Consider the following 81,589-nt stretch of genomic DNA (forward strand, 5'->3'; position numbering starts at 1 on the left):
GTCAAGCGGTTCAGGCGTTGTGCATACAGTGTCTAGCGGTATGTCTAGCACTATGTCTACATTCACTGTGTCAAGCGGTTCAGGCGTTGTGCATACAGTGTCTAGCGGTATGTCTAGCACTATGTCTACATTCACTGTGTCAAGCGATTCGCCGTCAACCAGGTACAGTTCTAGCAGCGATTCCCACGTAGCAGTTTTGCTAAGCTTCCCGAACTGCTTGGCGTCTTCATTGGTGAATCCACGGTCATAGGCGATCGCCTTTAATTGGTCAATGCGACGGTAGCTGACAGTAGGTTTAGTCATGGCTGACAAGCCTCAATCCGCTAGCCATAGTCGGCTCGCCATCGTAGCAGGGGTACAAGTAATCAAGCCCGCTAGTGGTATGCGTCCAACGTACAAAGTAGACCCAAGTGTTTGCAGCCAAACCGGATTCAGATTCTGGCAGCCACCGCATACCAAGAATTTCACTAAAATCAGTAGCAGAGTCGGGAGCATCCTCGTCATCGTCATCAACCCAGTCGCTAGCTATCAAGTCGCCAATATTGAACGCTGGGGAGGGATAACTTTTAGATAAGGTGACAGGCTGAATACGCGGCACAAAAAACAGCAAAGCGGCCGATGCGATTTTCTGCAATAACTCGCGACGGGGAAACATTAAGAGTTGCGATCGTCCGTTAGGACAATCGGCTGAAAGTGGCATAATTTATAGGCTCCAAACGTAATAACTCTACGGTTTGGGGAAGTCGTGGTTTGGCTAGCATTGCAAGTGCTCGTCAACCGCGCAACAATCTTCCTTAGTTACTCACGATTGCAGACTTACACTTCCTTGTCAACACAGGAACTGTAAAGTTTTATGTCCCAAAAGTTGCCCCTAGAATCAACATCCTAACAGCATCAAAGCGGGCGTAAATGCTCCAAAATCTTGTTATCTAAATAATGGGAATTAATAATACTTTCCGACGTATCACACCAGCGAGCAATTACCGCAGATGGGATACCTTGCGCCAATTGTTCGCTAATAAAAGTATCCCGACAAGAATATGGAGTAGTAGGTTTGTAACCAGGTTCCCGCGTCTTGTCAGTGATAGGTACAACTATCTTGTGCCAAGCTCTTTGAGAAAAATTACTGTAGTTAATTGCCTCCCCAGTTGGAGAAGAAAAAACCAATTCTTTAGAGTCAAACTGTTGCGGTCTAATTGACACTAAAAACCCTTTCAACTCATTATTGCAAGGGAATTTTCGGTGTTTGTTATTTTTACTGCCCTTGCTCTCAACAGCTTTCCCTTCAATGAACTGAATACTGCCGTTGAACAAAACGTAAGAACAGTCTGGCGAGACATTCCCCCAAGTCAAACCAATAGCTTCGCTAGGACGGCAACCCGTTAAAAACCAAAATTTTACGAGTGGGTAGTATGTGTTGTAACAGTGTCCGGGCTTATTTGTGTGAGACTCAAAAGCTTGTAACACCAACAACTTTTCTTCAGTGATAAAAGCATTAGGAGTGGGGTCATTCTGCCAGTTGTACTTAGGTAAATCATTAGCCATATCTTTGTAGGGGCTAACAGGCAAAGTAATTAACCTGTGCTTGATACCCCAACTAACAGCAGCATTTAAGTGGGTGAGAATACGCTTGGTCATGTCCCCCGTTGTTGTCTCTAAAAGGACTTCGCGAACTTCTAGCGCTTGCAGAATATCCGAAGGACACTTGGCTATGTGTCGCCCCAACGTAGTCTGCAAGTAGTGCAAAGACTTTGGCTTGAGCGCACCCTGCTTGTAGTTTAAATATTTGTCCCACAACTCTTGTAGCGTCAGACTTGTTGCCCCAAATTTAGCCTGTACCAGGTTACTGCTGTGTTTGTGGGGTTGGACAGGCTTGTATTTGCTTAAATCATTTGGGTCAAACATTCCTGTAAGGATGTCAAGCTCAATCTGCTTAGCCTTGCATTCTGCGATCGCCCGGTTTTCCAAAGTATCCGGCAAACCCATGCACACAAACTTATTTTTACCCCCGTAAAGCTCGCGAGGTAAATGAAGGCGTAGCAGACCTCGGCTTACCATCACCCCTACAGTCCCTTTTTTCCGACGCTGAGATTTGTTTGCTTGCATGGTTAGGTCATTAACTCTGCACACCTACAGTACCAAATTGTTTCGCATTTGTTTCGCATTTGTTTCGCATTTGTTTCGCATTTTGCATGACAAAAAACTAAGAAGCTTACGCACAGGGTGATACAATAATTTGACGCTACTGCCTTCTAAGCAGCGAGTCGCAGGTTCAAGTCCTGCCGTACCCGTTAACAAAACCTAATAACATCAATGCTTTGAGCCGTTCTTTACCGAAAAGGAGAGAGCTGCTGAGATCTTATTTGCTTAGCATTTGTTTTGGATGCCCGAATCCGAAACAAATCCTTAAAAAAGCCCCGCCTGCCAAACCCGGGCCAATCTTCCCGCTTCTGGCCGATCGACACTGATACCCTTCTGAGTATAGGTTTGCCACAGCCGATGTGGTATCATAAAAAATCTATTGTGTCAATAGCCTAGCTCCTGTGATGTTCAAACAGCACCAACAGCAGGTTGTGGGCCGAGTAGCCCTCAGAGGTTATCCTTAGTAATCAGGCTAGTTTCCGACAGGTTTGGATATGTTCCCAACAACTCTATTTAATGTTCCCCAAAATTTAATGCTATTACTCGACCGCAGCGCGATCGACCGATTAAAGCCCCTATTGGCGCAAACAACCGGAATGCCTATAGTTGCATCGGAAAATACGGCAACAATTGCGCTCGTATTGGTTGCTCTGGGAATTCTGGGTTGGGGATTTTATCGCGCCAGACCTTTTGGCAAACTGGGAATTTTGGCTTGGTTGCAGTCTGTTGCGCTGATGAGTCCCTGGCTGCTGTTCTTTGGTTTGTTCGCCGCCGGAATTTACCTCAATCTAGTGGCCGTATTGTTGCTGCTAGTGGCATCGACGGGATTGTACATTTATCTGGGCCGGCAATTGCGTAAGGCTGCATCCGATGCAGTGCTGCCGCGGCCGGATGCTGCTGAGGTAAAGTCCCAAAGCGATGCTTTCTCTGCCCCTGAGTCGCAGCGAACACCAGGGCCAGAAACCATTAAAATCGTCACCTCGTCGCCTGCGAATAATGAATCAGAAATAATTCCCGTTCCAGTGGAAGACCTCAAGGCAATTAAAGGCATCTTTGGAATTGATACTTTCTTTGCCACAGAAACGATTCCCTATCAAGATGGGGTAATTCTCAAAGGCAATCTCCGGGGAGACCCAGAACAAGTACACTCACGTTTGACGGCAAGTTTGGCAGAAAGATTAAACGATCGCTACCGCCTATTTTTAGTAGAAAATCAGGACGACAAGCCCGTAGTTATTATCTTGCCCAGCACCAACGACCCGCAGCCAACAACCGTGTCTCAAAAAATCCTAGCAGTCGTGCTGCTGCTGGCAACAATTGCTACTAGCTTAGAGACAGGCGGTTTGCTGCTAGGTTTCGATTTCTTTAACTCGCCGGCTAGATATCTAGAAGTTCTGCCAATTGCAGCCGGAATTTGGGCGGTTTTAGGCTCTGGGGAAATTGCTCGCCGAGTGCTGGCAAATCGGTACAAGGTTGGCTTGAGTTGGCCATTTTTTATACCAACTTTGCAGATAGGTTGTTTTGGAGCGATCGACCGTTTTGAGTCGCTGCTGCCCAACCGTAAAGTTTTGTTTGACATCGCTTTTGCCGGGTCAGCGGCTGGGGGAATAGTTTCTGTGCTAATGCTGGTAACGGGTTTGCTGCTGTCTCACCCGGGCAGTTTGTTTCAAATTCCCGCAGAATTTTTCAAGGGCTCGGTTTTGGTGGGAACTTTGGCAAAAGTGGTTTTGGGTTCGGCGTTGCAGCAGCAGATTGTTGACGTTCACCCGCTGGTAGTTATCGGTTGGTTGGGCTTGGTAATAACGGCGATTAATTTGATGCCGGCGGGACAGTTGGACGGGGGTAGAATCGTGCAAGCCATCTACGGTCGGAAAATAGCCAGTCGCACTACTTTGGCGACTTTTGTGGTGCTGGCCATCGTTTCTTTAGGTAATCCTTTAGCTCTGTATTGGGCGATCGTGATTCTGATTTTACAGCGGAATTTGGAGCGGCCGAGCCTCAACGAGCTGACTGAGCCTGACGACGCTCGCGCGGCTTTGGGTTTGCTAGCTTTGTTCTTGATGATTGCTGCGCTGTTGCCGTTGACTCCGGCTTTGGCTGGCCGTCTGGGAATCGGGAACTAGCGTAGCCGGGCATCTTTGGTAATAGGCTCTTTGGTTGCGGTAAATTAGTGGAATATAGGAATTGAGCGATCAAACTGGGAACTGAAGGGCGATCGGGTTCCTAACTACTAATTTCCAATTAAGAGCCCCGCCCTGGGCAATTTATCTATTACCAAAAGTTGATTTTTTTATAACCCAAAATTTGTTTAAACTTGATCAATTAAGTTTAAATAACTTATCTGAGCCTATAGGATAAAGTCATGGCTAATCAACTTCCTCCTGTATTGGTAACTTTTGATGCAGATGTTTTAATGACTGGCAGAACCCAAGTGTGGCAAGAATATTCCAAGGTGGGAACTTGCTATATCCCGGAAGTAGTGTACGACGAAATAGATCGTCTGACAGGGCAAGCGGTGGAAAAAGCTCAAGAGCAAGTAGCTAGAGAGTTTATGCGATTTTTTGCCGACAGTGGCTGGATTGCAACTGACGCTCAGGAAACACACCGAGCTCTCGAACCTTCGATCAAAAATCAAAGCAAGCCAGCAATGCTGGTAGTGGCGACGGCTCAGTGCGTTTACGGTTTGGCGACCGAACACCCGGACGCATTGGTTATTTTTGTGTCAAACAGCCAGCCTCTGCTGAAGCGGCTGGCTTCTGTAGGCGCTACGAATCTCTGCGGGATTACCGGGGCGATGCTGTTAAATTGGGCGAGGAAAGGGGAACGCCCGCCGGCGGCGACTCAGCAATTGCAAAGTTTGATGCGTACCCTCGCCGAACGCAAATCGGCTCAGCGCCCTAACAGCAGAATTCAGGATGCTGCTGTGGGCCAAACGGGGGCTTCTGCTAGCAAGTTAACGGGAATCCGCGGCGCTTCTGAGCTAAAATCGCCCAGCAGTTTTACTAAAACTAATAAAACGGGTGTGACTCAGAAGCGCAGTGCGAGTTCGCGTCCCAAAACGCCAGGGCGCAATCGCGAGGAGTCGATAGATTACGAGCCGGCTGTATATCGCATGAAACATATTACACCTCCGAAAAAAAGGAACAGCGGTTTTCTGTCTACTGTGTTCAATTTTTTGGGAGCGTTATTTTTCTTGACGGTAGCGGTAGGTATTTTGTGGCGAGTGTTCGATGTTAGGGGTTTTAGAAAGACTTTTGTGCCGGCTCTACCACAGCCTGTGCAACAATTTGTTAAGTCGATCGACCCTAAAAAATAATCTGGTTTTCTGAAAATTTCACCTTCAGATACGGCTGACTTGTGCCTTCGGTCATCGTTAATCTTGCACCTTGGGAAACTGGGATAGCACGCTTGGTTCACAAATTAGTTCCCTCCCGTAAATATAGCGGTAAGGTTCTTGTGGCGCACCCTACGGTTAGAATTTCTGGCCTTAGTCCGCTGGGAATTTTCAACGGCTACTATCACAACAGAAGATGAACGCTTCACCTTAGTACTCTAAAAATCCATCGCCATGTTGAACGGGAACGAAATAATTAGTGGATTAGCACTGGCTTTTGCGGGTTTTGCTTATGCTTTAGTATTTTTTGTTCTTCTTCCCTTCAGACAGTACGATTATGGAGCACCGCTTGGGGCAATAGCAATGGCGATCGCCCTTACTGTAGCAATGAATTGGCTACTATGTGCATCGTTGCTAAGTGGGTGGAGTTGGGTGGCTGCATTATTTGGTTTTCAGGTAGCCCTGATGTTTTTTGGTAGCGTGTTTCTGGAAGATGGGCTGTACCTGCCAAATTTGTTGTTTTTTGGAACTATGATCGTAGGATATGTGAGCGTTTATACCAGTTTTTCACAACAAAAAACACTGGTAATTGTGGGTTTATGTACAGTATTTTTCCTAGCTTCAATGTACTTCTCTTTGATTGGCGGCTATGTGCTCAAGGGCAAAAACCCGTTTCAGGGTTCTTCTACCCAGATGCTGCCGCTGTTGAATCAAAGGGTAGAAATTATCACCGACAATCCCAAACAATTGTATTTGAATGGCAAAACTGGCGAACTCACGCATATTGACCGTTATGAGGTGACAGTGAAACTCGATTCTGGAGGAGATGAGACATTGATGTGGCCCTATGTCAATGTTTGGTGGCAGGATATTAAGGCTGCTAGCGAACAGAAATCGCAGTAATTTACATGATAAATTCCATAGTTAAACAGGCGGATGTAAATAACCTCAGACCCATAAACATAAATAAATTTCTCTCTTTCTCTTATATTTTCGCTGTATCTTCTCTGTGCATCAAGAGCGCCAAGAGCGGTTCATTCACTCTTTAAAGCTGGTGCTGTCCCTTCCACAGGTCGAATAATGACCTGTTTATTAGTAGATCGTTGCTGAAAAAGTGCCTTGAGTGCCAAGTCAAGATTTTCTGCCATGACGATGCGGTTTTCGTAGGCAGCAATAACTCTGATTAAAGTCGGTAAACTATTGCGTTCGGCTTCTAAGTAAAGAGGTTCCACATACAGTAAAGATTGTTCAATGGGAATTACTAATAAGTTTCCTTGAATGGCTTTTGAACCCTGGCGATTCCAGAGAGATATTTGTTCGGAAATAACCGGATCTTGGTTAATTAAAGCTTCTATTTGTTCCGGGCCGTAAACTAATCGCTGTTTGGGGAATAAATACAGCAGCAATTTTCCGTACTCGCTACCATCCGATCGCCCTGCAATCCAAGCAATTAAATTGTTACGACTTACTGGTGTAAATGGAAGCAGCAAAATAAATTCTTCGGCTTTTTCAGTTGGCAGCTTCGTAATCAAATAATACGGTGCTACGGGCTGCTGTTCGCTGCCATAAATTTCATTGGGAACTCGCCACAAATCCTCCCGATTGTAAAATACTTGGGGGTCTTCCATATGATAAGTTAGCAAGCGTTCTGATTGAATGCTCAACAAATCTACTGGATATCTGATATGTTTGCGGAGAGCCGGAGGCATTTTGTCAAGGGGTTTGAAGAGTCCGGGAAAGATAGCAATCCAACTGTTAATAATCGGATCGGAGGGATAGGCCACGTAGAAGTCAACAGACCCGTTGTAGGCATCAATGACTACTTTGACGGAGTTGCGGATGTAGTTAAACTCATGATTTCCAGGGTCAGAATACGGATAGCGATCGCTCGCTGTATAGGCATCGATAATCCAGTAAAGATAGTTGGGAGATTTATCAGTGGCAGAGGGTGAAGGTTTAATCTCGTTGCCCTTTTCATCTTTTTCTTTTTCTATATCATCATTGCTAAGATTGGCGTTTGCTACTACTAAATACGGATCGGAATCGTAGCGCAAAAAAGGAGCGATCGCCCGGACTCTTTTATTAATATTGCGACGGTACAGCAATTTAGTTTCTGGCGTAAAATTGCGCGTCAGTGCCATTTGCCAATTTTTAAGATAATTAGCAAACAGCCAGCGCCGCCACATAGAACCGAGATCAATTCCGCCTCTACCGCTGTAAGTATTGTAAACATTGTCTTCGCCGCTGGGGTAGTCGAATTCTTTAACTTTTGTGGGCGCCATCGCTTCTGTATCGGTGATTTCGCCGTAGTAAATTCGTGGGTAGCCGATCGGAATACTGGCCCGAATTTGATCGCTAGTTACTTCCAAAGCCGTCTCTCCTTCCTGGGCTGCCACTCCAATATCTTTGACAAAATAATCAGGTAAACCGCCGACACCGACTGTATTTACCGGAGAAAGAGTAAAGCCGTAACCGTGAGTGTAAACTAGGTGTTCGTTCACCCAAGTTTGAGCATCGGGGGCAACTGCTGTGTAATCTAATTCCCGCGCTGCCAGAAACACTTGTTGGCTTTCTGAATCTCCCTTTTGTGCTTTTTCATTTTTGATTGTGTAGCGATCGATATCGGCATCAGGAAATGTATAATATGGTCTAATTTGCTGTAACTGTCGGGTGGTTTGCAGCAGCGGTCGCTTGTCCCACAGGCGGATGTTGCTAATAGTAAGTTGATTTTTTTCTAAGTCGGCATAAGTAAGTTTTCCGGCGGGATCGAATGTTTTTATTTCGATTGTGTTGAGGTCAAAGGCTTCTTTAGTAAAGGCAATACTGCGCTGAATGTACGGTTGTTCTCGTGCTAGTTCGTTGGGTTGAACTATGAGTTGCTGCACAATTTGTGGCAGCAGCAAACCTCCCACAAAAGTTAAAGTTACCCATGCTAAAATAATTTTTTTTATAATTTTATTTTTAATTTTGAATTGGTAAACCTGGCACAGCATCAAAAGTGCGATCGCCCCCGCCAAAATACTCAAAAATCCATAGGAGGGAAGCCGCACCGTCACGTCAGCATAATTTGCCCCGTAAGTAACGTCTCCCCGCGAATACAGCAATGAGTAGCGCCCCAGCCAATAGCGGAATCCAACGGCTAGCATGGAAGCTGCACCCAACCCGTACAAGTGCCGCTGTTGCGATCGAGAAAACCCCAAAAATATCCCTTGACTCAGGCTATTTCCCGATAGCAAATATGTTAAAGCACAAGATACTAAACTGTACAAAAATACAACTGTCAGCCAGAATCCTAGCAAATCTAAGATTGGCAAAATAAATACATAAAAGCTAATATTTTGATGAAAAAGAGGGTCGGTTGTGTTAAAATTAGTAGGGTGAAAATATTGCAAAACATTTGTCCAGCGACTGGCGACAATAAGCCCGATCGCCAAACTGAGAAAAAGGGCGATCGCCCGCAGCCAAAAATCAGGCTTAATTACCACAGCTAACATTGTCCCCAGCAGCAAGCCTAACTGCCACCACTGAGAAAATAGCTGCCGCGCTATTTGCTGGATTGACTCAATTCCCAACTGCACGGGCGCTGGAGGTAAATTGTCAGCTATACCGAAAGAGGTGAGGCTGTTTGCAGCTAACAGCCCGCAGTGAATTATTATAAAAGTTGCGATCAAAGTCAATCCGAATACTGCCAACAGCAGCCAGGAAAAGGTAATTGGAGATTTAGCAACAGGTATTTCGTAATTCTTCCCGGTATTCTTCCCCGTGTTGTTCGCCCTCAGTGAAGAGAATAGCGCCCCCACAACCGGCGATTTCATTTCTTCTGGGGGATGTTGCAGGCGGCGGGCTAAAGCCAAATTTCCGAGCAAAAAGACAGAAGAAACAGCAATTGCGATCGTCCCCAGCAACCCTTGAGTTTTCAGCTTTAATAGAAAAACCTGAAGATATCCAACTTCCTGAAACCAGAGAATTTCTGCCGCCATGCGCGAGGCAAATTCAAAAACCAGCCACAGCCCCGCAATCAGTAGGATTATTTGATAAATTCGCCTATTAGTCATTAGTTATTAGTCATTAGTTATTGGTTGAATGATAACTGATATCATGTTCGAGCAAATTACCCTCCCGAATGATGCTTTTGCCGCAAGGGTTGGAGGCATTTTTATTGATAGTAATTGACCGGACATAATATGACTCCTGCTTTCCAGTCAACGACTAACTGCTTTCCGGTCAACTGACTAATGACTAATGACTAATGACTAATGACCAATGACTAAGGACAAACTAGCTGTACTGCTGATTGACATCCACATCCAAATTAAACAGTGTTTGCAAAGTTTGCATCGCTTGCCGCCGCGCCTCAATATCCTGCTGAGCGCGTAACTGTACCATCGGATCGTGCAAAATCTTATTCACAATCCCCCTTGTTAAAGATTCAATCACATCTTGATGTTTCTCCGAAAATTCCGAACCCAGACGCGATAAAGCTTTTTCTAACTCTTGTTCCCGAATCAATTCTATCTTATCCCGCAAACAGCTAATAGTAGGAACCGTTTCCAGACTGCGCCACCAGAGATCAAAAGCCTCTACTTCCTGTTCCAGCAAGCCCTGAGCTTCCATTGCCATTTTGCGGCGACTTTCGTGATTTTGAGCTACCACTGCTTTCAAGTCGTCCACATTAAACGATCGCACATTAGCGAGTTCATTCGCATCCGAGTCAATGTTGCGTGGCACAGAAATATCCACCAACATCAAAGGGCGATTCGGGTCTAAAACAGCTTCCAATTTAGCTTTATTTAACAGTGGCTCGGTAGCTGCGGTACTGGTAAAAACCAAGTCAGAACTGGCAATTATCTGCATCATTTCGGATAGCTGATACAGGTGCAATTCAGCATCTTTAAACTGACCGGCCAACTCTAGGGCGCCTCGCACAGAGCGGTTGACGATCGAAATATGGCTAGCTCCTTTTGAGAGCAAATGCTGTACCAAAAGCCGCGACATTTTGCCAGCACCAATAATTGCAATTTTGCTGCTTGCTAAATGCTGACCCTTCATTTGAGCCAATTCTGCCGCCGCCGAACTAATCGAAACTGCACCGGTACCGATGCTAGTTTCCGTGCGAACTCGCTTCCCTGCTGTGAGAGCTTGTTTGAACAAGCGCTCTAAAATTCTGCCTACACCTTTGTACTGCTGGGCGAGTTTGTGAGTTTGTTTTACCTGAGCCAAGATTTGTCCTTCTCCGAGAACCAAACTGTCAAGGCCAGAAGCCACTCGCATCAAGTGCATCACCGCATCTTCGTGCAGCAAAATAAACAGGTGAGGGCGCAAAGACTGCAAAGGAACTTTACTGCATTCGGAAAGGAACTGAATAACCTCTCGCACACCAGGTTCCGACTCGCTGGTAACAATATAAATCTCTAAGCGGTTGCAAGTGCTGAGGATGGCAACCTCTTGAATGTGCGGGTAGCCGCGCAATTGGGCGATCGCCGCTTCAACTTTCTGTTCTGGAATGCTCAGTTTTTCGCGAACTTCTACCGGCGCTGTTTTGTGGCTGAGACCTACGACTGCAATATTCATATCTGTGATTTGTCACTATTTCTTTCTTAGTTGTTAACAGTCACCTGTTATTAGTTCTTAGTTTATCGCTAATTGCTAATCACTGGTGACTGTTCACCGTTAACTGTTAATTGTTAACATTTAACTGTTAACCACTAACTAATCACTAATTCAATTGCAGAGATTTCGGCTGGTCAAACATATGGATTGTATCCACAAACCGAGCAGTTTTCGACTGAGAAGAAATTACCAAACTTTCAGTGCGAGCGCCGCCGCCAAAGAAGCGAACTCCATTCATCAGCGTTCCGGGAGTAATCCCGCAAGCTGCAAACAGAACTGTTTCTCCAGATGCCAACTCTTCAGCATTGTAAATCTTGTCAGGGTCTGTGATGCCCATCTCTTTAAGTCGAGCGATATTGCTCTCTTTGCTTTCACCGATCAAACCAGTTTTTACAACAGCCGGATCGTAAATTAACTGCCCTTGGAAGTGACCGCCCAAGCAGCGCATTGCTGCTGCAGAAATCACACCTTCTGGTGCAGCGCCAATACCCATAAGTGCGTGGATGTTGGAACCAGAAAACGCGCAAGAAATTGCTGCCGAAACGTCGCCGTCGCTGATCAGCCGAACTCTTGCACCCGCTTGCCGAATTTCATTAATTAAATCTTTGTGTCGGGGGCGATCCATGACCACCACCACCAAATCTTCAATACTGCGGCCGAGACAATCAGAGATAATTTTGAGGTTTTGAGTGGGCGTTTTGCGAATATCTACATGATTCTTAGCAGCCGCAGGAGCAGCCAATTTGTTCATGTAGAAATCCGGTGCCGCAAACAAACCACCTTTTTCAGAGATTGCCAAAACTGCCATCGAACCGTTTTGACCGTAAGCCACCAGGTTAGTACCTTCGCAGGGGTCAACAGCGATGTCAATTTCGATCAATTCATCTATGTTGCAGACCTCTTTGGCATCTTCGCGGGTACAAATACCTACTTGTTCACCGATGTAAAGCATTGGTGCGTCATCGCGCTCGCCTTCGCCGATCACGATGCGGCCGCGCATATGAATTTTGTTCATGCGCTCCCGCATGGCTTCTACAGCCACTCTGTCGGCTTCATCTTTCTCGCCTTTGCCCATCAAGCGAGCGGAGGCGATGGCTGCCTGCTCAACTACTTCGATAATCTCTAAACCGATTACATTGTCCACGAACTAGATCCTCCCAACTGCTGATGCGTGCCTTGTGCTCTTTTGCACTCCCAGCCATCAAGTTTATCAGAGGCGGGGATCTCTGCGAGCGCAAGCAGTTGCTTAGTTTGTGTTAACTTTTGCTTCTTTGAGACTGGGGCTGGAAAATCTGAGTCACACAAGCTCAAAGATCGATCATCACCCCAATTACTTCACTCTTGCTTGGAGGATCGCACGCTAGCCCCGTCTGAGGGATAAATCGCTGACTCCAGAGGCTCCGGGGCAGCGAGCGGCTGTTTCCGGCAACTTGTCATCCCGAATGCCGTTAAAGGTTTTATGATTAGTTTGCGATCGCACGATTTCTCAGAAACCGGGTTGCTAAACCGGATTTATCGTTACTAAACCCAACATCTTGGTAGAAAGCGGGTTTCTGAGGGTAAGTCCTAATGATAATCACAAATCAAATGGACAGCCCCAAATCGGGACGCAGTAGACTTTATGAGCCGTAAGCAATAAACAATGATGATGAAAGCCCAAGATATTATGACAACAGAAGTTGTTACCATTCGCGGTTCAGCAACGGTAGCTGAAGCGGTGGCGATGATGAACGATTTGTGTTTGCGCGCGTTGATTGTCGAACGTCGCCACGAACAAGATGCCTATGGCATTGTGACAGAAACGGATATTGTCTATAAAGTAGCAGCCTACGGAGTAGACCCGAAAAAAGTCCGCGTCTTCGAGATTATGACCAAACCTTGCATTACGGTCAATCCTGACTTGGGCGTGGAATATGTGGCTAGGTTGTTCGCCAATACCCGCATCCGCCGGGCGCCGGTGATTAAGGACGAGCTAGTGGGCATTATTTCGGTCACGGATATCTTGACAAAAGGCGATTTTCTTGAGAAGCCGAAGAGTATTTTATTTGACGAAGAAATCGAACAGGCGATCGCGGATGCCAGAACTATCTGTGCCGAAAAAGGCGCTACTTCTAGAGAGTGCGCGGTAGCGTGGGATATTGTAGAGGAAATGCAGGCTGAGGCTTCTCACCAGCGATCGATGAAACTTGAAAAAACGGCTTTTGACGAGTATTGCGAGGAAAATCCCGAGGCGGCTGAAGCGAGGATGTACGACAGTTAATTTAGTTATTAGTCATTAACCATTAGCTATTAGTTATCAACTCTTATTTAGGGATTGATAACTAATAGCTAACGCTCGGAAATAGCTTTTTTTCGGCTCGCCTCACGAAAAATAAAAATCTTAAGTGTTTGGCCCAGTCATACAAAACACGTTGAGCTTATTCCCATCAATATCCCGAAAATATCCCGCATAAAACCCCGGCAACGCGCCTCTTGGTCCTGCTGGCCCTTCATCCTTAGCCCCAAGTTCGATCGCTTTGTTATAAACTAAGTTGACTTTTTCTGGACTGTCAACTTGAAGAGCTATCATTACTCCATTGCCAACAGTTGCTGTGTTACCATCAAATGGTTTTGTAATAGCAAGTGCTGGTCCATCGGGAGAAACGCTCCATGCGATAAAGCCGTCGAATTCCATGAATCGTCGAGCGCCAATTTCAGCAAGCAAAGCATCATAAAACTTGGCGGCACTTTCAATATCGTTGGTACCCAGTGTAGCGTATCCGATCATATTTTTTGTCTTCTAACTGATGTTAAGATTTAAAAAATGTTTGAGCAAATAACAACTGAGTTAAACTGCAACTTAGAAAACCCAAGCTACAGCTCAAACATCATTTTACATCATAACTCAAACTATCTCGGTTTTGTCGGCTGCAATGATTTATTGCCGATCGCTAATACATTCGGGACTGTCTCTACTTGGACTGTTGACGATCGCACTTACGGCCTTTGCTTTCATGGCTTCCGAAGCATAGGGCTTTAACAGCGGCAAAACTTCCTGAGCATTTTTTACCGCAGGATCTAGCCACTGTTCCCAATCGCTGTCTGGGAGAATCACTGGCATTCGATCGTGCAGCGGCTGCACTGTTTCGTTAGCAGCGGTAGTAATTATAGTGCAAGATACAATGTTTTCTTTTTCTGGGGATTCCCAATTTTCCCACAAACCGGCAAAAGCAAAAGGTTCGCCGTCTGCCTTTTGAAAATAGTAAGGCTGTTTGTTCTTTCCCTGCTGTTGCCATTCGTAGAAACCGTCAGCGACTATCAAACATCGCCTGTGCTTGATGGCGCTGCGAAAAGCTGGTTTTTCGGCTACAGTTTCCGATCGCGCGTTGATCATGCGGCTGCCTATTTTCATGTCTTTTGCCCAACTGGGAATTAAACCCCAGCGCATAAATTGAAACTGTCGCTGCATTTTTTCTAGTTCAACTGTTACTGTGGCAACTGATTGAGTTGGGGCGATATTGTATCGCGGTTTGATGTCGGGAATTCCCGATAGTTTGAAGAATTCGGCGATGATTTCACCTGAAGTAGTTAAAGTGTATCGTCCACACATAATTTTATAGTTGGTATTAACGCGGTTTTCTCGCCAGTCCGGCAGTCCGGCAGGGGTTTAAACCCCTGCCTCATAGCTAAAGTCGGTTAAAACCGACTGGAAATACGAGCTCAATATCTATCTATTTTAGTCCTCTTTTAGAGGACTTTAGCTATGAGACCGGGGTTAAAAAACTCTGTCGGATTGTCGGACTAAAGCGGGCGGGACACCCACAAGAAAATTCATTCTTTGTGGAACAGGCATCTTGCCTGTTCTTGCGATTTACCGTTAAAAACCCTCTCGGACTGTCACAATAAACCGGGCGGGCGAGACGCCCACCCCACAAGAAAATTCATTCTTTGTGGAACAGGCATCTTGCCTGTTCTTGCGATTTGCCCTTGGGTGATGGCTGGTTTTCGAGAGGATTGGTTTTAGGCAATTATTGTAGGTAAAACCCCACCCTACGAGACATTGCTAAATTGTGGAACCTTCGACGACAACCATTCGGCGCGCAATTTTTCAATAGCTAATTCTTTAAATTTAGCTTCTACTTCAATCCAAGGAGCCTGATAATAGCAGTTAGGCATTTCTGTAATTAAATCGCTGTGGCGCGGATCGGCAAAAAATTCTCGGCCATTGGATATATGCACTAATTGCCATTCAGGAACAGACCAAGTTGTGCGGGCTGCTGCGAGCATTTCGGCAACGCTGGGATCGTCGTAAGTTTCTAAATGTTCGTGAATGACGTGGTGGTGGGCGTCAAAAACCATTGGTACGCCGGTATCGAGACAAACTTCTAAAATTTCCGAGGAACTGTAAGCGTATTCGTCATTTTCAAAGGTTAAGCGCGATCGAATTGATTCGGGTAAATCGCGGATGACAGACTTGAGCTGCGAAATGCGATCGCTCTTGCCGCCGTGAATGTTCATCAGTGCCTGGGGCGATCGGGGCTGTCCCAACATATCTAAAATTAAAGCATGAGTCGCGAGAATTTTAATGCTATTTTCAACCACAGAAAGCTTGTCGGAACTGAGGACAACAAATTGATCGGGGTGGAGTACCAAACGGATGCCCAAAGACAAAGCGCGATCGCCGGTCTTCCGCAATTCCTCAGTCATGGAGTGTAGCACTCCTTCCCCCAAATCTGTATCTGCAAAAGGGAACAGTGCTGAAGTCATGCGGTAGAGCTTAATCTGATTAACGGAACAGAAGTCGATCGCTTTGTCAAACCGCTTTAAGTTGTCTGTATAAAGCTCGCGCAATACTGTTTCTTGTTCAGTTTCCGAAAGCTGTAAAAGTCGCTTCCGCGTGACAGTGCGAAAGCGAACTGCATCGGATGTTGTAATGCAGACTAATCCTAATTCTGGCAATTTGTCCTTTTCCAATACTTGGTTAATATTGCTCATTCAAAATAACACCTAGCTCTATTTCGATCGCAAAATAGGTTTGTAATAAGGACTGAAGTCCTTAGTTATCAAGTTTTGAGAGACTTTACTCCCTCAAAACTTGATCTAACTATAATTTCTAGCTTAGACTTAGCTGCTGCGGGCGATCGCCTATCTTAAGTCAGAGATGTTGCTTAATAGTTGAGGATGCTATAGCACTCCTGGCATAAATTGTGAAATCTTTATCTTCTCTTCTCAACATCCGCGTCAAGAGAGTCTTCGCGGTTCCTTCACAAAAAAGCCCGTTGCGCGTTTCCCGAAAGGATTGCTATATCTCCTGATTTTTTCCATTTCCCCTTTTCAATCAACTCCGCAAACGCCCTGACCTGAGAATGCTAATAATTAACCAAAAACCCAAAAAACTCGCCGCTCCAAACAAACCAGTGCTCAGAAAAGATAGCTGAGAAGTTTGCGCGTTAGAAGAAATAATTGCCGCCCCCACAATCAGCGAACCCACCACAATACTAAAAGAAAGTCGGTTCGCCGAATCCCCCAGAGTGCGACGTAGCGGATCGAGTTCTTTTAGTGTCAAGTTCCACTTCAAAGTTTCCGAAGTAACCCGGTCTAAAAGCACTTCCACCTGTCGCGGAGATTGCAAAGATAAGCTTTTCAGATCGAGGGCTGTTCTCAACAAAGCTTGTATCGGGTCATCTCCTAATAACTGACGCCGAAACATATCGGTCATCAGCGGTTTGACCTGCTCTACAATATTAAATCGGGGATTAAAAGAGCGCGCCAGTCCTTCCAAATTCGCTAGAGTTTTTGCATACAAACCGAGATTGCTGGGCAGCCTAATTTTATTTTTTCGGGTGATTTCTAGTACCTCATAAAAAATTTCTGACAAGTTCATTTGCGACAAGCTCACATTGTAATACTTGCGTAGCATTCGAGCCAAATCGTTCTCTAGATTAACTAAACTTGTCGGCTGAGCAAATTCTGCCATTTCCAAAGTTAATTGAGCGCATCGCTGAGCATCTAAATCGACAATTGACAGCAACATTTCTGTCAAATTTTGCTGAGTTCGCGGGTCTAATCTGCCGACCATGCCGCAGTCTAGCAAAGCTATGCGGCCGTCTTTGAGATAAAATAAATTGCCGGGATGCGGGTCTGCGTGAAAGAATCCGTCGATGTACAACTGTTGGAAGAAAACGCGGCAAAGTAGCGTTGTAATTTCTTCGCGTTCGGCATTTACATCTCCTTTGTGGCGAATTCCTTGCAAATCGCCTAACAAAATCGGGACTCCGTTCAGCCACTCCATGACTAAGAGTTTTTTTGTAGTTAACTCCCAGTTAATTTCTGGTAGGACAACTTGTGTAGGGTCAAACCATTTACTTTTAGATAAATTGCGGCGCAGTTCGTCTGTGTAGCTGGCTTCTTGAATGAAGTCGAGTTCTGCACGCAGGGCGATCGCAAATTCTTCTGCTAAGGCGACAATATCGTATTGTTGACCGAAGTCGGTGAGCATGACAAGTTCTGCCAAACCTCTGAGCACGGCGATGTCTTGTTCGATGACAATATCAATACCGGGGCGCTGAACTTTGAGGGCGACTTCGCGGCCGTCTTTTAAAGTAGCTTTGTGGGTTTGGGCGATCGAACCTGCGGCGATGGCTTCAGTGTTAAATTTGGCGAAGGTATTTTCGAGAGATTGTGTGAGTTCCTGGCGGACGATTGCTTCTACTTGCGACCACGGTACGGGCGGCACTTCCGCTTGTAGGGTGGAGAGAGTTTCGATGTAGCTGGCCGGTAAAAGGTCGGGACGGGTGCTCAGCAATTGACCCAATTTGACAAATACTGGGCCTAATTCGACGAGGATATTGCGGAGAACTGCTGGAGTTGGGAGACTGGGTGCGTCGGTTTTGCGGCCGGTTAGGAGGCTTTTCATGTAGTCCCAACCGTTGCGGAAGACGACCTCTAGAATTTCTCCTTTGCGAGAAGTGTTTTGAACTAGGCTAAACAAGGGGCCTCCGGGTCGATCGGGTTTAAGGGCTATATAACTACTAGGATAGCGCTGTTGACCGGGCTGACCAGTGTCTTGGGGAATAACTTGGGGGAAAGGGTGGGAATGCGCGTGACAGCTTTGGGGTGTGGGAGGTAGCAGTTAAGTTTGGCGGTTAAAGTAGCTTTGAATTATTTCCCTTAACAAAGCTTCTGAGCTAATTCCTTGTTTAATAGCAAGTGCCTTAATTTTTTGGATGTCAGAAGCCGAGATTTTAATTGGGGCAAAAGTTTCAGGAAATGCCCAGGCGCACTGTGTACACTCAAGTTGGCATCCTCGACAAGCCGTGCTTTTAAAGTTATTACATTCTGCACACAGCGGTTGCCAATTATCCTCTTCATTTCCTCCTCCTCGCAAGCGCGGAATTTTATGATCTCGATCTAATCTGACAAGAGGCGGTTGTCTGCCACACACTGCACAGCGATCTTGATATTTAATCAAAATTTTCTGCCAAAAAGCCTCACTGAGTTTGATTCTCTGTTCACGTTTTGGACTAATTTCTATGCTGAGTAGCTGATATCTTGTTTTGCTGCCACTACCAAATCTAACTATTCCCAAAAATCCTTCTTCCCCTTGCAGCTCTCGTATGCGTCTAGGAGTATCTGCGTAATTTTCTCCTCTAAAATTGTTAATAACTTGACGTAAATGCAATAGGGAAACTACTGGCCCTGGAATGCTGTGACCGGGAGGCCAAAGCGTCTCTAAAATTAATCTGTAATAATTTATATTGGCTGGCTTGGTGCTTGCAAAGCCAGCGCAAGCCTCTCTGAGCCACTGTTCACGGTTCGCCCCCATCTCACTCATGGGAGTTTGCCTCATCTCCGCGCAAAAGCCACTCTGGAGATACTTGCAGCAGACGCGCGATCGCATCTAGCTCAAAATCTTTAACACCACGCTTCTGACGCTCTATCTCTGAAATGTCAGATTGATCCAGCTTAATGTGAAAGTCTACATCAATTGCTGCGGCTAGATCGCTCTGCCCCCATCCGAGTTTTTCACGAGCCTGCTTGATTCGCGAGCCGCTAATATTAGCTTCGCCCATCTGATAAAGATGTTTTAAACTACGATTGAGGATGATATCTTGTGGTGTAGCAGTTTTGTAGACGAAAATCGTCTATAAAGCTGATTAAGTCTACAATCTGTGTAAATAAAGAAGTATCATTAAAATGCGAGTTGCGTCATTTTTTTCCGGTATTGGCGGTTTCGATCTAGGCTTTGAAAAAGCGGGAATGAATGTCGTATTTCAATGCGAAATAGATAAATATTGCCAACAAATATTAAAACGCCACTGGCCTCAAGTACCCATTTATGAAGACATCAGAACCCTCACACATTCAACTATCCCTGCCGCTGATTTATGGTGTGCAGGATGGCCCTGCCAAGACCTTAGCAATGCCAACACAGAAAGAAAAGGACTTGCAGGAGCAAGAAGCGGACTTTTCTACAAATTTATGGAACTTGTTGCAGAAATTCAGCCAGCGTGGTTGGTCTTGGAAAATGTGCCGGGGCTACTCTCGGCAGAGCAAGGAACCGCTCTTGAGGTCGTTATCGACACGCTGGAAGCGCACGGGTATTTGGGGGGATGGCTATCGTGTAACGCTCGACATACGGGCTTACCTCACGACCGAGACAGAGTGTTCTTTATTGCCAGTTTTAGATCGAAACGTGCCTGTAGAATCTTTACTGACAGCGGCGAATTGTCTGGGGATTCTGCGGCGCGAAAATCGAGGAGGAAGGAAACTCGATCGAGTGTTTGTGAAGGCATTATCGGAGACACTCCGCTTGTGGTACAACGTCGCGGCGGCTTCGGGTATACCTTGGCAAAAAGCGTCTGCCCCACGTTACGCGCCCAAACTGGAGGACATCAAGGAGGCCATTCAGACAGACCAATACTCTGTGGCGAGAAACTTGACTTGGACAGAATGGGAAAAGCTGATGGGATTTCCTCCAGGATGGACGGTCGCCGAGGGAGACTCCTTGGTAATGCCGTTGTGCCAGGAATTGCCGAATGGATTGGAAGAAAAATCTTAGAGATTGATTCGTAATTATCACAAACGGCTTTCATCGCCGAGAACGTGGAGGGAGAAAATACATAGAATAAAAAAGTTTGTAGTAAAAGCTTTAGTCTTTGCTTGATATTTGGTTAAGAAACGAATAAAGTCCTTACTACAAACTAATTTTCCTGGACTTTCCTTACACGTATTTTGTCGTATTTTTTCTTACAATAAATCTTTCAATTTCTCATCTTCTCCCAACACCTTAATTACCTGTTTAATCTCCTGCGTCCTGTCCTTTTTCACAATCAAAGTCACATTGCCATCTCGCACAACTACCACATCTTCTAAACCAATGGTGACAATCACCTCATTCTCATCGGCTGCATAAAAGATGCCGCCTTTCGTATCAATTCCGACGTGTTTTGCTAACTCCACATTCGGTTTGTCTCCTTGCAGCAAACGACCGATCGCATTCCAATCTCCCAAATCGTCCCAGCTAAAGCCTACGGGCAGAACACAAGCCTTTTGCGTCTTCTCCATCAGCGCGTAATCGATGCTAATTTTGGGTAATTCCGAGTACGCCTGCGCGCCTTTCGCCTCCAAAGCTGCCATCATTTCCGGTACATGATTTCGCAATTCTGTCAAGACTGTTCCGACTCGAAATACAAAAATTCCACCGTTCCAACTAAACTTGCCACTGGCTACAAATTCTTCCGCAGTTGTGCGATCGGGCTTTTCCGTAAACCTCGCCACCCGATAAGCCGGAAAACCCCCAAAACTGCCAATTTCCTCGCCTTGTTCGATGTAGCCGTAACCAGTCGAAGCATAACTCGGCTTGACTCCCAAAGTGGCGATCGCATCCTGATTTTTCGCCAACTCAGCCGCCGCCTCCAAAGTCTTGATAAACTCCTGTGGTTCCCCAATCCAGTGATCCGCCGGGAAAAAACCAACAACCGCATCCTCACCGTAACGCTTCGCAGTTTCTATCGCAGTCCAGGCCACCGCCGGCGCAGTATCCCGGCCCTCCGGTTCCGCCAGCAAATTCTCCGGCGGTAACAGCGGCAACTGTTCGCGAACCCCCGCAGCCAACATTTCCGACGTTACCACCCACAAATCGTCCCAACCGTTACCTAATTCCAAAAGTCTTTCCGCAGTCCCTTGCAGCAAACTCTTGCCGCTACCGTCGAGACTCAAAAACTGCTTGGGCCGCTGCTTGCGACTTAGTGGCCAGAAACGTTCACCTTTACCGCCGGCCAGAATCACAGGAATTAAGGTTCTACTCATTGTTTAAAGTTTAAATAGTTCACGTCCATTTTGCCCTGAGACCCGATATGGTGTTTGTAAAGAATTACTGAGGGAGAATGATGGTTGACTTTTGACTGTTGACTGTCTCACCCGAAATGTAGGGTGCGCCTAGCGCACCTTACCCAATATAAAACAAAAAAACTCTCGTTAAGGAATCTTGAAAATTGCTATAGCGACTACTAGCAATTAGCCATTACCTATTACTTCGACAATTCGACGTTAAGTTCGTTCACGACACGGCGTTTGAGCGGGATTGATTTTTCTCTGGGCAGCAAGTCAAATACTTTCCGAAAAGCATCATCTACCTGTTCAAATGGTATTTGTCCTTTCTCATTAAAAACTACTTTTCCCGATTGGTCTAAGATGACAGTTTGAGGTACAAAACCTTCGTAATAATGGCTTGGTTCGGTGATTTCTGGTGACGGTTGCGGAGGCAAGGAGTCAACTGTTATGGGCATAAAATCGGCTTCGCGCCCGTAAAATTCCTGGAGTTGAGAGACAACGATAGCGTACTGCTTGGAGTCGCTGCTGTCATCAGTGTAAAAAACTAACAGTACGGGTTTATGACGTTTGAAAGAATCTGCAATCTTGACTTTAGGAGGAACTAGGGAACCGTTGCCGGCGTAGAGGGCAAATATTGTACCGTCAAAGCGATCGTCGGTGAGAGTTGCCAAGGCTGGCGCAGTGCCGCTTAGCAGTATGAAGCTAAGTGCGATCGCTACTGTTAAAAGACTGGCTGACAAAATTCGCCTCAGCCAGCGGATGCCAGAAGCAGCAGTAACAAGTGAATTTTTGTTCTCAGGAAATATCATAGGTTGTTGGCAGTTGCTGTAAGGAAAGCGAAATCAGATGCAAAAACTTTCCTAAGTTTATCAGCAAAATGTAGGCAAATGTTCTTGAGTAGGTTAAAGTAGTTTCGGCTCGATGATCATAAATTGCTGATAGTGGCGATCGACAAGGCGATTCTACAGGTCGAAGATCACTATTTGCGATCGGCTTTTCAGGGGCGGACTAGAACTGTCCGCGCCACAATAAAATTTATTTGTGGTGGGGTGGGCTTCTAGCTTCCCAGAAGGGTGCAAGATATTAAATTCAACTGATTACTAGAAACTGACAACTAGGAATTTACAACTAATGATAGCTTTGCTTGACGCACTCCTCGCCCAAACGCCCGCTGCTGATGTTTCCGGGTCTGCTCAAATCAATCTGGTGCAGGCCCTTGTTTTAGGAATTGTACAAGGATTAACAGAGTTTTTGCCCATCAGCAGCAGCGCTCATTTAAAGGTAGTGCCGATCGCTCTGGGATGGGGCGACCCCGGGGTTGCTTATACTGCTGTTATTCAGTTGGGCAGCATTATTGCAGTGCTTTGGTATTTCTGGAAAGACTTGACAAATATAACTGTTGGTGCAGTAGAAGCCGTGGTGCAGCGCAACTACAAATCGCATGAGTTTCAAATGGCAGTGGCGCTCGTTTTGGGAACAATACCTATAGTCTTTTTTGGGCTGCTAATCAAGGCATTGATTCCAGATTTTGATAAGTCGCCACTCAGGAGTTTGGCCAGCATCGCCATTGCTTCGATAGTCATGTCGCTACTTTTAGCAACAGCAGAAAAAATTGGCAAGCGCAATCGCACTTATGAAAAGTTAACTGTCTTAGACGGTATTTTGATGGGATTAGCTCAAGCAATTGCATTGATTCCGGGGTGTTCGCGATCGGGTTCAACTCTAACAGCAGGATTGTTCATGGGATTGGAAAGACCTGCTGCCGCGCGGTTTTCTTTTTTATTAGGAATTCCGGCAATTACTCTGGCTGGATTAGTGGAATTAAAGGGTGATTTGGCACAAGGAATCGGCGATGCAGGAGTTGCAGCTTTGATAGTGGGAACGATTTCATCGTTTGTGTTTTCTTATTTGTCGATCGCGTGGCTAATGAAGTTCCTGCAAACTCAAAAGACGTGGATATTTGTGTTGTATCGGCTAGCTTTTGGCGTAGCCATTTTAACGGCGCTCGCAGGGGGGGCAGTGCGAAATATATAAAATAGAAAAAATAGAAATGCGATAGCAGTAGGAGCGACTTATGTCGCTCTGAACTCGGTCTAATTAATAACTGGAACGCCAAATTATACTCTATTTTTTTATAAAAATATAAATCCAAAAAATTAACTAATTTTTGGATATTTAAAAATCAATTTATAGAGGAAAAATGAGATAAAATCTGCGTACTTTTAATGAGGAAGCCGAAGGATTATTTTCCGTTTTTTATTTGATTTTATCTCAGGAATCTTCTTTGATTTACATAAGTCATTTACCCGCCCTAGAGTAAGTAATCCAAATCCGAAAAACAATTAATTTATCTGAGCACGATCAACTTGAATTATAACTCATACTTCTTAAAAAAGAGGTTTGGGTTGTAATTCTTCTATTTTTTAGCGCTTAGTAGTGCGCTCAACCTTTCGGGATTTTTGACAGTTTATTGAAGTTTTCTCAAATTGTTAATGGCTTTTTGATAGTTATCTCGATCACCTTGCTGCTGAAATAAGTCTGCTGCTTTCTGAAAGTCTTGCATCGCCCCGGGCTTGTCTCCCCCTTCAGCGCGGGCAAGTCCCCGGCTCAAGTAGGCGCCGGCTAAGTTAGGATCGATTCGCAAAGCTGCGTTGTAATCGGCTACAGCACTTTGCGTGTCTCCTAAACGAAAGCGTGTAACGCCCCGGTTTAAGTAGGCATTGGCAAAGTTAGGATTAATTTGCAAAGCTCGATCGTAATCGGCAAGTGCACCCTGACTATCTCCTAAATCATCGCGAGCATTCCCCCGGTTCGTGTATGCTTCAGCAGAGTTAGGATTGATTCGCACAGCTTCGTTAAAATCGGCTACAGCACCCTGATTGTCTCCTGAAACATAACGGATAATCCCCCGGTGGTAGTAAGCAAGAGCATCGTTAGGATTAATTCGTAAAACTTCGTTGAAATCGAGGATCGCACCTTGCTTGTCTCCTAACTCAGAGCGGGCAAGTCCCCGGTTGCCGTAGGCTTGGAATAAGTTAGGATTAATTCGTAAAGCTTCGTTAAAATCGGCTACAGCACCCTCGTTGTCTCCTAATTCAGAGCGCACCATTCCCCGGTTGTTGTAGGCAGAGGCATAGTTAGGATTAATTCGCAAAGCTTCGGTGTAATCGGCTACAGCACCCTTGTTGTCTCCCAAACGATAGCGGGTAACTCCCCGGTTGTAGTAGGCTGAGGTATCGTTGGGATTAATTCGTAAAGCTGCGTTGTAATCGGCTACAGCACCCTGACTGTCTCCTGAGTCATCGCGGGCATTCCCCCGGCTGGTGTAGGCTTCTACATAGTTAGGATTAATTCGCAAAGCTTCGTTAAAATCGGCTACAGCACCCTTATTGTCTCCTAAACTATAGCGGGCATTTCCCCGGCCGTTATAGGCTTCTGCATAATTAGGATTAAGCGCAATTGCTTGAGTGTAAGCTGCTATAGCGCCTTGATAATCTCCTTTTTCATATTTTTCCTCACCCTGAATAAATAAATCCTCAGCTTTGGACGCAGCCGCCACAGACGCACTCGGAACCTCAGCAGAGATAGCCAAAACAGGGGTTGGTTGTACGATGATCGCACTTATTGTAACTGCACCAATCAACGCGATCGTCCGTTTGTTAAAAATTTTCATTGATTTTACCTGCGAATAAAATATCTTTGAAATTAAACATACTCGCCTTTCTACACTAATTGCAAGCGATCGACTGGGAGGAACTTCAAAGCTATGTTCCTCGTACAAACTTCGCTCAGATGGAAGAACAGAGGATTTGTCAGGTATTAATTAGGCTATAGCGATTAGTAAGGCGGCAAATTATTGCAGTTTCCTCAGAAGGTTAATAACTCTTTCATAGCTATCTTTATCTCCTTGCTGCTGAAATAAATCTGCTGCTTTCTGAAAGTCTTGAATCGCCCCAGGCTTGTCTCCTGAATCGCGGCGGGCCACTCCCCGGTTGTGGTAGACTAGAGCATCATTAGGATTAATTCGCAAAGCTGCGGTGTAATCGCCGATCGCACTCTGAAATTCTCCTAACCTAACCCGCGCTACGCCCCGATTGTGGTAGGCTAAACCATCGCTAGGATTAATTCGTAAAGCTTCGCTGTAATCGGTTATAGCACGCTGGTAATCTCCCAAATCATAGTAGGCAACTCCCCGGTTGACGTAGGCTGCGCCATAGTTAGGATTAATTCGCAAAGCTTCGGTGAAATCGGCGAGTGCACCCTGTTTGTCTCCCAATTCAGAGCGGAGATTTCCCCGGCTTTTGTAGGCGTCGCCATAGTTAGGATTAATTCGCAAAGTTTCGTTGAAATCGGCGAGTGCACCCTGTTTGTCTCCTAAACTGCGGCGGGTAAGTCCCCGGTTGTAGTAGGCTTGGAACAAGTTAGGATTAATTCGCAAAGCTTCGTTTAAATCGGCGAGCGCATCCTGGTTGCTTCCTAAACTGCGGCGGGTAAGTCCCCGATTGTTGTAGGCTTGGGCATTGTTAGGATTAATTCGCAAAGCTTGGTTGTAATCAGCTACAGCACCCTGCTTGTCTCCTAAATCATTGCGGACAATTCCCCGGTTGTAGTAGGCTTGGTCATGGTTAGGATTAATTCGCAAAGCTTCGGTGAAATCAGCGAGTGCACCCTGATTGTCTCCTAAATCATTACGGGTATTTCCCCGATTATAGTAGGTAGACGCATCGTTAGGATCGATTCGCAAAGCTTCGCTGAAATCGGCGATCGCACCCTTTTTGTCTCCTAATTCAGAGCGGATATTTCCACGACGAACGTAGGCAAAGATCAAGTTAGGATTAATTCGCAAAGCTTCATTAAAATCTGTTACAGCACCCTGCTTGTCTCCTAAATTAAAGCGGACATTTCCACGGTTGTAGTAGGCAAAGGCATCGTTGGGATTAATTCGCAAAGCTTCGGTGTAATCGACTATAGCACCTTGGTTGTCTCCTAAGTTTTTGCGGGCAACTCCTCGGTTGTTGTAGGCATTGGCATAATTAGGATTAATTCGTAAAGCTGTGTTGTAATCGGCGATCGCACCCTGGCTGTCTCCGAAGTCATTGCGATAAATTCCCCGGTTGTTGTAGGCAAAGGCTAAGTTAGGATTAATTCGTAAAGCTTCGGTGTAATCTGCGATCGCACCCTGATTGTCTCCTAAATAATAGCGAGAAAGACCCCGACTGTTGTAGGCTTCGGCATAATTAGGATTGAGGGCAAGTGCTTGAGTATAAGCGGCTACAGCACCTTGATAATCTCCTTTTTTATACTTTTCCTCACCCTGAATAAAGAAATCCTCAGCTTTCGTCTGTGTCAGCACAAACGAACTCTGAACATGAGCCGATATACCCAAAACTGGGGTTGGTTGTGCGATCGCACTTATTGCAACTGCACCAATCAACGCAATCGAAATTTTGTTAGATAATTTCATGGATTTGACCTGTCAATAAAAAAGGAGATTTGTTGCAGTTTATTGAAGTTTTTTCAGATGGTCAATGGATTTTTGATAGCTATCTTTATCTCCTTGCTTCTGATATAAGTCTGCTGCTTTCTGAAAGTCTTGAATTGCACCCTGCTTGTCTCCTAAGCCACGGCGGGCAAGTCCCCGATTGTAGTAGGCATTAACATGGTTAGGATCAATTCGTAAAGCTTGGTTGTAATCGGCTACAGCACCCTGCTTGTCTCCTAACTTAAAGCGGGCAAGTCCCCGGTTGTTGTATGCCAAGACATAGTTAGGATTAATTCGTAAAGCTTGGTTATAATCGGCTACAGCACCCTGATTGTCTCCTAATTCAGAGCGGGAAATTCCTCGGTTGTAGTACGCTTTGGCATAGTTAGGATTAATTCGTAAAGCTTGGTTGTAATCGGCTACAGCACCCTTGTTGTCTCCTAATTTAGAGCGGGAATTTCCTCGGTTGTGGTAGGCTTGGGCATAGTTAGAATTAAGCCCAATTGCTTGAGTGTAAGCGGCTATAGCACCCTGATAATCTCCTTTTTGATACTTATCCTCACCCCGAATAAAGAAATCCTCAGCTTTCGTCGCTGCCGCCAAATCTGACTTGGCAATCTTAGCAACGCTGTACTTTTGACTGTTGGTAAACTCTACAACTGTTAACTCAACTTTTGGCAGTTTTTTCAAGGTAGCGTCAGCATCACTCCCCTGCTTTAGAGTGAATGGCAAAGTCCTATTCGTACAAGTATCATCTTGATTAACAGCAGCGCACACCACGGGTTCTGCATTCATAATCCCAGTGCTAATATATTTGAGAGTACCACTGTTAAAAAAGTTCTCATTTCCCGCACTGCTGGGTTGACAAAAAATTACACTTGTGGTAGCCAAAACAACTAACCCTGTCACGCATCCAGTCAAAATTTTGAATTTCATAAATATATCCACATTTTTGATATATCCTGTCACAGCTAAGCTAAATTCACAAGCCAAAACTAACCCTGATTCTAAAGGCGATCGCCTTTAGCAAACTTCAAGCAATAACCGATAATATAACCATGAGCGAATCCTCAATCAAACCAGCCCTAATCACCAAAGTTATCCCCGACAGCATCTGCGCCGAAATGGGATTTGAACCCGGAGACTCAATCGTCGCCGTAAACGGTCAAAAACCCCGCGATTTAATTGACTATCAATTCCTGTGCGCCGATGAATTTCTCGAACTAGAAGTATTAGACAGTAAAGGCAAAACTCACAAGTTGGAAATAGAAAAAGATTATGACGAAGACTTGGGAGTTGAATTTGAAACTGCTCTTTTTGACGGATTAATTCAGTGCAACAATCGCTGCCCTTTTTGCTTCATTGACCAACAACCACCGGGAAAGCGGGAAACTCTCTATCTCAAAGATGATGACTACCGACTTAGTTTTCTTTATGGTAGCTATCTCACTCTCACAAATTTGACTCAAAAAGAGTGGGACAGAATCGAACAAATGCGGCTTTCTCCTCTCTATGTTTCTGTACACGCTACGGAACCGGAAGTGCGAATTAGGTTGCTAAAAAATCTCCGTGCTGGCAAGATTTTAGAACAAATCAAATGGTTTCAAGAACGCCGCTTGCAAATTCACGCTCAAGTAGTGGTTTGTCCGGGGATTAATGATGGCGAACATTTAGAACGCACTTTGTTAGATTTGGCAAAGTTTCATACGGTCAATATTCCCACTGTAGCATCGGTGGCTGTAGTGCCAGTGGGTTTAACTCGCTTTCGCCCTGCCGAAGATGAACTAATCGCAGTAACTGCCCAAAAAGCGCGAGAAGTAATCGAGCAAGTGCAGAAAATTCAAGTGCTTTTGAGTACAGGAAAAGGTGGCGGAAAGCAGAAAAAGCAGAATTCAAAATCGCGCTGTATTTGGCTGGCTGACGAGTGGTTTTTAATCGCGGGTTTAGATTTGCCGTCGGCTGCTGATTACGAAGATTATCCCCAAATTGGTAACGGTGTGGGTTCGATTCGCCAGTTTATCCAGCAGTTTGAAACGGCTTTTGAGAAGCTGCAACCGATGCCAGTCGAGCCAGAGCGAAAGTTGGTTTGGGTGGTGGGGAATGCTGTCGAAAAAGCTTTTGAGCCGATCGTACAACAACTAAACCAAATTCCCGGCTTGTCCGTCAACATGGCAGCTCTGTGCAGCAACTACTGGGGACAAACGATCACTGTCACGGGTTTGCTCACCGGGCAAGATTTGCTCGAAGCTTTGCAGGGGCGAGACTTGGGAGATGGCATCCTGCTGCCGTCGGTGATGCTAAAACAGGGGGAACCGCGTTTTCTCGACGACATGACCCTCGAACAGCTCGCCAGCTCGCTAAAAACCCGGATTTTGCCGGTGAGCGGAGTAGAGGAACTAATCTCGGCGGCGATCGGTCTGGCAAATGCTGAAGTTAAATTCTAAATTTTGAATGGAACATTCAAAAGTTAAGATGAGTAGGGTAATTGTGACTTGTAACCGTCGAGTTCAGGCTACAGACTAGAAAATTGAGACCTCAATCTTGCTCTAAAATTGTCTCTTAGGATTGCAGAGTAATTAAAAAATTATGCGTGTTTTTCGTCAAATCATCGTAGTCGGAGTGGGCGCTGCAATTACTTTGGGCAACGCCGCACAGAGTGCTTCAGCACAGTCTCCGACTCAATCTCAGGACAGTTTGGCCCTTAACAATCAGCTCGAATTAGGGCAGAAGGTTCGATCGACCTCGAACAAAGCGGCAGAATCAGCATCACAGCCCGAACAGTCGATCGCCCTTAACCCCCCAACCGGGCCCGACGAGCAAGCATCAAAGCCTCAACAGGCTGCTCCGGCTTCCCCATCAACTCTGTCTCAGGCCGGTGCAACGCCTCTAAGAGGGTTGGAACCGACACAGACTCAGCAGCCTTCCCCGAACCCTCCCAACAATGTTCCTGTGCCGAGTTCCCCGGTACCTATTCTCCGGGGCACTCCGAACGAAAGTTTCCCCCCTGTCCCTCCGAGGGGTATTTTAGACACCAAGCCTCCGGCTTCCCTGGAACCCAACCCGAATCCCCTGCAGTTTCCGACAAACCCGGAGGATGTCAGGATCGAGCAAACTGAGTCAATTACCTTGCAGCAGGCGATAGACCTCGCCCGCCGCAACAGCCAAGTTTTGCAAATCGCCGGACAGCAAGTGGAACAAAGCAGAGCCGCTTTGCGCGAACAGCAAGCTGCTCTTTATCCAGACCTGAATTTTCAAATGGACGCCAGCCGGTCTGTGACTGCCGGCGGAGAACTCGGAATCCGGGCTGGGCAGCGCCGCCTCAACGCTGTGGCTAACCGAACCGGGCAGCCCGCCGAGCAAGCCGGCACAAATTTCGGCAGCAACAGTCTCAACAGCACTTTGCAGTTGAGCTATGACATCGATTTGTTCGGAAGGCGGCGGGCTAACATCCGCGCTGCAGAGGAACAGTTGCGCCTTCGGGAATTGGATGTGGAACGCCAAGCCGAGGAACTCCGCTTCGACACTGCTGAGGCTTACTACACCTTGCAAAACGCGGACGGACAAGTTGCCATCCGCCAAGCTTCGGTCAGAAATGCCGAGCAAAGTTTGCGGGATGCCGAAGCTTTGGAACGGGCAGGGGTGGGAACCCGGTTTGCTGTGTTGCAGGCTCAGGCAAATTTGGCTAACGAACAGCAACAACTGTCAGTTGCTCGTCGTGATCAGCGAGTTGCCCAGCGCCGTCTGGCTGAGATTTTGAATGTCAGCCAGTCGGCGAACTTGACAGCGGCAGATCCGGTAGAGCAAGCGGGATCTTGGAGGCTGTCTTTGGAAGAGAGTATTGTGCAGGCTTTTAAGAATCGCCCCGAGTTGGAACAGCAGTTGGTGCAGAGGGATATCAGCAAGCAGCAGAGGCGATCGATTCAGGCGGGGCGTTTGCCTCAACTGAGTGTTGGGGGTAGTTACAACGTGCTGGGACTAGACCCTGATAACCCCGATCCGTATACTTCTCGCGGCTGGGCCGATGGTTATTCGATCCGGGCGAATCTGACTTGGAGTATCTTCGATGGGGGCGCGGCGAACGCGAGGGTGAGACAGCGGGATGCTGATATTGCGATCGCCGAAAGTCGATTCGACCAACTCCGCAATCAGGTGCGCCGCGAAGTGGAACAAGCTTATTTTGGCTTAGAGTCGAATTTTGAGAATATCGAAACTTCTGAGGCGGGGGTTTTGCAGTCGAGGGAAGCTTTGCGTTTGGCGAGACTGCGGTTTCAAGCTGGTGTGGGTACTCAGACGGATGTGATACAGGCGGAAACTGATTTGACTAGGGCTGAGAGAAACCGATTGTCGGCAATTATCAACTACAACCTGGGGCTTTCGTCTCTCCAGCGGGCTGTGAGCAATCTTCCGACTAATAACCTCTCGGATGCTCCTTGAGATTGGGTTGGGGCGAGCTTTAATTACCAGATCAATTGGACATCCTGTATTAAACGTCCGACACATTAGTTAATATTTTGTAATAGAGTTCGATGTCAACTGCGTTAAGGAATCGGCAATGGCCAATATCAAGTTTGTGAAGGAAAATCAGGAAGTCATCGCAGCAGACGGAGCCAATTTGAGGCTCAAAGCTCTAGAAAACCGCATCGATTTGTACACATTTTCGGGAAAGATGATGAATTGCGGGGGCTACGGTCAATGCGGCACCTGCATTGTGGAAATTGTCGAGGGCAGTGAAAATCTGTCGCCCCGCACTGACTTTGAGAACCGCAAGCTCAAGAAAAAGCCCGAAAACTATCGCTTGGCTTGTCAAGCTATGGTCAATGGCCAGGTGAGCGTCAAGACTAAACCCTAACTGCCAGTGGGCATGGGGCATGGGGCATGGGGCATGGGGCATTGGGCATTGGGCAAAAGGAAATAAAAATTCTTGGATTCTGAATTTGGATTTTTTACCTATTCCACTGTCTAGTCCTGGCTTCTGCTGTATTCAAGTTTGCGTTCTACCTTTGAGTGATATCCTAGTTGTGTGTGTTTTTCTATTTTCCGATAGAGGCGAGCGTCTTCATGGAAGTTAACGATTTAGGGTTTGTGGCAACCATTCTGTTTGTATTGGTTCCCAGTGTTTTTCTAATCATTCTGTACATTCAAACAGCTAGCCGTCAAGGTAGAAAAGATTAGCAACTGCTGCTATTTCTGTCTGGTTTTGCGGCTTGAAAAAAAAAGCGCCAACAGCTTTTTGCTGAGGCGCTTTTTTTATTAACTGTTGAGTGTTAGCTGCTAAGATCAAATCCGTTAGCATCGGAATAGTAAATTCGACTTCACAGTCAACAGTCAACAGTCAACAGTCAACCGTCAACAGTCAACCCTCAACCGTCAACAGTCAACATCATTCCGGTGTTACCGGAAATGATATAACTCTTAACGATGAGATTCTAGCCGACTGTGCGGGCTAGCAAGACGGGACAGTTGGCATAAACTCGCACGTAGTCTGATAGCGAATTTCCTAGGAGTCGATCGATATCCACAAAGTTTTTGGCAACGCTGGGTCGCCGATCCGGGGAACCGATTACCAACAAGTCGGCATTCAACTCGTCTGCAATCCGACAAATTTCTTCCCCTGGCTTGCCTGTAGCACTCACGCAGCGGTAGCTAACTCCCATTTGTTTGGTTAGTGCTACTGCTGGGGCCAATACAGCGTCTTTTTCAGCACTTGTTGTTAAATCTGTGCTGGATTTTCCCGTCAAATCTTTGGTGACGTGTACTAAAATTATCTCTCCGCCACTGACTTCTTTGACCAAAGATAGCGCTAGCTCTAATGACTGTTTGGCAGCTTCTGATTTGTCTACCGCCACCATGACGCGCTTGATTTTTTTGACGTAGATGTCGTCTTTTACTAACAACATCGGTCTGGATGTTAGCTGGAAAACGTACTGGCTGACTGAGTTTTCCAAAATCGATTGCAGCCGTCCGAGTCCGCGGGAACCCATAATTACTAAGTCGGATTGTTCTTCTTCTGCGACTTGGCAAACTGTGGTTTTCGGGTCTCCCTGTTTGAGCCGGGGGTTGACTTTGCTGGGATCTATTTTCAAAGACTGGACTGCTTGTGCTAAAATCTTTCCTCCTTCTTCCAACTTCTCGGCCATGCCATCGGAGGTTACTTGCGGCGGCACGACGTGCAAGACGGTGACAGAGGTTTGTTGCAAGGAAGGGATGTCCATCAACATATTAAACATCTCTTCGCACAAGCCGCGACCGGCTACGGCTACTAAAATTTTTTCTATCATGGTTTTGGCGGTAAAAACAGTTGAGTTTTCTTGTGCGACGTTAAACTAGGGCGTTGGTACTCTAGTTTCTTACAGTCAAGCATAAGCCTGAAGTTTGTCTTATGATTTGTAGAAATGTAGCGTTTTGGAACGATTTGTAAAGTGTTAGAGAACGATCGAACTCAACCAGAACTCGCACCGGCTGGTGCTATTCAAAATCGTCGCGGGATGGACTCTGAGGGCTGGTTTGAATATTTGGTGCGAGTGTACCCTCATCATACTGACTACAGCGGTGTGGTGTGGCACGGGACTTATCTGGCTTGGATGGAGGAGGCTAGGGTGGAAAGTTTGCGCTCTCTCGGCATCGAGTATGCAGATTGGGTGGCGCAGGGTTTGGAATTGCCTGTGGTGGAACTTTCGCTGCGCTACCACCGGGCTGTACAAATGGGTCAATCTGTGGCAGTCAGAACGCGGATGGCTGCTAGCGAGGGTGTGCGGCTGCTTTGGGATTACGAAATTCGATCGGCTGAGACTCAGGAGTTATATGTGACAGCACAGGTAACTTTGGTGGGTGTCGATCGCGACAAGAACAAGATTATCCGGCAATTGCCGCCGGCGCTAAAGGAGGCTTTGACAAGGCTTTCTGTTAAACCTTCAACCTAAGCTACTGTTAACTATAAACAATAGTTTTTCCAGCCCTAGTAAGTAGAGTGCGTGACTTTTGAGTTATTACATTCGCCACCAAAATATTCTTTGGTCACGCACCCTACACAACTGCCTTCTGCCTTCATTGGAACTTTTAATAATGTCAAAAAAACTGGAATTGCCAGAGCCAAATATTGAACTTCAGCGCAATATTTGGGAAAAAACCGAGTTAAACTCTGCCTTAATAACAGAAGACAAAACTCTGGTTTCGGGAAAGTCAGACAGTTTAAAAAACGGTGAATTAGCTGACAGTCAAGGCAAAATTTGGGCGATCGTTTCGCTGTCGGCGGCGCTGCTAGCGGTGTCGCTGGCGGCGATTTTTATTAGGTTTAGCGAACGGGAAATCAGCCCGAATGCTACTGTTTTTAACCGTTTGTGGATAGCAACTGTGGTATTTGGAGTGTGGAATGGTGCTGATGCTGCGCGCCGCCGAATGTCTGGGGCCAAAGTTGAAGAGCGATCGAGCTACACTTTGCAGGATGTGATGTTGTTAACAGCCGTAGGTGTGGTTTCTTCTGCTTCTTTGGGTTTCTGGGCCTGGTCACTGACTCAGACTAATGTCGCTAATTCTACTGTACTGCGAAACTTAACTCCTTTATTTACTACTTTGGGGGGATGGCTGCTGTTGGGGCGGCGCTTTGACAACAGGTTTTTGGTGGGACTGGCGGTGGCTTTGTCTGGCGCAATTGCGATCGGAATGGACGATTTGCAAACGGCGGGAGACAATCTAGTCGGCGACATTGCTGCTCTTTTATCGGCGATGTTTTATGCAGGAAATCTGCTACTTTCAGAACATTTGCGGACGAAGTTTCCGGCGACAACTATATTGATGTGGCGCTGTTTTATTGGCAGTATTTTGGTTTTGCCACTGGTTCTGCTAGCGGGCGAGCGAGTTTTCCCTTATTCTTGGCAGGGATGGTTGGCTGTAATTGGTTTGGCGGTGATTTGTCAAGCTTTCGGCCAGGGACTGCTCATCCACAGTCTCGGTCGTTTGTCGTCGGGATTTGTCGCTCTTTTCCTGCTGCTAGAACCCGTGATTACTGCGATTATTGCCGGGGTGCTGTTTGCGGAAAGTTTGAGTTTGTTTAATTGGTTTGCATTCTCCGTAGTTTTGGCGGGAATATATTTGGCCAAATCTAGCAGTTCGGCAGATAAAAAATAAAACACACAGGAAAAAAAATTAAATGGTTGCAACATCAATTAGCCTGAATCGCTGGCATTATGACTTTAGTTTGCTGCCTCAATATTTGGAGGTGCTGTTTGCTAAATTGCGGATTGCGGTGGTGTTCGGCGGCGACTGCGATCGCCCCGGCTCAGTGATTTACAAAACTCACAATCCCCGCGCTTGGAAGAGTTACGAAGTCGTCGCCCGCGAGATTGCTACAGCATTAGCACAAATTGGCTTTCAGCAAGTTTTTGTCATACCTGACGACATGAACTTACCGGAACAACTAAAACAAAAAAATATCCATTTAGTGTGGCTGAATACTGGCGGAGTCCAGGGCTACAATCCTGTTTGTCACACTCCCGCATTGTTGGAAATGTTGGGGATGCCTTATGTCGGTCACAATCCTTTAAATAGTTCAACTTTAGATAACAAGCACGCTTTTAAACGGGAACTGCACTCAGTCGGAATTAAAACCGCTCCTTTTATGACTTGGCATCCTTCTCAAGGGATTTTGCAGCCTAATTTGCATCAGCGTTTTGCCATTGCTTTTGGTGACTATCAAGGGCCTTTTGTTGTTAAACCAGTATCCGGTCGCGCTTCGCTGCACGTTCATTTTGTAGACAAAATTGAGGGTTTGTCTGAGGCGGTTTCGGAAGTTCACCGAGAAACTCATAATACTGCTTTAATTGAAAAATATTTGCCAGGACGAGAATTTTGTGTAGCGGTTTGTGGCTATGTTAAATATGCTAAAGGCGGTTTTTCTAAAAATACAAAACCTTTTGCTTTTTCGACGGTGGAGCGCGTGCTTGAGCCTGACGAACTTATCTTTACTTCTATGGATAAAAAAGCGATTACGGCCGATCGAGGACGGTTGATGGGCGGTGAGGAACCTGAACTCAAACAAGAGTTAATTGAGTTAGCTCGAAAAATTTATTGGGAGTTTAGTTTGAACAGCTTGGTGCGGATCGATGTCAGAAGTGATGCTGATGGCTCGCTTTATGTTTTGGAAGCAAATCCCAAACCGGATTTAAAACATCCAGGGGAAAATGTGACGAGTTTGGTAGCTTTAGGTTTGGCGGAATACGGGATGAGTTATAACGATTTAATTTTTAGTTTATTGGCGGATAGGTTGGATTATTTGTTGACTCAGCATATCGAAATTATTCCTCATATTGTGGATTTGCTTGATTAATCGGACTTGCAGGGTGCGCTGCACCTTACCTGTAAACAAAAGGGATTTGTAAAGAAATATAAATTGTTGAGCAAAGTGAACACAGGCTGGCAAGTTGTGATAGCTTTGAGTAATATCAATTGCGGTTGCACTCCTCATGACAGTTGACAGTTGACAGTTGACAGTTGACAGTTGACAGTTGACCGAAAGCATCCAGGATACAAGCCCCCGGATTCATTCCTTCGCAGACTCAGGACCCAGAAATAAAAAACCTGTATTCGATGAAACTTGCCCCCCGAATGTATGCGTGGAGTCAATGCTTCAATCTAAAATCTAAAATCGATTGACTCGGAGTCGCAAAACTGAATGGTTGAGTGTTAACTGTTGACTCGATTTTATGATTCCGATGCAACCGGAAACGATATAAGATAGCGATTTGTAGAGACCCATTTTTGGGTCAGCATCAAAATCCCTCAATTTATATTAATTAGATAAAACACATGGAAGCATTACTTTTATTAATAGGATTTGGAGGCGGGGCATTAGTCTGCTGGCTAATTTTGAATAAGCGCAATTCACGCAATTTGGTGCGGATGCAGGGTTCGCAGGAGGCTATATCGAATTTGGCTGCTCAGTTGGATTCCCGATCTTCGGAATTGCGGCAAAAGGTGCAGAATGAAAATCAGCTAAATTCTGAATTGTCTCAGTTACAAAGTCGGTTGGAAACTGTGACTCGCGAGCAAGAAGTGTTAAAAAATCAAGTGTCGGAAATGGAAGAATTTTTGGCAGGAATTGCCCAGGATCGATCGCAAATTGATGCTCTGATTGCTGATTTGCAGTTTCAGCTAGAAAATGCTCAACAAGCTGAGTCTCAGTTAGCAGAAGTGGCAGAACTTCAAGAGCAGTTAGAAGTTGCGGAGCAGGAGCGATCGCAACTTAACGCTCAATTACTGGAAATGGAAGCAGAGTTAGAGACGGTGGATGCAGAACGTTCTCAATTTCACGCTCTGCTGTCGGAATTTGAGAGTCAGTTGGAAACGGCTAGCCAAAGCAGATTGCAGGTACAGTACCAGTTGTCGGAAATTCAAATTAAGTTTGATCGCTCCATTGAAGAGCGGCAGCAACTTCAGTCTCAACTTGCGGGTTTGCAAGCTCAACTGCAATTAGTCGAAGCTGAGCGATCGCAACTGCAATCCCAGTTAGAAACAGCTAACAGAGAGCGATCGTACCTTTACTCTCAAATCTCGGAATTTCAAAGTCAAATCGCTACAGCTAATCAGGCTCAAAATCAACTGCAATCTCAAGTAGGGGAATTAGAAAATCATTTAGAAACCGTCTATCAAGAACGTTTGCAGCTAAATTCGCAGCTATCAGAATTGCAAACCAACTCCCCAGCGGACGAGCCAGAATCTCCAGAACCGGAAGTAGAGCCTACTTGAGTATAAATCAAAGATAGGACAGAATCCCTCAGCAATAGGACATAATATTTACTCCTAAATTCCTAACAATCGAGCGGGATTTTCCTGCATCATTAAATCAATTTCACGCTGAGAAATACCTTCCGCCATCAGTTTTTTCACAAATAATTTGTAACCTTCTGCCGGTAAAGGATCTGGTTTTCTTCCCAAATCTGTACTCATAACAAAATGCTCGGCTCCGATTAGCTTAATCGCTGCTGCCATCTTACTAATAGAAACTTGATGCCAGTTTTTGTGTCCCTGATCAGCGGCATTTTCTCCCATCAAATCGTTCACAAATGCGAGTTCTAGGAAAGCTCCGGCTGCGGCGGCTGTTTGCATATTTTCTAGGGATAAACCGGGTACATCCGCCATTGCGTGGGTAATCAGAATGTTCTTAATGTTGAGCCGATTGGCTTCAGCTACAACTGCCATCACTTCTTCTGAGGAAATATGACCAGTTTCCAATACCAAATTCTCTTGGGCTACCATCTTCAACACCGCTGCAGTTTCCGGTAAAACCTTGCCATTTTCCGCAACTTTAATCCCCCTTCCCGACTTGTGAAAAACCTGCAAGTGATGTTCAGCATCAACCGTTGGCAGCCACACTACTTTACCGTATTTGCCACCGATGCGGTGCATGGCGTCTACAGCATCGGGATTAATTCCGCCTACCGAATGATTAAGAACAACTCCCCCGAAAACTTCGATTTTTGGTACTATTTTATTAACCAGAACTGCCCGCGCTGCTGTACTGGCAAAGTGATTTTTCAATACCACAGCTTTCATCTTCGCCATAGCAGCTAATTTCGCTACTTCAAAATCATCCAACCTGCGAGGAATCACATCAGGAGAAGAATGAATGTGAAAGTCGATCGCACTTTCGATCGTACTCTTTGGCAAATTGACCATCGGCGAATCTTCGACAGCATAAACTGGCAGACAAAACCAATAGCAAACCATCCAAACTAACGTTAAAAAAACAGCTTGCATTCCTCCCCTCTTCCCTTCTCCCCTCTGCGTTCTCTGCGCCCTCTGCGGTTCATCCCCTCTTAATCCTCTCAAATAAAAGATTTAACCACATTTGCCAAAGCTTCAGCATTTTCTTCGTGCATACCCAAAGAACCAGGAATAACTCGCGATACAACACCCGGTAATTCCGTTAATGCTTCCATTTCCGCCTTTGATTTGGGCGGCGCATTTTCAGCAATTACAACCATCACCGGCACTGCTAATTGGTTAAATTTATCTGTAAATTCCGATCGCACTTTTGCCGGATCTAAACCACCAGTCACAAAGGCAGCGGAACCGTATCGAGCACCGGGTTTTTGCGTCACTTGCCATTTGCCTTGAATGAAATCCGGCGTGACTTTAGCTGCATCAACATAGACGTGGCGACGGTACATCAAACTGAGAAATGACGGCGCAGTGTTGAGTTTGTATAGGAATTGTCCCAGTAAGGGCGATCGTACTAATTCTCTCACAATTCCATGCCACCCGCTTTGCTGTTTGCTCATCGTCGGCAAAGGCCCGCGCCAAGTCGGCGCAGCTAACACAATCTTTGACCAAACATTCGGCTGGGATTGCGCTAATTGCATCACATAACCCGCAGCGTGACCGGCAGCCACTACAGCAACCGGAGTCTTAAAAATTGACTCAACAAAATCCTTGAGAAATTGATGATATAATTGCGGTTGATAGTCGGTTCGCGGGCGATCGGATTCGCCAAAACCCGGCCAATCTAAGCTCACAACTTGAAATTTATGAGCTAACAATTCTGCTAAAGGACGCATTTCTTCTCGCGTCGAAACCGTACTGAAAGCAGGCAGCAGCAATACAGGATTTCCCTGTCCTCTGGTTTCGTAAATAACTTTGATTTGTGTTTCTTTCCAATTCCACAGATATTCTTGAACTGTGGCGGAATAGTTGCCCGAACCTGATTTTGTTAAATTTGTAGTTTGAGTCATGGCTGTTTATTCTTTTAATTTGCTTCGGCTTGCTTGCTCAATTCACAAGCAAGTGCCTTATTTTTCATCATTTGAAAGATGTTATAAAATCCGTTAGCGCGGGAAGGTGTCAGACTCACATTCAAGCCCGTGTCTTGAATAAAATCTGGGGTAATGGTGACAATTTCAGCAGGCGTTAATCCGCTCAAACCTTCCACCAGCAAGCCAACTAATCCTTTGACTAACTGAGCGTCTGAATCGCCTTGATACAAAACTTTTCCGTCTGCCAAATTTGCAGTAATATAAACTTGCGACACGCAGCCAGAAACTTTGTTTTCCGGCAGTTTGTCGCTTTCGGGAAATGCTGGGAGTCGCTTGGCATACCACAGAAGTTGTTCGTAGCGCTGTTTCGGATCGGAGTGTCGCTGAAAGCGCTGGACGATTTTAGCTAGGGCTGGCGGTAGCGCGGTGTTTGCGGACATGATTCACTCGTAGCGGTTTACTGCGTTAATATTATACATTTAATTTTGCCTACGGGTGCGATCGCCTGCTCATCTGCTCCCACTGAAGCCGTCTTCAGGTGAATCGGTTATTGTTATTGTAGTTAACGAGTTCGAGCATTCAAAACAGAGGAAATATGGTATTTAGTGCTGTTAATCAAGATTGTGGTGTAATGTAGTGAATGTCCCAAAAATCTGGCTAAAATATCGAGTTTTTCAGGCAGTTGTCTTCTTAGGATTGGGTTTGCTGTTAACCATCGCCCTTTCGCTTTCTTTTGGTGCGGTACCGATGAGTGCAGCTCAATTGTGGCAAGCATTTCTGCACCGAGGTGATGCTGTCAATCAAACTATTTTATGGGAATTGCGTTTGCCCAGAGTTGCGGCAGCGCTGACGGTTGGTGCGGCTTTAGGAATGTCGGGGGCTTTGCTGCAAGGTTTGCTCCGCAACGGTTTAGCCGATCCTTTTGTATTAGGAATTTCGGCGGGTGCAGGGTTGGTGGCGATTACTATGCTGACTTTGGGAATATTTCAAACTTGGGTGCCTTTGGCGGCTTGGATAGGTGCTATTTTAACTTCGATGCTGGTCTACTTTTTGGGAAAAACTAAAAATGGCATTTCTGTGGAACGTTTGGTTTTAGCTGGTGTGGCTGTGAGTTCTCTGTTTGGGGCAGTACAAACTACACTGTTGCTGTTAGCTGAAGACAGCCGTTTGCAAGCTGCTTTGAATTGGTTAATCGGTAGTTTGAACGGTCGCGGTTGGTCGGATTTGCAGGTTGCTGCACCTTATATTTTGGCTGCTTTGCTGTTAGGATGTTTTTTGGGGCGATCGATAAATTTGCTGGCTTTGGGCGACGATTTAGCTGTTGGTTTGGGGGTTTCGCTGGTACGATCGCGCTTGTTGATTGGTGGTGTTGCTACTTTGCTAGCTGCGAGTGCTGTCAGCATCGGCGGATTGATTGGTTTTGTGGGATTGGTTGTGCCTCACGGGGTGCGTTTGTTGGTTGGTAATGATTATCGGTTTGTGTTGCCGCTGAGTGCGATCGGCGGTGCTTGGGTGTTGACTTTTGCTGATTTTTTGGCTCGTTTGGGTGCCGTAGAATTGCCTGTGGGTACGGTTACGGCTTTGTTAGGTTCTCCACTGTTTGTTTGGCTGCTTTATCGGCGTTCTAGTTATTAATAAGAAGGAAGAAGGAAGAAGGAAGAAGGAAGAAGGAAGAGGAAAGAAGGAAGAAGGAAGAGGGAAGAAGGAAGAGGGAAGAAGGAAGAAGGAAGAAGGAAGAAGGAAGAGGGAAGAGGGAAGAAGGAAGACGCAAAATTAATTACCGATTACCGATTACCAATAACCAATAACCAATAACAAAATATAATGTCTTTAGAAATTCAAAATTTAACAGGTGGTTACGGCGAAGTTGCGATCGCCCATAACATCACTTTATCTTTACAACCTGGTGAGTGGTTGAGTCTCATCGGTGCCAACGGTTCTGGTAAGTCTACTTTCTTGAAGTTAGTTAGCCGCATCCTAACTCCGCAGCAAGGAAGTGTGTTGCTTGATGGCAAGGCAATTCATACTCAACCTGCTGCTGTTGTCGCTCAAAAATTAGCGATTTTGCCGCAGCAGCAAACAGTGCCAGAAGGTTTGACGGTAAGGCAATTAGTTAGTTTGGGGCGTTCTCCTCATCAGGGTTGGTGGCAGTGGGAATTGAGCAAGGAAGATGCAGAAAAGGTGGAAGTTGCTATCAGTCAAACAGGGATTGAGGAATTTCGCGATCGCCCAGTCGAACAACTCTCAGGAGGCGAACGCCAGCGCGCTTTCCTCGCCTTAGCTTTGGCTCAAAACCCGCAAGTTTTGCTATTAGATGAACCTACGACTTATTTAGATATTTGCTATCAGTTGCAATTGTTAGAGTTGCTTAACCGACTAAATATAAAACACAAATTGACTATTATTACGGTGCTGCATGAAATTAATTTAGCTGCGAGGTACAGTTCCCGGATTGCTATGTTAAATAAAGGAGAACTTTTTTGTGTAGGAACTCCCGCACAAGTTTTAACTCCTGATAATTTAGCTGAGATTTTTGGGGTAGAAGCTATCATTTTAGAAACTTCTGTAGGCTTGCAGATTTGTGCGATCGCTCCCACTCTTCACACTTAACATTTTTATGATAAGTATAACCTCGCCCTCGCACTAAGTTCTCAAGTTTTTCATAATTATTTCAATTAACTTATTGCCACAATCCGCTGTTCTATCTGAGTGCCAAATGCTTTAAACTATTGCCTAATACTGGTTCCAAAAGGTCGAAGAAAACTTAAGAGATACTTAAAAAGTCCGAAGTCAGGCAATAAATGCGGTTTTTCATACAAAATCTACCGTAAACTATTGATATTTAAATCATTAAGCGCTAAAGTGCGATCGAACTTCCCGTCATATCGTTTCCGGTTGCATGGGTATTGTTGAAATATCCAAACAGTCAACCGTCCACAGTCAACCGTCAACAATCATTTCTGAGTGCGATCGAACTTCCCGTCAATTCTGTCTCAACCTGGTCTAAACTCGCTGTAACTCCCGCCTAAACTATGTACAAAACTTTTTTTTCTCGTACCGCTATCCTGTTGCTGAGTTTAGCATTTACCGCTTGCTCCGCCGCCACTTCACCCCAAATTGAGCAATCAACTCCTGCGGTTTCGCCAGCCAATCAACCACAAACAACTAACAGCGAATCAGCACAAAAAGTTGTAGCTTTAACACCTTTAACCGCCGATATTATCCATCAACTCGACCCAACCAAACTTGTAGGAATTCCCGGCAGCGCATTAGTCAGCAGCAACCCCAAATTTAAAGGGATTACCGCAGTCACTGCAGAACGCACCCCTCCCAATTTGGAAAAAATCATCGCATTGAAACCGGATTTGGTCGTAGGTGCGTCGGGATTTCATGACCAAACCATGCAAAAATTGCAGCAGCTAGGAATAAAAACTTTACTCACTCAAGTTGATAGCTGGAAATCCCTAGAAGAGTTAACAACAACTTTAGCTAAATCCCTCAATGCCAATCCCGAACCTCTGTTAAAACGCTACCAAACATTTTTATCAGATATCCCGAATCAAAGCCCCGCCACTTTAGTTTTGGTAAGCAGACAACCGATTTTATCGCCCAATCAAAGCAGTTGGGCTGGAGATTTGCTGGGTAAGTTTAACGTGAAAAATGTCGCAGCCCAATTGCAAGGAGATAGCCCCGTTCGAGGCTACGTGACGCTTTCAGCGGAAAAGATTTTAGAGGCTAATCCCGAAGTAATCATTGTAGTCGATCGGGGAGAAGGAATTTTAGACCAATATAAATCTGATTCATTTTGGAATCAACTAACAGCCACAAAAAATAATCGAGTTTACGTTTTTGACTACTATGGATTGGTCAACCCAGGTAGTATCGAAAAAATTGAGCAAGCAATTGCTCAACTTAAACAAGTTCTCGCTAAAAAGTAGAACCCAGATTTTGAGAGATACAAAATCTCTAGAAATCATGGAACAAATTGACTACAATTTCTCTGAAAGTGAGAAAGCTAAAGGCAGTCAAAAGCGCGCAGCGATGGGAAACCTGGTTTTTGACACTGACTCTTAATGGTGTCGGATCGCCCTCAAGAAGCTAAATCCAAAGGCGGTAAACCGCGCAACTGCCGCAGCGCGTTGATACACGCCTGGCAGTCGCAGCCAAACAGCGCCGCCGCCGCATCGCTTTCTTCTTCCGAAAAATCCAGCATCGCCACCCGTTCTTCACCCGGGCGCTGCCAAGTAATTCTCGGCTTAGAAGCCACAGCAGTAGACTTGCCAGGAAGCCGCACGCAAGTCAGACGCTGAGTGTGGGGCGATCGCACGCATTGAGGCGAATCAGCCGATTGGGCTGGTGTTTCGCCAATTTGAGCGGGATTTGCGATCGCGCTCAAAGACATCACAGATCCAAACAGCGTCGGACTTACCAATAAAGTGAGGAGCAATCGATTCATTTGTCGTCTTTAAGAACTTTAATGTATACAGTAGCCGATTATCTGTTGCAATTCAACAGGGTTTTCGTCAGACATCAGTAAGATTTGCCGTTATTAAGGCTTAAAAGCCGAATATTTACCGTTTAAACCTTCAACAATTGTCCGGGTATTAGCAACGAGCATTTTCTGATAAGTATCACCTTGGCTCCCCAGTTTAAGATTTGTTGCAATTTTAGTAAATTTAGCTGGCCAGTGATAACAAACTCTTCCAATGTGGGTAAACTGATTTCAGCAAGGACAACTCGAAGCAGCGAACAAGTTTACCTCAAAAACCAGGTGGGGAGTGATGAGTACAGTTTTAGTGGTGGAAGATTCCCGCAGCCAACGGGAGTGCATTTCACATCAGTTGAGATGCAGCGGATTGAATGTAATTCAGGCATCTGACGGTGTGGAAGCGCTGGCTAAAGTTGAGAAAAATTGCCCCGATTTAGTATTATTAGATGTCATAATGCCCCGTCTGGACGGCTACGGGGTTTGTCGTTTAATTAAAGCTAATCCCGAAACTCGGAACATACCGGTGGTATTTTTAACAGGGAAGGGACAGCAGTTAGCTTTATTTGCGAGGTTCCAGGGCGATCGCGCCGAGGCTTATGTTAGCAAACCTTGGCAGCCGAGGGAACTTTTGGCAACGATCAAAAAAGTTTTGCTCAATGCCAATATTAAGTTCGATCGAGCTTCAGCAGACGCTTGGACGGAATACGGAATTTTAAACTTAAGTACGATCGAACTGTATCAAAGCCATGCCGATGCTTGGACAAAATACAGTTCCCAAATTATTAAATTGTACGATTCCAGCTTAGCAGCTTTCGAGCAAGCTTTGGCAATTGAACCGAGTCACTCGAATGCAAACAAGTATCGCAACCGAGTCCAAACAATTCGGGCAATTTTGATGAAAAAATTAGAGCAAACTAAACCTTGCAAAGTCTGCGATTATTATTACGGTAAGGATGGCATCAATTGTGCGATCCATCCTGCTGGCCGCCCTCCAGAACAGTGTCGCGATTGGGAATTTAATTAAACAAAAATGAAAACAAATAACCGCGCTAACTTAGAAAAGCTACTGCAAGAAAGAAACGAACATCCCGAAACAATGGCGGAAATTGATGAAAAAATAAATTCAACTTTCCGCAAAAATTATGCAATTTTAGTAATGGATATGTCGGGATTTTCGCGCACGACAGTCCGCTACGGAATTATTCATTTTTTGGCAATGATTCACCGGATGCACGGAATTGTCAAACCGATAATTTCCGAATACGGTGGCACTGTAGTTAAGGAGGAAGCAGACAATATTTTTGCAGTTTTTTCCGATGTCAAATCAGCGGTGGAAGCTGCGATCGACTCTTTGAAACACACAGCGGCTGTCAACACGACACTGCCACCGGAGATGGATATTTACCTCTGCATTGGTATTGGCTGTGGCGATGTTTTGATGCTGGAAGGAGAGGATATGTACGGATCTGAATTTAATCTGGCATCTAAGCTGGGAGAGGATTTGGCGGAACGCGGAGAGATTTTGCTTACCTCAGCAGCCTTTGAAAAGTTGGAAGGTGACAAGCAAGATTGGGAAAAAGTGGAACTTTCGGTTTCAGGTTTGGAATTGGTGGCGTACAAGCGGCTGTAATCGGGTAAATTTCTGTTGTCTTCTCGTTCTTTGCCCTGCTGGAAAATGAGAACATGAATTGTCCCAGCCTTGACTCGAAACCCGGTTTCTTCGCAGATATCGGGCGACTCAGCCATTTTGGTAGAAACCGTGCTGATGAGGCTATATTCTTAGAGAATATCGAATTTAAATAAAATTTAAAATCAGATGATTGAGGAACACAAAACTTGGCAATCTATTAATTTATCGGCTATTGGACAGCGGCTGGCTTGGCTGCAACAACAGCCAGACAAAGTTATTTTTTGCAAAGAGTCTGGTGTTCACTATGTTGCAGTCACAAAAGATCGATCGCACATTAAGCTATCTTTAGTAGAAAAAGTAAATCAGCATACAGATTTACTGCAATCTGTTTTCGATTTCAACAATCCTTTACATCTAGTGTCTGAATATACTCAGGCGATGATGTTGGGTTTAGTGTGGCAAAGCCAACCTCAAAGAATCTATATGGCTGGATTTGGCGGCGGCAGAATTCCCTTAGTTTTGCACCACTATTTGCCGGAAACTGTCATTGAATGTGCGGATGTCGATCCGATCGCGATCGAAGCAGCTACACAGTGTTTTGGGGTGAAATTGGACGATCGGCTAACTGTAACAATTCAAGACTGCCGAGAGTATTTAGAGCAGCAAAAACCGGATATGCAGTACGATATCATCATGACGGACGTATTTTTTGGCAACGGCTACTTTCCGCACAGGCTGGCTACCAAAGAATTTTATCAACTCTGCAAAAAACGCTTGTCAAGTGAGGGAGTTGTGCTGGTAAATCTGCTGCAAAGAGATGAGTTTTATGCGGAAAAAATCAAGACTTTTCAAAGCGTCTTTTCTCAGGTGTTCGTGTGTCCGTGGAAGGACATTAACAGCGTTTTGATTGGTACTAACAGCGCTATTTTAGAGAAAGACGAGATTGTTGCTAGGGCAAAATATTTGCAAGATGGCTATCAATTTTCATTTCCATTAACAGACAGAGCACAGGAAGTAAAATTAGGTACTGAATTGGCGGAAGCTGTACCTAATTTAGATCGAGCTCAAATTTTGCATGACGATTCGCCCCCCGCTGGTTATTTTGATTGCTGGTTATTCTGATATTTATAATAAGTCCGGGTTTACTCTTTGTGGAACAGGCATCTTGCCTGTTGCTGATACGAAGTTGAGATCACCCAGGGATTGAAAGAGACTGCGAGATAAAATTGCCCTCCGAGTGCGATCGGATATAACCATCGACAATAGGGCAACTGAGGACACGACATTGCCGTTTCCCTACCCCAACATAATCAATCTTTCTCGATAAGAGATATAACCATCGCCCGATTAATTGTAGGGAAAGCGCACGGCGTCGTCTCCTGACTGTAGGTAATATCAATTCCGATACCACCGGATTTGATATAACTCCTATTTCATACATTCAACCATCTGCTGTTCCAGCTTAGCCAACAATGTATCAACATCTGTTGCAGCTTCTTCAAAACAAACAGGAGGTTCAGGCTTAGGTTCAAAAAAAATCAACTTAATTTGACCTTCTCCGATCGCCAAAATCGCCACTTCTGTCTCAGGTTTGTGAGCGTTCAACACACCTACAACTTCCTGAATATGACTTTTTACTTGGCGGTTCAACTCCTCAACCGCCTCTTTCTTACAATACACAAAACGCGCCGTTTCTGCAATATCAATTGCTAAAATCTCCTCGCTTTCTTCTCCCCTTTCCAGAAATAGTCCCCAAGCCAAAGCAGCCAATTCATGTTGATTAGCTTTCACGAATTTATCTAATTTGCGACTCCAGCTATTTTCGTTGGGTTTGGACTCAGGGCTATCAAATAGAAACATTTTCTCTTCTTGCTTGTAGAAACTAATATTTTGCAGTCAGTTGGCCGTTGTCATTAGTTAGGATTCAAATTACCAACTATATCATGTCTGGTTGATTCGCGCTCGGATAATTTTCGATCTCCTAGGGGCGGGTTTTACCAACAATCTACCTGTCAACCTAATTATCTCATAAACCAGCCCCGCCCATATACTTATGATGCTACCAGACATGATATTACCAATGCCCAATTCCCAATGCCCAATTCCCAATTCCCAATTCCCAATTCCCAATTACCCAAAACCGCTGCGTTTCTATCTTATACCAGATTGCACGCGCCAGAGCGCCGCATAAATTCCGTCCTGTTCGATCAGTTGTTCGTGCTGCCCCGATTCTACCACCAGCCCCTCTTCCATGACACAAATGCAATCGGCATTGCGGACAGTAGAAAGACGGTGGGCGATCGCAATTGTAGTGCGATTCTTGGTAATTCGTTCGAGCGATCGCTGAATTGCCGCCTCCGTCTCGTTATCCACCGCTGAAGTAGCTTCGTCAAGAATCAAAATCGGCGGATTCTTCAAAACAGCCCTCGCAATTGCAATTCGCTGTCGCTGCCCCCCCGACAATTTTTGACCGCGTTCCCCTACAATAGTGTTGTAACCGTCCGGCAATTGCGCGATAAACTCGTGCGCTTCGGCAATTTTCGCAGCATTTACTATCTCTCGATTGCTTGCCTCAAAACTGCCGTAAGCAATATTTTCTGCCACCGTACCGTGAAACAAAAACACATCTTGACTCACCAATCCGATCGCTCTCCGTAAATCTTTTAAATTCAGGTTATTTAATTCTATCCCGTCGAGATAAATATTACCGTACTGTACCTCGTACAGCCTCAAGATTAGCTTCACCAGCGTACTTTTTCCCGAACCAGTAGCCCCAACAATCGCAGTAGTTTTTCCCGCAGGTAGAGTCAAGGAAAAATACTGCAAAATCGGTTTTCTTTGATTATAAGAAAAGGTAACATTTTTAAATTCCAACTCACCCTTAATCGAACTAACCGGCCGCCGAATATCACCCGTGTGAATTGCGATCGGAGTATCCAACAAATTCATCACCCGATTAGTAGAAGCCATAGCGCGCTGGTATTGATCCAGAGTATTTCCCAGGCGAGTCAGCGGCCACAACAACCGCTGGGTCAAAAACACCAAAACGCTGTAAGTTCCCACAGACAACCGGCCCGCCACCACCTCCAAACCGCCCAGAAATAGCGTTGCAATAAACCCCAAGAAAATCACAACCCGAATTAGCGGAATAAAAGCTGCCGAAAGTACGATCGCCCGTCGGTTGCTTTGGCGGTAAGCTTGGCTTTGCGTTTCGATACGCTGAATTTCATAATCTTCGGAAGTAAAACTTTTAATAGTAGTAATTCCCATCAAATTATTCGACAGTTGCCCGTTCAGAAAACTCACCTTTTCCCGCACATCAGCATAGAAAGGAGCAAGGCGATTTTGAAAGGCGATCGAACCCCAAATAATAAAAGGTATGGGCAGCATTGACAGCCCAGCAACAGTAGGAGAAGCTGCAAAAAAAGCCGCACCAATCACAACAACCGTTGTAATTACCTGAATTACCTCATTAGCGCCGTCGTCCAAAAAACGTTCGAGTTGATTGATATCATCGTTGAGAATAGAAATCAAACCGCCCGTGCTGCGTTCTTCAAAATAAGCTAATTCTAATTCCTGCAAATGGCTGTATGCTTCCAGACGCAAATCGTGTTCAATATCCTGAGCCAAATTGCGCCACAAATAATCATAGGCATATTCAAAAACCGATTCCAACGTCCAAACAATCAAACTCACAAAAGTAATAATTGCCAGTTGCCAAAAGACATCTTTTATGCCCCACTGAGCGAGTATAGAATCTTGCTGTTTCACCACCACATCAACGGCAATACCGATTAATGCTGGCGGCGCTAAATCAAAGAATTTATTCAGCAGGGAACAGATACTTGCCAGCCAAGCTTTCAGCCGGTAGCGGCGCCCGTACTTCAGCAGCCGCTTGAGGGGATGGACAGGTTTTGATGGATTTGGTGATGCTTGAGAATCATTCATAGGGCATGGGGCATGGGAAATAGGGCTGAGAATTAGAAATTAGTAGGGAGTTCGGCGCGCACCTTACCTTTGTTTAATTGTTAATTCTCAAAAGCCCGGTTCCTAGGCTTTAAACGTTAACACTCGCTTCATTTTAGCGACTACACCAACTATTTGCGCCTCAATCTGAACGTCAATTACTGGTTGAATTGGGTTGTAAATTTTGGATCACAAGTTGTAATTCTGTCTCGCTTGTTGAGTCAGCTTCAACTTGTGTTCGAGACTTTGCCAATTTTCGGCTGCGATATCGCTGATAAACTCGTCGAGACTGTCGCGGTAAATAGAGAGCGATCGCAATAATTCCTCTCGATTGTACTTTGCCACCATCACTCCCAGTTCGGGATTGCCACCCCCCACCCGGCTCGTGTCCCGAAAACCCGAACTCGCCAAATGTTGGGCTAAATTAACAATATCCCGATCGCCCTCTCGATCGCACGCAGCAACCAGCGTCGCGCTAGCCATGAGCGGCAAATGAGAAATCCAAGCCACAGCTCGATCGTGCTCGATCGGCTCACATCGGTAAACTTTAGCACCCAGTAACCGCGCAATTTCCTCAACCTTATCCACCGCCACAGCCGGCGTCTGGGCCGTCGGCGTCACCACGTAAGGCCGGCCCACAAACAAATCCGGCACCGCCGCCTCAATTCCACTTTCAGCAGTCCCCGCCATCGGGTGTCCCCCCACAAAATTCGGCCACAGAGGAGACACAGCCTGCACTATGGGTGTTTTTACGGAACCGACATCGGTTACAATAGTATCAGGGGAAAGATAGGGCACCAACTCTCGGACGATCGGCTCGATCGACCCCAGCGGCGTGCAAATAAAAACCACATCGGCTGCTGCCATCAGAGACAGGTTTATGCTGGCTTCATTGACAACACCGCGAGCTTGCGCCCGATCGCAAGTCTGCTGCCGACTCGAAACCCCCAAAACATTAAACCCGCGCGATCGCAAATCCAGCCCGATCGAGCCACCAATTAAACCTAGTCCTACAATACCGATATTCATAGCAATAAAATGGGGATATTTGATACGGTGCCGCCCCCATGACAGTCGAGGAACTCCTGAAAAAATATGCCGCCGGAGAAAGAAACTTTGCCGGAATCAACCTGACTGAGGCCAACCTCAGCGGCGTCAACTTGAGCGGAGCCAACCTCAAGGGTGCGAATCTGAGTGTAGCAAACCTGAGCGGAGCCAACCTCAGCAAAACCAACCTCACAGGTGCCAAACTCAACATCGCCAGACTCAGCGGCGCCCATCTAGGCGGCGCCGACCTCACCGACGCCGACCTCAACGTCGCTTACCTAGTGCGAGTTGACCTCAAAAAAGCCATACTCATAGGAGCGAAACTGATTAGAGCCGAGCTCATTCGAGCCGAACTCAGCGGCGCAAACCTCAGCGGCGCAAACCTCAGCGGCGCCACCCTTACCGAAGCCACCCTTCGAGGAGCCAACCTCGCTCAAGCCAACCTTCGAGGCGCTCACCTCAGCGGCGCGTGCTTGACAGAAGCCAACCTCGAACAAGCCAACCTGCAAGGAGCCGACCTCAGCCGAGCCGACCTCAGCGGCGCCGACTTGCGAGGCACAGAACTGAGACAAGCCAACCTCACTCAAGCCGTACTCAGCGGCGCCGACCTCAGCGGCGTCAATTTGCGCTGGGCCATCCTCAGCGGTTGCAATCTCCGCTGGGCCGACCTCAGCGAAGCCAAATTGAGCGGCGCCGACCTCAGCCGAGCCGACCTCTGCCACGCCAACTTGCTGAATGCCAGCTTAGTTCACGCCGACCTGACAAATGCCTATCTGATCCGCGCCGACTGGATTGGAGCCGACTTAACCGGAGCCACCTTAACCGGAGCAAAACTTCACGCAGTTTCGCGACTCGGCATCAAAACCGAAGGCATGACCTGCAAGTGGGTTGATCTGAGTCCCAACGGCGACCACAGCCAAATTTACTGGTTGAACTCCGGAGGAACCCACGAATTTTTTCACGAAACCTTGCCCACAGTTCGGATCGTGATTGACTCGCCCTTAGACCAAGGTGCTCATTTTGCCCTAGCAGCAACTTATTACCAAATTGCCCAACAATACCCCAGTTTAAGTCAGCCTCCCACGATCGAAGTCAGCTCCAGGCGCACCGTACTCGCCTTTAAAATGGACAGCGACGATAAATTATTTGCCACCGCTTACGTTGCCATCATTCCTTTTAACGACGCTGCCATAACTCAAAAAAACCTAATAGCTTTGATGAAAATGATTCAATCCCACGATGCAGGCAAACTTAACGTCAAAGAATCTAAACACGTCCAGTTATGCAGCAAAGCTCTCAACCAAGCTATCAGCAAAGTAGACCAAATCAAAATTTCCAGTTCTTTTCCAAAAATCGGCGAAAGCATCAATTTCTTTCAAATTCCCACACAGATGATCTTAATTAATTCCCGCGATCAAAGACTCAGCGTATATCACCACCCCGCCTTCGGCAAGCGGCTGATTAAAAAATACGAGCCAAGTAACTCAACATCGGGTAAGTTAGCCGAAAGCACAAAATTGGCTCAAGCTAATATCACTAGCATTTTGGATTTTATAAAAGGCTTCCACAATATAGATGTCTAAGCATATTGCATCAAGTTACAAAAAATGCTTATTCTAGTTTAAAGGTTGGCACAACAAAGCTTTGTTCTAGCTAACACATCAGGGAAAGTCAAAAGCATGGACGCCGAAGAACTCATCACCAAATATGCAGCAGGAGAAAGAGACTTTACTGCCATCCTCCTTTGCGAGGCAAATCTCAGCAGGATCGATCTCAGTGGGGCTAATTTCAGTGAGGCAATATTGAGCCTCACCAACATGAGCGGCACCAATCTCTCAAACGCCAACATGAGAAAAGCCAAACTCAATGTTGCCAGACTCAGCGGTGCCAATCTCAACAAAGCCAACCTCAGCGGCGCTATCCTCAACGTAGCAAACTTGATTCGAGCCGACCTCCGCGAAGCCCAACTCGTCGAAGCTACAATGATCAGATCCGAACTGATCCGAGCCGACCTCAGCAATGCAAACTTGAGCGGTGCAAACCTCAGCGAAGCAGATTTGAGAGAAGCAACCCTCAGAGAAGCCAATCTAGAGCAAGCCGACCTCAGCGGGGCTCACCTTAGAGGTGCTTCCCTAACAGCGGCCAACTTGGAACGGGCTAACTTGCACAGAGCCGACCTCAGCAGGGCAGACTTGCGAGGAGTCAACCTCTGCAATGCCGAACTCAGACAAGCTAATCTGTCTCAGGCCAACCTCAGCGGCGCTGACTTGCGAGGCGCTAATCTCCGGTGGGCTGACCTCAGCGGGGCGAACCTGACCGGCGCTGACCTCGATGAAGCGAGATTGAGCGGGGCCAACTTGTACGGGGCAAATTTGAGCAATGTCAATCTGTTGAACGCTACTCTGGTACACGCGGATTTGACTCAAGCGAATTTGATTCACGCTGATTGGGTGGGCGCCGATTTGACGGGGGCGGCCCTGACGGGGGCAAAAATTTATGCGGTGTCTAGGTTTGATGTGAAAGCAGATGACATTACCTGCGATTGGGTTGACCTCAGTCCTAATGGCGATCGCAGCCACATTCAGCGCTTTACCCCGGAAGAATCTCAAAGGTTTTTCAATGCTACACCGCCGACAGTTCAAATTATTGTCGATCGACCCCTCGACCCGGATGCTAACTTTGTCCTTGCAGCTACCTACCGCCAAATTGCCCGTCAATACCCTGCTTTGAGCCATCCTCCCAGTATCGAAGTTAATTCCAGACGCACAATCATATCATTTAAAATAGAGCAGGACGAGCAACTATTTCCCACCGCTTTCGTGGCGATTACTCCCTTTAGTGATGCAGCATTTACTCAGAAAAATTTGATTACTTTGATCAAGATGATTCAACCCCAAAGTGGTAATAACCTGGGCGTCAGAGTCTCAAATATGGTCGTGCAATTAAACGTAGCCCTGACCAAAACAATGAGAAAAATAGGGGAAATGAAAATTCAGCCGATTCGCCTCGATCGCGAACCGATGTCAACTTTTTTTCAATCGCCTACCCAAACTGTACTGGCTAACTCCAGCGCCGAAAGTTTGATGATTCACTATCACCCAGATTTTGGCAGAAACTTGACAAATTTGCCCGGAGTCAACAAAACGTCTATCAGTCCTGCAATTAAAGCCCAAAGATTTACCACCCCGCCGCTAAATACGGTCATTGAGTTTGTCAAAAGCTTTTATCAGCTCGGTGAGTAAATAGTATAAATTAATTTGAGATTATTTCTATTCATGCCATATAAAAGTTAGCCAATTGCCATTTCATTCAAGTAAAAAAAATGGAAGCTGAAGAACTGCTCAAACGATTTGCACTCGTCAAGAGATACACAGAAGGCGACAGAGATTTCACAGGAATTAACCTGAATGAAGCGAATCTCAGCCGCATCAACCTCAGCCAATCAATTTTAAGGGGGGCTAGCTTATTTGTCACCAACCTCAGCGGCGCTAACTTGAGCGACGCTAACTTGAGCGACGCTAACTTGAATGTGGCTAGACTCAGCAGTACCAACCTCTCGCGGGCAATCTTAAACGGGGCGACTCTCAATGTAGCAAACTTAGTCAGAGCAGATTTAAGTGCAGCTCAATTAATCCGAGCATCCCTGATTAGAAGCGAATTAGTCCGCTGCGAACTCAGCAAAACTAACTTCAGCGGTGCAAACCTGACTGAAGCAGATTTAAGAGAGGTAAAACTGACGGAAGCTAACCTGTGCGGTGCTAATCTTTCCGGTGCAAATCTCAGAGGTGCTTCGGCTGCTTCAGCTAACTTTCAAGAAGCTAACTTACACGGCGCAGATTTAGCGAAAGCAGAACTTAGCGGCGTCAATTTGAGCAATGCCGATATGAGACAAGCTTCTTTGCAACAGGTGAATCTCAGCAGTGCAAATTTGAGCGGAGCTAACCTCAAATGGGCTGATTTGACGGGAGCCAACCTCAACGGCGCCGATCTGAGCTGTGCTAAATTGAGCGGAGCTAACCTTAACGGAGCAGATTTAAGAAATACTAATTTAGCAAGTGCTAGTTTCGTTCACGCTGATTTGACAGAAACAAATTTGATTAATGCAGATTGGGTGGGCGCTGATTTGAGGGGAGCAACTTTAACAGGAGCAAAACTGTATTTGGTTCCTCGATGTGGCATCATCGCAGAGGATATTACTTGCCAGTGGGTTGACCTCAGCCCCGCAGGCGATCGCACTCAGATTCAACAATTTAATTCGCCGTCAGAATCGAGAAAATTTTTAAATCACACGCCGGGGTTAGTGCAAATTGTGGTTGACGCACTTTTAGACTACTCAGCAAACAGCACTTTAGCAACAGCTTACAGCGAAATAGCTCGGCATTACCGGGCAATGATTTTTCCTCCTAATATTGAAGTCGGCTACCGCCGCACAACTCTAACTTTTAGATTTGAGAGCGATGAGCATTTATTGCCAGCAGCTTTTTTAGCGATTCTTCCTTTTAAAGATGCTGTACAAACTCAGAGAAATATTATGGTTATAGGCAAAAATATCGAAAGTCAAAATTTGGATGAAAAGCGAATTGTGCAGTTGCGTAAAGCATTGAGTACAGCTACAAATAAATTAAATGAGTTGATAAATTTGGTGTCTAATATATCACGGGTGAGTCAGCCAACAAAATTTTTTGATTCACCAACCCAAACTATTTTAATTAGTTCGGGACAGGAGAGTTTGATGGTGAATTCTCACGGGAATTTTGGGAAGGGAGGTGCAACTCATCAGGAGAGTAAATTCAGTTTGCCTCTCGGTCAAAAAGTAGTTGATTTTCTGGCCAGTTTTGACTATGTTGAGTGAGAAATGTCAATTTTAAAACCGATTGATTGAGGTAGAAGTCCACAACTCGCTGCTCCGCTTCCTGCGATCGAACTCCGAGCCGCACTGGCCACACCATTTAACGATGGCGCGGCTCGTGGCGCGGGCTTTGCGCTTGGGGCGCAGCGCTCTGATCCAAACGGGGCTTCCGGCGGGAGCTTACCGACAGCGGTATCGAGTCAGCTATTTGATGCCGATTTTGATGTGGCCGCAGCCTGTAATTTTAGTCGCGCCGACACGGGTGATCGAGCATTTGAGAGCGGTGGAAATTCCGCGCTTGCAAGAGTGGCTGCAAACAGAGGGGTCGATCGAGATTTATTCCGATCAGGCCACTGGACGAGGATTGATGCTAGCAGATCCAGAGTCTTGGCTGGCGGCTCGCTTGGCGGTGGATTCGCCACTTCACAGCAATATTCCGACAATTATCGACGGTGTGGATGACTTGGAAGTTTGGACGCGCCAGCAATTGACGGCGTGTTTGCAACCGGCTGACTGGAATGATTTAATGCAATCTCAGCCTTTGGAAGCCGATGCAATCCTCGAAGGGCGGGTAATGCTAACGCGGGCTTTCTTTCAGCATCCGGCGAAACCAGAGGAGTGCTATTTGCTGGAAACTGCAGAGCAAAATATTTTGCAGGGGCTGTTGGAAAGGATCGAGCCGAATTCGCTGATTCCGGCTGCTTGGAGCAATTTTTGGCAGCGGTGGGAAGGAAACGGAAGACTGCGGTGGGCGGAAATTAATCGGGAGGCTGGGTCATTTTCTCTGTACTGCGCGCCGGTTCAGGTGGCTGAGGTTTTGAGCAAAATTTGGGATTCTCAGCCTGTGGTGTTGATTGGGGGGGCGGTGGATGTGGAACCAAAGGCTCCGATCTTCCGGCAAATGCTGGGGCTGCCAGAATTGACGAGCGTTAAGTTTTCGCCCGATCGACAAAGCGAATTAATTCAACTGTACATCCCCAACTGGCTGCCGCTGCCGAATACGCCGGAATTTCAGGGTGTTTTAATAGAAGAAATTCGGACTTTGCTGTTGATGAGCGCGTCGGTGGCGGGTTTAACGGTGCTGATTGTTGGTGATGTACCGCTGAAGGCTAGGCTGGCGGCGATTTTGGCTTCTGAGTTCGGTTCTCGGGTGCAGGTAGAAAAAACTGATGTGGGCGAGAATGCGATTTTGGTGACGGGGTGGGAGTTTTGGCGGGAACATCAGGGGGAATTGAGGGCGCCTCACTTGCTGGCGATGGCAACTTTGCCGCTACCTTCTTTGGAGAATCCTTTGGTGACGGCGCGTGTGGCTTATTATAAGGAACGGCGCAAGGATTGGTTTCGGTTGTATTTGCTGCCGGCGGCGCTGAATGAGTTGCAGCGGGCGATCGCGCCGGTGCGAGAACGTCAAGGGGTGGTGGCGATTTTCGACAGCAGGGTGATTCACCGCAGTTATGGACAGCAGGTTTTAGCGGCTTTGAGTCCTTTTGCGAGGATTGATTATTTGGATACGACTTGGCTGACGCAGGCTTGAGATGACCTGTTGGCGTATAATTTGGTTGGGTATCCAGTTGAAATCTAATTTAGTAGACAAAGATTATGGGTGAAGCTAAGCGTCGCAAAGAGTCGATCGGCGACGAATACGGAAAAGAAGAACGCATCGTTCCCTGGCTGCCAATCACGAAAACCCAAAGCGAAGATTTTGTGAAGTGGACAAGCCGCGGAAGCTGGATCGGGATTAGTCTTTTGGTTGTTTGGTGGATTGTAGTGCGGTTTGTCGGCCCCTCGGCGGGTTGGTGGCAGGTTAACTGATGCCAGACTCGACAAATGCCTGTATTCTTGGCATTGTGTCGAGTTTAACTCGGAAACAAGCGGCTGAATTTTTAGGAAAAATTTAGTTGCAAATTTGGACTTGGTATGGTAAAGTAATTATCTGCGGGCAATTAGCACAGTGGTAGCGCACTTCCTTCACACGGAAGGGGTCACTGGTTCAAATCCAGTATTGCCCATGAAATTTATTTTCTGATTCCTCTTATTTCTTAGTCCCCCTCTGCTGGGACGAAATTTTGTGTAGCCGCAGTTTCAACCGCCCTCAGCTTCTTAAGCTTCAACATATTCGCAAATAGAGACAGGTTCGGGAATAGGAAAAGCATCCTCTTGTAGTCCTTCAATATGAAATGCGATCGCCTCTTTAATTAAATTTCTCACCTCTTCTAAACTTTCAGCCACAGCTACACATCCAGGTAAATCGGGAACATAAGCACCGTAGCTAGTTTCACCTTTTTCAATTACAACAGCATAACGCATTAATCTTCCTCCTCTTCTAGTTGAGCTTGCCGCCAAACACTTTTAAGCGTACCAATTGGCATATCAACGCCTAAATTACCTGACACCGTGACAGTCCCAGCCTTTTCTGGGTGTTTAAATTGACGATGACTGCCCTTTGTTCTAGCTAAATACCAACCATCATCTTCTAACATTTTAATAACTTCTCTAACTTTCATTTTTCATCTATAAAACTCATCAACTCCCGCATTTCTATCCCCATAATATGCTCTAACTTCAGCAACCTCTCCATTGTAACCTGCGCCGCTGATAAAAAACCTCATCCTGCTTTGGGTTCCAGAGTCCCGACGATCGTAATCTCTCTCAAATTGGGTCAACTGGCGATCGGAGTTCGGGATAGGTTAGCATGGGTGAGTTCTTTCCTCTTTTGCCATTATTTGACAGCCATTATAACCTTTTCTTGGCAAACCTCAATCAGACAATTGATGACACCAGTAGCAAGCAACTCTATAGTCTCTTGACTAAGTGAAGGCTTAGATGCTATGAAATTCAAAAGCATTTTATCTTTAAAAGTTGCAACTGCAACTGTAAAATTTTTGCCAAAAATAGCATCAGACGCAACAAAACTGATTTCTTCTATTTCCAAATCCCCATAAACTTCAGAAATATCAACTCTACCAATATTAGTAACCCCACTTGTTATGAGAAATTCATCAGGATTTTTAATATAAAATTCAATAATTTTTCGGAAAATCGTTAAAGGTTTAAAAAAATCTTGTGTGTTTAAGCCTAATTCAATATTTTTAGTAATATCTCTTGATAAATCCCAAAACGACATCTGAGGTTTTAGGTGATGGAATGAAGTTAAAAAGGAAGCTAAAAAACTCATGTGTTGATTTTTAATGGGAGGTTCTATACGCCTACGCAAATCCACATAAGAGCGACATGAAACCTTAATTCTTCTTGGCTTTTCCCTGCTAATTTTATTAGCTACTGTAAGTAGCATTGCTGCACATAACGCCCCATGTACTGTGGTATTTTCTTGCCGACAAAGTTCAATTATTTTTTTGGTTAACTCTTTTTCTAAATATCTATGAGTCATGCCACAAGTACGAAACTCAAGGGGAACCGTCTCTTCAGACTCTAATTGTTCTGGTTTATGTAAAAGCATTTGTAATTTCATTTTCAGCAAAAACCATGTGCCATTGCTGATCCCTTTCTTTCCTTTCATCCATTTAGGTAATAATTCCTCTAAGGGTGGAATAGCAAATCCGCAATCTATATCAATGGCATCTCCCGATGCAATAATTTGGTAACATTTTAAGATTTCTGATTGTAGACTTATAGAAGATAATCCGTCTGATATGGCATGATGTACAGTTGTGATTAAATAGTTGGTCTTGATTTCGGATTGCTTGTAAAGAAGAATGCACCTTAGCAGAACCTGACTGCTATCCAGAGTTTTGTTCAATTCTTCTCTCACAACATCTTCCCAGTTGTCATTTATGTCCTGTGAAACTACAGATAAAGGAATTTTTTTTGTCCCGTGATTTGTAAATGCGAGATGCTCCTGTGTTCCAATTATCCGAGAGTTAAGTAAAGGATGAATGCTTTGAACTGCATCTAGCGCCTGCCTCAAAATTTGTTCCTTAATTTCACCTTGGATCCGGCTGATTGTTACTATATTAAATGAGCTATGTTGGCGGTTCAATAGCTCCATCGCTTGTTCTGTGACCGAAAGCGCTCTGTTGTTATTCATAAATTTAATAGGTCTTTTAGGACTCTGAACTCAATGATTAACGATGAAGACGCCAACTGCTCAGTAAACTCAATTAACTCATCCACCTGTTCCTCAGTAAACCACCTTTCCACAGCATCCTCCGCAAACAGATCCCACGCTTCCTCATACAACTCCGCCACTTCCAATCGCCGATTGTTCAAAAATACATTCTGCACAGCCCGTAACAACCGAATATGATTGTGTTAAACAGCGGTTGGGCAGCACTAGAATCCTCAAAATTCCGCCTACCACTTCCTGATAATCTGGCAATGCCTCAATCTCGAACTACTTTCGCAGCAACAATAAGAAACTATTAACCTTCAGATTAAACGCCTTACGAATATTCGACTTCTACAACTGCACGTTTCCCCCATGCAACTCTTGCCTCAGTGTACGCTCTAACGCCACCAGTTGCAAGTCCGTCACCGCTTCCCCAGTGCGAATTGCTGCAATTGTCGGGTGAGTCTCAAAAATCTGCAATACCTTCGCCTCAACTCGCTGGCGGTATTCCTCTTTGATAATTAGACAATGTTCAACAAGGCCAAATCCGCGATCGCCCCAAACTGCCCTTCTATACTACACATATGCTACACTAACATTGTAGCTCGTGTCCCGCAGGAGGTTTCCTCATGGCCAATGCCAATCTTCCTCAAAATTTCAACTTAATCCTACCCGCAGGAACCCAAATTGTCACCAAAATAGAGGTCAAAAACCCCGCCGGCGACCAATCTTGGAAACCGGGATTAGTAGGCGTCATCGTTCAATCGCCTACGGACAATTCCCACGCATATTTAGTCAAACTCCCAGACGGAACACAAGTTAGTTTGCGGCGGCACGAACTCAGTATTCGCAAGCAGTTTCAGAGCGAAGGATTGCAGTCAGGAGGAGATTTTCTTGCAGAATACAACCTCTATGATTCTGTAATTTACCGCTGCATTGTTGGGTCGAGAGCTTATGGTCTTGATAACGAGGAATCCGATACAGACAGGCGCGGGATTTACCTGCCGCCGGCAATACTTCATTGGTCGCTTTACGGCATCCCAGAACAATTGGAAAACCAGGAAAATCAGGAATGCTATTGGGAACTGCAAAAGTTTCTAGTTTTGGCGCTAAAAGCTAATCCAAATGTGCTAGAATGTTTGTACACGCCTTTAGTAGAAACTGTTTCTCCTGTAGCACAAGAATTGCTCGAAATTAGGGAAATCTTTCTTTCTCAATTGGTTTATCAAACTTACAATAGCTACGTTTTGTCTCAATTTAAAAAAATGGAGCAAGACCTCCGCAATACCGGGGAAATTCGTTGGAAGCACGCGATGCACTTAATTCGCTTGCTGCTGTCAGGAATTACGGTACTCAAGGAGGGGTTTGTACCGGTTCGCGTGCAGGATTATCGATCGCAACTTTTATCTATCCGCAACCAAGAAGTATCCTGGGATGAGGTGAATCGCTGGCGGTTGAGCTTGCACGGTGAGTTCGATCGCGCTTTTGCTGCAACTTCCTTACCGGAACGTCCTAATTACGAGAAAGCGAATCTGTTTTTGATTGAAGCGCGTAAAGGTGCGATCGAAATCGGATCTTGAAATCGCTTCTTGTGAAACACAGCCGCAGCAGAGGGGGACTGAAATAAATGACAGAATACATTTCCGATTTAGCCCAAATTATCTCAGTTCAACCTTATCCGCTGCTGTTTGCTACTGTCAGCGGTTCGCATTTATACGGCTTTCCTTCCGCAGATTCTGACTTTGATTTGCGGGGAGTACACATCTTACCGCTACCGAAAGTAATTGGACTGATTTCTGGAGAAGAAACAATCGAAGTTTCTGAAGTTCGGGATGGAATGCAACTCGATTTAGTAACTCACGACATCAAGAAATTTTTTGAGTTGCTGTTGAAGCGCAACGGCTACGTGCTAGAACAACTGTATTCGCCGCTGATAGTTTACACTACAAAGGAACACGAAGAATTAAAGGCTATTGCCTCGAACTGCATTACCAAGCACCACAGCCACCACTATCTCGGTTTTGCTAAAACTCAATGGAAACTGTTTGAGAAAGAACGCCCGCGTCGGGTTAAGCCGCTGCTGTACGTTTACCGGGTGTTGCTGGCTGGGATTCACTTGATGCAAACCGGGGAAGTCGAGGCGAATTTGGTGAAACTTAATGAGAAATTCCAGTTGTCGTATATTCCTGATTTGATCGATCGCAAACTGGCTGGAGAGGAAAAATCTGTGCTGGAAGATACAGATATAGAATTTTATCAGCAAGAGCGCGATCGGCTAATTAATATCTTAGAAGATGCAAGTTTTACAAGTCATTTGCCGTCAAATCCTCATGCCAAGGTTGCTCTTAGCGATTTTCTGGTAAAGGTGAGGATGTCATCTGTGAACTAAGCTGTTCCACGTTTAATAAGTCTTTAGTTTAGCAAGCACCCTACATATTAGTCGTTTGGTGTGCCGAAAATCGCAGAACCTCCAGCCCAGGACGCATCAGTACCAAAAAAACCGGGTTTTTTATCGACATTAAACACCCGAATCGAGTATTTTCCTCGTCGCTCAAACCCGGTTTCAAGTGATTTATCTTAATAGATTTGTGTTGGCTGCTTCGCTAAGGGCAGGTAAGCCGATATTTTGATCATCGGTAACTGGTTGGTTTTTTCCGGGTATGTAAATATTCCAACTTACGCCGCCTAAATATGTCTTGATATATGAAGTCAAGGCGTGGATAAATACAACGATGCCCAGCATTTCTAATGACTCTTCAATGTTCACTACTATCTTGTAGGATAGCCCCCACTCTCCCATTGTAGAAGATATGTATCCCCCGACCATTTCCATCCCGATTGCTCCTCCAATATAAAGAGCGCAGGCTGCAACAAACAATTTTTTTGTAGAAACAGGAAGGTGCAACACAAACTTACTGTAGGAGAATAGAAATATCACTACCAGAAAACCGAACGGCACAATCCAAGTAAAGTAAAAAACTCCTGTGGCATTTAGTAGACCTCGCAGCGGGTCAATCAACTTTTCGTGTAAACTCCCAGCTTCATCTAAAGATAGAAATAAAAATATGAATGATAAAATTTTCCAGTGCTTCTTGTAGTAATCGCTATCCAAATTTTTCGCATAGGCGATCACACCCAGCAAGAGAGAACTAAACAGTAATGCCAAACATGAGTATAAGGTTGGAATGTTCTTCTCGGCATCAAGGTTGAAGGCTTTTGTAAAGAAATCTGCCAACTTGGCATTTGGCAAGAAGTACAGACTCATCTGACTTAAGACAGAGAGTAAAGCTAGACAGGTCACCACTCGAATCAAAAATTGGGTTACAGCCCCAGGAGTTAAAGGAATTTGAAATTTCATGTTTTTTTAGCCGTTATATTAAGCTTAGTTTAAGAAAAGCCTATCAAAAGACAAAAACAATTCGATCTACCTAAAGATAGAGAAGACTCCGGCTGCATATCACTTTTGCAGCCAAGCTAGAAATTGGACTTGGGAGCCAAGAGCCAGGAGCCAGAAGGAAAGAGGAAGAAGTAAGGAGCCAGAAGTAAGGAGCCAGAAGAAGTGTTTTTACAAATATCAGATGCTCCCGAATACTCCTCCGGGTGGATGTTAGATTTTTATAACCGTAAGGTTATCGTAGGATTAAGGAATTTAGCAGACCTCGATCGCCCTTAATTTTATTCTGAATATATAATAATAAAATATTTACTGAGAAGTAAATTACAGCAGATTCCATGTATACAGCATATTTTATGTAGATGTAGATCGCGATCAACCGGGTTTCGAGCAACAGAATCAGTAATGATGCGAGAACTCTAAAGAAACCAGGTTTTGCGCGGTGTACTTCATAAACCTGGAATACGCTGTATATAGCAATCCTTGCATGAGTCATAAACTTTTTACCCCACCCCAATCCTCTCCTTATCAAGGGGAGGGAGTAAGAAATTCACAAATGATGCGAGAATTGCTATATTAGTCGTTTTGTGCGCCGCAGATCACAGAACCGCCAGTCCAGGACGCATCAATAGTAAAAAAACCAGGTTTTTTCTCCTGGTTAAATGCCATAATGCAGTATTTTCGTCGTCCATTAAACCCGGTTTTAAGTGATTCACCTTAATAGATTTGTGTTGGCTGCTTCGTTAAGGGCAGGTAAGCCGATATTTTGATGAGCGGTAACTTGTGAGTTTTTTCCTGGTATATAAATATTCCAACTTACCCCGCCTAAATATGTCTTGATATATGAACTCAAGCCGTGGATAAATACAACGATACCCAGCATTTCTAATGACTCTTCAAGGGTTGCTACTATCAGGTAGGGTAGACTCTCCATTCCCGTGGTAGAAAATAGGTATCCCCCGATCATTTCTATCCCGATTGCTCCTCCAATGTAAAGAGCGCAGGCTGTAACAAATAATTTTCTTGTGGCAACAGGAAGGTGCAACACAAACTTACTGTAGGATAATAGAAATATCACTACAAGAAAACCAAACGGCACAATCCAAGTAAAATAAAGAAATCCTGATGCATTTAGCAGGCTTCGCATCGGATTTATAAACTTTTCGTGCAATTGACCAGCTTCGTCTAAGGATAAATATAGAAATATGAATGATAAAATTTTCCAGTGATTCTTGTAGCGATCGCTATCCAAATTTTTCGCATAGGCGATCACACCTAGCAAGAGAGAACTAAACAGCAATGCCAAAAATGAGTAGAAGGTTGGAAGGTTCCGCTCGGCATCAACGTTAAATACCTTTGCCAAATACTCTCTCAACGGGTATTCCGGCCCGAAGTACAGACTTATCTGACTTAAGAAAGAGAGTAAAGCTAGACAGGTCACCACTCGAATCAAAAATTTTGTTACAGCCCCAGGAGCTAAAGGAATTTGGAATTTCATGTTTTTTTAACAGTTTTCTTAAGCTTTGTTTAAGCGAATTTTATCAAAAGAAAAAACTAATTCGGTCTACCCCAAGACAGAGAAGACTCTTCCGGCTGAAAGCCCTCTTTTTGTAACCCTAGGATGATTGTAGGATTAAGGAATTGAGCAGACATCGATCGTCCTTAGTTTTATTGTGGCTATACAATAATAAAAATATTTACTGAGAAGTAAATTATATCTCTCCCAAAATGAAGCTGAAACCCTTACTATGGTTGAGTCGAGTTCTAAATGGGCTCAATTTCTGCCAGAAAAACTCGGCTTCAGGAAGCCGAGATTCCTCAGTACCGAGGATTTCTGTAATCAAAGGCGATCGCTCATTAATCGAGAGTGAAAACCATGAGATGAAATAATAGGTCAATCGCGATCGAGCGATCCGCCATTATTTGTTAACCTAGACTCCCCCTAGCGATATCAAGATATCTCTTTGTCAAAGTCAATTAGCTTTCATTCAATTGCTTATTTCCGAAGTTTTTGCTGCTTTACTTATTTTTCATACCTGCGCGGCGTGTAAACCCAAACATCTCCATATTTGCGGGGAATAATCCGAGTTTGACTCGAACCAACAATCACTAAAGTTCTCATGTCTGCATCTTCCGGCTGGAATTCGCCGAGGGTGCAAACCCGCACAGATTGGCCGGGCCGGCCGAGGTTTCGCCCCAAGATGACGGGGGTTTTAGCATCGCGACTTTGTAACAAAATCTCGATCGCCCTTCCGAGTTGCCAAATCCGCTGTTTCGAGATGGGATTGTAAAATGCGATCGCGAAATCTGCGATCGCAGCGGCAGAAATCCGCTGTTCAATGACCTCCCAGGGCTTGAGAATATCCGAAAGCGAAATCACGCAAAAATCGTGTCCGAGGGGTGCTCCGATCGCAGCAGCGGCCGCCTGCATGGCTGAAATGCCCGGTGCTACCCGAATATCGATGCCTTGCCATTCGGGTTTGGCATCCAAGTCGATCGCCTCAAACACAGCCGCAGCCATCGCAAAAATACCCGGATCTCCCGACGAAACGACGGCGACAGATTTGCCCGATGCTGCTAAATCTAGGGCAAAACGGGCGCGATCGATCTCTTCGCGGTTGTCGGAATCGTGCCGCTGTTGTCCTTCGCGCAGGGTTCCGGCTAAGTCGAGATAAAATTTGTAACCCACCCAATCCGTGGCTTCGCGCAGAATTTCCTTAACTTCCGGCGACATCCAGGGCGCGCCTCCGGGGCCGGTACCGACGATCGCGAGTTTGCCGCGGCTAATTCCGATCGCCCTAGCATCAAAGGGTTGGCCGGCTAGGGCGATCGCGCAATTCACGGAGTTTGGGCGATCGGACTCGATTAAGTGACTGTTTGCACCGGCTGCTGTCAGGGCAATTTGTACTGCCTGATTTTCGATGAATTCAATTGAGTCTAATTCGACAAGTTCGGAGAAATTGAAAAAGCGGACGGGGACTTTGAAAAAATTTGCTAGTTCCTCAAGTGCCGGGTTTCCCATCTCCTCTTTTAATGCAAAGAATCCCGCAACGGAAGCTGGCGCTAAACCTGCATTTCCCAACACTTGCTGCACTAATGAAACCGCTATTTCTGGCTCAATATTCGATAGCTTTGTGAGTGCAACTGCCACAATTTGCGGATGGTAAACTAAACAATCGGGCGTTGGCGCAATTGCTTTTTCGGTGACGCGGATCGTCAATTTTGCGTCGGGGGCGATCCTCTTCGAGGGCTTCGCTAACGGCAAATTGCTCTCGGAAAGCCAGTTTGCAGCCCCTTCTAGGCGTACTTTTGCCCCGGCGAGCAAATTTGAAATAAAAGTCTTCGCGTCCTCTGGATTCGCCAAATAATAGCCTTGGGGAGGACTCAGCAACGCGGTGCGAAACCGAATATCTCCGGTGGTGGTAATTGCAGGTTGTACGCCGAGGGCTGCTGCAATCTCTCTGGCCAAATCATTAACGCCGTGCAAACCGCCCAGCAGCGGTACGACGGCGCTTCCGTCTTCTGCGACGGCTAAAACTGGCGGTTCGGCGCGTTTGTCGGACAGCAGCGGGGCGAGAGTACGGATGATTATTCCGGCGGCGCAGATGCCGATGATTGGGGTTTCTGTGGCAAATAATTCCCGCAATGTTTCGCCGAAGTTGCTAAAGTTGATGTCTGTGTTGGAAGTGCGATCGATTAAACCGTAAATCTGGGAACCGGGGAAATGTGCGGATATTTTTTTGGCGATCGGCTGGCTGTTTTGACCTAAGATAACTATTGCGGGAGGAATTCGATTCACGTTTGTAACTATGGCTGCGTTTGGATTGGTTTGATTATTTTAATCGCTTCTTACTTTAATAAGACATATTTGATGAACCGCGAAGGCGCGAAGTAATAGAAAGCAGAAGTTTATCTGTTTTGTTCTGTCTGTCTGTGGCACAGGCATCTTGCCTGTGCACCTCTATAATTAGTTTATCATTAAAATAAGCAAATATTCGGAGGTTTGGCTGTGAAACGCATTGTTTTAATTGCAGGGTTTGAATCTTTTAATGCTGATTTGTACCGCAAAGCTGCCGAGTTGGCTGTTTCTGGCTGTCAGGGATTGGAAGTGCGGGTTTTTAGCGATCGCGCCCTCGCAGACGAACCCGACGCTGTAGCAGCCGCCCTCTCGAATGCTGATGTGTTTTTCGGGAGTTTGCTGTTTGATTACGATGCGGTAATGTGGCTGCGAGAAAGGGTGCAACATATCCCTATTCGCCTGGTTTTTGAGTCGGCTTTGGAATTGATGAGTCTTACTCAAATCGGCGCTTTTAAAATTGGCGACAAACCGAAGGGAATGCCGAAGCCTGTTAAGTTTATTCTGGATAAGTTCAGTAATGGGCGAGAAGAAGATAAGCTGGCTGGTTACATCAGCTTTTTGAAGGTGGGGCCGAAATTATTAAAATATGTGCCGGTGCAAAAAGTGCAAGATTTGCGTAACTGGCTGATTATTTATGGTTACTGGAATGCGGGCGGGGCGGATAATGTTGTCTCGATGTTTTGGATTATTGCCGAAAAGTATTTGGGGCTGAAGGTTGCAGAAATTCCGCCCCCTGTGGAAACTCCCAATATGGGTTTATTGCATCCTGATTATAATGGTTATTTTGAATCGCCTCGGCAATATTTGGATTGGTATCTCGGTAATCAAAGTGCTAGGGGCGGGCAAGATGCCCGTTCCACAAAAGAGGCCAGACATCTTGATAGAAAGGGTTATGACGGGCAAGATGCCCGTTCCACAAAATTTGAGACTAATTTGTCTGAAAATTTAGACCGGGTTTTTAACGGGCAAGATGCCCGTTCCACAAAATTTGGAACCAATTGGTTCCAAAATTCATATCAAGTAAAGTCTCCTGTTGTGGGCATCTTGCTTTACCGCAAGCACGTTATCACCAAGCAGCCTTATATTCCTCAATTGATTCGCTATTTTGAAGAGGCGGGAATTGTGCCTTTGCCGATTTTTATCAATGGCGTTGAAGGCCATGTGGCGGTGCGGGATTGGATGACGACTGCTGATGAAACTGCGCGGCGAAAACAAGGCAATATTGAAACTCTTTCGCTTTCTAAAGATGCTGTGGAAGTTGATGCGATTGTTTCTACTATTGGCTTTCCTTTGGTTGGCGGGCCTGCTGGTTCGATGGAGGGTGGAAGGCAGGTGGAAGTTGCTAAGCGCATTTTAACTGCTAAAAATGTACCTTATTTTGTGTCCGCACCTCTGCTGATTCAGGATATCCATTCTTGGACTCGTCAGGGGATTGGGGGTTTGCAAAGTGTGGTATTGTATGCTTTGCCTGAGTTGGATGGTGCGATCGATCCTGTTCCCCTAGGCGGTTTGGTGGGTGAGGATATTTATCTGGTGCCCGATCGCGCGAAACGCCTGACAAGTAGAATTAACAATTGGGTGAAACTACGCCAAACTCCGCCATCTGAAAGGAAAATTGCGATTATTCTCTACGGGTTTCCTCCCGGTTACGGTGCGGCGGGTACGGCTGCTTTATTAAATGTACCGAAATCGCTGCTAAATTTCCTGCAAAAACTTCAAGCAGCAGGTTATACAGTTGGAGAAATTCCGGCTGACGGTGAGGAGTTAATTCGCAGGGTGAAAGAGGCAGATGAAACTGCTTTTGACGGGCAAGATGCCCGTTCCACAAAAGAGACTGTTAATGTGAAAACTTTAGAAAAATGGCTGGGCTATCTGTTAACAAGTCGGATAGAAAAACAGTGGAAATCTTTAACGGGTACGGGCATTAAGACAGACGGCGACGAGTTCCAAATCGGTGGAATTCAACTGGGGAATATTTGGATAGGTTTGCAGCCGCCGCTGGGAATTTCGGGCGATCCGATGCGCTTAATGTTCGATCGCGATTTGACGCCTCACCCTCAATATGCTGCTTTTTACAAGTGGCTGCAAAATGATTTGCAAGCTGATGCTGTGGTTCACTTCGGAATGCACGGCACTGTGGAATGGTTGCCGGGTTCTCCTCTGGGAAATACTGGCTATTCTTGGTCGGATATTTTGTTGGGAAGTTTGCCGAATCTTTATATCTATGCCGCCAACAATCCCTCGGAATCAATGTTGGCAAAACGGCGCGGTTACGGTGTTTTGATTTCTCACAACGTGCCGCCTTACGGTCGCGCTGGTTTGTACAAGGAATTGATGGGTTTGCGAGATTTGATTGCGGAATATCGGGAAGATACGGCAAAGAATTATGTGCTGAAAGAGGCTATTTGTAAGAAAATTTTAGATAGCGGTTTGGAGGCTGATTGTCCGTTTGAGGATGCTCGCAAGTTGGGGATTGCTTTTAGTTTTGAAAATGTGGGAATGTTCAGTCCTGATGCTTTTAACCGCTATATGGTGAAGCTTTACGAGTATTTGCAGGTGGTGGAATGTCGGTTGTTTTCTTCGGGTTTGCACGTTCTGGGGGAACCGCCTAATTCTGAGGAAATGACCTCTTATCTTGAGGCTTATTTTGGGGATAGGTTATCACAGGAACAGGTGAAAGCAATTGTTTCGCAAACAAGCACAGGCAAGATGCCTGTGCCACAAGAGGGGTTGGATGGGGTTTTTGAGGAGGGTTTGCTAGTTAGGGATTTGTTGTTGCAAACGACTGATGAGTTGACTAATCTTTTGCGGGGTTTGAATGGGGAATATATTCTGCCTGCACCGGGTGGGGATTTGTTGCGGGATGGGGCTGGGGTGTTGCCAACTGGCAGGAATATTCACGCTTTAGATCCTTATCGGATGCCTTCTCCGGCAGCTTATGAAAGAGGCCGCGAAATTGCTCGAAAAATTATTGATAAGCACCTTAAGGAACAGGGGAATTATCCTGAGACTGTGGCGGTGATGTTGTGGGGTTTGGATGCGATTAAGACTCGGGGCGAATCTATGGGCATTTTGCTAGAATTGGTGGGGGCTGAACCTCTTAAAGAAGGTACTGGCCGGATTGTTCGCTATGAATTAAAGCCGTTAGCTGATGTCGGTCATCCCCGGATTGATGTGTTGGGAAATCTTTCGGGGATTTTTCGAGATAGCTTTGTGAATATTATTGAATTGCTGGATGATTTGTTCGTGCGGGCGGCGGAGGCTGATGAACCTGAATCGGAGAATTTTATTCGCAAACACGCTTTAATTTTGCAGGGACAAGGTGTGCAGAATTATTCGGCGAGGTTGTTTTCTAATCCGGCTGGGGATTTTGGTTCTTTGGTTAACGATCGGGTTGTTGATGGTAGTTGGGAATCGGGGGATGAGTTGGGGAAAACTTGGGAAAGTCGCAATGTTTTTAGTTACGGGAGGAAGGATAAGGGGGAAGCGAGGCCGGAGGTTTTGACTCAGTTGTTGCAAGGGTGCGATCGCATAATTCAAGAAATTGATTCTGTAGAATACGGTTTGACTGATATTCAAGAGTATTATGCGAATACTGGCGGTTTGAAGAAAGCCGCAGAAAAGCAGCGCGGCAAAAAGGTTAACACGAGTTTTGTAGAAAGTTTTTCTCAGGATACCACTCCGCGCAATTTAGAAGATTTGCTGCGCTTGGAATATCGAACTAAGTTGCTAAATCCTAAGTGGGCTAACGCGATGGCAAATCAAGGTTCTGGCGGTGCTTATGAAATTTCGCAGCGGATGACGGCGTTAATTGGTTGGGGCGGAACGGCTGATTTTACTGATAGTTGGGTGTACGATCAGGCGGCTGATACTTATGCTTTAGATCGGGAAATGGCGCAGAAGTTGCGGGAGGCTAATCCTGAAGCTTTTCGCAATATTGTCGGCAGAATGTTGGAGGCTAACGGGCGGGGTTTTTGGCTGCCGGATGCGGATAAGTTGCAGCAGTTGCGCGAGTTGTACGAGTTAACAGATGAGAAAATTGAAGGGGTGACAGTGTAGTGTTTTTAGTCTCAATATTAACTGGTTCCTAGGCTCTGCCTGGGAACCGATATGCAGAGGCTCTGCCTCGCCAGCTTCCATCAAAATTGGAGGCTGAGCCTCCGGATCTGCGTTACCAGGCAGAGCCTGGTAACGAGTAGAATTGGAGATTAAATACCTCGATCGCCCTGCGGTTTTGCTACAGGAACTGACGGTTTATTGTTTGGAGAATTAAAAGCTCGATCAACCATATCTCCAAAGGGAACAAACTGCGGTGCAGACGATGGAGCTCCGGTTCTGAACACTGCCACGGGCCCGCTGCCGTCTTGGGCAAAATTAATCAATTTCGTTAAAGCATCACCGGGATTTTTAGCATTGCGCTTGTCTAGGGTGAACAGCAGATTTTGAGAGTTGCAGCGCCCCCGTCCGTTCACATAACAAACTACGGGCAAGTTATTAACAATTCCTGTTGTTAACTGCAAGTTGCTCAATCTTCCGCCATTCTGGGCAACAGCTTTGGTCAATCTATTGGAAACAATTTGACAGCGCTGCCAAGGTGTATATTCGCGGCCGAACTCGGTAGATTTCCACAGAATCATTGGATCTGTCGTGACATTTCCCCGGCGCGCAATTGTGACAAAATTCCGACCGGAAGTAACGCACTGAAATGTTGTTCTAGTGCTATTCCAAGAGTTGCTGGCTGGATCTGCTTGCACTTGGCTTGGCAAGGCGACAGTACCGGCGAAAACTAAAGCGGATGCTAATAAGGGTGCAGTCAATTTCATAATAACTCCTGCCGCTAAGGCAGCTAAATTTATGTAGGAAGTCATAGTTGTAGGGACAGGGCAGTGTCCCTACCTATTCACATTCCCCTGGTTGGCTGTCGCACCCGGATATTTTTCAAATATTAAATCAGGTTATACCAATTCACTATGAAGCTGCATTTAATATAACGCTAAGGATATAGTTCCAACCAGAAAGACATCAGCCTCATTTAGTGTATCTTCATAGTGAATTGGTATGACCGTTTTGACGGTTGCTATAAGAAATTTATTGTTGAGCTGACAGAAGCCAAGTCTGACGGCTAAAATTTTCCAGGGCATTCAAATGAAACAAATTATGAAACAAGGTGCAGCGATCGATTCCACAGGACTCTACCGCTACTCTCTGTGGCGGGAGTGGGACGCCAATGCTCCCAGGGTCGTCTTTGTTATGCTCAACCCCAGTCGTGCGGATGCAAATACTGACGATCCCACACTCCGCCGATGCTTAGGCTTTGCCCGCTCTTGGGGTTGCGGTTCGATCGAAGTAGTCAATTTATTTGCTTACCGTGCCTCGCGACCAGATATTCTGCGCGTGGTATTAGATCCCGTGGGGCCTGAAAATGACCGCTATCTCCGAGAAGCTGTTGAGCGAGCCGATCGAATTATTGTGGCTTGGGGCAATCGTGGCAGCTTGACGAACCGATACCAAACCGTTTCCCCTTGGCTGAGTAACCGTGAAAATCTCTACTGCCTGGGAATTACCAAGAGAGGGCATCCGCGTCACCCGTTGTACGTTAGAAGCAGCACAACTCCTTTCTCTTATACCAATTCACTATGAAGCTGCATTTAATATAACGCTAAGGATATAGTTCCAACCAGAAAGACATCAGCCTCATTTAGTGTATCTTCATAGTGAATTGGTATTAGTTGCACCTCATGTCTGTAGGTACATGGCAGTATGGTGTGTTTATTTCAACACTTGGAAACGTGGCTTTAGGAACACGGCACAGCCCTTTCTTTGTTTCCAACACTTCGAGACTGTGGCACAAGTACCCTAGATAGTGTTTTTAGCTACATTCTGCAAAGCCACGACAGTCAACAATGGTAAGTAAAATTACAAAGCACAGCTCCGAAATCGGCTGGCAAATAAATTTTTATGAAACCTCGAATCATTGTTTGCGGGTTGGGCCACACGGGACACAAGATTTTTTGTTTGTTGAGACAGCAAGGAGCGATTGTGGTTGGTATTAGCGATCGCCCGATTCGCGGCGAAACTTCTGATGTGGTTGTCGGCAATTTGCAAGCAGCTTCTACTTTGTTGGCGGCGGGTATTCAAAATGCTCACACTTTAGTAATTGCAGCAGACGATGATGCTGTCAATTTGGCAATTTTGATGCAAGCGAGGATTCTCAATCCTCAGATTCGCATCATTAACAGATTGTTCAATACTAGCTTGGGCGACCGAATTGACCACACTTTGCCCGATCACACTTCCATGAGCGTTTCATCATTAGCGGCTCCGGTTTTTGCCTTTGCGGCTCTCGGAAATCAGGCGATCGGACAGTTGCGTTTGTTCGATCGCACTTGGCCGATTCACGAAGAATATATCGATGACACACATCCTTGGAAAAATCGCAAACTGAGCGATTTGTGGGACGATCGATCGCGAATGTTGATTTATTATCTGCCGGCTGCTAACAAAACTGATTTAGTATCGGCGGTGCTTGCCGATCGGCAGTGTCAGCAGGGCGATCGGCTAATTGTTGCCACTCAGCCCACTCTCCACAGCCCCCAAAAAACTTTAACTCAAAAACTGCTCAAAACATTAACTAGGCTGCACAGATTTCAGCAGCACAGCCAAGCAGCAGTAATTGTTGTACTGACGCTGCTGTCCATGATTAGCGTTGCTACTGCTACCTATATTTGTGTTGAGGATAATATCTCAATTGTCGATTCTCTCTATTTTTCAGTAGGGATGATTACCGGAGCCGGAGGCTATGAAAAAGTTGCCGAACAAGCTCCCGAAAGCATTAAACTATTTACAGTTGTCATGATGTTAGTTGGAGCTGGCATCATCGGCATCTGCTACGCACTGCTCAACGATTATGTATTGGGAACTCGCTTTACCGAATATTGGGATGTGGCGCGAGTTCCGCAGCGCAATCATTACATTATCTGCGGACTCGGAGGAATCGGTATCCAAATTGCTAAAGAACTGCACACTAACGGTTACGATATTGTGGCGATCGAGCAAGACCCGAACTGCCGCTTTCTGAGCACGGCTCGCTCAATGAAAATTCCCGTCATTCAGGGAAGTGCCAGTTTACCCGCAACTTTGGAAGCTGCTAATGTTAAGCAAGCGGCAGCACTTTTGGCGGTAACTAGCAGCGATATGTCTAATGTCGAAATTGCCTTGAGCGCTAAAGGATTATCGCCCAAACTATCAGTTACTGTCCGCAATCAAGACCCACATTTTGCTTTGATGGTGCAGCAAGTTTTTGAGTTTGAAGGAGTTTTGAACCCGACGGAATTGGCTGCTCCTGCTTTCGCGGCGGCGGCGATTGGAGGCAGAATTTTGGGCAACGGAATGACTGCTGATAGTCTCTGGGTTTGCTTGGCCACATTGATTACGCCAAACCATCCTTTCTGTGGCCACCGTATTCAAGATGCTGCTAAGTCTGCGGATTTTGTGCCTCTTTATGTGGAAACTAAGTGTCAAACTCTCCACGGCTGGGATTTACTGAATTGTTGTTTGAGTACGGGGGATGTTTTGTATTTGACGATGCCCGCGAATCGGTTGGAGCAACTGTGGAGAACGACCTCGGAATTAATTAAAACTTAATGGTTTTAGGCGGAAATTTATGTTGCCTATCGCTCAATTGCAACTACAAACCTGATAAAATTGGCCCAGTAGAGTAAATTGAACTTACGGCTAATCCTCTGAAATCCGGTTTCTTAGGGCAAGTTCTAGTATAAATAACCAACAGAGTCTCAATTAGTTGCGATATAAAATGAGAAAATTTTTAGGATTATGTGTGTTTGGCTTGATAATGGCGATCGCCTCTGTAGCTGTCGCCGTTCAACCTTTGTTCGTCGCTTATCCTCCCGCTAACCACAAAACTACAGCCGATCGCATCTTTTTAATCGGCACAGCGCCCGCACCGGGACAAGTGTCGGTAAATGGCAACCAAATTTCGCGCACCGCATCCGGGCATTTCGCCCCGACTTTTCCGCTGCAACTCGGCGAAAATCTCTTTACATTGCGTTACGACAATCAGGAAGTCAAAATTAACGTGACGCGCGAGTCGAATCAGCCGGAAGCCCCTGTAGGATTGGCTTTTGCTAAAGATTCCCTGACGCCGAAAGTCGATGTGGCGAGTTTGCCGGGAGAATATATTTGCTTTGGGGCGATCGCACCGGCGAATGCTCAAGTTTCGGTAAAATTGGCGGGCATTACTATTCCTTTAAAAGCGCGATCGCAAGTTGAACTACCCGACAACGCATCTGTACTTTTAGACGCAAATTCCCCCATCAAAAAAGGTGGCAGCCAACAGTATCAAGGCTGCGGTAAAACCCCGGAGAACGCCCTCTCATCTAAGGGAGAAACAGTTGATTTAGGCGTGCCATCGTTTGAGCTAACAATGAACGATCAAACTATCAGCCAACAAGGTACTGGAAAAATTTCTATTCTTTCTCCGGCTGACTTAGAAATAGCCGAAGTAACAGCAGATCCTGGTGTCGCCAGAACCGGGGCAAGTACAGATTTTTCTCGGATGACACCGCTGCCGAAGGGAACGCGAGCAACAATTATCGGGCGCGAGGGAGAATGGCTCAGACTCGATTACGGTGCTTGGATTAAAGCATCGGAAGTGCGAATTGTCAAGGATACAGTACCTCCGCGATCGATTATTCGCAGTGCCAGTTCGCGTCAAGTTTCCGGCTGGACAGAGGTGTTATTTCCCTTAGAAACACCCGTCCCAGTCACCGTGCAGGAAGGAGAACGCACCTTCACTTTAACCCTGTACAATACCACCGCTCAAACTGACATTATCCGCCTCTCGGATGACCCCGTAATTTCACGTTTGGAATGGCAACAAATCGCGCCACTGCAAGTACAATATACTTTTAATCTCAAATCTGCCCAGCAGTGGGGCTATAAATTGAGATACGAAGGCACAACTTTAGTGCTGTCTTTAAAAAACCCGCCGACGAATACAAGCATGATGCCTGTGTCGCAAGCAAAGCCGCTGTCGGGAATTAAGATTCTCATCGATGCGGGACACGGTGGGCCGGAGGATGGAGGTGCTGTGAGTCCAGTGGGAATTAGGGAAAAAACAGTAGCTTTAACGGTGTCGAAATTGGTGCAACAGGAATTGGTAAATCGGGGCGCGAATGTGGTAATGACGCGGGTAGAAGATGTCGATTTGGATTTGCCACCACGGGTGGAAATGATTCAAAAAGAAGAACCTGCGATCGCAATTTCAATTCACTACAATGCTTTGCCGGATAACGGGGATGCCATTAAGACTAAAGGCGTCGCCGCTTTCTGGTTTCACCCGCAAGCGCACAGTTTGGCAATGTTTTTGCACAATTATTTAGTTGCTAAGTTGAACCGTCCGAGCTATGGTGTATTCTGGAACAACTTAGCCATGACTCGTCCTGCCGTTACTCCCTCTGTTTTAATGGAATTGGGATTTCTGATCAATCCCGAAGAGTTTGAATGGATTGTGAATCCGACAGAACAAAAGAAATTAGCTGAGGCGATCGCTCAAGGTGTTACCGAATGGTTTGCCTCGGTCAAATAATAGTTAGTAGTAAGAACTGAAGTCATTCTCAAAAAATTATAATCGGGACTTCAGTTCAGCCCATACCAGGAAATGAAATAATGCTAATTTTTACTCAATCAAAAGCCTTTTTTATTGCAGCCGTCGTTGCAAGTTTTAGCTTCTCACTTTACAGCTTTCCTGTTTTCGGCAAGCAGCAAAATCTTGCTCCCGCAAAAGCAGAAGCTTTAAAAAAGCAAACTCATTGCTCATTTATTACAGGTGAAGGTGGCGCTGTTAACATTCGCAAAGGCCCAGGCAATAAGTACCCGGTTGTTGCTAAATTGAAAAGGGGAGACGGAGTTAGGGCTGTCAGCAGACAAGGTAATTGGGTGAAAATTGCGGCCAGATTTTCGGGTAATCCTCCTAATGAAACTTTGACAATCCTTGACGGTTGGGTGAACAATCAATTTATTAATGGCTGTTCCGAAGACCAATTTGACAGGTGGCGAAAATAGGGAATTTGGTTTGTAGTAAGGACTCCATTCCTGAGTTTAGATGAGGACTTGCATTCCTCACTACAAACCAAACCGGGAGATTTTTTAAATTCGTACAAAAAAGACGATCGCCCTGATTCATTGTTGCATTCTCAACCAGCTAAACACCTGTTCGGCAGTGATATTCAGGGGAATCATTTCGGGTACAGAAAGGACATCGCTACCTTCACAGAATTGCGGTTGTTGGTTGGGCAAAAATGCTAAAATCGATCGATCGTCTGGATCTATGAGCCACCCCAACTGACAATTATGTTGCAGACAGTGAATAATTTTTCTAGTTACGCGATTTGAGCTTTGTTGTGGCGACAGGATTTCTATCGCCCAATACGGTGCAATTAGCACATCATCTACTGGTTCGCCACTCTCATCAAATTGAATCTGTTCCCACAATAGTACAGCAATATCTGGAACAATCGATCGACCGCCAAAGGTACACCGCAACTCTGGAAAAGCATAAGCTATTTTTGGAGTTTCCGTCACCTGATTAATTTCGTTGCAGGCTTTTAATCGCAATAAGCTATGCTTTGTTTTCGGCATAGGTTTTTGGATAATATCCCCCTCAATATATTCGCTAGCAGGTTTGGTTTCTGGTAGTTTCAGAAATTCTTCAAGGGTGATTCGCTCAGTTGCGATTGTCATAAATAAATTCCTCAATTCTACCTATCTTTAGTCTAATCAAAAAATATTTATTTTGCATCAAAATTGTTTTAAATAGCCTAATTTTGCGGAACAATCTGCTGTTTAAATTCAAACAAATTAGGATTTGTATGGTCATAAAAAGCCCGTAACCAATGCACGTTTGGAGAACCAAAAGTTTCAACTCTAGTAAAATTTTTCATTCTCGGTAGTTGAGTCTCATCGGTAAAATAGGGTAAAGGTTTATCGATGCGGAAATAGTGAGTATCGCCGTGGACGAATACAACCTGCCCTGGGAAATTGCCTGTTTCTGTTTCCAGAGTAGCGATAAAATCGTTGTAGCCACTTCTTCTTTTGTCCGTCGGATCGAGTTCAAATCCCGGATTTGCCTGTGCAACTAACACAATTCCTTTGCTGTTGCTGCGTTTGGCTAAAGCAAAACATTCTTTGATCCAGGCTAAGTTAGCCCAATTGCGATCGGCATATTCTGCATCTGCTTCGGGAGTGCGGCCAAAATTGTTGTTGCTTCCCGGCATATTAATCGCAAAAAATACAATGCCATGATAAATCCAGCGGACATTTTCGCGGTATTTAGCAAACTGCGGGTTTTCGCTTTGACGGGTGAGAGTTAAGGTGCGCTTTCCCAAACTTTGATTACCGTTGCTAAATATTTCCCGCAGTTTAGCGAGTCTTTCTACTGGATTGTAACTGCCGTTTTTTAAACGGTGGCAATCCGTCCATTCATTATCCCCATACGCAAGAATAAACGGCATCTCAAACTTGTCAAATAACTGCTTGCGGCTGAGAAAAGTTGCATCATCGCAGACACTAGCACCGTTTTTAATGTCGCCGTCGTGGACGACAAACGCTGCTGGCGATCGATTGATATCTGCAATCAAATTCGGAAATTGTGCTTCCTGTTCGGCACTGTAGGGCAAATCGCCAATCAAGGCAAATTCAAAAGGTCGATTACCCGAAGTTTGAGCGTAAGTTAAAACGCCAAAACCCGTAATTGATACAAAAATAATAAAGGCAAGAATTAGATAATTTTTTTTCATATATTTAGCCGTAACTAAATTAGTTATGATACCATATAAGCCGACAAATCACTCTCAAAAATCATGGATTTTCGTCGGTTGCTCTCGCTAATAGCCATGCTTTCCATCGCAGGCTGCAATATCGAAACGCCACAAACCAACACACAGCCTACAGAAAGTCGATTGCCAATTGCAGCCCCTGTTCCCCCCCAACCCAAGTCTGAGATCAAAGAAGCCAAACTAATTGCTGTCGGCGACATTATGATGCACAGTACCCAAACGCGATCGGGCTACGATGCAAAAAAGAAAACATACAACTTTGACAATTTCTTCGCACCAGTTAAAAGTATCTTATCAACAGGCGATTGGGTGATCGGAAATCTCGAAACACCTTTAGCGGGGGAAGATGCGGGCGGATATACGGGATATCCGCTATTTAACGCACCGGCTCAATTAGCGGATGCTGCTAAAAAAGCCGGATTTAATATCTTGACAACTGCGAATAATCATGCTTTAGACCGTGGAGAAAAAGGAGTAATTAGGACGATCGCCAATCTGAGCGATCGTAAAATTGCCTCAACAGGAACAGCCACATCTACCACCGAGGCTTCACGCACTTTAATCAGCACCAAAAACAACATTTCATTAGCCAAGCTAGCCTACACCTACGGCACAAACGGCATTCCCATACCCAAAGGCAAAAATTACTTAGTTTCCCTAATCGACGAAAAAAAGATAATCAAAGACATTGCCAAAGCCCGCAAACAAGGAGCAGATATTATCGCAATTTCCCTGCATTTTGGCGATGAATATCAGCGACAGCCAAACACCCAACAAAAACAATTAGTGGAAAACCTATTAAAAGCTGGTGCAGACATCATTCTCGGCAGCCATCCCCACGTCGTCCAACCTTACAAAATTTTTAACTTCCCCGGCAAAAATGGGAAAACCCGCAAAGCTGTAGCAATTTATTCAATGGGAAACTTTATTTCCGGTCAGAATAAAAAATATACAGACTTAGGCGTAATTTTGCAAGTCAATATTCGCAAAAATTTTCCCGAAAAAACCACAGAAATTACCGAAGTAAAAACACATCCTACTTGGGTACACCGCTATAGTCAGAACAATAAAACAAACTATCGCGTTTTGCCCTTAGAAACAACTGTCAGCCAGAAAAAAGATGCACTGCTAGCAACTTCGCAGTATCCAGTTTTAGCAAAATATTTGCAGGATATGAACAATCACCTTAACTCTTTGAATAGTCCGAAAAAATCAAAGTAATTTGGCAGTGGCAATAGGGCTTTGGTGATTGTAATTGGAGGTAGATCCGATCGATTTTTATTCCCCGGCAGTGCCCGTTGGTAAGGTAACAACTTAAGCTATGGAAGCAATCATGTATCCAACGGAAGAGGGTGTAGTGGATTAGAGCTACTTTTCTTTTTATGATTATATTCTTCCGATACTCCAAGATAATCTGATGGTTGATATCGGTCGAATATCTCAGCGAAAATGTTAGGCAATTTTCGATAAGGAGAAATATCCATATCTTTAAGCATGATGTCAATATATTGTTGGAATCGAGTGTTTACCGAACAGGATCGCGAAGGTTCAAATTGAATATTTGCGCGTTTCCACTGGCGAATATATTCAATACTTTTTTCCATATTTTCGCTGGAAGGTAACTCAAGTTCACCACGCAAGTAAGCACACAGCCATTGTGTGGCAATCTCGACTGCTGGCACGTGCATATATCCATGATTGAACCCGGCAAAGGCAATGCCAGGAATGCGAGGATGAAGCAAGTGGCGATATAACTGCACGCCATCGGGTTCGGTTTCCAACATTCTTCGATATTTATCAGGCAAAAATGGAAAAATCGGCGTTTGCGAACCCACAGACAGAACGACTAAATCGCATGGAATCTCGCAACCATTTTTCAACTTTACTGATTCTCGCGAAAAACCAGATAATTCTGCACGGTAGGGCGATATTTTTCCTTCTGCAATAAACGGATAGTAATCATCAGGCGCAACCGCTGTGGCGGAACGTAAATCAGGCAATAGTTTGTGATCTGGTTGTACAGCTTTGATGCGGCGCTGGGCCTCTTGACCTTTTCCAGAAACATTTCGCTGAACTTGAAAGTGGAAGATGGATGCAATCAAATCCCAAAAAGCTGAAACAATGAAGCCAAGGCGATTGTGCAGGAAACGTTCAATGGCGGTTGGATGTGCCCAACTTGTCATCATCACTGTTCCAAAACGGCTGAATAATGCGTAGGTAAAATGTACGCCCAAAATTCGTTCTGGCACCAGCCAGCGCGGTGTACGAAATACATGATTTACTTGTGCGCCTTGTTTTGCTGCGAAAGTCGCCATGTCCAAAGCGCTTTTTCCGAAGCCAACGATTACAACTCGTTGATTGTCGAATATATCAAGGGTGTGCACATCCCGTTCAGTGATGATTTTCCCGCCGAAATCTTCGATACCTGGAAATTCAGGTTTATACTTTCCTTCTGTATATTGCCCAACTGAGATAACGACGTATCCAAATAATTCTTCGTGAACGCCATCCGGGTTTTTATATTTTAATAGCCAGCCATCTTCTGTTTCTTGGAGTTCGATAACTTCATGATTTAACCGCACATCAAGCTTTAAATGATTGACCGCTTGTTCCAAATAATTCAGGATTTGTTCTCCGGTGGGATGTAAATCAGGCGTGAATGGCCAGGGAAAATCAGATAAATGATACTGTTCCCTGATATTTTGCAGGTGTACGTTTGGGTATGCAACGGGTGCATCTCAGTTTGGCAAATACATCAAATTGAAAGTTGACCGTTGAGATAAGCACAGCGAAGAGCAAGGATAGA

At 45.5% G+C, this 81,589-nt stretch carries 70 protein-coding genes, 1 tRNA gene and 1 pseudogene; 35 read left to right on the forward strand and 37 right to left on the reverse strand.

What is annotated here, in order from left to right; genetic code table 11:
* From QUA83_RS10015 to QUA83_RS10025, 3 genes and pseudogenes are all read right to left on the reverse strand, one after another.
* A pseudogene (locus tag QUA83_RS10015) lies at positions 1–303 on the reverse strand (hypothetical protein); the annotation flags it as partial.
* Positions 296–700, reverse strand: a complete 405-nt coding sequence (locus QUA83_RS10020; protein WP_333292908.1) for a hypothetical protein — start codon at positions 698–700, stop codon at positions 296–298. The pseudogene QUA83_RS10015 and the gene QUA83_RS10020, both read right to left, overlap by 8 nt.
* 194 nt (positions 701–894) lie before the next feature.
* Complete coding sequence (locus tag QUA83_RS10025; protein ID WP_333292910.1) at positions 895–2,106, reverse strand: tyrosine-type recombinase/integrase; 1,212 nt, start codon at positions 2,104–2,106, stop codon at positions 895–897.
* A gap of 632 nt (positions 2,107–2,738) precedes the next feature.
* Between QUA83_RS10025 and QUA83_RS10030 the strand changes: the two genes are divergently transcribed.
* The 3 genes from QUA83_RS10030 (at position 2,739) to QUA83_RS10040 (ending at position 6,379) form a co-directional block, all read left to right on the forward strand.
* Positions 2,739–4,265, forward strand: coding sequence for a site-2 protease family protein (locus QUA83_RS10030; RefSeq protein WP_445301768.1), 1,527 nt, complete (start codon positions 2,739–2,741; stop codon positions 4,263–4,265).
* A 239-nt stretch (positions 4,266–4,504) separates the two neighbouring features.
* Positions 4,505–5,458 (forward strand): hypothetical protein, encoded by a 954-nt coding sequence (locus QUA83_RS10035; protein ID WP_333292914.1) that lies wholly within the window; start codon positions 4,505–4,507, stop codon positions 5,456–5,458.
* A gap of 252 nt (positions 5,459–5,710) precedes the next feature.
* Complete coding sequence (locus QUA83_RS10040) at positions 5,711–6,379, forward strand: hypothetical protein (RefSeq protein ID WP_333292915.1); 669 nt, start codon at positions 5,711–5,713, stop codon at positions 6,377–6,379.
* Between the two features lie 131 nt (positions 6,380–6,510).
* On the opposite strand, the gene QUA83_RS10045 is transcribed toward QUA83_RS10040, so the two are convergent.
* The 3 genes from QUA83_RS10045 to glpX all read right to left on the reverse strand — a co-directional run bounded on the left by QUA83_RS10045 (position 6,511) and on the right by glpX (position 12,230).
* Positions 6,511–9,531: a UPF0182 family protein gene (locus tag QUA83_RS10045; protein WP_333292917.1), complete on the reverse strand. Its 3,021-nt coding sequence runs from the start codon at positions 9,529–9,531 to the stop codon at positions 6,511–6,513.
* A 223-nt stretch (positions 9,532–9,754) separates the two neighbouring features.
* Positions 9,755–11,047, reverse strand: coding sequence for a glutamyl-tRNA reductase (locus tag QUA83_RS10050; protein WP_333083528.1), 1,293 nt, complete (start codon positions 11,045–11,047; stop codon positions 9,755–9,757).
* Between the two features lie 145 nt (positions 11,048–11,192).
* A complete protein-coding gene (gene glpX / locus QUA83_RS10055) occupies positions 11,193–12,230 on the reverse strand; it encodes a class II fructose-bisphosphatase (RefSeq protein ID WP_333292919.1) in 1,038 nt (345 codons plus the stop codon).
* Between the two features lie 498 nt (positions 12,231–12,728).
* On the opposite strand from glpX, the gene QUA83_RS10060 reads away from it, so the two are divergent.
* Positions 12,729–13,346 carry a CP12 domain-containing protein gene (locus QUA83_RS10060; RefSeq protein ID WP_333292920.1) on the forward strand — a complete coding sequence of 206 codons (618 nt, stop codon included), beginning with the start codon at positions 12,729–12,731 and terminating at the stop codon, positions 13,344–13,346.
* Positions 13,347–13,466: 120 nt separating this feature from the next.
* Here QUA83_RS10060 and QUA83_RS10065 read toward each other — a convergent pair whose 3' ends face one another.
* The 6 genes from QUA83_RS10065 to QUA83_RS10090 all read right to left on the reverse strand — a co-directional run bounded on the left by QUA83_RS10065 (position 13,467) and on the right by QUA83_RS10090 (position 19,137).
* Positions 13,467–13,853 carry a VOC family protein gene (locus tag QUA83_RS10065; RefSeq protein ID WP_333292922.1) on the reverse strand — a complete coding sequence of 129 codons (387 nt, stop codon included), beginning with the start codon at positions 13,851–13,853 and terminating at the stop codon, positions 13,467–13,469.
* 150 nt (positions 13,854–14,003) lie between these two features.
* Positions 14,004–14,675, reverse strand: coding sequence for an SOS response-associated peptidase (locus QUA83_RS10070; protein ID WP_333292924.1), 672 nt, complete (start codon positions 14,673–14,675; stop codon positions 14,004–14,006).
* 440 nt (positions 14,676–15,115) lie between these two features.
* The gene (gene uvsE / locus QUA83_RS10075) at positions 15,116–16,060 is read right to left on the reverse strand and encodes a UV DNA damage repair endonuclease UvsE (protein WP_333292925.1); all 945 of its coding nucleotides are present in this window, start codon (positions 16,058–16,060) and stop codon (positions 15,116–15,118) included.
* 343 nt (positions 16,061–16,403) lie between these two features.
* Positions 16,404–18,056: an AarF/ABC1/UbiB kinase family protein gene (locus QUA83_RS10080; protein WP_333292927.1), complete on the reverse strand. Its 1,653-nt coding sequence runs from the start codon at positions 18,054–18,056 to the stop codon at positions 16,404–16,406.
* Positions 18,057–18,197: 141 nt separating this feature from the next.
* Entirely contained in the window at positions 18,198–18,899 is a 702-nt protein-coding gene (locus QUA83_RS10085) for an HNH endonuclease signature motif containing protein (protein WP_333292929.1), read from the reverse strand.
* Positions 18,892–19,137, reverse strand: a complete 246-nt coding sequence (locus QUA83_RS10090; RefSeq protein WP_333292932.1) for a helix-turn-helix transcriptional regulator — start codon at positions 19,135–19,137, stop codon at positions 18,892–18,894. Before QUA83_RS10090 ends, QUA83_RS10085 begins: the two co-directional genes overlap by 8 nt.
* 124 nt (positions 19,138–19,261) lie before the next feature.
* Between QUA83_RS10090 and QUA83_RS10095 the strand changes: the two genes are divergently transcribed.
* A complete protein-coding gene (locus QUA83_RS10095) occupies positions 19,262–20,140 on the forward strand; it encodes a DNA (cytosine-5-)-methyltransferase (RefSeq protein ID WP_333151335.1) in 879 nt (292 codons plus the stop codon).
* 174 nt (positions 20,141–20,314) lie between these two features.
* On the opposite strand, the gene QUA83_RS10100 is transcribed toward QUA83_RS10095, so the two are convergent.
* On the reverse strand, positions 20,315–21,376 hold the full coding sequence (locus tag QUA83_RS10100; RefSeq protein ID WP_333292933.1) for a mannose-1-phosphate guanylyltransferase: 1,062 nt from the start codon (positions 21,374–21,376) through the stop codon (positions 20,315–20,317).
* 221 nt (positions 21,377–21,597) lie between these two features.
* On the reverse strand, positions 21,598–22,209 hold the full coding sequence (locus QUA83_RS10105) for a thylakoid membrane photosystem I accumulation factor (protein WP_333292935.1): 612 nt from the start codon (positions 22,207–22,209) through the stop codon (positions 21,598–21,600).
* A 322-nt stretch (positions 22,210–22,531) separates the two neighbouring features.
* Here QUA83_RS10105 and QUA83_RS10110 point away from each other — a divergent pair, with 322 nt between their 5' ends.
* Positions 22,532–23,434, forward strand: a complete 903-nt coding sequence (locus QUA83_RS10110; protein WP_333292936.1) for an undecaprenyl-diphosphate phosphatase — start codon at positions 22,532–22,534, stop codon at positions 23,432–23,434.
* Positions 23,435–23,867: 433 nt separating this feature from the next.
* On the opposite strand, the gene QUA83_RS10115 is transcribed toward QUA83_RS10110, so the two are convergent.
* The 3 genes from QUA83_RS10115 to QUA83_RS10125 all read right to left on the reverse strand — a co-directional run bounded on the left by QUA83_RS10115 (position 23,868) and on the right by QUA83_RS10125 (position 27,818).
* The gene (locus QUA83_RS10115) at positions 23,868–25,073 is read right to left on the reverse strand and encodes a tetratricopeptide repeat protein (protein WP_333292938.1); all 1,206 of its coding nucleotides are present in this window, start codon (positions 25,071–25,073) and stop codon (positions 23,868–23,870) included.
* A gap of 180 nt (positions 25,074–25,253) precedes the next feature.
* Positions 25,254–26,864 (reverse strand): tetratricopeptide repeat protein, encoded by a 1,611-nt coding sequence (locus tag QUA83_RS10120; RefSeq protein ID WP_333292939.1) that lies wholly within the window; start codon positions 26,862–26,864, stop codon positions 25,254–25,256.
* A 39-nt stretch (positions 26,865–26,903) separates the two neighbouring features.
* The gene (locus tag QUA83_RS10125; protein WP_333292941.1) at positions 26,904–27,818 is read right to left on the reverse strand and encodes a tetratricopeptide repeat protein; all 915 of its coding nucleotides are present in this window, start codon (positions 27,816–27,818) and stop codon (positions 26,904–26,906) included.
* 122 nt (positions 27,819–27,940) lie between these two features.
* On the opposite strand from QUA83_RS10125, the gene QUA83_RS10130 reads away from it, so the two are divergent.
* The 4 genes from QUA83_RS10130 (at position 27,941) to psbM (ending at position 32,054) form a co-directional block, all read left to right on the forward strand.
* Positions 27,941–29,326 carry a TIGR03279 family radical SAM protein gene (locus QUA83_RS10130; RefSeq protein ID WP_333292943.1) on the forward strand — a complete coding sequence of 462 codons (1,386 nt, stop codon included), beginning with the start codon at positions 27,941–27,943 and terminating at the stop codon, positions 29,324–29,326.
* A 142-nt stretch (positions 29,327–29,468) separates the two neighbouring features.
* Positions 29,469–31,316: a TolC family protein gene (locus QUA83_RS10135; protein WP_333292944.1), complete on the forward strand. Its 1,848-nt coding sequence runs from the start codon at positions 29,469–29,471 to the stop codon at positions 31,314–31,316.
* Between the two features lie 118 nt (positions 31,317–31,434).
* Complete coding sequence (locus QUA83_RS10140) at positions 31,435–31,731, forward strand: 2Fe-2S iron-sulfur cluster-binding protein (protein ID WP_333038569.1); 297 nt, start codon at positions 31,435–31,437, stop codon at positions 31,729–31,731.
* 209 nt (positions 31,732–31,940) lie between these two features.
* The gene (psbM, locus tag QUA83_RS10145; RefSeq protein ID WP_015177760.1) at positions 31,941–32,054 is read left to right on the forward strand and encodes a photosystem II reaction center protein PsbM; all 114 of its coding nucleotides are present in this window, start codon (positions 31,941–31,943) and stop codon (positions 32,052–32,054) included.
* A gap of 254 nt (positions 32,055–32,308) precedes the next feature.
* Here the strand turns inward: psbM and QUA83_RS10150 are convergent, their stop codons facing one another.
* The gene (locus QUA83_RS10150) at positions 32,309–33,160 is read right to left on the reverse strand and encodes a universal stress protein (RefSeq protein WP_333292946.1); all 852 of its coding nucleotides are present in this window, start codon (positions 33,158–33,160) and stop codon (positions 32,309–32,311) included.
* A 141-nt stretch (positions 33,161–33,301) separates the two neighbouring features.
* Here QUA83_RS10150 and QUA83_RS10155 point away from each other — a divergent pair, with 141 nt between their 5' ends.
* The 4 genes from QUA83_RS10155 (at position 33,302) to QUA83_RS10170 (ending at position 37,622) form a co-directional block, all read left to right on the forward strand.
* A complete protein-coding gene (locus tag QUA83_RS10155; RefSeq protein ID WP_333265808.1) occupies positions 33,302–33,802 on the forward strand; it encodes a thioesterase family protein in 501 nt (166 codons plus the stop codon).
* A gap of 142 nt (positions 33,803–33,944) precedes the next feature.
* Positions 33,945–35,006: a DMT family transporter gene (locus QUA83_RS10160; protein WP_333292947.1), complete on the forward strand. Its 1,062-nt coding sequence runs from the start codon at positions 33,945–33,947 to the stop codon at positions 35,004–35,006.
* 22 nt (positions 35,007–35,028) lie between these two features.
* Complete coding sequence (locus tag QUA83_RS10165; protein ID WP_333292949.1) at positions 35,029–36,204, forward strand: ATP-grasp domain-containing protein; 1,176 nt, start codon at positions 35,029–35,031, stop codon at positions 36,202–36,204.
* A 479-nt stretch (positions 36,205–36,683) separates the two neighbouring features.
* Positions 36,684–37,622 (forward strand): hypothetical protein, encoded by a 939-nt coding sequence (locus QUA83_RS10170; protein WP_333292951.1) that lies wholly within the window; start codon positions 36,684–36,686, stop codon positions 37,620–37,622.
* 54 nt (positions 37,623–37,676) lie between these two features.
* Here QUA83_RS10170 and QUA83_RS10175 read toward each other — a convergent pair whose 3' ends face one another.
* The 3 genes from QUA83_RS10175 to QUA83_RS10185 form a co-directional block, all read right to left on the reverse strand.
* On the reverse strand, positions 37,677–38,633 hold the full coding sequence (locus QUA83_RS10175) for a DUF6282 family protein (RefSeq protein ID WP_333292953.1): 957 nt from the start codon (positions 38,631–38,633) through the stop codon (positions 37,677–37,679).
* Positions 38,634–38,701: 68 nt separating this feature from the next.
* The gene (locus QUA83_RS10180; protein WP_333292955.1) at positions 38,702–39,607 is read right to left on the reverse strand and encodes an alpha/beta hydrolase; all 906 of its coding nucleotides are present in this window, start codon (positions 39,605–39,607) and stop codon (positions 38,702–38,704) included.
* 14 nt (positions 39,608–39,621) lie between these two features.
* Complete coding sequence (locus QUA83_RS10185; protein WP_333234555.1) at positions 39,622–40,068, reverse strand: SufE family protein; 447 nt, start codon at positions 40,066–40,068, stop codon at positions 39,622–39,624.
* 196 nt (positions 40,069–40,264) lie between these two features.
* Between QUA83_RS10185 and QUA83_RS10190 the strand changes: the two genes are divergently transcribed.
* From QUA83_RS10190 to QUA83_RS10205, 4 genes are all read left to right on the forward strand, one after another.
* Positions 40,265–41,263, forward strand: coding sequence for an iron ABC transporter permease (locus QUA83_RS10190; protein ID WP_333292957.1), 999 nt, complete (start codon positions 40,265–40,267; stop codon positions 41,261–41,263).
* A complete protein-coding gene (locus QUA83_RS10195; protein WP_333292959.1) occupies positions 41,229–41,405 on the forward strand; it encodes a hypothetical protein in 177 nt (58 codons plus the stop codon). Before QUA83_RS10190 ends, QUA83_RS10195 begins: the two co-directional genes overlap by 35 nt.
* A 47-nt stretch (positions 41,406–41,452) precedes the next feature.
* Entirely contained in the window at positions 41,453–42,238 is a 786-nt protein-coding gene (locus QUA83_RS10200; RefSeq protein WP_333292961.1) for an ABC transporter ATP-binding protein, read from the forward strand.
* Between the two features lie 422 nt (positions 42,239–42,660).
* Positions 42,661–43,566 (forward strand): ABC transporter substrate-binding protein, encoded by a 906-nt coding sequence (locus tag QUA83_RS10205; protein ID WP_333292963.1) that lies wholly within the window; start codon positions 42,661–42,663, stop codon positions 43,564–43,566.
* A gap of 152 nt (positions 43,567–43,718) precedes the next feature.
* On the opposite strand, the gene QUA83_RS10210 is transcribed toward QUA83_RS10205, so the two are convergent.
* A complete protein-coding gene (locus tag QUA83_RS10210; RefSeq protein ID WP_333292965.1) occupies positions 43,719–44,084 on the reverse strand; it encodes a hypothetical protein in 366 nt (121 codons plus the stop codon).
* Between the two features lie 325 nt (positions 44,085–44,409).
* On the opposite strand from QUA83_RS10210, the gene QUA83_RS10215 reads away from it, so the two are divergent.
* From QUA83_RS10215 to QUA83_RS10225, 3 genes are all read left to right on the forward strand, one after another.
* Positions 44,410–45,141, forward strand: coding sequence for a response regulator (locus tag QUA83_RS10215; RefSeq protein WP_333292967.1), 732 nt, complete (start codon positions 44,410–44,412; stop codon positions 45,139–45,141).
* A 6-nt stretch (positions 45,142–45,147) separates the two neighbouring features.
* Complete coding sequence (locus QUA83_RS10220; RefSeq protein ID WP_333292969.1) at positions 45,148–45,747, forward strand: adenylate/guanylate cyclase domain-containing protein; 600 nt, start codon at positions 45,148–45,150, stop codon at positions 45,745–45,747.
* 186 nt (positions 45,748–45,933) lie between these two features.
* Positions 45,934–46,869, forward strand: a complete 936-nt coding sequence (locus QUA83_RS10225) for a fused MFS/spermidine synthase (RefSeq protein WP_333292971.1) — start codon at positions 45,934–45,936, stop codon at positions 46,867–46,869.
* A 306-nt stretch (positions 46,870–47,175) separates the two neighbouring features.
* Here the strand turns inward: QUA83_RS10225 and ccmS are convergent, their stop codons facing one another.
* The 3 genes from ccmS to QUA83_RS10240 form a co-directional block, all read right to left on the reverse strand.
* Complete coding sequence (gene ccmS, locus QUA83_RS10230) at positions 47,176–47,607, reverse strand: beta-carboxysome assembly chaperone CcmS (RefSeq protein ID WP_333230929.1); 432 nt, start codon at positions 47,605–47,607, stop codon at positions 47,176–47,178.
* A 291-nt stretch (positions 47,608–47,898) separates the two neighbouring features.
* Positions 47,899–49,695, reverse strand: coding sequence for an ABC transporter ATP-binding protein (locus QUA83_RS10235; protein ID WP_333292973.1), 1,797 nt, complete (start codon positions 49,693–49,695; stop codon positions 47,899–47,901).
* Positions 49,696–49,902: 207 nt separating this feature from the next.
* Complete coding sequence (locus tag QUA83_RS10240) at positions 49,903–50,742, reverse strand: prephenate/arogenate dehydrogenase (RefSeq protein ID WP_333292975.1); 840 nt, start codon at positions 50,740–50,742, stop codon at positions 49,903–49,905.
* Positions 50,743–50,780: 38 nt separating this feature from the next.
* Here QUA83_RS10240 and QUA83_RS10245 point away from each other — a divergent pair, with 38 nt between their 5' ends.
* The 6 genes from QUA83_RS10245 to QUA83_RS10270 all read left to right on the forward strand — a co-directional run bounded on the left by QUA83_RS10245 (position 50,781) and on the right by QUA83_RS10270 (position 57,618).
* Positions 50,781–52,343: a pentapeptide repeat-containing protein gene (locus tag QUA83_RS10245; protein WP_333292977.1), complete on the forward strand. Its 1,563-nt coding sequence runs from the start codon at positions 50,781–50,783 to the stop codon at positions 52,341–52,343.
* 96 nt (positions 52,344–52,439) lie between these two features.
* The gene (locus QUA83_RS10250) at positions 52,440–54,002 is read left to right on the forward strand and encodes a pentapeptide repeat-containing protein (RefSeq protein WP_333292979.1); all 1,563 of its coding nucleotides are present in this window, start codon (positions 52,440–52,442) and stop codon (positions 54,000–54,002) included.
* A gap of 80 nt (positions 54,003–54,082) precedes the next feature.
* Positions 54,083–55,612 carry a pentapeptide repeat-containing protein gene (locus QUA83_RS10255; protein ID WP_333292981.1) on the forward strand — a complete coding sequence of 510 codons (1,530 nt, stop codon included), beginning with the start codon at positions 54,083–54,085 and terminating at the stop codon, positions 55,610–55,612.
* Positions 55,613–55,634: 22 nt separating this feature from the next.
* Positions 55,635–57,143, forward strand: a complete 1,509-nt coding sequence (locus tag QUA83_RS10260; protein ID WP_333292982.1) for a helicase C-terminal domain-containing protein — start codon at positions 55,635–55,637, stop codon at positions 57,141–57,143.
* Positions 57,144–57,208: 65 nt separating this feature from the next.
* Positions 57,209–57,421, forward strand: coding sequence for a DUF2839 domain-containing protein (locus tag QUA83_RS10265; RefSeq protein ID WP_333292984.1), 213 nt, complete (start codon positions 57,209–57,211; stop codon positions 57,419–57,421).
* A 125-nt stretch (positions 57,422–57,546) separates the two neighbouring features.
* Positions 57,547–57,618: transfer RNA gene (locus QUA83_RS10270), tRNA-Val, on the forward strand.
* 91 nt (positions 57,619–57,709) lie between these two features.
* Here the strand turns inward: QUA83_RS10270 and QUA83_RS10275 are convergent.
* From QUA83_RS10275 to QUA83_RS10295, 5 genes are all read right to left on the reverse strand, one after another.
* Complete coding sequence (locus QUA83_RS10275; RefSeq protein ID WP_236506884.1) at positions 57,710–57,916, reverse strand: type II toxin-antitoxin system HicB family antitoxin; 207 nt, start codon at positions 57,914–57,916, stop codon at positions 57,710–57,712.
* On the reverse strand, positions 57,916–58,113 hold the full coding sequence (locus QUA83_RS10280) for a type II toxin-antitoxin system HicA family toxin (protein ID WP_265237275.1): 198 nt from the start codon (positions 58,111–58,113) through the stop codon (positions 57,916–57,918). The genes QUA83_RS10275 and QUA83_RS10280 overlap by 1 nt, the downstream gene beginning before the upstream one ends.
* Before the next feature lie 215 nt (positions 58,114–58,328).
* On the reverse strand, positions 58,329–59,654 hold the full coding sequence (locus QUA83_RS10285) for a phthiocerol/phthiodiolone dimycocerosyl transferase family protein (RefSeq protein WP_333292986.1): 1,326 nt from the start codon (positions 59,652–59,654) through the stop codon (positions 58,329–58,331).
* Positions 59,651–59,836, reverse strand: a complete 186-nt coding sequence (locus QUA83_RS10290; RefSeq protein WP_333292987.1) for a hypothetical protein — start codon at positions 59,834–59,836, stop codon at positions 59,651–59,653. The genes QUA83_RS10285 and QUA83_RS10290 overlap by 4 nt, the downstream gene beginning before the upstream one ends.
* 190 nt (positions 59,837–60,026) lie before the next feature.
* Positions 60,027–60,155 (reverse strand): hypothetical protein, encoded by a 129-nt coding sequence (locus tag QUA83_RS10295; protein ID WP_333292989.1) that lies wholly within the window; start codon positions 60,153–60,155, stop codon positions 60,027–60,029.
* Positions 60,156–60,304: 149 nt separating this feature from the next.
* Here QUA83_RS10295 and QUA83_RS10300 point away from each other — a divergent pair, with 149 nt between their 5' ends.
* Both QUA83_RS10300 and QUA83_RS10305 read left to right on the forward strand, forming a co-directional pair.
* Positions 60,305–61,255, forward strand: a complete 951-nt coding sequence (locus QUA83_RS10300) for a DNA polymerase beta superfamily protein (protein WP_333292990.1) — start codon at positions 60,305–60,307, stop codon at positions 61,253–61,255.
* A gap of 47 nt (positions 61,256–61,302) precedes the next feature.
* A complete protein-coding gene (locus tag QUA83_RS10305; protein ID WP_333292992.1) occupies positions 61,303–62,064 on the forward strand; it encodes a DNA polymerase beta superfamily protein in 762 nt (253 codons plus the stop codon).
* Between the two features lie 183 nt (positions 62,065–62,247).
* Here the strand turns inward: QUA83_RS10305 and QUA83_RS10310 are convergent, their stop codons facing one another.
* The 3 genes from QUA83_RS10310 to cobJ all read right to left on the reverse strand — a co-directional run bounded on the left by QUA83_RS10310 (position 62,248) and on the right by cobJ (position 66,868).
* Positions 62,248–63,033, reverse strand: a complete 786-nt coding sequence (locus QUA83_RS10310; RefSeq protein WP_333292993.1) for a hypothetical protein — start codon at positions 63,031–63,033, stop codon at positions 62,248–62,250.
* A gap of 748 nt (positions 63,034–63,781) precedes the next feature.
* The gene (locus tag QUA83_RS10315) at positions 63,782–64,567 is read right to left on the reverse strand and encodes a hypothetical protein (RefSeq protein ID WP_333292995.1); all 786 of its coding nucleotides are present in this window, start codon (positions 64,565–64,567) and stop codon (positions 63,782–63,784) included.
* 525 nt (positions 64,568–65,092) lie between these two features.
* On the reverse strand, positions 65,093–66,868 hold the full coding sequence (cobJ, locus tag QUA83_RS10320) for a precorrin-3B C(17)-methyltransferase (RefSeq protein WP_333292996.1): 1,776 nt from the start codon (positions 66,866–66,868) through the stop codon (positions 65,093–65,095).
* A gap of 210 nt (positions 66,869–67,078) precedes the next feature.
* Here cobJ and QUA83_RS10325 point away from each other — a divergent pair, with 210 nt between their 5' ends.
* Complete coding sequence (locus QUA83_RS10325; RefSeq protein WP_333292997.1) at positions 67,079–70,987, forward strand: cobaltochelatase subunit CobN; 3,909 nt, start codon at positions 67,079–67,081, stop codon at positions 70,985–70,987.
* Positions 70,988–71,136: 149 nt separating this feature from the next.
* Here the strand turns inward: QUA83_RS10325 and QUA83_RS10330 are convergent, their stop codons facing one another.
* Positions 71,137–71,751, reverse strand: coding sequence for a COP23 domain-containing protein (locus QUA83_RS10330; protein ID WP_333292999.1), 615 nt, complete (start codon positions 71,749–71,751; stop codon positions 71,137–71,139).
* Between the two features lie 322 nt (positions 71,752–72,073).
* On the opposite strand from QUA83_RS10330, the gene QUA83_RS10335 reads away from it, so the two are divergent.
* The 4 genes from QUA83_RS10335 (at position 72,074) to QUA83_RS10350 (ending at position 77,011) form a co-directional block, all read left to right on the forward strand.
* Positions 72,074–72,568, forward strand: coding sequence for a DUF1643 domain-containing protein (locus QUA83_RS10335; RefSeq protein WP_333104737.1), 495 nt, complete (start codon positions 72,074–72,076; stop codon positions 72,566–72,568).
* 318 nt (positions 72,569–72,886) lie between these two features.
* Positions 72,887–74,572: an NAD-binding protein gene (locus QUA83_RS10340; protein ID WP_333293000.1), complete on the forward strand. Its 1,686-nt coding sequence runs from the start codon at positions 72,887–72,889 to the stop codon at positions 74,570–74,572.
* A 169-nt stretch (positions 74,573–74,741) separates the two neighbouring features.
* Entirely contained in the window at positions 74,742–76,535 is a 1,794-nt protein-coding gene (locus tag QUA83_RS10345; RefSeq protein WP_333293002.1) for an N-acetylmuramoyl-L-alanine amidase, read from the forward strand.
* A gap of 80 nt (positions 76,536–76,615) precedes the next feature.
* Complete coding sequence (locus QUA83_RS10350; protein WP_333293004.1) at positions 76,616–77,011, forward strand: SH3 domain-containing protein; 396 nt, start codon at positions 76,616–76,618, stop codon at positions 77,009–77,011.
* Between the two features lie 117 nt (positions 77,012–77,128).
* On the opposite strand, the gene QUA83_RS10355 is transcribed toward QUA83_RS10350, so the two are convergent.
* Both QUA83_RS10355 and QUA83_RS10360 read right to left on the reverse strand, forming a co-directional pair.
* On the reverse strand, positions 77,129–77,689 hold the full coding sequence (locus QUA83_RS10355; RefSeq protein ID WP_333293005.1) for a Uma2 family endonuclease: 561 nt from the start codon (positions 77,687–77,689) through the stop codon (positions 77,129–77,131).
* 77 nt (positions 77,690–77,766) lie between these two features.
* Positions 77,767–78,744: a hypothetical protein gene (locus QUA83_RS10360; RefSeq protein WP_333293006.1), complete on the reverse strand. Its 978-nt coding sequence runs from the start codon at positions 78,742–78,744 to the stop codon at positions 77,767–77,769.
* A 63-nt stretch (positions 78,745–78,807) separates the two neighbouring features.
* Here QUA83_RS10360 and QUA83_RS10365 point away from each other — a divergent pair, with 63 nt between their 5' ends.
* Positions 78,808–80,004 (forward strand): CapA family protein, encoded by a 1,197-nt coding sequence (locus tag QUA83_RS10365; RefSeq protein WP_333293008.1) that lies wholly within the window; start codon positions 78,808–78,810, stop codon positions 80,002–80,004.
* A 110-nt stretch (positions 80,005–80,114) separates the two neighbouring features.
* Here QUA83_RS10365 and QUA83_RS10370 read toward each other — a convergent pair whose 3' ends face one another.
* Complete coding sequence (locus QUA83_RS10370; protein ID WP_333293009.1) at positions 80,115–81,491, reverse strand: NAD(P)-binding domain-containing protein; 1,377 nt, start codon at positions 81,489–81,491, stop codon at positions 80,115–80,117.
* Between the last annotated feature and the right edge of the window lie 98 nt (positions 81,492–81,589).

It is taken from the genome of Microcoleus sp. K1-B1 (assembly GCF_036704705.1).
In the GTDB taxonomy this organism is placed as follows: Bacteria; Cyanobacteriota; Cyanobacteriia; order Cyanobacteriales; family Microcoleaceae; genus Microcoleus.

Bases quoted from the DNA above. Each gene is read 5' to 3' on its own strand.
- QUA83_RS10090 (WP_333292932.1), bottom strand. From the start codon at position 19,137: ATGGGCGAAGCTAATATTAGCGGCTCGCGAATCAAGCAGGCTCGTGAA.
- QUA83_RS10220 (WP_333292969.1), top strand. From the start codon at position 45,148: ATGAAAACAAATAACCGCGCTAACTTAGAAAAGCTACTGCAAGAAAGA.
- QUA83_RS10235 (WP_333292973.1), bottom strand. From the start codon at position 49,695: ATGAATGATTCTCAAGCATCACCAAATCCATCAAAACCTGTCCATCCC.
- QUA83_RS10060 (WP_333292920.1), top strand. From the start codon at position 12,729: ATGATGATGAAAGCCCAAGATATTATGACAACAGAAGTTGTTACCATT.
- QUA83_RS10115 (WP_333292938.1), bottom strand. From the start codon at position 25,073: ATGAAAATTTTTAACAAACGGACGATCGCGTTGATTGGTGCAGTTACA.
- QUA83_RS10110 (WP_333292936.1), top strand. From the start codon at position 22,532: ATGATAGCTTTGCTTGACGCACTCCTCGCCCAAACGCCCGCTGCTGAT.
- QUA83_RS10245 (WP_333292977.1), top strand. From the start codon at position 50,781: ATGACAGTCGAGGAACTCCTGAAAAAATATGCCGCCGGAGAAAGAAAC.
- QUA83_RS10095 (WP_333151335.1), top strand. From the start codon at position 19,262: ATGCGAGTTGCGTCATTTTTTTCCGGTATTGGCGGTTTCGATCTAGGC.
- QUA83_RS10350 (WP_333293004.1), top strand. From the start codon at position 76,616: ATGCTAATTTTTACTCAATCAAAAGCCTTTTTTATTGCAGCCGTCGTT.
- QUA83_RS10200 (WP_333292961.1), top strand. From the start codon at position 41,453: ATGTCTTTAGAAATTCAAAATTTAACAGGTGGTTACGGCGAAGTTGCG.
- QUA83_RS10215 (WP_333292967.1), top strand. From the start codon at position 44,410: ATGAGTACAGTTTTAGTGGTGGAAGATTCCCGCAGCCAACGGGAGTGC.
- QUA83_RS10135 (WP_333292944.1), top strand. From the start codon at position 29,469: ATGCGTGTTTTTCGTCAAATCATCGTAGTCGGAGTGGGCGCTGCAATT.
- QUA83_RS10170 (WP_333292951.1), top strand. From the start codon at position 36,684: ATGGAAGCATTACTTTTATTAATAGGATTTGGAGGCGGGGCATTAGTC.
- QUA83_RS10185 (WP_333234555.1), bottom strand. From the start codon at position 40,068: ATGTCCGCAAACACCGCGCTACCGCCAGCCCTAGCTAAAATCGTCCAG.
- QUA83_RS10300 (WP_333292990.1), top strand. From the start codon at position 60,305: ATGGCCAATGCCAATCTTCCTCAAAATTTCAACTTAATCCTACCCGCA.
- QUA83_RS10315 (WP_333292995.1), bottom strand. From the start codon at position 64,567: ATGAAATTCCAAATTCCTTTAGCTCCTGGGGCTGTAACAAAATTTTTG.
- QUA83_RS10255 (WP_333292981.1), top strand. From the start codon at position 54,083: ATGGAAGCTGAAGAACTGCTCAAACGATTTGCACTCGTCAAGAGATAC.
- QUA83_RS10250 (WP_333292979.1), top strand. From the start codon at position 52,440: ATGGACGCCGAAGAACTCATCACCAAATATGCAGCAGGAGAAAGAGAC.
- QUA83_RS10020 (WP_333292908.1), bottom strand. From the start codon at position 700: ATGCCACTTTCAGCCGATTGTCCTAACGGACGATCGCAACTCTTAATG.
- QUA83_RS10130 (WP_333292943.1), top strand. From the start codon at position 27,941: ATGAGCGAATCCTCAATCAAACCAGCCCTAATCACCAAAGTTATCCCC.
- QUA83_RS10340 (WP_333293000.1), top strand. From the start codon at position 72,887: ATGAAACCTCGAATCATTGTTTGCGGGTTGGGCCACACGGGACACAAG.
- QUA83_RS10125 (WP_333292941.1), bottom strand. From the start codon at position 27,818: ATGAAATTCAAAATTTTGACTGGATGCGTGACAGGGTTAGTTGTTTTG.
- QUA83_RS10210 (WP_333292965.1), bottom strand. From the start codon at position 44,084: ATGAATCGATTGCTCCTCACTTTATTGGTAAGTCCGACGCTGTTTGGA.
- uvsE (WP_333292925.1), bottom strand. From the start codon at position 16,060: ATGAGCAATATTAACCAAGTATTGGAAAAGGACAAATTGCCAGAATTA.
- QUA83_RS10305 (WP_333292992.1), top strand. From the start codon at position 61,303: ATGACAGAATACATTTCCGATTTAGCCCAAATTATCTCAGTTCAACCT.
- QUA83_RS10165 (WP_333292949.1), top strand. From the start codon at position 35,029: ATGGTTGCAACATCAATTAGCCTGAATCGCTGGCATTATGACTTTAGT.
- QUA83_RS10355 (WP_333293005.1), bottom strand. From the start codon at position 77,689: ATGACAATCGCAACTGAGCGAATCACCCTTGAAGAATTTCTGAAACTA.
- QUA83_RS10030 (WP_445301768.1), top strand. From the start codon at position 2,739: ATGCCTATAGTTGCATCGGAAAATACGGCAACAATTGCGCTCGTATTG.
- QUA83_RS10225 (WP_333292971.1), top strand. From the start codon at position 45,934: ATGATTGAGGAACACAAAACTTGGCAATCTATTAATTTATCGGCTATT.
- QUA83_RS10085 (WP_333292929.1), bottom strand. From the start codon at position 18,899: ATGAGTGAGATGGGGGCGAACCGTGAACAGTGGCTCAGAGAGGCTTGC.
- QUA83_RS10175 (WP_333292953.1), bottom strand. From the start codon at position 38,633: ATGCAAGCTGTTTTTTTAACGTTAGTTTGGATGGTTTGCTATTGGTTT.
- QUA83_RS10265 (WP_333292984.1), top strand. From the start codon at position 57,209: ATGGGTGAAGCTAAGCGTCGCAAAGAGTCGATCGGCGACGAATACGGA.
- QUA83_RS10205 (WP_333292963.1), top strand. From the start codon at position 42,661: ATGTACAAAACTTTTTTTTCTCGTACCGCTATCCTGTTGCTGAGTTTA.
- QUA83_RS10240 (WP_333292975.1), bottom strand. From the start codon at position 50,742: ATGAATATCGGTATTGTAGGACTAGGTTTAATTGGTGGCTCGATCGGG.
- QUA83_RS10050 (WP_333083528.1), bottom strand. From the start codon at position 11,047: ATGAATATTGCAGTCGTAGGTCTCAGCCACAAAACAGCGCCGGTAGAA.
- QUA83_RS10310 (WP_333292993.1), bottom strand. From the start codon at position 63,033: ATGAAATTTCAAATTCCTTTAACTCCTGGGGCTGTAACCCAATTTTTG.
- QUA83_RS10035 (WP_333292914.1), top strand. From the start codon at position 4,505: ATGGCTAATCAACTTCCTCCTGTATTGGTAACTTTTGATGCAGATGTT.
- QUA83_RS10140 (WP_333038569.1), top strand. From the start codon at position 31,435: ATGGCCAATATCAAGTTTGTGAAGGAAAATCAGGAAGTCATCGCAGCA.
- QUA83_RS10280 (WP_265237275.1), bottom strand. From the start codon at position 58,113: ATGAAAGTTAGAGAAGTTATTAAAATGTTAGAAGATGATGGTTGGTAT.
- QUA83_RS10065 (WP_333292922.1), bottom strand. From the start codon at position 13,853: ATGATCGGATACGCTACACTGGGTACCAACGATATTGAAAGTGCCGCC.
- QUA83_RS10160 (WP_333292947.1), top strand. From the start codon at position 33,945: ATGTCAAAAAAACTGGAATTGCCAGAGCCAAATATTGAACTTCAGCGC.
- QUA83_RS10105 (WP_333292935.1), bottom strand. From the start codon at position 22,209: ATGATATTTCCTGAGAACAAAAATTCACTTGTTACTGCTGCTTCTGGC.
- QUA83_RS10120 (WP_333292939.1), bottom strand. From the start codon at position 26,864: ATGAAATTATCTAACAAAATTTCGATTGCGTTGATTGGTGCAGTTGCA.
- QUA83_RS10040 (WP_333292915.1), top strand. From the start codon at position 5,711: ATGTTGAACGGGAACGAAATAATTAGTGGATTAGCACTGGCTTTTGCG.
- ccmS (WP_333230929.1), bottom strand. From the start codon at position 47,607: ATGTTTCTATTTGATAGCCCTGAGTCCAAACCCAACGAAAATAGCTGG.
- QUA83_RS10070 (WP_333292924.1), bottom strand. From the start codon at position 14,675: ATGTGTGGACGATACACTTTAACTACTTCAGGTGAAATCATCGCCGAA.
- QUA83_RS10365 (WP_333293008.1), top strand. From the start codon at position 78,808: ATGGATTTTCGTCGGTTGCTCTCGCTAATAGCCATGCTTTCCATCGCA.
- QUA83_RS10330 (WP_333292999.1), bottom strand. From the start codon at position 71,751: ATGAAATTGACTGCACCCTTATTAGCATCCGCTTTAGTTTTCGCCGGT.
- QUA83_RS10285 (WP_333292986.1), bottom strand. From the start codon at position 59,654: ATGAATAACAACAGAGCGCTTTCGGTCACAGAACAAGCGATGGAGCTA.
- QUA83_RS10025 (WP_333292910.1), bottom strand. From the start codon at position 2,106: ATGCAAGCAAACAAATCTCAGCGTCGGAAAAAAGGGACTGTAGGGGTG.
- QUA83_RS10275 (WP_236506884.1), bottom strand. From the start codon at position 57,916: ATGCGTTATGCTGTTGTAATTGAAAAAGGTGAAACTAGCTACGGTGCT.
- QUA83_RS10100 (WP_333292933.1), bottom strand. From the start codon at position 21,376: ATGAGTAGAACCTTAATTCCTGTGATTCTGGCCGGCGGTAAAGGTGAA.
- QUA83_RS10360 (WP_333293006.1), bottom strand. From the start codon at position 78,744: ATGAAAAAAAATTATCTAATTCTTGCCTTTATTATTTTTGTATCAATT.
- QUA83_RS10345 (WP_333293002.1), top strand. From the start codon at position 74,742: ATGAGAAAATTTTTAGGATTATGTGTGTTTGGCTTGATAATGGCGATC.
- QUA83_RS10335 (WP_333104737.1), top strand. From the start codon at position 72,074: ATGAAACAAATTATGAAACAAGGTGCAGCGATCGATTCCACAGGACTC.
- QUA83_RS10150 (WP_333292946.1), bottom strand. From the start codon at position 33,160: ATGATAGAAAAAATTTTAGTAGCCGTAGCCGGTCGCGGCTTGTGCGAA.
- QUA83_RS10180 (WP_333292955.1), bottom strand. From the start codon at position 39,607: ATGACTCAAACTACAAATTTAACAAAATCAGGTTCGGGCAACTATTCC.
- psbM (WP_015177760.1), top strand. From the start codon at position 31,941: ATGGAAGTTAACGATTTAGGGTTTGTGGCAACCATTCTGTTTGTATTG.
- QUA83_RS10045 (WP_333292917.1), bottom strand. From the start codon at position 9,531: ATGACTAATAGGCGAATTTATCAAATAATCCTACTGATTGCGGGGCTG.